The organism is Rhodovastum atsumiense (assembly GCF_937425535.1).
Taxonomy (GTDB): domain Bacteria; phylum Pseudomonadota; class Alphaproteobacteria; order Acetobacterales; family Acetobacteraceae; genus Rhodovastum; species Rhodovastum atsumiense.
This window is the reverse complement of sequence record NZ_OW485601.1, coordinates 2,645,172-2,760,250: the sequence shown is the minus strand read 5'-3', so window position 1 is coordinate 2,760,250 and position 115,079 is coordinate 2,645,172. Positions and strand designations below refer to the sequence as shown.

Genomic DNA, 115,079 nt, shown 5'->3' with positions numbered 1-115,079 from the left:
CGGCCACCACGCACCAGGCGAGGTGATTGGCGCGGCGGCCGAGGCAAAGCAACGGCGGCAGGGCCCCCTGCTCCGCCCGCTCCTCCGGCGGGATCCGCCAATCACCGAGCGATTCCGGCATGGCGCCGGGCGCCTTGATCCAGGCCAGCCGGATCAGCGCGCCCCCCTCCGGATCCGGCCGCACCCAGGCGACCAGCCCCCCTGCCAGCAGGGCCGGGGCTGGTGCGGACATGGGGGCGAATGCCCCCGCACCTGCTGCCGCCGGCAGCAGCACCGCAACCAGCGGCGCTGCCAGCAGGACCGTGCGCCGTCCGAGCGTCGCCATGGCTCAGCGCGATGACGAACCGGATGGTTTCGCCCCCCCGGGCTGGGTCTGCTGCATGCGGATCGCGTTGCCGCCGGCCTGGCCGGCATGCTCGCGCATTTCGTTCTGCAGCGGATCGGCGACGTACTTGAAGGCCGGTTCGCTGTTCCAGGGGCCGCGCTCGTCGGCACCGTTGCCGCTGGACATGTTGTAGTAGACGTTCACCGTCTCGTCGGGCTTCAGCTCGCCGAACAGGGGATCGTCCAGCTTGTTCATGGACTTGAGGGCGGTCATGAACATCTGGGTGTGGGCCACCTCGCGCGTCGCCAGGTGGCGCAGCGCCGCAAGGCTGCCGTCGTCGGGAGACATGGCGATCAACGCCTCGTAGGTCGCGAGCGCGCCGGCCTCGGCGGCGATGTTGGCCCGCAGGTCGCGCACGACGTAGCCGCCCTCGTTGACGTAGCGCGCATCCCAGAACGAGCCTTTGGAATCGACCAGATGCGCGCCGGGGCCGCGGATCGCGAACAGGGTGCTGCGATAGGCGGCGTCGCGCAGCCGTTCCGAGCCGCCCTTGGTGTGCTGCTCGATCAGCATGGCCACAACTTCCAGATGGCCGAGTTCCTCGGTGCCGATATCCTGCAGCATGTCGCGGATGCCGGGATCCTCGGTGTGGAAGGACTGCGTGAGATAGGTCAGCGCCGCGGTGAGCTCCCCGGTCGCGCCGCCGAACTGTTCGAGCAGTTTCTCGGCGAACACCGGATCAGGGGTTTCGACACGGACTTCGTGAAGCAGAACGGGCTTGTGAATGAACATCGGGCGCCTCTGCGGACGAGGGTAACAGCGCAGGGGGGAACCCGCGACGGCAACGACCGGTTTCCGCAGCCGCAAGCTCGGCAACAGTCACGATGGCGTGGTATTTCTATGGGTATTTTAGATTTTTACACGGCCCACACGGAGGCATTGTGATTATTATGCGGCGTTTTCTGTGAAGCCGCCACGGCCGCATCGGATGCGCGCTCCCGGGAGCGCCTGCGGGTGATCCGCCACCACGGCCCAGCCATGCCTTCCTCGGCAAACCGCACCAGGGTGATGAACACGTCCTGGATGAACTCGTCGAAGGGGCGTTGTGTCCGGGCGCAATAGGCCGCCGTCAGTTCCTTCGGGTCCCGTCCGCGGAGATCAGCCAGGGAGTGTATCCCCAGTGCCGACAGATCATCTTCGATGCCCCGCCAAAGTGAAGGCATGGAAGCCAGTTGCATACGCAGAGACACTGCCTGCACATGATCCTGCATCGCACTTCAACCATTATATGTGACACCCTGCGCGACACAAACCCGCAGGTTTGGAAACTATTATAATATCAATTGCGTTAAAAAACACATGCCGCGCGGGCATGCAGCATTGTTTTTGAGACAATCCTCTCTTTGGAACTGCCGTTGTGCCTCTGCCGACCGGGGCAACCGGGGATCACCCCGCCATGTCGGCAGGCCGTTCCTTCCGGGTCTCGCGGTAGAGGATATAAAGCCCGCTGGCGATGACGATCACCGCCCCGCCGAGGACATGCGGCTGCGGGACCTCGTTCCAGAGGATCCACCCGAACAGCGTGGCCCAGAGCAGCCCGGCATAGTTGAAGGGACTGACGACGGCAGCGGGGGCGAGGCCGAAGGCCCGGGTCATGAAATACTGCCCGATGCCCCCGGTCAGCCCCATCACGACCAGCTTCACCCAGTCCGCCCCGCTGGGCGTCACCCACAGGAAGGGCAGCGGCAAAGCGGTGAAGATGGAGGAGAACACGGTGAAATAGAACACGATCGCCAAGGGCGGATCGGATTTGTTCAACTGGCGGATCGTGATCATTGCCAGGGCGGTAGCGGCGGCACTCGCCAGGGCCACCAGCACGCCGGGGGTGAGCATGCCGCGGCCCGGGTCGACGATGATCAACACGCCCACGAAACCGACCAGGACGGCGGCCCAGCGATGCAGGCCCACCCGCTCCCCGAGCAAGGGCACCGAGAGGGCGGTGATCAGCAGCGGCGACATGAAGGAGATCGCCACGGCATCGGCCAGGGGCATCAGATGATATGAGAGGAAACCAAGCACCATCGCGGTCACGCCGATGACCGCCCGCCAGACATGCCCGGCGATCCGGCGCACCCGCAGCATGCCCCAACTGCCGCGGGCGGCGAGCATCAGCATCACCGGCAGCAGCGCGAAGAAGTTGCGGAAGAACGTCACCTCGTAGACCGGGTAGCGCTGCGACAGGTCCTTCACGAAGGTCCACAGCACCGCAAACAGCAGCGTGGACACCACAATCAGGAGAATGCCGAGACCTGGCTTGTCCGGGCTGGCGGGTTTCGGCGCGAGAGGCACGGGCGGGTCGTTCCTGGAACTGGCCACGTGGCAAAGCGATGCCACGAGGGATGACCATGGCGATCAGCCCTCGGGAAGGCCAGAAGGGCAGGCCGCCAGGATAGAGGGCTCCCCTCCCCTGGCGGGAGGCCAAGGATGCATGCCAGCCGCGCCCAGGCCACGGACCGCTGCGCAACGATCCCTGCCGGGCAATCGATCCGCGCCGCCCCCGACGCCGTCGCGGCGTCAGCCCAGGATGTTACGCAATTGCACGAGTGTCTCTTCGTGCGTGCGCTCGAACCGCAGCGGCGTGACGGAAACGCCGCCGGCGGCGACGACGGCCGTTTCGCTCTGCTCCGCGTCCTGGCGGGCCGAGCGGTGCAGCCGCAGCCAGTGATAGGTGAAGTTGCGTGGATCGGTGCGGGAAACGACCTCGATGTCGTCCAGCAGCCCGGCCCCCTGCCGCGTCAGCGTCACCGGGCCGGCACGATCCGCGGGGCAGGTAGGGAAATTGATGTTCAGGCAGGCGTTGCGGCTCCAGTCCGCGCCGGCGAGACGGCGGATGACCCCCGGCGCCAGCGCCCGTGCCGTGTCCCAGGGCACGGCGTTGCCGTCGCTGAAGGCCTGGCTCAGCGCCAGCGCGGGCAGGCCGAGCAGCATGGCGGTCATGGCCGCGCCGACGGTGCCGGAAAACACCGTCTCCACGCCAAGATTGGCACCGCGGTTGACCCCGGAAAGGATCATGTCCGGCCGGCCGTCCGCCAGCAGGTGCCGTACCCCCATCACCACGCAGTCGCCGGGCGTGCCGCGCACGGCGAAGCGTCGCTCGCCTTTCGGACTGACCCGCAACGGGCTGTGCAGGCTGATCGAATGCGACGTGCCGCTCTGGTCATGTTCCGGGGCAACGACCCAGACCTCGCGGGCAAGCGTGGCCGCGACCTCTTCCAGCACGCGCAGCCCCGGCGCATCGATGCCGTCGTCGTTGGTCAGCAGCACGCGCCCAAAAATCGGTTCGGCCTCTTGCATCTTCCCTGTTCCTCACGACCATTGACCGCGTGTCCATGCCGGGCACACCTCGTGATCGATCCTACCAGTCCCGGCGGCCATCGCCAGACCGACGCGCGCGGGCCTGCCCGCGACCGATACGCCACCGACCGCCTCTTGCAGCGCCCGGCCTCATGTCCCAGGTGTCCGGGTCTCATCCCAAGGACCGAAGCATGCCCCCCGAAACCACACCTGCCGAGACAACGCCCGTCTGGTTCATCACCGGCTGTTCGACCGGCTTCGGCCGGGACCTGGCGCGCCTTGTGCTGGCGCGCGGCTGGCGCGCCGTGGTCACGGCGCGTGACAAGGCCAAGGTGGCGGACCTGGTGCAGGAAGCCGGGGATCGTGCGCTGGCGCTCGACCTGGACGTCACCGACGCAGCCCAGATCGCCGCCGCCGTGCAGGCGGCCGAGGCCCGGTTCGGCGGCATCGACGTGCTGGTCAACAATGCCGGCTACGGCTACCAGGCCTCGATCGAGGAAGGCGAGGACACGGAGATCCGCGCCCAGTTCGATGCCAATGTCTTCGGCCTGTTCGCGATGACGCGGGCGGTGCTGCCCGGCATGCGGGCGCGGCGGCGCGGCCATGTCATCAACATCACTTCGGTGGCCGGCTTCATCGGCTTCCCCGGCACCGGCTACTACGCGGCGAGCAAGCATGCCGTGGAAGGCTTCTCGGATTCGCTCCAGGCCGAAACCGCACCGCTCGGGATCAAGGTCACCTGCATCGAACCCGGACCGTTCCGGACCGACTGGGCCGGGCGTTCGCTGCGTCGCACCGAGCCGCGCATCGCCGACTACGCCGAAACCGCTCATGCCCGCATGAAGACCACGGCGCAGATCAGCGGCACCCAGGCCGGCGATCCGGCGCGCGCGGCCGAGGCGATGATCCGCATCACCGAGATCGCCAACCCGCCGCGCCACCTGGTCATGGGGGCTTTCGGCCTCGAAGCGGTGACCACCCGGCTGAAAGCGCGGCTGGCCGAGATCGAGGCCTGGCGCGAGACCGGGCTGGCCACCGACTTCCCCAAGGAGTGACCTGAAACGGCAGATCCCGCCGGCCGCATCGCGACCGACGGGATCCGCTCTTCCTGGACGACCTTTTGGGTTGGATCAGTCGCCCACCGCGCCGACCAGGGCGGCTTCGCCGCCGGGCGTGCCGGTGGCCCCCAGCAGCAGTTCCTTCCAGCGCCGCAGCGAAGCGATCATGATCACCATGCCCAGCACCAGCATGATGATGGAGATCGTGCCGTTGAAGAGATTGTACCCCTTCGCCGTCGGGTTCATGTAGACGTTGGCGATCATCCAGTAGCCGGCGTAGTTCACCGTCACGAACAGGTAGGCCAGCGGCACCAGGCAGGTCAGCATGTAGATCCGCCGCCGCGCCAGCCGCAGGATGAGGGTGGTGCCGATCATCAGGCCGATCGAGGCCATCAACTGGTTCGACACGCCGAACAGGGTCCAGACCGAGTTGATGTCGCCGGAGTTCAGCAGGTAGCCCCACAGCGCGCAGGCCACCAGGCTGGCGCCCACCGCACCCGGCATCCAGTCCAGCCGCTTCAGCGGGCGATAGACGTCGCCGCCGAGGTCCTGGATCAGGTAGCGGGCCACGCGGGTGCCGGAGTCGACCGCGGTCAGGATGAACACCGCCTCGAACATCACCACGAACTGGAAGAAGTAGGAGGCGAGGTCACCGAACCAGGGGATGCGGGTGAAGATTTCCGTCATGCCCACGGCCAGCGTCACCGCGCCGCCGGTGCGGCCATAGAGGTCGATGCCGATCTCCTGGGCCAGCCGCGGCAGGTCGACCACCTGCATGTTCAGCTTGGCGAAGACGGCCGGCGCCGCGTTGATGGCGAAGTAGTCGGCCGGGTGCAGCACCGTCGCCGCGATCAGCGCCATCACGCCGACCACGCATTCGGCCAGCATCGCGCCGAAGGCCACGGGCAGGATGTCGCTCCACTTGTCGACCAGCTTGGGCGTGGTGCCGGAGCCGATGAAGGCATGGAAGCCGGAGATGGCGCCGCAGGCGATGGTGATGGAGATGAACGGCCACACCGGCCCGCCGATCACCGGCCCGCCGCCATGGATGAACTGGGTCAGGGCGGGGAAGCGCAGTTCGGGGTTGATGAACACCACGCCCACGACCAGGGCGCCGAACACGCCGATCTTCATGAAGCTGGACAGGTAGCCACGCGGCGTCAGCAGCAGCCACACCGGCAGGGTGGTGGCGAAGAAGGCATAGACGGGAATGGCGATGCCGACCGTCTCGGCATGCAGGGTCAGCCAGTCGCCCAGCATCGTGCCCTGCAGGCGCGGGCCGACGAACACCGAGGCGATGATGGCCAGCACGCCCAGATAGGTGGCGCCCTTCGACCGGCCGGTGATGCGCTCATAGAGGCCGACCGCCATGGCGATGGGGATGGTCATGAACACCGCGAAGGTGCCCCAGGCATTGCGTTCCAACGCATGCACCACGACCATGGACAGGCCGGCCATGGTGATGGTGATGATGAACAGCATCGCCAGGCCGGTGCACCAGCCGGCCACCGGCCCCAGTTCCGCCTTGGCCACTTCCGACAGCGACTGGCCGCGATACTTCATCGAGGCGAACAGCACGACCGTGTCGTGCACCGCGCCGCCGAGGGTCGCGCCGATCAGCAGCCAGACGAGGCCCGGCAGATAGCCGAACTGCGCGGCCAGCACTGGCCCGACCAGGGGGCCGGCGGCGGCGATGGCGGCGAAGTGCTGGCCGGCGTTCACCCATTTCCGGGTCGGCACGTAGTTGCGCCCGTCCCCCATCTGGTGCGCCGGGGTCAGTTGCGTATCGTCCGCCTGCAGTACCTTGCTGACGAAGAATATTCCGTAGAAGCGGTAACAGATCGCCAGGACGCAGAGCGTCCCTATGACGAATGACAATGCGTGCATGATGAGCGCCTTCCTGCCACGACGGCTTGCTTCAGCTCTGGCGCCATCCTAGGGACGGCCGGGGCCGCGCGTGGGGGCGATCCCGGTGAGTGGCAGCATGGCCTGCCGAACGGCGGCAGGAGCGGGCTGAGCGGTCAGCGAGGACCGGCCAGCGGCCAGCGGCCAGCGGCCGGACGGCGGTGGCGGGTGGCGGGTGGCGGCCGGTTGGGCCTAGGATGCCCCGCCCCCACCGGATGCCCTGCGATGTTCGAACGCCTGACTCTGACCTTGTTGCTTCTGCAACAAACCAGCGTCTACCTGGTCATCGCCTACCTGCTGAGCCGGACGCTGCTGTTCATGCCGCTGATGAACGTCACCATCCGGCCCTCGCACAAGCTCGCCGCCTACGTGATGTTCTCCATGTTCTGCATCATGGGGACCTATTTCGGCCTGCAGATCGACGATTCCATCGCCAACACGCGGGCGATCGGCGCGGTGCTCGGGGGCATCTTCGGGGGCCCCTCGGTCGGGCTCGCGGTGGGGCTGACCGGCGGGCTGCACCGCTACACGCTGGGCGGGCCGACCGCACTGGCCTGTGCCATCTCCACCGTGGCCGAGGGCCTGATCGGCGGGATGGTGCACCGTCACTTCGTCGGCCGTGGCCAGATCGAACGACTGTTCGATCCCTGGCGCATCGCCCTGGTGGCCTTTCTCGCCGAGGTGACGCAGATGGCCATCATCCTGCTGGTCACCCAGCCTTTCGAGGTGGCCTGGAAGGTGGTCGACCACGTGGCGCTGCCGATGTGGATCTCCAACACGATCGGGGCCGGGCTGTTCATGCGCATCCTGGCGGAGCGGCGGGTGCTGCTGGAGCGCCAGTCGAGCGTGTTCTCGGCCAAGGCGCTGAAGATCGCTGCCCGGGCGGAAGGCATCTTCCGCAACGGCTTCAACCGCGAGACCACGATGCGGATCAGCCGCATCATCTACGAGGAAACCGGCGTCGGCGCCGTGGCCATCACCGACCGGGACCGGATCCTCGCCTTCATCGGCATCGGCGACGACCATCATCTGCCGGGCACGCCGATTTCCTCCGACCTGACCCGGCAGGCGATCGAGCACAACCGGGTCATGTACGCCGATGGCAACGAAGTGCCGTACCAGTGCTCGATCAGCCCGACCTGCCGGCTGGGCGCGTCGCTGGTGATCCCGTTGCTGGGCGAGGACGAGCGCGTCATCGGCACCATCAAGCTGTACGAGCCGCGCACCCGCCTGGTGTCCTCGATCAACCGCAGCCTTGGCGAGGGGCTGGCCCGGCTGTTCTCCACCCAGATCCTGGCCGGGCGCTACGAGCAGCAGAAACAGTTGCTGGCCCAATCCGAGATCAAGCTGCTGCACGCCCAGATCAATCCGCATTTCCTGTTCAACACACTGAACGTGCTGTCATCGGTGATCCGCACCGACCCCGAGCGGGCGCGGCAACTGGTGCTCAATCTCTCCACCTTCTTCCGCAAGAACCTCAAGCGTCCGACCGAGGAAGCCTCGCTCGGCGACGAGATCGAGCACGTGAACGCCTATCTGCAGATCGAGCTGGCACGCTTCGCCGGCCGCCTGAAGGTGGAGATCGACGTGCCGGAAGCGCTGCGGCATGTGCGGATGCCGGCCTTCTCGCTGCAGCCGATCGTCGAGAACGCGATCAAGCACGGCACCTCGCAGCTCCTCGAACCGGGAGTGGTGCGGATCCGTGCCGAACAGGTCGGAGACGAGCTGCTGCTTTCGGTCGAGGACAATGCCGGACTGTTCGACGGGGACGCCAAGGGTGGCGAAGGGCCTGGCCTGGGCATGAGCCTGGTGGACCGGCGACTGCGCAACCGCTACGGCGAGGGCTATGGCGTCGAGGTGGCCTGCGAGCGCGACATCTCCACCCAGGTGATCTTGCGCCTGCCGATGCAGATGGCCGCCGTCTGATGCGGGTGTTGATCGTCGACGACGAGCCGCCGGCGCGTGACGAGTTGCGTGTGCTGCTGGACGGTGCCGGCGGCGTGACCATCGTTGGCGAGGCCGGCAACGCCATCGAGGCGATCGCCGCCATCAACCGGTTGTCGCCGGAGGTGGTGTTCCTCGACATCCAGATGCCGCGCGTCAGCGGCATCGAGATGCTGGCCATGCTCGATCCCGAGCGTGCGCCGCGCATCGTGTTCCTGACCGCGCATGACGAATATGCGGTGCGTGCCTTCGAGGAGAACGCCTTCGACTACCTGCTCAAGCCGGTCGATCCGGCGAGGCTCGCCAAGACGCTGGAGCGCCTGCAGCGCAGCCGGGCGCCGCAGAACCTCGCGGTGTTGAAGGCGGCCAGCCGGCTGCGGCAGATCCCCTGCGCGGGGCACAACCGCATCCTGCTGCTGCGGGTCGAGGAGGTGGAGTACGCGGAATCGCGCGCAAGCGGCGTGTTCGTGGTCGGTCAGGACGGCCAGGAACGCTTCACAGAACTTTCGCTGCGCACGCTGGAGGAACGCACCACGATGTTCCGTTGCCACCGGCAGTTCCTGGTCAATCTCGACCGCATCCGCGAGGTGCGGCTGGAGGAAGGCGGGCTGGGGGCGATCGGCACGCTGGCGGGTCACACGGTGCCGGTCAGCCGGCGTTTCCTGGCGGCATTGAAGGAGAAAATCGGAATCGGCTAGGGCGTGCCCTAAACTCAGCCGAGTTTCCCCTTAAGGTAACCCGCCATATTTTTATACCAGTCAATAGACTGGCTGTAGTCGTTATCAGGAAGCCCAAGGACATATTGCTGCGTTTCTTCACGGAGGAAATTTATCTGGTTAACCCCAAGAAATTTATCCAGATCTTTTGGCTCAACCAGATTTACGAGAGCTAACTCCCAATCACTAACCTTGTCGCTCGACGGCTGCCTGAAACCCGGCACTTCCTTGATGTTGTCATTGATCTCCTGCGCTATATCTTTGAGATTCTTGATAATCTTAAATGTACACAAGGTATACTTGCCATTTGCAAATATTTTTTCTTCAGATTTTTCGTAGTCGGGAAATGCGAGACCAGTCTCCTCCTTGAACTCTTTTTCCGCATTTTCCCGCACGGAATACCCCTCCTCGACCTTTCCGCCCGGAAAGACCCATTGCCCGGCTCCGTTTACATAGGTCGGGCAAGCCTCGTTCTTGCCTTTCCACCAACTGTTGAGCTCACGCTTCTTCGCCACCAGAACATATGGCTTGGCGTTTATCGTCGAGTACAAAGCTGCATAGACTTGCATCGCAGGACACTCCACAAGGCGCTTTGCCACGTCGGACAAATATTTATTACGCCCGACCAGGCACGCGCGAACAATGAACCACACGGCATGGGCAATGCCCCGTTGATCAGCGCACCGAGGCACAGCCCTGAATGTCACAATTTTTCTGGTGGTGCCCTGGGCACCTGGGGTGTCATGTCGGTTCTCCCGGTTTCGGTTGTTGCCCGTCCTTGGTGTCGCCACGGGCATCATCCGGCCGCCGGATTACACGACCATTTCCCCACCCCGGAACTTCGCTACCGCCGTAACCCGCCGCCGGCATGACGCGCGCATATCCGGATCAGTGCGGTGGCGTCTGACCGCCACCATCCGACGCCCTAGGCGCCGCGCAGCGAGACCGGGGTGCAGGGACCTTGTGCCGTCACGCGAATGCGTGCCTGCGCACGACGCCGGGTCAAGGGTGGAGCCCTTGCCTTTATACCGGCCGCATCTTGCGGGCCATGGCGATGGCCGCCTGCATGTTGCGCGGATCGGCAACACCTTTCCAGGCGATGTCGAAGGCAGTGCCATGGTCAACGGAAGTACGCAGAACCGGCAGCCCTGCCGTGACGTTCACCGTCTCGTGCCGCCCGATCAGCTTGGCCGGGATATGGCCCTGGTCGTGGAACTGCGCCACCACGAGGTCGTATTTCCCGTCCACCGCCTGGTTGAACACCACGTCGCCCGGAACCGGCCCCGCCACGTCCATCCCTTCCGCCCGGGCAGCGGTGATCGCCGGCACCACGTAGTCATCGTCCTCCGTACCGTAGAGCCCATTTTCGCCGCAATGCGGATTGAGTCCGGCAACAGCGATACGCGGCCGGACAAAGCCGGCGCTCTGCATGTGCGCATGCCCGGCGCGGATCGTCTCGAGGATCCGTTCGACCCGGCATGACTCCGCCGCCCTGGCCAGCGCGACATGGGTGGAGACATGGATGACGCTGAACTGCGGGCAGGCGAGCACGGCATAGGAACGCTTCGCCCCGGTGAAATGCGCGAGCAGCCCGGCATGCCCGTTCTGCGGATAGCCGGCCGCGCGCAGCGCCGCTTTGTTCAGCGAGGCGGTGACGATGACGTCGATCTCCCCGGCCTGGGCCATCTCCACCGCCTTGCGCACGCAGCGGCAGCCGGCCTCGCCGGCATCGGGGGAGAGCCGGCCCGGCAGGATGGCGTCGCGGTTGGGCGCTTCCACCTCGACCAGGCGCACACTGCCGGCGGGTGCGGGCCCTTCGGCCGGCACGAAGACGATATCCGCCCCGACCAGCCGGCTCGCCCGTTCCATGAAGACGCGGTCGCCGATCACGAGCGTCGCGGCGCGCTCATCGTCCGGCATCGCGGCGATGGCCTTGCAGATCACCTCCGGCCCGATCCCGGCGGGATCCCCCATGGTGATGCCGATCCTGCTGCTGGCGCGCATGCGACTGCCCTCCTGCGGCGTCCGCGCGCCCGCACGGGCCGAAGCGGACCAAAGCGTTTGACAACGATCCCTGCATATCACAATATCACACAGATCGTGGGCGATAGACGTAGCAAATATGTTCTGAACCGTCCATCGCGATGTGCCATCCGGGAACTCCGGCCTGGATGGGCAGACCTCGCAGACCGGACCGAGCGGCGCCATGCCACCGATTTCCCGACCTGACGAACGCCCCCTGCTGACCTTCTACGGCGACGACTTCACCGGCTCGACCGATGCGCTGGAGGCGGTCGCTTCCGCCGGGCTGCCCGCGATGCTGTTCCTGCGCACGCCGACGCCGGCAGATCTGGCGCGCTATCCGGGACTGGCCGCCGTCGGCGTCGCCGGCACCAGCCGCAGCCGCTCGCCGGCCTGGATGGATACGGAGCTGCCCGCGACCTTCCGGGCACTGCAGGCGCTCGGGGCGCCGTTCTGCCATTACAAGACCTGCTCGACCTTCGATTCCGCGCCGCATGTCGGCAATATCGGCCGCGCCGCCGAGATCGGGCAGGATGTGTTCGGCGGCGCCGTCATGGTCGTGGTCGGCGTACCGCGGCACCAGCGCTTCGTCGTGTTCTCCACCCTGTTCGCCGCCGGCTCCTTCTCGGGCAGCGAGGACATCTTCCGCATCGACCGCCATCCGACCATGCGCCGTCATCCGGTGACGCCGATGGACGAGGCCGACCTGCGGCTGCATCTCGCGCGCCAGACGACGCGACGGATCGTGGGCTTCGACTTCCGCCGGATGCTGCGCGAGGATGCCGACGCGGCCCTCGCCGCCGAGATCGACGCCGGCGCCGACATGGTGATCCTCGACGGCTTCGATGCCGCGACCATGCAGGCCTGCGGACGGCTGCTCGCCAGCCGGGGCGCCGCGCAACCGGTGTTCCTGGTGGGATCGTCGGGCGTGGAATATGCCCTGGCCCCGACGCTGGTGGGAATGACGGGCCAGCCGCCCCGACTGCCACCGGATTCCTGCGGCCCGGCCGAACGCCTCGTCATCGCCTGCGGCAGTTGCTCCCCGGTCACCGAGCGCCAGATCGCCTGGGCCGAGGCCAACGGCTTCGCGCTGATCGCGGCGGATACCGCCGCCATGGTGGCGCGGCGCGAGGATGCGTCCTGGCCGGCGCGGCTGGCCACCCAGGTCACGGAGGCGCTGCGCGACCATGCCGGCGTGGTGCTGCACACCGCTCGCGGCGGCGACGACCCGCGCCTCGCGCCGACACGCGAGGCCCTGCAACGCAGCGGGCTGGCGCCCTCCGACAGCGCCAGCATCCTCGGCGGCCTGCTCGGGCAGACGCTGCGCGAGGTGATCGCGGCGACCGGGCTGCGCCGGGTCATGCTGGCCGGCGGCGACAGTTCCAGCCATACGGCGCAGGCCATGGGCATCGAGGCACTGGAAATGCTGGCACCGTTGCTGCCCGGCGCGCCACTGTGCCGCATCCGCGCACGCGACCCGGCGCTCGATGGCGTGGAGATCGTGATGAAAGGAGGCCAGGTGGGCGGTCCGGATTGCTTCGGCACGGTGCTGAACGGACATGCGGGGAGACAGCGATGAACCAGCCCCTGAGCCCCAGCGAGCGCCGGCGCGAGATCGTCAATCTCGTGATGGCACGCAAGAGCATCTCGCTCGAGGACCTGGTCGCCCAACTCGGGGTGAGCCGGATGACCATCCACCGCGACCTCGACCTGCTCGAGGAACGGGGGCTGCTGCGCAAGGAGCGCGGCGGCGCCACCGCGGAAAGCTCGCTGCTGTTCGAAAGCAACTTCCACTACCGGCTGCAGAACGAGAACGCCGAGAAGCGCGCGCTGGCCCGCGCCGCCCGCGCGCTGGTTGAGCCCGGCAGCGTGATCATGGTCGACGACAGCACCACCACGCTGCTGCTGGCCGAGGAGCTGGAGACGATCGAGTTCGTCACCGTCATCACCAACTCCCTACCGGTCTGCGAGCTGCTGCGCGGGCGCAGCAACGTCCAACTGATCCTGACCGGCGGCAGCTACAACGACACGTTGCAGGCCTTCTACGGCCTGATCTGCGAACAGAGCCTCGGGAAGCTGCGCGCCGACTGGGCTTTCCTCTCCGCCTCCTCGGTGATCGGCCTGTCGCTCTATCACCAGGACCAGGAGGTGGTGCGCATGAAGCGCGCGCTGATGGCGGCGGCCGAGCGCAAGGCGCTGCTGCTGACGCATTCGAAGTTCAAGGCACGGGCGCTGAACCATTTCGGCGAATTGTCCGAGTTCGACCGGGTCTTCATCGACGCAAGGCTGGACGAACCGACCCGGCAGAAACTGCGACAGGCGGACATCGCGTTCGAACTGGTCTAGGCGCGGATACCAACAGAGAGCGAAAACCATGCCGACAAAGACGGGGCAGATGGTGCGCATGTCGCGCCTGATCGACCCCAGGACCGGGCGCGGCTTCTGCGTTGCCTTCGACCACGCGCTGCAACTCGGCACCTGCCCGGGCCTCGAACGACCCGAGGCGACACTGGACCTGATGGCCGAGGCGGGCGTCGATGGCGTGATTCTGCCGCTCGGCACCGCCCTGCGCCTCGGCGGCCGGCTGGCACGGCGCGGCGGCCCGGCGCTGATCCTGCGGCTGGACCAGACCACCATGTGGCGGGAAGGCACCCAGCTCGCCTATCCCGATGGCATCACCCGCCTGGTCGCGAGCGTCGCCGACGCGGTGGCGCTCGGCGCCGACGCCGTGGTGACCTACCTGTTCGTGGGCCATAACGATCCCGCGCTGGAAACCCGCAGCTTCGAGGACAACGCGCGGGTGAACGAAGCGGCACGCGCGGCCGGCATGCCGCATATCATCGAGACGATGGCGGCGCGCGGCGGCCTGGCAGCGGACGCATTCGACCCGGACGTCGTCACCTTCCATACCCGCGTTGGCGTGGAAATGGGCGCGGATATCATCAAGACCGACTGGCCGGGCAGCGTGGCCGCGCTGCGCGCCATCACCGCCGCGCTACCGGTGCCGGTGATGCTGGCAGGCGGGCCGCGCCAGGATTCCGATCGCGGCACGCTGCAACTCGTCGCGCAAATCATGCAGGCGGGGGCAGCGGGGATCCTGTTCGGACGGTCGATCTTCCAGGCACGCCAGCCACTCGCGGTGATGAAGGCGTGCCGGGCCATCATTCATGATGGAACATCGGTCGAAGAGGCCATGGCGGCGGCTGGGATCTGAGAACCGGGGCGCTGCCCCATAGGCGTTAGGATATTCTTGCGCTGAGGGGTTTGGCTTATTTTATGAGGGAGATGCAGACATTTGCATCTCCCCATGCGGATGACTGGGCCTTGGTTCGGTCGCGGTTGCCGCGCGATCTGGATCTGTCGCGATTGGCGCGTGAGACGAAGGCGCTTCTCCGGCTGCGCGGTGTGCGGGATGCGGAGAGCTTGCTGCGGTTGGCGCTGGCGCGCGGTCCGGGGGGGCTGTCGATCCAGGAGACGGCGGCCTGGGCTGAGTTGGTGGGGGTGGCCCAGCTGAGCGGCCCATCGCTGCACGATCGGTTGCATCAGTCCGTCGATTTTCTGCGGGCGATCGTGAGGTCTCAGCTGGAACACGGCCGGTCGGCGCACTCACCGCTGTGGGCCGGGCGACACCTGCGCATTGTCGACAGCACCAGCCTCAGCCAACCTGGCAGCAAGGGGACCGATTGGCGGGTGCACGCGGTCTACGACCTTGCCGCGGGCGGGTTTACGCATCTGGAACTGACCGATGCCAAGGAAGGCGAACGGTTCAGCCGAGGCGCTCCGGTGCCGGGTGAACTCCGTCTGGGCGATCGTGGCTTCTGCAATGGTCCCGAACTGGCGCGCTACCTGCAGCAGGCTGGCGAGGGGGGCGCCGATTTCATCGTCCGCATGCGCTGGAACACCTTGCCCCTGCGCGATGACACAGGGGATCCCTTCGACCTGATCCGCTTGCTGCAGCAGATTTCCCAGCCGGGCGAGGTAGGCAGCGTTCTCGTCAACGCTGTGACGGGCCGCGATCGCCCCCTGCTGCCGTTGCGGGTGGTGGCGCTGCGCCTGCCCGCAGAAAAGGCCGCGGCCAATCGCAAGCGCTTGTTACAGAAAGCCAGCCGCCAGCAGACCACGCCCGACCCCCGCAGTCTCATCGCAGCGGAGTTCCTCATCCTGGGCACCACCCTCCCCAGCGAGATCCCGGCCACGGAAGTGCTAACCACCTACCCGCTGCGCTGGCAAATCGAACTCGCCTTCAAGCGGCTCAAATCGCTGCTGCACATCGACCGCCTTCCAACCCACACCCAGACCGGCGGACAGGTTTGGCTCCATGCCCATCTCATCCTGGCGCTGCTCTGCGACACGGTGAACCGGGATTTCCTGGCCTTTTTCCCCTCAGGACCTCAGTGAAGCCAACGCCGCCCCATCCTTGTGGCGCAGCTCCAAAATGGTCCTGCGCACGTTGCTCCAGGCCGTGCTCGGTGCCATCGGGCTGCTCAAGCTCCTCGCCAACGCCGCCAGCGTCCATCGCAAACTCGCCGATCCCCCACGACGCCGACAAAGGCAGGTCAATTATGCCCCACAGGCGCTATCCTAACGCCTATGGGGCGCTGCCCCGGCCCCGGCAGGAGGCTCCGCCTCCTGCACCTCCGCCAAGGGCCGGAGGCCCTTGGATCCCATTCGTTCATCGGATGCTGAAAGGGGGGCTTTGCGCCCCCCCTTTCAGCATCCGGGGTGCAGGGGCCTTTCGGCCCCTACTGGAGTCCAGAGGCGAAGCCTCTGGTGGGGTTTGGGGCAACGCCCCAAATCAGAACCCGGGCAACGCCAGCCACGGCACGGCCGCGACGATGATCGTCGCCACCAGCAGCGCCGCCATGTAGGGCCAGCACGCATGCACGGCCTTGTCCGGTGTCACCCGTCCGATCGCGCAGGCCTGGTAGAAGCCGATGCCGAAGGGCGGCGTGAACAGCCCCAGGCTCATCGACAGCACCACGACGATCGCGTAGTGGACCAGATTGATGCCCAGTTCCCCCGCCACCGGAAACAGCAGCGGCCCGAACAGCACGATCGCGGGAATGCCTTCCAGCACGCTGCCGAGGATCGCGAACACGACGATCGACAGCGCCAGGAACCCACCGGCTCCGCCTGGCATGGCGGCCATGGTCGCCGCGAGGTCATGCGAGAATCCGGATTGCGTCAACGCCCAGGCCATGGCCGTCGCGGTGCCGAGGATGATCAGGATCGCTCCCGACAGCGCTGCGGTATCCACCAGCAGCGGCACCATGCGCTTCAGGTCCAGGTGGCGGGAAATCAGCAGGCTGACCAGCAGCGTATAGACCACGCCGATGGTGGACACCTCCGTCGCGGTGGCGATGCCGCTGACCACCGCCCAACGGATCAGCAGCGGCAGGATCAGCGCCGGCACCGCAGCGATGAAGGCGCGCCCGATCTCCCGGCCGGAGGCCCGCTTCGCGTCGCCCACATCCTCGCCGCGGGAACGGACATAGGCAACCAGCACCAGCCCGAGCGCACCCAGCGCCGCCGGCAGCAGCCCCCCGGAGAACAGGCCGGCGATCGACACCCCGGTCACCGAGCCCACGGTGATCAGTACGATACTTGGCGGGATGGTTTCGGCCATGGCGGCGGAGGACGACAGCAGCCCGATCATCTCACCGGATGGCTTGCCACGCCGCGCCATTTCCGGCAGCAGCACCGGCGCGATCGCGGCCATGTCGGCGGCCTTCGAGCCAGAGATGCCGGAGACGAGGTACATCGCCCCGACCAGCACGTAGGACAGCCCACCGCGCAGATGCCCGACCAGCGCCGCCATCAGGTTGACCAGCAGGGCGGCGAGACCGGTCATCTCGATCAGCAGGCCGAGGAAGATGAACAGCGGCACCGCCAGCAACACGAGGGTGGACATGCCCTCGTCCATGCGGCTGACGACGATGCTCATCGGCATCTCCGTCATCAGCCCCAGATAGGACATGGCGCCGACACCGAAGGCAAACGCGATGGGCGTGCCGGTCAGCACCAGCACGGAGACCAGCACGCCGAAGAACACCAGCAGGTTCCAGTTGCCCATCGCCTCCAGCGCCGGCTGGGCGATCCACAGCCCGGCGGCACAGGCCACGATGATGGGCAGGCAGAAGCCGAGGTCACGCAGGCTCGCGCGCTGCGCCATCTGCAGCAGCGCCACCGCCAGCATCAGCACCGCCCCCACCAGGATCGCCGCGGCGCGCCAGGTATCGGGGATGCCGAGTGCCGGCGTGGTGATCATCCATTCATCGGTCGCGTACTCGACCGCCGGCAGGATGATCTCCAGCACGAACAACGCGGCGATGACGGCGGCGAGGGTTTCCAACCGGGTGCGCCAGTGGTCCGGCAGCCGGTTGACGATCGCGGTCAGGCGCATATGCCCGCCGCGCCGTTGCGCCACCACCGCACCGAGCATGCACAGCCACAGGAACAGGATGCTCGCCAGCTCGTCGGTCCAGACCAGCGGATGGCCGAGGCCGTAGCGGAACACGATGCCGGTGAACAGCACCACCATCTCGGCCACCACCAGGGCGGCGGCGGGCAGTTCGACCGCGTGGCCGAGCCAGCGGTCGAACAGGGCGCAGAGATGCCGCAGGCCGTCCGCCTGCCCGTCGACGAAGCCGGACATGTCGGCGGTGGCGGCGTCAGCCGAGCTGGCCGACGTACTTCTCGAGAAGGCGCCAGGCGTCTGCACCGAACTTTTCCTTCCACTGCGCATAGAAGCCGGTCTTGCGGAGCATCTCGCGGAACGGTGCCGGGTCGGGCTTGTTGAACACCATGCCACGTGCCTGCAGGTCCACCTGCACTGACTCGTTCAGCCGCGCGATGTCCTCGCGCTGCCGCTCGCCAGCGGCATTCAGCTCGCGGGCGGCGAGGGTGCGCAGGTCCTCGGGCAGCCGGTACCAGGTCTTGCCGCTGGCGATGAACAGGAAGCCGTCCCAGATGTGGTTGGTGAGCGAGACGTGGTTCTGCACCTCGTACAGCTTCGCGGTCTGCACGATAGGCAGCGGATTTTCCTGCGCATCGACCACATGGGTCTGCAGCGCGGTGTAGACCTCGCTGAACTGCAGGCTGGTCGGCGAGGCCGACAGCGCCTGGAACAGGCTGATCCCGAGCGGGCTGACCGGCACGCGGATCTTCAGCCCGGACAGGTCCTGCGGCACATGGATGGGACGGTTGGCCGTGGTGATCTGGCGAAAGCCGTTGTCCCACACCTTTTCCAGCATGTGCAGGCCGACCTTCTCGATCGAGGCCCGGATGAAGGCGCCAAGCTCGCCATCCATGGCGGCCCAGACTTCCTTGTAGCTGGGGAAGGCGAATCCCACGGCGTTGATCGGCGCCGCCGGCACCAGGGTGGCGATCACCAGGGCCGAGGGCGTGAAGAAATCCAGTGCCCCGCTGCGCACCTGGCTCAGCATGTCGGTGTCACCGCCAAGCTGGTTGTTGGGGAAGATCCGGATTTCCAGCGCGCCGTCCGAGGCCGCCTTGATCCGCTCCGCCGCCTCCAGCGCCCGCACGTTCAGCGGATGCGACAGCGGCAGGTTATTGCCGTACTTGTAGACCAAACGGCGCGCCGCCCGCGTGTGGACCGCCGGTATCGCGAGCAGGGGAACTGCCGCGGCCGCCGCCGTGATGAGCCCGCGCCGCCTTATCGTCGGCATCGTCGCCTCTCCCTAACGCCTCATTCTCGTCTGGGCCGGTAACATATTCTCTGTTACGTTGCCTGTCCATGAGTGTTCTATATCTCATGATGCGTGAGCGAGTGGTCGGAGGATGACCGGATGAGCAGGTTTTTCGGCGAGATCCGCCAGGCGGGCTACGTGGTCGAGGACATCCACGCGGCGATGCGCCACTGGTCCGAGGTGCTGGGAATCGGCCCGTGGTTCTATGCCGAGCGGGTGCCAGTGGAGAATTTCCACTATCGGGGCGAGCCCTCCCCCATCGAGGTGTCGGTGGCCCTGGCCAATTCCGGTCCGCTGCAGGTCGAACTGATCCAACAGCGCAACGATGCCCCATCGATGTACCGTGATTTCCGGGCTGCCGGGCGGGTGGGTTTGCAACATGTTGCGTACTGGACGCAGGATTTCGATGCCGACCTCGCCCGGCTGACCGCGCGCGGGCTGCGCATCGGCATGCAGGGGAATGTCGGCCGCAACGGGCGCTATGTTTATTTCGAGACGGAAATGCACCCCGGCACGGTGGTCGAGCTGTCCGAAGTGGCGGGCCCGAAGGGCACGCTCTTCCGCATGATCCGCGAGGCGAGCGAAGGGTGGAACGGCAGCGATCCGGTGCGCCCGTTTCCCGATCTGGCGACGCTGGCCGGCTGAATCGCACGCGCCGCCACCGAGGGGATCCCCGGTGGCGGCGTGGTCAGGCGGGCGTGATCAGGGCCGCTACGTCATTACGGCCCCTCGATGGTCTGGCGCACCTCGAACCCCTCGAACTGCGGGGGCGCGAGATGGAAATGACGCGTGCCGCCGGCCGAGGCATGCGCCGCCCGGAACGCCTCGGACTGCGTCCATGCCTCGAAATCGGCATGGCTGCGCCAGAGGGTATGGGAAGCATAGAGGACATGGTCCTCCGCCGCCGGCCCACGCAGCAGGTGGAAGGCGATGAAGCCGGGCACGCCGCGCAGATACGAATCCCGCGACGTCCAGACGGTTTCGAACGCGTCGGCCGAGGCCGGCGCGATCCGGAACCTATTCATGGCGATGAACATCCGCTTGCCTCCTGTCAGGAACAATCCCTTCAGGAACGCGCGGCTCGCCCACCCGTGCGCGGGAAGTTGGCAACCTTGCCTTCCCTGCCGCCCCGTGTCTCCTTGGAGCTCTTGGCAGGGTTGGCCGCCGCTGCCATGAGATTGCGCAACTCCCGCAGGAACGCCGCTCCCTTGACCGTGCGCTGAACCAGGACGCTGCGACGATCCAGCGGATCCACCTTGCGGCGGGCAAGATCGAATTCACCCAGCCGGTCGAGCGCGCGCGTGATCGCCGGCTTGGCGATCTTCAGCTCGGCGGCCAGGCCCCGCACCGTGTGCGGTCGGTCTTCCAGATAGCAGGTCAGCAACACGCCGAGTTGGCGGGCCGAGAGATCGGGTCCCTCGCGACGCACCAGCCCCACGACCGTATCGCGTAGGATGCCGACCAGTTGATCAGTGGATGGCGAGCCTGCCATGGCAACAAACCTTTCTCATTCCCGGCAGACATGGGCGGCTGCCGCGGCTAGGGGGCTTGGGGCATCCAACGATGCATCGCCGCAATCAATGCACCACCTGTCCTCCCACTTGCACGGCTACCAGCACAGCGGGCCGTTCGCAACGTTACTGGCGGAAGTCACGCAGTAATCGCGCATTTTTGCAGAGGTGAAAGGATGAAGAGCCCGGGACGGCAAATATGGGTGCCGAAACGATCGCGGATCGACGATGTCATGCACAGCCGGCATGCCGTGCGCCCCGGTCGGGAAAGACTCACGCATTATTCATCCAAAGGTTCCAGGGTCCCGCAGCCCTTCCCAGCCGGAACAGCTTTCGTGTCATCCCCCAGCGGCGCGCCACACTCCTAATGTGAGGCTACGGCAACGGCTTGCAAGCATCGTCCGCACGACGTTGGGCCAATGCCTCTCCTCAGGTGCCGCAGAAGGTCCGGTGCACGCGTTCCTCCGGCGTGGGGGGCATGGCATGGCGCGCACGGTCCGGCCTGTCCTCGTAGGGCCGTGAGAGGACCTCGAGCAGTTCCGCGAAGGGTGTGAGATCCTGCCGCTCCACCGCCGCCGTGATCACCTGCTCGACCAGATGATTGCGAGGTATGAAGGCCGGGTTCACCGCGCGCATGGCCGCGCGGCGCGCCTCGGGGGCCACGGTCTCCTCCCCAAGTCGCCGCCGCCACCGCCCGAGCCAGGCCACGAAAGCCGGGGCATCGGCGAACCAGCCGGGCAAGGCGACGTCGTCCTGTAGATTAGTTGCCAAATCGCACAAGATCCGGAAGGTCAGGGTGAAGTCGGCTCCGTTCTCCGTCATCACCTGCAGCAGGTCCTGCACCAGCGCGGCATCTTCCTCGCGCTGCATGGCCAGTCCGAGCTTGCGCCGCAGCCCTTCGGACCAGGCTGACTGGAAGCGCGGCACGAAGGATGTCAGCGCTTCCTGCGCAGCGGCGATCGCGTTGTCGTGGTCCTCGGCCAACAAGGGCAACAAGGTCTCGGCCAGCCGCGCCAGGTTCCACTGCGCGATGCGCGGCTGGTTGCCGTAGGCGTAACGTCCCATGACGTCGATCGCGCTGAACACCGTGGCCGGATCATACGCGTCCATGAAGGCGCAGGGACCGTAATCGATCGTCTCGCCGGCGATGGACATGTTGTCGGTGTTCATCACGCCATGGATGAATCCCACCAGCAGCCAGCGCGCCACCAGCTCCGCCTGGCGCGCCACCACCGCCTCCAGCAGCGCCGGATAGGGCCGTGACGCCCCCGCAACCTGCGGATAGTGCCGGGCGATCACGTAATCGGCCAGCAGCCGCACCGCCGCCTCATCCCCCCGTGCCGCGAAATACTGGAAAGTACCCACGCGGATATGGCTTGCCGCCACCCGGGTCAGCACCGCGCCGGGCAGCGCCGTCTCCCGCAACACGGTCTGCCCGGTGGTCACCGCGGCCAGGGCCCGGGTGGTCGGAATCCCCAGTGCCGCCATGGCTTCGCTGACGATGTACTCGCGCAGCACCGGGCCGAGCGCCGCACGTCCGTCGCCGCTGCGGGAGAACGGGGTGCGCCCCGATCCCTTGAGCTGGATGTCGCGCCGTGCCCCGTCCCGTCCCACCACCTCGCCCAGCAGGATGGCCCGGCCGTCGCCGAGCTGCGGCACGAACTGGCCGAACTGGTGCCCGGCATAAGCCAGCGCGATCGGCGCGGCGCCCTCCGGCACCCGGTTGCCGGCCAGGATCTCCACCCCCTCGGGACCGGCCAGCGCCTCGGGATCGAGCCCGAGCTGCCCGGCGAGATCCTCGTTCACCCGCACCAGGGCCGGCGCGGCCACGGGCGTCGGATCGAGCCGCGCGTACAGCCGCTCCGGCAGGCGCGCGTAGCTGTTGTCGAAGGAAAACCGGACAGACATGCACCTCACTCCCCCGGGCGGTTGCCCCGCCTGCGCCTGCGCCACCGCCCGCCCATGACCCCGGCGGACGGCAAGGGCGCGCGGCGACGTCTCCAGGGGCGGTGATGCGGCCATCATCATCCGAGATCGGTCCGCACCGGCGGCACGACAAGCCCCGGCCGTGCCGGCCAAACGCACCGCTCTTCCTGCTATCGACACGATGCCGCAAGCGGCGCCATAGTGGCGGCGTTGTCGTCAAACGGGAGCCTGATGCGCGCAGCCGTGTTCCTGCTGGCCGCCTGCGTGTTCTGCGCGGCCCTGATTCTCGACACCTCGGCGCTGCTCCGCCTTCCCTTTCTGTGCGCCACCGGCAGTTGCGGCCAAACCGCCAAATGGGTGGTCTGGACCCTGGGCGGGCTGCTCGGCGTGGTCGTCCTGGTGGCGCTGGTTCGCCGCCGGCTGCGCGCCCGGCAACCGGCGCCCCGGATGGAGGGACGCCGGCCGGGCCCCTCCCGCAAGCCGCGCCGTCAGCAGGCCGCCCGGTCGGCCGGGCCATCGCAGCGGCGCCGCCTGAAAGGCTGACCGCCGGCCGCGCGGCGCCCGTACCGCTCAGCGCGACAGCGGGCCGGACGGGCGCGCGGCAAACGCCCGCTGCAAGGTGCCCGCAAGTGTTTCGAGCCGGTAGGGCTTGGCCAGGATCGGGATTTCCCCGGTTCCCTCGCGCGCGGCAACGTCGCTGTAGCCGGTCGCGAGCACGACCGGCAGCTCCGGATGCATCCGCCTCACCTCACGGGCGAGTTCGATTCCGCTCATGCCCGGCATGACGATATCGGAAAAGACCAGGTCTATCCCGGCCGTGCCCGCCAGCAGGTCCAGCGCCCGTTCCCCACTCCCGGCATTCACCACCTTGTAGCCCAGTTCTTCCAGCAGCATCTGCCCGAGCTCGGCCACCTGGGGATTGTCCTCGACCAGCAGGATAGTGCCTTCACCGCTGACCAGGGGGGGCGCCGCATCCTCGGTCGCCGTTTCCACGGCACGCCGCGCCCGCGGCAATTGCAGGATCACGGTCGTGCCATGCCCGGGCCGGCTCTCGATCCGCACGCCGCCGCCGGACTGCGCGGCGAATCCCCAGACCTGGCTCAACCCAAGCCCGGTGCCGCGCCCCGTTTCCTTGGTGGTGAAGAACGGCTCGAACACGCGCCCGAGCAGCTCCGCCGCGATGCCCGTGCCGGTATCCTGGACGGACAGGCACACATAATCGCCCGCCGGCCGCTCGCCCTCCGCCGGCAACACCACGTTGCGCGTCGTGATGCGGAGCGTGCCTCCGTCCGGCATGGCATCGCGCGCATTCACGCCGATATTGACGAGCGCGACCTCGAGCTGGTTGGGATCCGCCTGGACGGCCCAGAGATCCCCGGCCAGATCGGTCTCGACCCGATACGGCGCGCCGAGCAGGCGCTGCAGCATGGCCGTCGTCTCCCGCATCCGCGCGTTCAGGTCGAACACTTCCGGCATCAATGGCTGACGGCGTGCGAAGGCGAGCAATTGCGCCGTGAGCGTCGCCGCCCGCCCGGCCGCCCTGGCGATCGCGTCGGCCAGGGTCTGCCGCGTCTGCTCCGCCACTTGCGGGCGCCGCAGCAACTCGGCGCTGCCGGTGATCACCAGCAGCAGGTTGTTGAAGTCATGGGCGATGCCGCCGGTGAGCTGGCCGAGCGCCTGCATCTTCTGTGCCTGGCGCAATTGTTCTTCGGCCGCCTGCCGTTCCGCCGCCGCGCGCGCCAGCGCCGCCGTCCGTTCCTCCACCCGCGCTTCCAGCGAGGTGTTCAGCCGCCGCAAGTTCTCCTCGGCATGCCTGCGGTCGGTGATGTCGAGCACCGTGCCGATCAGGCGGATCGGACGGCGCGCGGGCCCATCGCCTTCGAAGAAGGCCCGGCCCTTGGCCGCAACCCAGCGTTCGGTCCCGTCCAAGGGGGCGATCGTCCTGAATTCGATCCCGTACTCGCCGGCCCCGGCGGGATCGAGCGCCGCCTCCATCGCCCGCCGGACCGTCGCCCGGTCGTCGGGATGCAGCCGTGCGAAGAACGTGCCGTATTCCACCGCGGTTTCCGGCGGCAGGCCGAACAGGGCCTTGCAGCGCGCATCCCATTGCAAGGCCCGGCTCTGTGGATTGAAATCCCAAGTCCCGATCGCGGCGGCCTCGGTCGCCAGCCGCAGCCGCGCCTCGCTGGCATGCAGGGCATCGAGCGCCGCGGCCTCGGCGATGCTGCTCAGGCCGGCGGTCAGAACGCCGACCAGAAGCTGTGCCACCGGCACGTCGGCCGCGCTCAGGCCATGCGCCTCCGCCGAGTGCAGCTTCAGCACGCCCACGAACACACCCCGGTGCGGGATCGGCACGACGATCATCGAGCGGATGCCGATCCGGCGGCACGCCGCGCGATCCACCCGCTCGTCGGTTTCCGTGTCGGTGCAGAGCAGCGGCCTGCCTTCCAGCAGCGACAAACCCGACAGCGCGCCGTGCAGCCGCAGCCGCAGGCCGACATGCGGCGCCGCGACCCCGCAGGCGGCGCGGTAGACAAGTTCCTCGCCTTCGCGCAGCTCGATCACCGCGCCATCTGCACGCGGGGCGATAGCGACCGCGCCTTCCACCACGGCCTGCATGGCGGCCTGGAGATCCATGCCCGCTGCCGTGACGGCCTTCTGTGCCGCGACCAACGTGGCATGCCGGCTGGCATCGGCCTGCCGCGCATGATCCATGGGGCATGCCTGCGCAAGCCGCGCGGTCACCACGGCGAGTTGCTGGCGCAGTTGCATGATGTCACGATCGCGCGGATCGGTGCCGGCGCTCATGCCGCCCCCGGGCCGAAGGGCGCGGGATGTCCGGCACCAGGAATGGGACAATCGGCCCGGGCCACCAGGGCATGCCGGGCCACCATGTCCAGACCAGCGGTAATTTGCCGGGCGGCGGAGGATTGTTGAAGAATTATACTGGACATTTCCGAAGACCCCGGTCAGCGCGAGGCATCAGAAATGCCATATCCGGTCAATTCATGGCAATCTGCAAGAGGCGCGTCCAACCACCTCAATTGAAATGATAAATACTGAAATAATAAATATCGTGAATAACGCCGCCCGCCGACGGGAGACTTCCGCACGCCTGGAACCAGGTATGGCCCGAATGCCCCCGGGGGCCGGTCAGCCCAGGGTCCAGGATGCCACGCCGCGCCAGCAGCCGGGATCCACCGGCGGCGGGAATTCGAGCACTTCGAACCATTCCTTGTCCCGGGGCAACTGCTTCAGGTGCGATGCCAGCCACTGCCCCGCCCCCTCGGTGCCCACCGATCCCAGCCCGGCGACCAGCGTCACCGGAATGCGCCCCAGGAAGCACAGGTGGGCAATCAATGCGTAATCGCCGCCGTTTCGATAGGAATCCGCATCGGCCCGCTGCGGATCGGAAATGGCGAAGCGGTTGCCCGACGGGTCGCGAATGGCCAGTTCGGGACCGGAGCCGATTTCGAGCACGCCGCGCTGGCCGCGCATTTCCAGAAGCCTGGTGGTCGCGCTGTTCGGACGGCCACCGAAGACGAAGCCTTCCGTCATGCCACCGGCCTGAAGCGTCGCAATGAAGTAGTCGGGAGTCTTGATCTCACTCTCTACCCCGAGCCTGTCCATGACGGCCAGAGCGGCGCGAATCTCCCGAAGCCCCCACCCTCCCATATAGGGAAGACAGAATACGACATTCATGCCCGCAACATCCCCGATACGGAACGGCATCTTAGGCATTGACCCAGGGAATGTCACGTAAAATTGACCACGACCTTTATTCGACATGCGGGGATTGCAACGCTACTTGCAGGCTACCATCCCGACACCGGCCAGATGGTCCTCCAGCAACGCCCGGTCGTGCGGCGTGAACCGCAAACCGAGTTTGGATCGTCGCCACAGGATGTCTTCCGCGGTCACGGCGAACTCCTCGCGCCGGAGATAGTCGATCTCGGCCGCGGTCAGAGGTGAGTCCAGGGCGGCGGAACCGAAGGCGGGGCCAAGGTCGGCGAGCGCGCGGGCATCGCCGAGGACAGCCCCGGCCCGCGTGCCGTAGGCCCGCACCAACCGGCGCGCCAGCGTCCCGGGCAGGAACGGATAACGCTCCTGCAAGGCCAGGACCGCCGCCGCGAAACCATCCACCGGCATGTCGCCGCCCGGCAACGGCTCATCCGCCGTCCACGGCGCGCCCATGCGGGGGAAGGCATGCCGCAGGCGCTGCAGGGCATGCTCGGCGAGGCGGCGATAGGTGGTGATCTTGCCGCCGAAGATATCGAGCCGCGGCGGATCGCCCTCCAGCTTCAGCACGTAGTCGCGCGTGGCCGCCTGCGCGGAGCGGGCGCCGTCGTCATACAGCGGGCGCACCCCGGCATAGCTCCAGACGATGGACTCCGGGGCGACCAGCTGGCGCAGGTAGTCGCTGACGGCGCGGCACAGATAGCTCCGCTCGGCCGCGGAGGCCGACACCCCGGCCGGATCCCCCGTGTAGTCCGCGTCGGTCGTCCCGATCAGCGTGAAATCCTGCTCGTAGGGAATGGCGAAGACGATGCGCCGGTCCGCGTTCTGGAAGATGTAGGCACGGTCGTGCGCGAACAGGCGCGGGACGACGATGTGGCTGCCCTTCACCAGCCGGACCTGCGCCGGGATCCCGGCCTGGAACACGCCGGCGATGACCTGCCCCACCCAGGGCCCGGCGGCGTTGACCAGCGCCCGCGCGGCCACCGTGCGGATCGCGCCGTCGCCCTGATCCTGCAGGGTGACGCGCCAGTGCCCATCCTCGGGACAGGCGGCGAGGCAGCGCGTGCGCGGGCAGATGACGGCGCCACGCGCGCGGGCGTCCATGGCATTCAGGACGACGAGGCGCGCATCCTCCACCCAGCAATCGGAATATTCGAAGGCGCGGCGGTACTCGGGCCGCAGCGCCGCCCCGGCCACGTCGCGACGCAGGTCCAGCATGCGCGTCGGCGGCAACAGCTTCCGGCCGCCGAGATGATCATAAAGGAACAACCCGAGCCGCAGCACCGGCGCCGGGCGCAGGCCACGATGATGCGGCAACACGAAGCGCAGCGGCCAGACGATGTGCGGCGCCGCGCGCAGGATCACCTCGCGCTCCAGCAATGATTCGCGAACGAGACGGAATTCGAAATATTCGAGATAGCGCAGCCCGCCATGAATGAGCTTGGTGGAGGCAGAGGACGTGCCGGAGCCGAGATCGTTCTGTTCGCACAGCAACACGCTGAGACCACGCCCGGCCGCATCGCGGGCGATGCCGGTGCCGTTGATGCCGCCTCCGATGATCGCGAGATCGTAAATCCCGGCTGCCATGCTGCCGCGTCCCCTTTTCACGCTGTCCGGCACGACGTCCTGTGCCGGCGCGCGCGAGCGAAACACGCTTGCGGCGGCTCCGCAATGCGCATGCGCCGCCGCACCGGCCGCGGAACATCGTGCGACCTGCCCTGGCCGCACGGCATCGGCGCCCTCGTTCCAGGCCACCATTTCTCTGCAATATCGAAATATTTCTGCGGCACGGCGCCCCCACAATCGCACCGGCCCAGGCAAACCTTTTTGGAAATAAACAAGCAACTAATTCTACTTATTGGCACAAAATACAACCAAAGATGACTGCCTGTTGCTCCGGAAGATTTTGCCACGCGGGGCGTCATATACAACCGTAAATACAATCTGATTTTACCTGACTTGACCTGAAGACTGCAAATCTGCTCACAGACGCGTGATCAATCAACCGGAGATGATCATGCGCCAGAACGGCAGCAGCCTTGAGTTGCCCGATACACGCAGCGGAGACCGCTTCCTTCGTCCACTGGCGGTTGCCGCCCTGTGAGCCCCTCTCCCGCGGCAACCACGCCGACTTCCGCCGCCCCGCAGGACGAGGTGAACATCCTGCTGCGTGGCCAATCGAATGCGAACCTGCTGCTCACCTACGGCGTGATCTACCGCGTGCGCGACGAGGTGCAGCGGCTGCTCGGCTTCGACGGCGTCAATCAGAAAGTGCGGGTGATCGCCAATGACGGCAGCATCCCGGGCAGCGACACCGTCGCCGGGGGCACGAGCTTCATCGGCAACTGGATGCAGCCCGCCGCCGGCGGCGTGGGAGCAGGCTGGGTCCCGCAGTCGCACGAGAAGAACCTGCTGAAGGCCATCGCCGAGCAGCCGGCCGCGATCAGGGCGGCACCGACCGCCGTGCTGTGGCTGCACAACGAGTATGACAGCACCCATGCCGGCCTGACCACGGCGCAATGGACCAGCGCCGTGCGCGCCGATGCCGCCCTGGTGCGGCAGGCCTTCAGCCAGGGCGCCGCCACCGTGCCCTACCTGTTCGTCAATGCCATTCCCTATGGCGGCGCCAACGGCGCCAGCAACCAGGCGATCAAGCTCGGGATGCAGACCCTGGCTGCCGATCGCGGCTTCGATGCCCGCATCGCCGCCCAGTTCAACGACGTCGACATGGATGCGTGGAACAACGGGGTGAAGGGGGGGCCGCACATGAACACCGCGGACGCGGCCCAGCTCATTGACCGGCTGGCCCGCTCGATCGCCGATACCTTCGCGGCCAAGGCACGCCCCGGCTCGCCGGTCGCCTGCGCGGGGGGACATGTCGACGCGCTCGGGCCGGAGGCGAACCAGGCAACGCCGGTGAACGGAAATCCCACCCGGCTTCTGGTCCGGGTCGCGCAGGACGCCGCCACCGGCCTCAAGCCGCTGAACGCAACCGCCGCCGGCGGCGTCGGCTGGTCGGTGCTGGCAAACGGCGCGCAGATCAAGGCCTGCGCCGCCAGGATCGTCGATTCCACCCATGTCCTGCTGACCTTTCCGCAGGCGGTGCCGGGCGGAGCGACGCTGCACTATGCCTGGGGCTATGGGCGCCTGGTGGTGGCAGGCCCCGGAGCCCAACAGGCATCGGGCCACGGCAATGCCGTCTACGACACCAACGGATTGCCGATCTGGACACGCGCATCGGGGATTCCGGTCGGACACGACGCCGCATCGCCGGTGGCGCCGGTGACACCGGGCAACACGGGGCTTCCGGCCTCGCCCGGCTTCCACCCCCCCACATCCGCCCCCCGCCCCGTCAGCGCCACCAGCCGGGGCGCGGCCGATGCAACCCACAACCAGACCCTCTGGACGGCGCCAGGCGTGGACGTGCTGGTGGGCGGCAAGGGAATGGACACCTTCCTGGTGAACGCCGCCAGCCCGGACGGCTGGGCCAGCGTGCGCAATTTCCATCACGGGGACATGGTGGCGGTGCGCGGGCTGGACTGGAAGGCCGGCGGCCGGACGAGCTGGGCCGAGGGGACCGATCCGCTCGGACGGAGCGGGGCGACGCTGAATGTCGACCTGCACGGCAGCGGCCATGTCGACGCGGCGATCACCTTCGTCGGGCTTTCACTGGCGGAGGCCAAGGGGCTCGCCGCCAGCCCGGGCAGCATGAACGGCCAGCCGCTGGTGACCTGGCACTGAACCGGGACACCCCACCGCGCCCCGGATGATCCCGCGCCAGGCCGGTCGGGGCAACCGCCCGATCCTGGCACGATGTCCGTCGGCACGGCGCCACCCAGGCATTCGCCGGACCGCGAAACACCCCAGCCTGGCTGCAAACATTCGAATGGCGTGCGCCAGCCAGCCGGGATCGGCTGTCCAGGCCTGGTACCATGACTGGTACCAGGCCTGGTACCGGATCCGGTACCCGGACCGGTACCAGGCCTGCACCCCATGCGCCTCCATCCACCGCATCGCAACTTGCCACATCCAGTCTGCAAATTTCAGCATTCCGCACGATCTCGCGATGGGATCAATATTCAGTGGCCCGGCAGTTAAATCCCATTATCGTGCGCGATCGTCGACTAAAGGACCCATTCGAGGAACATCACTATGCCGGTTTTGGCATTCCTGTATGACAACCCGGATTACACAGGCCAAAACCTGGTTATCCGAGCCTCCGACGGAGATCTGGGCGGATTGACTGCAGCGGTATCATCACTGCGAATTTCCGGATCCGGATATGCGACGGTCTACGATCAGCCAAATTATAGCGGCGCATCCAGGGTCTTCATTCCCGGATCATATTCACTGATCGGAACGGCATGGGACAACAGAATATCGTCCATCATGCTATCCGATTCTTCGCTCGACCCATATTATTGAGCCGGCCTGCACAATTGCGGAATGCGCGCGTCGCGGCCTGCCTTTCGGGATGAAAATTCCGCAATGATCCAGGCCGACGGGAATTGCCCGATCCTGGATCTGCCGCACCACCGGCACGTCCCGTCCCTGGGACTTCCAGGGATCCGATCGACAGCTCCGCCGATCCTCGCCCCGTTCCCAGGAACCATTGCCCGGGAAGCCGGCAATCGGTTAAGCCGTGGCACCGGGCGGCGGACCGGTCCGCCACCGGTTCCAGGCGTGCCGCCCGCGCACGGAACGGAGACCGCCCATGCCTGCGACCGAAATACTCGCCGAGGCGGGGCGCCTGATGCGGATCTGCAACGCCTGCCGCTACTGCGAGGGATTGTGCGCCGTCTTTCCCTCCCTGCAGATGAAGCGCGACTTCCCCGATGGCGAGCTGACATACCTCGCCAATCTCTGCCATGGCTGCGGCGCCTGTTACTTCGACTGCCAGTACGCGCCGCCGCACGCCTTCAACGTCAACGTACCCCGCACCCTGGCGCAGCTGCGCGCCGGGTCCTACGCGAGCTGCGCCTGGCCACCGGCGATGCGGCGCCTGTTCCCGCGCAACGGGCTGGTGGCCGGGCTGGTGACCGCCCTGGCGGTGGCCGCCTTCATCCTTGGCTTCGCCGCCGTCCATGACCCGGCCATCCTGTTCGGCCGGCACGCCGGTCCCGGCGCGTTCTATGCGCTGATGCCGCATCAGGCGATGGTGGGCCTGTTCGGCGCGGCCTTCCTCTACGCCGTGGTCGCGATCGGCATGGGCGTGCGGAACTTCCGCCGCAGCCTCGGCCCCGCACCACCTGCGTCGCCCCCATCCGGCTGGCTCTGGCAGGCCATCCGGGATGCCGGCCGCCTGCGCCATCTCGAAGGCGGCGGCATGGGCTGCATGAACCGGGAAGGGCATCCCGCCGGGCAGCGGCTGTTCCACCACATCACACTGGCCGGTTTCCTGCTCTGCTTCGCGGCGACGGGGGCAGCCACCCTGCTGCATTACCTCCTGGGCCGCGCGGCGCCGTACGCCTGGCACGACCTGCCGGTCCTGCTGGGCGTGTCGGGGGGCATCCTCCTGCTGGTGGGACCCGCCGGGCTGTTCGTGGCGAAGGCGCGGCGCGATCGGGACATCCGCGACGCGTCCAGTCTCGGCATGGATATCGGTTTTACGGCCATGCTGTTCCTGACCAGCCTGAGCGGCATGGCGCTGGTGGTCCTGCGCCATACCGCCCTGCTCGGCCCCCTGCTGGCCCTGCACCTGGGCGTGGTCTTCGCCCTGTTCGTCATGTTGCCCTATGGCAAGTTCGTGCACGGCATCTATCGTTTCGTTGCCCTGATCCGGTACGCGCAGGAACGGACGCCCATCCGCCAGAATGTGCCGGCCCTCTCGCGCCCGGACAGGCCGCCTTCCGTCAGCCCAGACGCGTCGCCAACCGCTCGAAGGTGAACGGCCCGGCGGTGATGAAGCGATAGGCCTCCAGCACCGCCGCGCGGAGGACGGGCGTGTCGATCGACCTGCCCCAGAAGGACGCCTCGGACAGCCAGGCGGCGACCACCGCTTCCGCGTCACCGGCCTCGCCGATCGCCACCGCCCTGGCGATGATTTCAGCGGAATCCCTGGGTGGCCACGTCTCTGCATGCGCATGGCGGCCGAGGTAGAACACCAGCCAGGCGGCGAGCGACAGCGTCATCAGCGGCGACGGCTTGCCGGTCCGCTCCAGGCTTGCCTCAAGCCGCGGCAGATTGCGGGCCTGATACTTGGCGATCGAGTTGAGCGCGATGTCGTACCACAGGTGGCGGATGAACGGATTGGCGAAGCGGGCGCGCACCGATGCCGCAAACGCCTCCAACTCGGCCTTCGGCAACGAGAGAAAGGGAATGACCTCCTCGTTCAGCAGCCGGTCGAGGAATTTCGAGCCGACCTCGGTCGTCACCGCCTCGCCTACCGTCTCCACGCCGGCGATGAGGGCCAGCGGGCACAGCGCGGTGTGGGCGCCGTTCAGGATCGCCACCTTGCGTTCCTTGTACGGAGAGACGTCCTCGGCGATGATGGTTTCCGGATCATGCCTGGCGAGCGGGAGCGGGATCTTCTTCTGATCCTGCCGCCGCTCGATCACGAACAAGTGGAACAACTCCGCGGTGGCAATGAAAGCGTCGTCGTACCCGAGTTCGGCGCGAACCTGATCGATGTCGGCGCGCGGGTAGCCCGGGACGATGCGGTCGACCAGCGTGTTGTGGAAGGAGTTGGCGGTCTTCAACCACGCGATGAAGGCGGCCTCCAGTGCCCACTCCTCGGCATGCCGAAGCACAATGCGTCGCAACGCGTCGCCGTTGTGATCAATCAGCTCGCAGGCAATCATGGACAGGCCGGCCACGGCCTCGCCGTCGAACGCCTTCCAGCGCTCGTGCAGCAGACGGGTCATCTTGCCGGGGAAGGAAACCGGGGGATCGTCGTCGTACTTGACGGTCGGCACGTAGGCGATGCCGGCGTCGGTCGTGTTGGAAACGATCACCTGGATGTTCAGGTCGCGGACAGCGGCCAGAACCTCCGACCACTGGCCGTGCGCGGCGATCTCGCGACGGACGGAAGCGATAACGCGCGATTCCGAAATTTTCCTGCCGGCCTCGTCCATGCCGCGCGAGAGAACGGTGTAAAGGCCGTCCTGCTCGTTCAGGGACTTCGGATTGCCGCCGGGGATCGGGCGTATGACGATCACGCCCCAATCCTCCAGCCCCGCCTCGTTCATGCGGTCGATCTTCCAATCGACGAAGGCACGCAGGAAGTTTCCCTCGCCGAACTGCAAGACGCGCGGCGTCGGTCGCGGACGACCCTGCAAATCCGAAACGTCGATGGTTCGCATCTCTCGTTCTTTCTCACGTTCCCGTTGTGTCCGTGCCCCGGCGCGGCTTCCTTCTCGCGCGGGGAGACCCATCAGAGGGTGACACCCGTCTTGAAGATCACCACGTCGTGAACGTCGTTTTCCTCGTTGCGGGTGCGTTTGCCGTTCGCGACCGCGACCACCGCATCGACGAACGACGGCAAAAGCCCGTCCACCGTCACCTCGCCCTCGGCGATTGGACCGGCGTTGAAGTCAATCCAGTTGGCCTTGCGCCGGAACAGCGGGGTATTGGTGGCAATCTTCATCGTCGGGGCCGGGCCGCCGAGCGGCGTGCCGCGGCCGGTGGTGAACAACACCATCTGGCACCCCGCGGCGATCAGCGCGGTGACGGCAGTGCCATCGTTGCCAGGGGCTTCCAGCAGCGTCAGGCCCGGCCGGGTCGCGCGCCGGGCGTAGCGGATTACGTCACGGACGATCGAACGACCGGCCTTCTGGGTGCAGCCCAGCGACTTCTCCTCAAGCGTCGAGATACCACCCGCCTTGTTGCCCGGCGAGGGGTTCTCGTAGATCGGCTGGTTGTTGGAGAGGAAGTATCCCTTGAAATCGTTGATGAGGGAGACGGTCCGGTTGAAGACGTCCCGGTCCCCGGCCCGCTCCATCAGCAACCGCTCGGCGCCGAACATCTCCGGCACCTCGGTCAGGATGGTGGAACCGCCCGCCGCGCACAACGCGTCGGAGAAGGCCCCCAGCAGCGGGTTGGCGGTGATGCCGGAGAAACCGTCCGAGCCGCCGCATTTCAGGCCGACGCGCAGCCTGTCGAGGCCAACCGGCTCGCGCCGGTCCCCCCGCATCACCGTTGCCAGCTCCTTCAGCAGATCCGTTGCCGCCGCGACCTCGTCATCGACCTCCTGCGTGGTGAGGTAGCGCAGACGGCGCGGATCGGGATGCACGAAGTCCTTCGCGAACAGTTCGCGGGTATTGTTCTCGCACCCCAGCCCCAGGATCAGCACACCACCGGCATTGGGATGGAGGGCCAGCGCGCGCAGGATGTTGCGGGTGTTGTCGAGATCGTCGCCCAACTGCGAGCAACCATACGGATGCTCCAACGCCAGCGCGCGCGATCCCTCCGGCAACAGGCCGGACGCCTGGAAGCCGGAGGCGAGCTTGCGGGCCAGGCCGTCGACGCAGCCGACCAGCGGGATGATCCACAGGTCGTTGCGCACGCCGACGTCGCCGTTGCTGCGGACGAAGCCGCTGAAGGTCCGCACGGCCGGAGCGGCAGCGGCGGGGACGGTGGGGACGCCCGGATAGGTGTAATCCTCCACCCCGCCCAAGGCGGTGCCGATATTATGGGTATGGACCCAGGAACCGGCGGCGATGTCGACCCTGGCCAGGCCGATGCGCGCCCCGTACTTGATCACCGGCGCGCCCACCGCATGATCGGCGAGGGCGACCTTGTGTCCGCGCGCCACCGCCTCCCTCAGTCGCACCCCGGCCACCTCGGCCCCGATCTCCAGATCCGCCAACGCAACGGCGACCGTGTCGCCTGCGTGAATGCGCAGCCAATTCGCCATGATGAGACGTCCCCGCGACGAGCGGCTGTCCGCTTCAGATTTCGATCATCACCTTGACGACGTTGTCGCGCTCGCGAACCCAGTACGGCAGCGCCTCCGGGGCCTCAGCGAAGGAGAAAACCCTGGAGATCAGGTCGTCCGGCGGGGTTTGCAGCGCTTCCAGATAGTCGACCACCGACCTGAAATCCTCGGCCAGCGCGTTGCGCGATCCGCGAATGTCAAGTTCCTTCATGTTGAAGAACTGAGTCTTGTAGGAAACTTCCTCCTTGGCATAGCCGACATAGACCACGCGGCCGGAGAAGGCGGCGAGGTCGATCGCCTGCCGGAAGGTGGCGGGCGACCCCACAGCCTCGACCACCACGTCGGCGCCGTCCCCGTTCGTCAGTTCCATCACTCGCGCAACCACATCCTCCCGCCCCGCGTCGATCGCGTGCGCGGCCCCATGGGCGAGCGCGAGCCTCGTCTTGGCTTCGCCGATGTCGATCGCGATCACCCGCGCTCCGCGGTGAACCGCGCCCGCGATCACGCCCATGCCGATCATGCCGCAGCCGATCGCCACCACCGTCTCACCCGCCGCGATCGCGCCGCGTGCTGCCGCGTGGAAGCCGACCGACAAAGGTTCGACCAGGGCCAGATGGCGCGGCGCCAGCGTGTCGTTGAGGATCAGCTTGCCGTACGGCAGGACGAGGCGCTCGGCCAGGCCGCCATCCTGCTGCACGCCCAGCGTCTTGTTCGAGCGACAGGCGTTGACCCGGCCCTTGCGACATGACGGGCACACGCCGCAACTGGTGTAGGGAACGACGATCACCCGCCGGCCGACGGCGTACTCCGACGGAACGCCGGGCCCGACCCCGGCGATCTCCGCGCCGATCTCGTGGCCGGGAATGCGCGGCAGGGAAACCAGGGGGTTCAATCCCTTGAAGGTGGAAAGGTCGCTGCCGCACAGCGCGACGTGGCGGACGTTCAGCAACACCTCGCCCGGGCCCGGATGCGGTTCGGCCACATCGCGCAGGACGCACGTCCCCTCACCCTCGATCATCAGGGCTTTCATGCGATTCTCCATCATTGAGTTGAAATCGTCGCGGAAGCGAACCCCGGCGGAACGGAACCGCCGGGGCTGGCCGTTCAGTCCGCGGCGTTGATCGCAGGGCTCCAGCCCTTGCGCTGCACAGGACGCCGGGCGATGCCCAGGGCGAAGACGGGCAGGATCATCAGGCCACCCACGACGCCGATGATGCCGAGAAGCTGCAGGCCCGCCGTCTGCGACTGGAAGGCAGCTTCCGCCCACACCCGGATGTTCGGCGCGACGAAGCCACCCAGGTTGCCGAGCGAGTTGATGAGCGCGATGCCCGAGGCAGCCGCCGCGCCGCTCAGGTAGCCCGTCGGCAGGGTCCAGTAGATGGGCTGGACCGCCAGCAGGCCGGCGCAGCCGATGCAGAGGGAGATGAAGGCCACGGTCGGGGAGAAGGCCGCCAGCGAGCCCGACAGGCCGACGCCGAGACCGCCCAGGCACAGCGTGACGGCGGAGATCACGCGGCGCTCGTTCATCACCGTCGACAAATGCGGGATGTAATAGGCAGCGATGGCCGCGACCAGCCAGGGAATGCCCGACAGCACGCCGACCAGGAGCCCGATCTTGGCGCCGACCAGCGCCGCCACCTGCGAGGGCAGGAAGAAGGCCATGCCGTAGGAAGCAACCTGGATGGTGAAGGCAATGACGCAGAGATAGATGACGCGCGGATCACACAGCGCCGCCCAGGCCCCGCGCGGCCCGTGGTCGCTCTTCTCGCTCTCCTCGCTTTCGAGCGCGACGGACAGGGCCGCCTTCTCCTCCGCCGTCAACCAGTGGCACCGGTCATCGGTCGGGCGGTTGACGAGGTAGAAGAAGGCCCAGATGCCAACCAGCGCTGCCGCCACGCCCTCGACCAGGAACATCAGCTGCCAGTCATGCAGGCCGTAGACATTGTCGAAGCTCAGCAGGGCACCGGACAGCGGGCCGCCCAGGATGAAGGCGACGGGCGGACCGAACCAGAAGAAGCCCGCGACCTTGGCCCGCACCTCGATCGGGAACCAGAAGGTCAGGTACAGCATCACGCCGGGCATGAAGCCTGCTTCGCTCGCGCCCAGCAGGAAGCGCAGGACATAGAAGGTTGTCTCGGTGTGGGCGAACATCATCGCCGCCGAGATCAGACCCCAGGTGACCATGATCCGCGACAGCCACATCCGGGCGCCGACGCGGTAGAGCATGATGTTGCTGGGAATCTCGAAGATGGCGTAGCCGATGAAAAAGATGCCGGCACCGAACGCGTAGGCCGCGTTGCTGAGGCCGGTGTCCGCCTGGAACGCCTGCTTGGCGAAGCCGATGTTGGCCCGGTCGAGATAGGCCATCACGTACATCAGCGCCAGGAACGGCAACAGTCTTCGAATTGATTTTGAAATGGCCGAGGCCAGCGCGGCCTTCTCCGCACTTACTTGCATTTTCCTCTCCGCCGCAATTTGTCGTTTTGTAGTCGCATGCGTTCTTCATGACGCATACGACACTGATCTGGAATGGGGCGAACTGCCCCATTCCGGGTTCAGACGGAAGATCGCCTCACGAACGCCATTCGGCGCCGTCGGGATAGGAGAACCGTTCGAGACTCTCGGGCTTCATCGTCACGCCGTAGCCGGGCTGAACCTGCGGCATGTAGCGTCCGCGCCTGACGACCAGGGGTTCGACGAAATTCTCGTGCAGATGATCGACGTATTCGAGCACCCGGTTCTCAAGGGAGGCGGACACGGCGATGTAGTCGAACATCACCACGTTCCGCGAATACTGGCACAGGCCGACGCCGCCGCCGTGCGGACACACCGGCACGCCGAACTTCGCCGCCATCAGGACCACCGCCAGAACCTCGTTCAGGCCGCCGAGGCGGGCCGGATCGAGCTGGCAGAAATCCATCGCGCCCGCCTGGAAGAACTGCTTGAACATCACCCGGTTGTGCGCGTGCTCGCCGGTGGCGATGCCGATCGGGCCGATGCGGTCGCGGATCGCCTTGTGGCCCAGGATGTCGTCGGGGCTGGTCGGCTCCTCGATCCACAGGGGATCGAATTCGGCCAGACGCCGCATGTTGCTGACCGCCTGATCGACGTCCCAGATCTGGTTGGCGTCCATCATCAGCTTGCGGTCCCAGCCCAACTCCTCGCGCAGGATGCGGGCACGCCGCAGGTCCTGCTCGATGTCGGCGCCGACCTTCTGCTTCAGGTGGGTCCAGCCCGCCTCGACCGCCTCACGCGCCAGGCGGCGCATCTTCTCCTCGGAATAGCCCAGCCAGCCGGCGGCGGTGGTGTAGCCGGGGAAGCCCACCTCCCGCATCTCCTGCTCCCGCGCGGCCTTGCCCGGAGCAACGCGGCGCAGCATGGCAACCGCCTCCGACGGGGTCAGGACGTCGGTGATGAAGGTGAAGTCGACGCAGCGGACCAATTCCTCCGGCGTCATGTCGACCAGCAGCTTCCAGACCGGCTTGCCCTGCTGCTTGGCCCAGAGGTCCCACAGCGCGTTGATGACCGCGGCGGTCGCCAGATGGATCACGCCTTTTTCCGGACCGACCCAACGCAGCTGGCAGTCGCCCGCCACCAGCTCGTGCCAATAAGCGCCGAAGTTGCCGGTGATGTCGTCGAGCGAGCGGCCGACGACGAACATCCGCGCCAGTTCCTTGACGGCGGCCACGCACAGGTCGTTGCCGCGACCGATGGTGAAGGTCAGACCGTGGCCGGTCGGTCCGGCGCCGCCGTCGGTCTCGATGGTGACGTAGGTCGCGGAATAATCCGACGTGGCGTTCATCGCGTCCGAACCGTCCAGGCTGCGGGATGTCGGGAAGCGGATGTCGCGGACCGAGACGTCGGTAATCTTGAGTGACATGTCGAAAAGGGCTCCTCGATGCGTTTTCCTGGCGCCGGCGATTGTTGGTGAACCGGTCTAGAGCCCCATCCTTGGGCCGTTGCCGCCATCAGCCAATTGAATTAAGATTATTACAGTGATAAATATAGGTTATCGCTGAAATGGTTTCTCAGTATTCTAAAATAGAAAGCCGCCTCAGCATGCGGCATATGCGGCTCCTTGCCACCCTGTCCGAACGGAAATCACTGCGCGCTGCGGCCAATGCCCTGTCCCTGACCCAGCCCGCCATTACGAAAAACCTTCACGAGCTGGAAGATACGCTGGGCGAGACACTGTTCGTCAGGACGCCCAGGGGAATTGAACCCAACGCCTTGGGGGAGGCTGCCATCCGCTTCGCCCGCCTGATCTTCACCGACCTCAGCGCGCTTCGCGACGAGCTCGACGTGTTGCGGAGCGGGGGGGTGGGAAACGTGCGGATCGGTTCGATGTCATCGCAGACCGGGGGCGTCATCGCCCGCGCCGTGGCGCGGGTGAAACGCGAGCATCCCCGCGTCAACATTGCCGTTGTGGAAGAAACGAGCGACCATCTTCTCGGGGCCCTGGAAGAAGATCGGCTGGATCTCGTCGTCGCCCGCATCCCACAGGACCGCCGCGATGACAACCTGATATTCGAAACCCCGGCGGAGGAGCAGATCGAGATCGCCGTGGGCGCCAGGCATCCCGCGCGCGGGCGGCCCGACCTGTCGCTCGCCGATCTGGTTGACCACACATGGATCGCCCAGCCCCATCCCGCGCCCCTGCGCGTGATCCACGACCAGTTGTTCCGTGAGGCGCGGCTGCCGTTGCCCCGCAGCCTGGTCGAGACCTCCTCGACGCTGACCACGGTCGGGCTTCTGGATTACTCCGACATGATCACCCTGCTGCCCGGATCGTTGATCCGGTTTTACGGCGAACTGGGGTTGATGGCGACGTTGCCGATCCCGGTCCCCGGGCTGCTGTTGCCCTTCGGGTTGATCCGGCGGCGGAACCGCGTGCTCACCCCGGCCATGGAAACGGTGGCGGACGCGCTGCGCATTGAAGTCGGCCGCTGACCGGGCAGCAAGAGATGGCATGAAAATGAGGCGGAGGGCCAGGGGCCGCTGTCATGGGCGGCAGGCGGGGAGTAGTATCATCGTGTGCCAGACCCGCGTGCCGATCCGGCCCGGGCAGGAGGAGGGGATCCGCCAGCGCCGGGCCGAGCGCCGCAGCGGGTGCCGCCCCGGCATGGCATACTCGCAAGGGCCACGACCAGAGAGGTGCGCATGGCCGTCAGCAACGCTGCCCCTTCGTCCCCCCGGACCGGGCCGGCCGCCGGCATCATCCTGTGCTTCGGCCTGCTGTATCTCGGCGCCGCCCTGCTGGGACACGCCCTGACCCTGCCGCTGTCCCATGTCGCCTCCTTCTGGCCCGCGGCGGGGCTCTATCTTGCCGCCCTGTTGCTCGCCCCCCCATCCCGCTGGCCCGCGATCATCGCCGCCGGAACGGCGGCGAACCTGGTCTCCGATACCCTGGTGCTGGGCCGCCCGGTCGGCCTCGTGCTCGGCTTCGCCCTGGCCAACGGCCTGGAAGCGCTGTTCGGGGCATGGCTCGTCCGACGGGTCCTGCGGCACGGCGAGGCATCGGAGGGAACCGGGAACATCACCGCCATCAGCCCGGGCTCGCTGCGAACCGTCGCGATCATCGGCGGGGCGGCCCTGACCGCGCCGATCCTCGGTGCCACGATCGGCGCCACGGACATGACCCTGATGGAAGGGCCGGCCGCCTTTGCCAGAGTCTGGAAAGTGTGGTGGGCGGCGGACGTGGTCGGCGTCGCCGTGGCCGCCCCGCTCGCCCTTGCCTCGGTGGCGATCCTGCGGGACATCCGGGCGGATCCGCGAAGGGCGGCAGCCCGTGCCGTGTCGGCCCGTGGCCGGGAAGGCGCGGCCGCCCTGCTGCTGGTGACGGCCGCCGCGGCGGGCGTCTTCTGGACCTCGGTATCGCCAGGACAGCCGATCGCGTTTCTTGCCCTGCCGCCTTTGCTCTGGCCCGCCCTGCGCCTCGGCGCGGGCGCAACGGCGCTGGCCTGCGCCCTGCTCGCGCTGATCGCGGCCAGCGGCAGCGCGGCCGGCCATGGTCCCTTCGCCGTCCCTACGCTCGCCCCGATGCTGCAGCCGGTGCTGCTGCAGTTGTTCCTCTACGTCGCCACCGTGACCGCGCAGGCGCTCGCCGTGGCCGAAGCCGAACGCCGCCGCGCTACGGCGGCGCTGGGTGCGCTGAATCTCGGGCTGACGGCGCAGGTCACCGAGCGCGGAACCGCCCTGGCGATGCGCGAGGCGGAGCTGAGCGGCCTGTTCGCCGCGAGCCCGGTCGGCATTACCCGCGCCGATCTCGACGGGCGCATCCACGAGGCCAACGATGCCTTCCTGCGCATCGTCGGGCTGAGCCACGCCACGCTGTCGGCGGAACCCCTCCGCTGGGATGCGCTGACCGCGCCCGAGTACCGCGCGGCGGACCGGGCGGCGATCGCCGAGGCCATGGCATCGCCGGATGGCCGCTGCCGCCCTTTCGAGAAGGAATACATCCGGCCGGACGGGAGCCGGGTGCCGGTGCTGGTCTCCTTCGCCCTGATCGACCGCGGGTCGGGGCTGTGCGCCGCCTTCATCGTCGATCTCAGCGAGCAGCGCCGGGCCGAAGCGACGGCACGGCGCGCCCTCGACGAGCTGCAGATGGTCTACGCCACCGCGCCGGTCGGGCTGTGCGTGCTTGACCGTGACCTGCGCTGGGTCCGCATCAATGCCCATCTGGCCGAGATCAATGGCGCGCCGGCCGAGGCCCATATCGGCCGGCGCATCGGCGAGATCCTGCCCGACCTGGCCGAGGCCGGCGAGGCACTCGGCCGGCGGGTGCTGGACAGCGGCGAACCGGTGCTCAACGTCGAAATCACCGGCGAGACGCCGGCCCGCCCCGGCGTGCGCCGCATCTGGATGGAGGACTGGCTGCCGCTGCGCGACGCGGCAGGGCAGGTGACCGGCATCAACGTCGTCGCGCGCGAGGTGACCGAGCAGCGGGCGGCCGAGGCGGCACTGGCGGAGCTGAACCGTCACCTGGAAGAGCGGGTGCGCACCGAAGTGGCGGCACGGGAGGAAGCCCAGGCACGTGCCGCCCATGCCGAACGGATGCAGGCGCTCGGCCAGCTCGCAGGCGGCATCGCGCATGACTTCAACAATGTCCTGCAGGCAGTGCAGGCCGGCGCCGGGCTGATCGAGCACCGCGTGGCGGACCCGGCCAGCGTGCGGCGCTTCGCCCGCACCGTGTTGAACGCGGCCGAGCGCGGGGCCGCCATCACCCGCCGGCTGCTCGCCTTCGCCCGCCGGGGCGAATTGCGGGCCGAGCCGATCGAGCCGGCCACCCTGCTGGATGGAATGCGCGACGTGCTGAGCCATACGCTCGGCAGCCCGGTGAGCGTGCGCGTCGATATCGGCCCCGACCTGCCGGCCCTGCTGGCCGACCGCGGCCAGCTCGAGACCGTGCTGGTCAATTTCGCCACCAATGCCCGCGACGCCATGCCCGAGGGCGGCACGCTCACCCTGGCCGCGGCGGTGGAACAGATCCCGCCCCGCCCGCTGCATCCAATGGGCCTCAAGCCCGGCCGCTACGTGCGCCTCTCCGCCACCGATACCGGGACCGGGATGGACCGGGCGACGCTGGCGCGCGCCTGCGAGCCTTTCTTCACCACCAAGGCCCAGGAGCACGGCACCGGGCTCGGCCTGTCCATGGCCCGCGGCTTCGCCGAGCAATCAGGCGGCGCGCTGGCAGTCGACAGCGCGCCCGGGCGGGGCACCACCGTCACGCTCTGGCTGCCGGCGCCGGAGCGGTTGCACGAAGCCACCACGCCCCGGTCCGCGCGCCCGCCCCCCGGAGCGGTCCGGCGCGTGCTGATCGTCGATGACGAGGACACGGTGCGGGAAACACTGGCCGCCGGCCTGGAGGACGCCGGGTTCGACGTCCTGACCGCCGAGAGCGGCGCCGAGGCCCTGGCGTTGCTGGAAGCCGAAGAGACCGTCGAGGTGCTGGTCTGCGATCTCGCCATGCCCGGCATGGGCGGCATCGCCCTCATCCGCGCGGCGGAAGCCTGCCGGCCTGGCCTGCAGGCGATCCTGCTGACCGGCTACATGGGCGAGGAAGCGCAGATGGCCGTGGGCGGCGCGCTGAGCGGAACGTTCTCGCTGTTGCGCAAGCCCGTCACCATCGCCCAGCTCGCCGACCGGATCGAGATGCTGTTCGCCAGGGCGGAGAGCCGGGGGCGTTAGAGCGGAACCGCAGCACCGGTGACGATCTCGCGCAGGTCACGGGCCAGTTCGTCGACACGGTCCGGGCGGGAATCCCAGGCGAACATGAAGCGCGCGCCGCCGCCGATGAAGGTGTAGAAGCGCCAGCCGCGTCCGCGCAGCGCCTCCTGCACGGCAGGCGCCATCTGCAGGAACACCGCATTGGCCTGCACCGGGAACATCAGCGTCACGCCCGGCAGGTCCTCGATCTGCGCGGCCAGGCGTCGCGCGCAGGCATTGGCGTGCGCGCCGTTGCGCAGCCAGGCGCCGCTGTCCAGCATGCCGGTCCAGGGCGCCGACAGGAACCGCATCTTCGAGGCGAGCTGGCCCGCCTGCTTGCAGCGATAGTCGAAATCCTCGGCCAGCGCCGGGTCGAAGAACAGGATCGCCTCGCCCACCGCCAGCCCGTTCTTGGTGCCGCCGAAGCACAGCACCTCGACCCCGGCCTGCCAGGTCATCTCCGCCGGGCTGCAGCCGAGGCTGGCGCAGGCATTGGCGAAGCGCGCCCCGTCCATGTGCAGGCGCAGGCCGAGCTCGCGGCAGGTGGCCGAAAGAGCCCGCAGTTCCTCGAGATCGTAGACCTGGCCCGTCTCCGTGGGCTGGGTGATCGTCACCACCCGTGGCTTGGGATAGTGGATGTCGCTGCGGCTGGTGGCGATGGCGCGGATCGCCGCCGGCGTCAGCTTGCTGCCCCCGCCCGGCGCGACCAGCAGCTTGGAGCCGTTGGAGAAGAACTCCGGGGCGCCGCATTCATCGGTCTCGACATGGGCCACCGCGGCACAGATGACGCTGTGATAGGACTGGCACAGCGCGGCGAGGGCAAGCGAGTTGGCGGCGGTGCCGTTGAAGACGAAGAAAACCTCGCACGCCGTGCCGAACAGCCTGCGGAAAGCATCCGAGGCGCGCGTCGTCCAGGGGTCCTCGCCATAGGCCGGGACATGGCCCTGGTTGGCCTCGGCCATGGAGGCCCAGGCCTCCGGGCAGATCCCCGCATAATTATCGCTGGCAAATTGTTGCTGGTTTTCAATCATGGCATACCGCCGTCCGCACTTCGTCACGATCAGGTCATCACGAAGGATTGCACGGCCGGCATGATCTCGTCGGTTGCCGGATCAGCTTCATCCCCCGTCCGGTTCCGACCCCCGCGCAGACCAGGCCTCGCGCGGCGACCGCTTCTGCCGTTGGACCGGCGATACACCGCGCACGCGGTCGCCGGCAAGCGCGCCCTACCGGTGGGAGAGCAATCGCGGGGCTGGCATGTCGCCGCGCTTCCGCTATTCTGACTTGGCAGATCAGAAATGGGGGTCCCTGCCCCCAATAAGTTCCAACCATACGCCGGCATGCATTCTGGTACATGCGCTGGTGCATGTGCTGGTACATGGGGGGGCCATAGGGGCGACATGATCGGGATGACCATTCCCGGGATCTGATCGCTGCGCCGATACATCCCTCGCGTGCAGAAACGGCTGGCTTTGTTTCGCGTGCGGCCGTCACATGATCTTTGCGTGATTTGGCGATTGATGCAAAGCCGGGCCGCAGGAACTCGCCCGGACCGCTTGTGTCCTGTGCAAACACGTGCCGACGACGCGTGATCTCGCAGTTGTGCGGTCCTCTGCGCATCGCAACGAGATCCCCGTGCCATCGCCGTTAGGGAACGAAATGAGGCGCAAAATCTCTTTCCTTACAAAGTGTTGAAAGAACCTGCGAAGGCCGGGATGCAACCGGTGGCAGGAAAAGTCCCACGGATGCCCCGTATTGACGGGCCGAGCTGCCGCTTGCTCGCTATGCCGGTGACGTAGCGGCACAGCGGGGAGGATTGTCCCGACAGGTGTCAGGCATGTGTGACAATGGTGTTGTCAGCCTGGCCGGAGAGGGTTGCCCGCTCGACATCGGCCGGGACCTGGACAAAGGACGGCGAACCCTGAACAGAAGCCTGCTCGGTGGTCTGCTGCTCTGCGCGGTCGTTGCGCTGCTGCCCGTGCTCGGCTTCCAGTTGCTCAACGAATGGGAAGCGCGGCAGGTGCGTGAACGCCTGGTGCGGGACGAGGCGATGCGCCTCGCCAGCCTGGTAGCGGTCGACCAACGACGCATCGTCGAAAGCGCGCGCCAGTTGCTGACCGCGATCGGCACCTTTCCCTCCACCCTGCTCGAACCACGAGACACCTGCGAGGCGCGGTTCACCACGCTGCTGGGACGGTTCGACCACTACCAGTCGGGCTCCTTCATCGGACCGGACGGACGCGTGGTCTGCGCCACCCACGCCGCCGATCGTGACACCGACGTCTCGGACCGGGCCTATTTCCGCGACGCCATGCGGACGGGCGGCTTCGCGATCGGCGAGATGGCGGCCGGCCGCGGCACCGGCCAGCGCAGCATCCACCTCGCGCAGGCCTATCGCGACGAGGCCGGCCGGATCGTCGGCGTGATCGCGCTGGGTATCCGGCCCGACTGGCTCGCACGGCAGATGGAGCGCCTGCCCCTGCCCATGGGTGCGGCCGCCACCGTGCTCGACCGCAACGGCACGGTGATCGCCGACTGGCCGCAGGTCGGGAAATTCGTCGGCCGACCAGCGACCGGTCCGGTACAGGCGCTGCATCAGCAGGGTGGCGCCGGCCTGACCGAAGGCCCCGGCCCGGACGGCGAATGGCGCATCGTCGCCTACACCCCGACCACGAACGCCCCCGACGGGCTGGGCGTGACGGTCGGGCTGAGCCGGCACGAGGCTTTCCGCGACCTCACCCAGGCGAACCAGCGCGGCCTGGCACTGATCGCGCTCAGCACCCTGCTCGCCATGACGCTGATGGTGCTGGTGGCGAACCGCCTGGTGCGGCGCCCGGCCGCGCGCCTGCTCGCCGCGGTCGAGCGGCTGGCCCGTGGCGATCTCTCGGCCCGCACCGAGCTCTCCGCGCAAGGCTCGGAATTCGAACGGCTGGGAGCTGCCTTCGACGTGATGGCCGAGCGCCTGCAGGGGCGTGAGCGGGCGCTGGCCAATGCGCTCGAGAGCACCACCGACAGCGTGTTCGCGCTGGATCGCGACTGGCGCTTCACCTACCTCAACGCGCGCGCCGCGGCGCAGCTCGCCGCGGGGCGCGACCTGATCGGCCAGGACATCCGTGGTGTCTTTCCCGGGCTGGCCGGCGGCCCCTTCAACGCTGCCTTCGCCGCGGCGATGGCGCGTGGCGAGCCGGCGCATGCGGATGCCCCCTTCGCCCCGCTCGGGCGGCATTTCGAGGCGCATGCCTATCCCGCGCCCGATGGGGTGACGGTGTTCTTCCGCGACGTCACCGAGGCGCGCGCCGCCGAGGCCAGGCTCGCCGAAAGCGAGGAGCAGTTCCGCACCCTCGCCGAATCGATTCCGCAACTGGCCTGGATGGCCGACGGGGCGGGCTGGGTCTTCTGGTACAATCGCCGATGGTACGAATACACCGGCACGACGAAGCCGGCGATGCAGGGCTGGGGCTGGCGCACCCGGTTGCATCCCGATCACGCCGACCGCGTCGTCCGGCACATCACCCATTGCTGGGCGACCGGCGAGCCCTGGCAGGATACCTTCCTGCTGCGCGGACGCGATGGTCGCTATCGCTGGTTCCTCTCCCGCGCGCTGCCCATCCGCAACGAGGCCGGCGAAATCGTGCGCTGGTTCGGCACCAACACCGACATCACCGAACAGCGGGAAGCGGAAACGCTGCTGGAAGCGCGCGTGGCCGAGCGCAGCACCCAGTTGGTCGCCAGCGAGCGGCTGTTCCGGGCCGTCTTCGAGAACACGCCCGACATGGCCTTCGTGGCATGCCGCCGCGCCGATGGCCGCTTCGTCTACGAGGCGGCCAACCCGGCCTTCGCGGCCTTCCTCGACCGGCCCGAGACCGAGATCGTCGGCCGCACCGTCGAGGACGTCAGCGGCCCCGCCCGCGCGCGGGACATGGTTGAACGCTACACGGCCTGCATCGAGCAGTCCCGCGTGCTGCGCGAGGAAACCGAAACGGAATGGCACGGCGAGCCGCGCACGCTGGAACTGGTTCTGGTGCCGCTGCCCGACGCAGCGACCGGCACCGACCGGCTGGTCGGCAGCGCCCGCGACGTCACCGACCGGCGTGAGCTGGAACAGCGGCTGGCACAGGCGCAGAAGCTGGAGGCCGTGGGACAGCTCACCGGCGGCATCGCGCACGACTTCAACAACCTGCTGCAGGTGGTGGCCGGCAATATCGAACTGGCGCGGCCGGTGATCCGCCGCGGCGAGATCGAGCGCGGCGCCCGCCTGCTGGAGAATGCCCGGCGCGCCATCGGGCGCGGGGCGCGGCTGACCGCGCAACTGCTGGCCTTCTCCCGCCGCCAGACGCTGCATGCCGAGCGGCTGGTGCCCAGCCGGCTGGTGGCGGAGATGAGCGACCTGTTCCGTCGCGCCGCCGGCGAGACGATCCGGCTGGAGACCCGCGCGCAACCGGATCTCTGGCCGGTCTGCATCGATCCCTCGCAGCTTGAATCGGCGCTGCTGAACCTGGTGCTGAACGCACGCGATGCCATGCCGCGGGGCGGCGTCCTCACCGTGGCGATGACCAACACAACGCTGACCGCGCGCGAGGCGGGGAAGCTCGAAGATATCGCGCCGGGCGATTACGTGCGGGTGGAGGTGTCCGATACCGGCGAGGGCATGGCCTCCGAGGTGCTCGCGCATGCCTTCGAGCCGTTCTTCACCACGAAGGAAGTCGGCAAGGGATCCGGGCTGGGGCTCGCGCAGGTGCACGGCTTCGTGCGGCAATCCGGCGGGGCGGTGGCGATCGTGAGCATCCCTGGCCAGGGCACCAGCGTCTCGCTGTTCTTCCCGCGCGCCCCGGCCGCACCCGAAGAAACCGAGGGCGACAAGGATTCCCCGGCCAGGCCACCTTCAGCGACCATCCTGCTGGTGGAGGACGATCCCGACGTGCTCGAATCCATCAGCGTCCTGCTCGCCGATGCCGGGCATCGCGTGATCCCGGCCCGCAACGGCGGCGAGGCACTGGGCGTGCTGCGCTCGACGGAACGGCTGGATGCGCTGGTCTCGGACGTGGTGATGCCAGGCGGCATCAGCGGCGTCGATCTCGCCCGCGAGGCGCGCCGGCTGCGTCCCGGGCTGCGGGTGGTGCTGACCTCGGGCTATGCCGCCGACGTGCTGGCGCTGCTCGGCGCCGGGGCGGAGTTCGACGTGCTGGTGAAGCCCTACGCGCAGGCGGACCTGCTGCGGCGGGTGGCGGCCTGACCGCCGCCTGCCGCCATCAGCTGGAACCTTTCAGCAGCCCGGTGGAAGCGGCACTCACCTGAACGGGCGCCTCACCCGCGGACTCGACCTCGTTCACCCGGAAGACGTGGTTCATCAACGCATCCAGGGTGCGGAAGACGGCCTCCACGGAATATCCCGCGAGGAAAGCGAGCGCCGAGGCGGACAGCGTGACCGCGAGCCCCAGGAAGCCCCGCTCCTGCGAGGCCGCCGCCGAACTGGCCGAGAACAGGCCGATGCAGGCCCCGCTCAGCGCCCCAAGCGCCAGCCGGATGTTGTTGCACCGGCGCACGCGCGGCGTCAGCAGGCTGCGGCCGAGCCGATCCTCGAAACGCCGCAGCACGAACGCCGCGGATCCCAGGAAGCCATACAGGATGGGAAGGATGTAATTGCCGAGCACGGACATGACCGCCGGCCCGGTTTGCTCATCCGGCCCCTCCCGGAACAATGGCCAGTAGTAGGCCCATTGGACCAGGTGTTTCTTCATCCGGGAAATCCGGTCGTCCAGGTCGGAGAGTTCATCGCAGAAGGCATATTTCGTGGCCAGGGTGGCCGTGGCGCCCGATCGTCCCGTACCGGCACCGGCGGCATCCGGCGCTGCCGGTGCCGGCGTCCCTTCCACATGGCACATGCGCCGCCTGAGATTGCTGACGACGACATCCTCATCCGTCGGCCGCCGCAGAAGATCGGCCGCCGCGGGCGACGCACCGTCCCGGTCAGGCATGGAGACGCCGTACAGGATGCCCGCCGTCTCCGCGCTGGCAATCCTGGTCCTCACGGCCCCGGCATCGCGCCGGATCGCGTCGTAGGTATCCAGCAACGTCTTCCCCAACGCGGTGTAGGCCGCCAGGAAAATCGCCGCCACGAGGCAGATGCTGGCGAGCAGGACCGTCCGGCGCACGGATCTGAGCAGAACGACCGCCGGTTCCACGAGTCCGGGGAAGGCTTCCTTCGCGAACTGCAGGGCCGTGTTGTCCGGCGGGGTCGCTGTCCCGGCCGCATTCACCGACTGCTCCCCCGAAACCATCAAGGTGAACGCAATGGTCGAGCCATTGGCAGGCCATGCCCGGGAATTCAGCACATCCCTTGCCCGCACCAGGAAGGCCGCGTCCGCGTCGAAACTGGCCGACTGCTCCGTCAAAGGATATTTGATCGCCATGGCACGGCGGACCAGCAAGGTGGCGCCCTGCAGGTCCCCCTCGACCTCCGCTCGCCGCCCCCCGTCCGACGTGGCTTGCTGAACGAGCGACACGTCCTGCGACCGGGGGCCTGAAACGGCGGCTCCCCCCCCATGAATCCCGGCCAGGGACTTGTCCGAGCGACCTGACAGGTAGTCGAGGAGCAGGTAGACCTCGGCGGCCTCGCGGTTGAGGAATTGCGACCGTGCCGTCGCGCGGAAATCCGTCTGGACGTCCATCCTCGGCCCTCCACGCAGCAGGCCCGGGGACCGCCCCGGGCCATTTTCATGTACCGCCGTCTTTCAGGGACCGGGACACGGAGCCCCTGGCACCTGATGAAAAACTTCCATTTCCATTGATACCAAATGCCGCGGCGACAATAATTTATTAATACAATGCTCATATAATTGTGATTCGAACCGCGCTTTCGGAATACCCAGGCCAATGCCGCCCAGGGACGTCACGATTCGACTTTTGGGAAGCCGACCTTCAACCGGGGATCCACTGCCGCAAGGCCCGGTCCGGATGTTCTCTCATTCCGGCCCGGGCGATCTTCCCTTAACGCTTTGAGAAATCGACGACGGCGGCGAAGCCGGTCTCGGTGCCGAAGGCGAGATGCGAGCCTTCGGCGCTCCAGGCCAGCGCCGAGACCGGGCCGCGGCCCGGTCCACAGACCGGCAGGATCCGCGCGGCGTTGATGTCGGCGAGCACCACCAGCCCATCGGAGAAACCGGCCGCCACCGCCTCGTGCTGCGGATGGCAGGCCACCATCGTGCAGGTGATGTCGTCGCCGCCGGCCAGTTCCGTCGGCGCCTTGCCCATCGGCCCGCCGCCGAAGAATGGCCACAGCACGATCGATTCGGCCCCGGAGGTCGCCAGCCACTTGCCGTTGCGGGTGAAGCTCAGCGCCCGCGTCTTGTTCGGATAGCCGGTCATGCGCATGTGCTGCCCGTCGGTCAGCCGCCAGCCATGCAGCGCGTTCTCCTGCATGGCGGTGACCACAGCCTCTCCATCGGGGCTGATGGCGATGCCGGTGTGGCTGCCCTTCCATTCCAGCTTGCGCGGATTGTCGGTCTTCGAGGCGACATACCAAAGGCTCGCGCCGTTGTAGTGGGACGCGGCGATACGCTTGCCCTTCGCATCGAACACGATGCCGGTGACCGAGGACGGGTGCTCGAGCGCCTTGAGCCGGCGCCCCTGGCCGTCGAACAGGTGCAGCACCTTGCCGACGGCGCAGGCGCGCAGGGCGGCCTTGCCGTCGCTGAAGCTGGTGACGTGCTCGACCCATTTCATCATGCCGAAGCCGGCGATCTCGGTGACGTCCTCCCCGGCGACGCGGCACAGCCGGCCGTCATCCCCGCCCGAGAGGAACCCGGTCGGCGCCGCGTCGGCGGCGAGCGCCTGCACCGCCCCGTCATGCACCTCGACGCCGCGCCAGTCGCCGCCCGCGCGCGCAACGATCCGCAGCGTGCCGTCGCCGAGCGCGAAGGCGCAATCGGGGCCGGCGCGCTCGAAGGCGACCGCCACCACGAAGGCATCGGTCTGCTGCGAGACCCCGCGGGTCTCCAGCAGATGGTCGGCGGAAAGAACCTGGTTCATGCCTCAGGCCGCCACGCAGCTCTCGAAGCCGCGCCGCAATTGCGGGCGGTTGAGGTTGCGGCCGATGAACACCAGCCGCGAGCGACGCGGCTCGCCGTCCTTCCACGGCCCGATGAAGTCGCCATCGGCCATCATGTGCACAGCCTGGAAGGCGAAGCGCCGGTCCTCGCCCTTGTAGTCAAGGATGCCCTTGGTGCGCAGCAGGTCCTGGCCGCGCTCGGCAAGCAACGCCGAGATCCAGGCGTTGAAGCGCTCGGGGTCGATCGGCTGCTCCAGCTCAAAGCTCATCGACCGGACTTCCTCGTTGTGCTCGTGGCTTTCGTCCTCGAGGAAGTCGGGACGCTGCGCCAGGATGCGGGCGAGGTCGAAGGCACCCTGGTCGAGCAACTCGGCGATCGGCACGTTGGCGCGCTCGGCGCGCAGGATGCGGGCGAAGGGATTGATCTCGCGGATCCGCGCCTCGACCGCGGCCAGCTCCTCCGCGGTGACGAGATCGGTCTTGTTGAGCACGATCACGTCGGCGAAGGCGATCTGGTCGGCGGCCTCGTGGCTGTCATTCAGGCGCTGCGGCAGGTGCCTGGCATCCACCACCGTCACGATCGCATCCAGCCGCGTCTTCTGCCGCACGGTGTCGTCGACGAAGAAGGTCTGCGCCACCGGCGCGGGATTGGCGAGGCCGGTGGTCTCGATGATGATGCCGTCGAAGCGGTTGCGGCGCTTCATCAGCCCACCGATGATGCGGATCAGGTCGCCGCGCACGGTACAGCAGATGCAGCCGTTGTTCATCTCGAAGACTTCCTCGTCGGTGTCCACGACGAGGTCGTTGTCGACGCCCAGTTCGCCGAACTCGTTGATCACCACGGCGTATTTGCGGCCGTGCTGCTCGGTGAGGATGCGGTTGAGCAGGGTGGTCTTGCCGGCACCGAGATAGCCGGTCAGCACCGTGACCGGCACCTGGTCCTGGGAATTGGCATCCGCCATGGGGATCTCGCTCCGTGAACGCGCGGGTTTGCCGCTCATATAGGGCGGGGTGCGCCCGGCGACCATGCGGCCAGCACATCGCGGCGCAGCGCATCCAGCCGCGATGCGGCCAGCGGGGCGTCGAACGCCGCCGCCCGCGCCCGCCCGGCGGCCGAGAGCGCGGCGCGGCGATCGGGATCGCGGGCCAGCGCCAGCATCGCCCCGGCCAGCTCCGCCGGATCGTCGGGATCGACCGGCAGCGCCGCGCCACGCGCCACTTCGGCCAGCCCGCCGCGCATCGAGCACAGCAGCGGTGCACCGCAGGCCAGCGCCTCCAGCGCCGCCAGCCCGAACGGCTCCTGCCAGCGGCTGGGCATCACCGCGATGCCGGCGCGAACCAGCGCCGCCAGCACCGCGTCGTGCGGCAGGTAGCCATGCAGCGTCACCCCGGCCGCCGCCGCACGCGGACGCAGGTCGCGCAGGAACGGCGTCTCCGGGCTGTCGGGGCCGAACCGGTCGGCCCCGATCATGGCCGCCCGCCAGCCGGGCAAATGCGGCAGGGCCCGGGCACAGGCGGCGACGAACACGTCCGCCCCCTTGTCGGCGACCACCCGGCCGGTGAACAGCAGCAGGTCCTCGCGCGGCCCGGCGGGCGGGATGACGGCGAAGTCGATGCAGTTGGGGACCACCACCGGTCCCCGCGGCGGCACCTCGACCCCCGCCAGCAGCCGCGCGCGCAGGAACTCCGAGACCGTGGCCACGCAGGCGAGGCGGTCGAGCAGCGCATGGCGCTCCTGCGCGGTGCGGGCGCAGCGCATGCCCTGCGGGTCGTTGTGCAGCACCAGCATCACCGGCACCGGCAGCCGGGCGGCGAGGAACAGGGCGACGTCCGGGCGGTTGTGCACTTCCACCAGCGCCGGCGGATCACGGCGGAGCCGACGACCGAGCGCGGCGGCATAGCGGATCGCCTGGCTGGCCAGGATCCAGGCCGGACGGACCGGACGGAAGGTGACATCGGTGAACGGGGCCGCCACTTCCGGTCCGTACACCACCGGCACGAAGGCCGAAGGCTGCACCACCAGCCGGTGCGCCAGCAGCCCGATGGCCCCGGCTGCCAGTGGCGAGAAGGCTTCCCGTGGCGGTAGGACGACCGCAATCCTGTCCTTGCACATCGCGATGGTCTGTAGCGCGGATGCGCCGGCACGGCGACAGGGCCCGCCGCCGGATCAGCCCTGCCCACCTCGCGGCGCCCCCGGACCAAGGGCAGCGCTGATACGACAGCCGGGTCGAAATGTAACTTCGATCAAGCACTTGCCAGATGTCGCGGCGGGCAGGCGAGAGCAGGTTTCCCTTGTCGCGTGTCTTTTGTGGTCATTATACAACCGATCAAACCCAGGCCGGCCGATCTTCCCTCGCGGAGACGGCATGGCCCAGCACGGAGGCCGCCGCGGCATGAGCGACGACACGTCCCCCCTGGAACGTCCATCGGCGGAGCTGGCCGAAGCCATCCGGGAAGCGGCCCGGTTGCTGCCGTCCTCGGACACGGACGGGCGCAGGCTGCGCGGCTTCGGCACGGGGGACGAGGCCGTCCTGGACGCCGCGGATCGCGCCACCGCCACCCGCATCCTGCGCGAGGTCTTCCTGCGCGAACCCGACCGTTCGCTGGCCACGGCGCACGCGCTGGAAGTGGCGGCGTGCCAGGTCGTGAGCAACGCGCTCCAGCCCGATGAGGAACAGGACCGCATGACCCTTGCCTTCTCCCGCCTGGCGGCAGCCACGTCCGACGCTCTCGGCGAGCCGATGCCGGGCTGGGCCGCGGCAGTGCTGCAGGCTCATGCGGACGCCGAATCGGCCCGGCAGGCCGCTGACAGGACGCGTCTGCGGCTGGAAGAACTGCTGATGGCGCGGCGGGGAGCCTGACGGGAGCCCCTACCCTGCCGGCGTGACCCCGGGCGCCGCGGCAGCGCCGACGGGCTCCCGCGTTTCCGGCATGGCGAACAGGGTACCAAGGCAGCCCAGCACGGCGATGACCCCCAGGGTCAGGAAGGCGTCGCCATAACCGAAGGTCACGATGATCGTCCCGGCCAGGGTGGTGCTCAGCGCCGCCCCCAGCCCCTGCGCCGTGGCGATCGCGCCCTGGCTGACATTGAAGCGCCCGGTGCCGCGGGTCAGATCGGCCACCACCACGGGAAACAGCGCCCCCATGATCCCCGCGCCGACCCCGTCGAGCAACTGCACGCCCATCAGCCAGACCGGATCGTCGGACACGGGATAGAGCAGCCCCCGCACCGCCAGGACGCCGAAACCGGCGAGAAGGATCGGCTTGCGCCCCCAGGCGTCCGCCCGGGCGCCCACCACCGCGGCCACCGGCACCATGACGCACTGGGCCGCGACGATGCAGCCGGCGACCAGCGAGGTGGCGTCCTCCTTGCCGACCACGTGCGCCAGCAACTGCCCCACCGAGGGCAGCATGGCGGCATTGGCCAGGTGAAAGACCGTCACCAGCACCGCGAAGGTCAGCAACGCCCGGTTCGCGAGCAGGACACGCAGGCCCGACGGCGCCCCGGCCCCGCCCCCCGCCGCGTCATGCGCCAGCCCACGCGCCGCGACGTGGTCGATGGCGTCGGGCGGGATCATCAGCGTGGCGACGATGCTCAGCCCGGCCAGGATCGCCATGATCCAGAACACCACGACCGGCCCGAACACCACCGCGGTGGCCGCCGCCAGCGCGGCCGAAGCCGCGTTGCCGGCATGGTTGCAGGCCTCGTTGCGGCCGACGCGGCGGGAAAACCGGCGCGGCCCCACCAATCCGAGAGTCAGGGCGGCGATGGCAGGTGGGAACACGGCACCGGCCGCCCCGGCGAGCGCCTGGGTGGCCGCCACGGTGGCAAAGCCGTCGGCGAAGGGAAGCGCGAGGCACCCGAGCGTCACCGCCACGGCGGCGGCGATCACCAGCAGGCGCTTGTGGCGCGTACGGTCGATCAGCGCCCCCGCCGGGATCTGCGCCAGCAGGCCGGCAACCCCGGCGATGGTCATGACCAGGCCGGCGGAGGCTTCGTTCCACCCCTGCTGCGGTCCACGCACGGCAACCAGATAGACGGCGAGATAGGGTCCGAGCCCGTCACGCACATCCGCCAGGACAAAATTCAGCCAGTCCAGCGCCCGGCCGACCCGGCGCGCAGGTGCCTGCGGATGCGACGACACCTGTTGCGGCAAAGCCCCCTCCTCGCCCCCGGCCGACGGCCCGACAACGCCGCCGGCCAGGGCCGGTTGTCGGGCGTCAGGCCGGCGCCTCGTATTTCGCCAGATGCCACGCCGCCGGCTCCGCCGCCGCCAGCCGGTACCATTCCTCAAGCAGCGGATGCGCCCGCACCGTCGCGCAATAGCCGCGCGCCGCCGCCGACAGCTCCGGCTGATAGGTCAGGAAGCGGCACACCACCGGCGCATACATCGCATCCGCCGCGCCGAACGCCGCCCCGAACAGGAACGGCCCGCCGGACGCCGCCAGCGCTTCCGCCCAGCCGGCGTCGATCCGCGCGATGTCGGCCAGTGCCCCTTCGGTCCGCCCCGCCCCCTGCGCCTGCCGGAACAGGCTCATCGGCATCGCCATGCGCAGCTCACGGAAGCCGGCATGCATCTCCGCCGCGATCGACCGCGCCCAGGCCCGCGCCCGCGGCTCCTGCGGCCACAGCGCCGGCGCGAGATCGGCGCAGTACTCGCAGATCGCCAGGCTCTCCCACACCCGCACGCCGCGATGCTCCAGGTACGGCACCGTCCCGGAGGGCGTGGCCTGCTTCACCGCCGGCGTGGAGCCGCCCGCCAGGGCCAGCACCTGCTCTTCCACATCGAGCCCGGCCAGCCGCACGGCCAGCCACCCGCGCAGCGACCAGGACGAGTAGCGGCGTGTACCGATCACCAGGCGACTCTCGGGCATGGCATTTCTCCTTCGCTGCCCGGCAGCTTGCCGCGAAACGCCCGCGTCGCGAAGGTCCGCACAATGGGTTCCAAGGGCCGTGCCCTTGGTGGAGGTGCAGGAGGCGAAGCCTCCTGCCGGGTCCGGGGCAACGCCCCATAGGCGTTAGGATAGCGCCTGTGGGGCATAATTGACCTGCCTTTGTCGGCGTCGTGGGGGATCGGCGAGTTTGCGATGGACGCTGGCGGCGTTGGCGAGGAGCTTGAGCAGCCCGATGGCACCGAGCACGGCCTGGAGCAACGTGCGCAGGACCATTTTGGAGCTGCGCCACAAGGATGGGGCGGCGTTGGCTTCACTGAGGTCCTGAGGGGAAAAAGGCCAGGAAATCCCGGTTCACCGTGTCGCAGAGCAGCGCCAGGATGAGATGGGCATGGAGCCAAACCTGTCCGCCGGTCTGGGTGTGGGTTGGAAGGCGGTCGATGTGCAGCAGCGATTTGAGCCGCTTGAAGGCGAGTTCGATTTGCCAGCGCAGCGGGTAGGTGGTTAGCACTTCCGTGGCCGGGATCTCGCTGGGGAGGGTGGTGCCCAGGATGAGGAACTCCGCTGCGATGAGACTGCGGGGGTCGGGCGTGGTCTGCTGGCGGCTGGCTTTCTGTAACAAGCGCTTGCGATTGGCCGCGGCCTTTTCTGCGGGCAGGCGCAGCGCCACCACCCGCAACGGCAGCAGGGGGCGATCGCGGCCCGTCACAGCGTTGACGAGAACGCTGCCTACCTCGCCCGGCTGGGAAATCTGCTGCAGCAAGCGGATCAGGTCGAAGGGATCCCCTGTGTCATCGCGCAGGGGCAAGGTGTTCCAGCGCATGCGGACGATGAAATCGGCGCCCCCCTCGCCAGCCTGCTGCAGGTAGCGCGCCAGTTCGGGACCATTGCAGAAGCCACGATCGCCCAGACGGAGTTCACCCGGCACCGGAGCGCCTCGGCTGAACCGTTCGCCTTCCTTGGCATCGGTCAGTTCCAGATGCGTAAACCCGCCCGCGGCAAGGTCGTAGACCGCGTGCACCCGCCAATCGGTCCCCTTGCTGCCAGGTTGGCTGAGGCTGGTGCTGTCGACAATGCGCAGGTGTCGCCCGGCCCACAGCGGTGAGTGCGCCGACCGGCCGTGTTCCAGCTGAGACCTCACGATCGCCCGCAGAAAATCGACGGACTGATGCAACCGATCGTGCAGCGATGGGCCGCTCAGCTGGGCCACCCCCACCAACTCAGCCCAGGCCGCCGTCTCCTGGATCGACAGCCCCCCCGGACCGCGCGCCAGCGCCAACCGCAGCAAGCTCTCCGCATCCCGCACACCGCGCAGCCGGAGAAGCGCCTTCGTCTCACGCGCCAATCGCGACAGATCCAGATCGCGCGGCAACCGCGACCGAACCAAGGCCCAGTCATCCGCATGGGGAGATGCAAATGTCTGCATCTCCCTCATAAAATAAGCCAAACCCCTCAGCGCAAGAATATCCTAACGCCTATGGGGCAGCGCCCCGGGCTAGTCGTTCGCCCCGGACGGTTCCGGCAGGCGCTCGGCGAGCAGGATCTGGCCGCCGTAGCCGCGGACGTGGTCGGCTTCCGCCGGGTTCATCGTACCGGCCAGCAGGTCGGGCCGCAGGTTGGTGATAAGGCTGCTGGTATCGGCGTCGTTCAGCACCACGACGAGATCGACGCAGCCCAGGCTGGCGAGCCGGGCGGCGCGCACGGCCTCGGGCTGGAACGGCCGGTCCGGGCCTTTGTCGCGATGGACGATGGCGTCGTCGTAGACGCCGACGATCAGGCGGTCGCAGGCGGCTCGGGCCTGTTCCAGCAGGTGGATATGGCCGGCGCGCAGCGGGTCGAAGCAGCCGTGCACCAGGCCGATGCGCAGGGCCCGGCGGCGCCAGCGTTCGGTGCGTTCGGCGGCGGCCTCGCCGGCGGTGATCTTCTGCAGGGCGCCGCTATGGGGCAGCAGGGCGGCGGTCAGGTCGTGTTCACGCACCACCGCGGTGCCGATGCGCCCGAGCACGATGCCGGCCGCGATGGTCGCCAGCCGGGTGGCGGTGGGCAGGTCGAGCCCGGCGGCGAGGCAGGCCGCCACGGTCGCGGAGGTGGTGTCGCCGGCGCCGGAGAGGTCGAGCACGTCGGTGGCCTCGACCGGGCAGTGGAAGGGTGCCCCGTCATGCACCAGGGTGGTGCCGGCCTCGGCGCTGGTGATCATGATGGCGCCGATGTCGTGCAGGCGGCGCACCGACTCGGCGGCGGCGACGAAGCCGTCATCGCTGTCGGGCGGGATGGTGCAGGCGCGGGCGAGGTCGCGCCGCGAGGTCAGCAGCACGTCGGCGCCGGCGTAGCGGGCGTAGTCGTTGCCGCGCAGGTCGACGACGATGCGCCGGCCGAGCCGCCTGGCGGCGGCGATCAACTGGGTCGGGATGTCGCCGGCCAGCACGCCCTTGTGGTAGTCCGCCAGCACCGTCACCGAGGTCGCCGCCATGGCGTCCCGGCCGATGCGCATCAGCCGGTCGGCCAGCCGGGGGTTGATCGGCGAGGTTTCCTCGTGGTCGGCGCGCAGCAACTGGTGGCCCTGGTGCCCGCCCTGGGCGATGAAGCGGGTCTTCACCGTGGTGGCGCGTGACCCTTCCACCAGCAGCCAGGGTTCCACCCCGGGCTGGGTGCCGACCAGCCCGGTCAGTTCCGAGCCGGCGGAATCGTCGCCCACCACAGAGACGAAGGCGACCGCGGCACCGAGCGCGCCGAGGTTGCGCACGATGTTGCCGGCGCCGCCGGGCACCGCGATCTCGCGCTGCACGCTCAGCACCGGCACCGGCGCTTCCAGGCTGATGCGGTCGACCTCGCCATAGACATAGCGGTCCAGGGTGACGTCGCCCACAACGAGGACACTGGTTCGTCCGAGGCGACGGACCGCGTCGGCGAGATCGGGGGTGGAAACAGGCGGTTCGGCCCGGGGGGCGGGCGCGTCGCTGACTTGCATCATCATGCCGTAGCGCTGTCGGCAGGCGGAGGCAAGCAGTCAGGCACGGGGAATCACGGCAAGGCGCGCCCAGGCTCCGGAGAGGGGCCGCGGGTCATGCGCGCAGGAAGCTCATCCGGTCCGCTTCCAGGACCAGGCAGGTGAGCGCCCCGCCCATGCAGGCGCCGGTATCGATGCCGATCCGGTGGGGACGGACCACGGGCTCGGGTTCGGGGGTGTGGCCGTGCACCACCACGCCGGGCAGGTCGCCCTCGAAGGAGAGGAACGGCTCGCGGATCCACAGCATGTCGAAACGGGACTGGCGCGTCAGCGGCACTCGCGGGCGTAGCCCGGCATGTACGAACACGTAGCCGCCGGCGGCATGCATCAGCGGCAGCGCCTGCAGGAAGGACAAATGGCGGTCGGGGATGGCCGCCACCCACTGGCGCACCCGGGTGCGCAGCGACACGCCCCAGCTTTCCAGCGCCATGTCGCCGCCATTGGCCAGCCAGACCGGGGCGGTGTCGGCGTCGGCCAGCGACATCAGCATCATCTCCTCGTGGTTGCCCATGAGGTTGATCACCCGCGGGCCGGGCCCTTCGCCGGTGAAGGGAAAGGGCTGCAGCAGCGTCTCGACCACGCCGGCGCTGTCCGGCCCGCGGTCGACATAGTCGCCGAGGTGGATGACGAGCGCGTCCGCGACCGGGCGGGCGACGAGATCGCGGTTGATCTCGCGATGCAGCGCGCGGAGGCGGTCGGAGCAGCCATGCACGTCACCGACGGCATAGACACGTTCTCCGGCGGGAAGAGTGGCGGGTGCTAACGCGAAGGTAATCATGACGCTCCAGTGTAGTGACTGGCCCGCCCGGTTTCGAGGCAGTGCCGGGTCACAGCCCACGGCGTCACCCGTGCGGCCGGTACCGGAACCGGGGATGGGCCGCACGAGGCGGACGGGCAGGAAGCCCGGCGGAGGGCCAGGCGGCAAGATGGACCTGATGCAGCATATCGCGAAGCAGGAACAGGGGCGGGCAAGCTGGAGCGGTCCGGTCACGGACCGGCTGCCCAGGGAACGATTGCGGGTGGCCTCCCCACCGGCCATGGCGCCGGAAGGGGGGGGCGAGCACCTGCTGCTGGATGCGGTGCGCCGGGCGCTGCGGCGGCCGGAAGGCCGCATGGCACTGGTCCTGCACCTGTCGCGGCTGGACCCGCCGGCGCCACGTCCGCACCATCAGCGCATCGCGCGCGCCATCCTGCAGGACACGGCCCAGCGGCACGAAGGGCAGGTCTTCGCACTGGGCAACGGCGACATGGTCCTGCTCTGTCACCTGGCCGAGAAGCGGGCGCCGGCGGCGCCGCGGCCAGTGGGCACGATCGGCCTGGCCGACCCGGCGGACCTGCCGGCCACGCTCGGCCGGCTCCTGCGCGTCGATGCCCCCGACCCGACCCGGGTGATCAGCATCTGGCACCTCGACGGCGACACCGCGGGGCTGCAGGCCTATGCCGCTGCCCGCGCCGCGGACGCACCGGCGCGTCCGCCCCAGGAACAGGCGGCGGGGGAACCCGGCCAGATCGCGGCCGTGGCGGCGATTGCCGCGCTGGTGGACGACACCGCGGTCGGGGACCTGGTGCACCTGCAGACCGGTGTCCTGATGACGGGACCGGCCGGCACCGATACGGCGGAGGGTGACGGGCCGTCACTGCGACCGATCTATCGCAAGGTGATCCTGGCCACGGCCGCGCTGGAGGCACGTCTCGCCGCCGAGGGCCAGGCCGGCGCGGATCCGTTCCTGTTCCGCCACCTCGCCAGGCGACTGGACCGGCGCTTGCTGGCACTGCTGCACCAGGCGGCCGGCCAGGGGGCGGCCGGCCAGGGCGGCCCCTTCGCCGCCTGCGTGCCCGCGGGGGGATGGGTGGCGCTGCATCTCGAACTGACTTTGCCACTGATCCTGTCCGATGCCTTTGCCGGTTACGCAGCGTCGTGCCGCGACGCCGGCATTGCCCTCGGCGTGGAAGTCTCGCTGCTGGAAGCCTGCGGCGACCCGGTGTCGTTCGCCCGGGCGCGGGCGCTGCTGGTCGAGGCCGGGCTGCGGCTGATCCTGGGCGAGGTATCCCATCTCACTTTGCTGATCGCCCGGCCCGAGGCGCTGCAGCCGGACCTGCTCAAGCTGGAGTGGTCGCCGCGCCTGCGGGAGCTGCCGGCCCAGGAACGACAACAACTCGCCGCCACGATCGAGCGCATCGGCCCGGACCGGATCCTGCTGCATCGCGCCGACACCGAGACCGCGCTGTGCTGGGGCCTGTCGCACGACATCAGGCGGTTCCAGGGGCGGCATATCGACGCCATGCTGGCGGCGACGCGCATGGTCGGCTGCCACGATGCGGCCGGCTGCACGCTGCGCGAATGCATCGAGCGCGCCGCGGCAAGCGGCCCGGCCGGCCGGACCGGCTGCCGCACCCCCGGGCTGCTGGCCCCCTCCCTGCCGGTGCCGCTTCCCCCGGTGCCGGCGCCCCTGGCATCCGCCGAGCTGGTTGCATGACCCGGAAGTCGCACTCATGAGCCCATGGCCCCGCCGCCCGACCCCGGCGCAGGACGTCACCGATATCATCGCGGCGGACACGGCCCGCCTGGGACAGCTGGCACGCGATTGCGCCGGTTCGGACATTGGCCGGGAAGTGCTGCTGCTGCGGCTGTCAGGGCTGCCGGAAGTGCTGGCCCGGCCGCATCATCTGCGGCTGGCGCAGGCAGCGATCGACCCGCTGGTGGATGCCGACCGCGCAGAGCGATTCGCCCTGCCCAACGGCGATGTCGCCATCGTCTGGCGGGGGGACGCCAGCGCGGCCCTGCAAACCAGCATGGAGACGGTGCTGCACCTCTTCGCCGACGAAGGCGATGTGCTGCCGGATCCGGATACGCTCACGCTGACGCTGCATTTGCCGCAGGACGCCGGGACGCTGCTGCGGATCATCGAGGACGCGTCGCGGCCACCGGATGCGCAGCCGTCCGACCCGGAAGCGCAACTGGACCCGCTGGACCCGCAGGCCCTGGCCGGGATCGAGCGCGACCTCGCCAGCGCCGATGTCGCCCGCTTCGTGCGCCGCCGGCAGATCTGCGAGGCCACCGAAGAAGGGTTGCTGCCCTGCTGGGAAACGCGCCATCTCTCGATCACCGAAATCGCCGCCCAGCTTTGTCCGGACCGGTCGGTGCGGGCCGATCCCTGGCTGTTCCGCCGCCTCACCCGCACGCTCGACCGACGCATGCTGGCGCTGCTGGCGGCGCCGCAGGAACTGCGCGAGGCCGGGCCGTTCAGCCTCAACCTGAACGTGGCCTCGGTGCTGTCGCCAGAGTTCCTGCGCTTCGACGCGGTGCTGCCGGGGGTGTTGCGCGGGCAGGTGGTGATCGACCTGGCGCTGCCCGACCTGATGGCCGACCCGGCGGCCTTCCTGTTCGCGCGCGACTTCGCCCACACCCGTGGCTATCGCCTGGGGCTGCGCGACGTCACGCCGGAGCTGCTGGAGGTGTTCCCGCTGCACCAGATGGAGCTGGACCTGCTGCAGCTACGCTGGTCCGCGGCGCTTGCGGACGGCGATGGCGCAAGGCTGCCGGAGCCTGGCCAGGTGGTGCTGTGCCATGTCGACACCCCGGCCGCGCTGGCCTGGGGCCTGGCACGGGGCATCACCCTGTACCAGGGCCGGGCGGTGCATCCCCTCGCCCGGGCGTGACCGGGCAGGCGGCGGGGCGGTGCCGACCGCCCCCGCCGGTACCCGGCGCCGTTGCAGTGGCCGATCCCCCCTTGGCGGCGGCATCGGCGCGGCCTAAGCCGCTTGCATGGACGTCATCACGGCAAACGGCCTGACCAAGCGCTACGGCGAGACCCTGGCAGTGGACGGCATCGATTTCTCGGTGCCCTGCGGCCGGACCGTGGGGCTGCTCGGGGGCAACGGCGCGGGCAAGACCACCACCATCGCCATGCTGCTCGGGCTGCTCATCCCCACCGCCGGCAGCATCCGCATCCTGGGCCACGACATGGCCCGGAACCGCTTCGCCGCCCTCGCGCGGATGAATTTCTCCTCGCCCTACGTCGCCCTGCCGCAACGGTTGAGCGTGGTGGAAAACCTGCGCGTCTATGCCCATCTCTACGATGTGCCCGACGCCGAACGCCGCATCGCCGAACTCGCCGAGGAACTCGATCTCGGGGATTTGCTGCAGCGCCCGGCCGGGCAGCTTTCGGCCGGGCAGAAAACCCGGGTCGCGCTGGCCAAGTCGCTGATCAACCGCCCGGAGGTCCTGCTGCTCGACGAGCCCACCGCCAGCCTCGATCCCGATACCGGCGAACGGGTGCGCAGCTGGCTTGAACGCTACCAGGCGGCGAGCGGCTGCTCGATCCTGCTGGCCTCGCACAACATGGCCGAAGTGGAGCGGCTGTGCAGCCACGTGCTGATGATGAAGCAGGGCCGCATCGTCGATCGCGGCAGCCCGACCGAGCTGCTGACCCGCTACCGCCGCGACGACCTGGAGGAAGTTTTCCTCGACATCGCCCGCAACCGGGCGCGGGAGGACGCGGCATGAGCGGGGTTGCTTCCTCCTCCGCCTCCGCGCAGGGCCGGGCCTCGCTGCGGCGGATCTGGGGGCTGATGTACCGCCATCTCGCGTTGTACCGGCGCTCCTGGCCGCGCCTGCTGGAGCTGGCCTACTGGCCGGCGCTGCAGATGTGCATCTGGGGCTTCACCGCCTCGTTCTTCAGCCAGCGCATGGGCAGCACCGGGGCGGTGGCCTTCGGCATCCTGCTCGGCGGGGTGCTGATGTGGGAGATCGCGCTGCGCGGCCAGATGGGGGTGGCGATCTCGTTCCTCGAAGAGATCTGGTCGCGTAACCTGGGCCATGTCTTCGTCAGCCCGCTGCGACCGTGGGAGCTGGTGGCGGCGCTGTTCGGCATCTCGATCGTGCGCACGGCGCTCGGCGTGCTGCCGGCGGTGCTGCTGGCCTGGGCGCTCTATGCCTTCAACCTGTTCGCGGTGGGCTGGGTGCTGGTGCTGTTCACCATCGGCCTGCTGATGATGGGGTGGTGGGTGGCGCTGGGCGTGATCAGCCTGATCCTGCGCCATGGCGCGGGGGCCGAGGCCCTGGCCTGGTCGATCCTGTTCGCCCTGACCCCCTTCGCCGCGGTCTATTATCCGGTTTCGGTGCTGCCGGGCTGGCTGCAGCCCTTCGCGCTGGCCCTGCCGGCCGCGCATGTGTTCGAGGGGCTGCGGGCAGCGCTCGATCACGGCCAGATCGCCTGGAACCACCTGGCCTGGGCCTTCGGCCTGAACGGGATCTGGCTGGCCCTGGCCGGGCTGCTGTTCCTCGTCCAGTTCCGGGCGGCCCGGGAGCGGGGCGCCTTGCTCAATATCGGCGAGTGACGATGAACGAGATTGCGCGGGATCCGACCCGCTTCTGGCTGATCCGGCATGCACTGGTGGCGGAAAATGCCCGGCTTTATCTCTACGGCATCATGGATGTCGAACTGTGCCCGCACACGCTGCTGGAACAGGCGCCCATGTATCGCTCGCTGGCCGAGCGCCTGCCCCGGCCGGCGCACTGGGTGGCGACGCCGCTCTCGCGCACCCGCCGCACCGCCGAGGCGATCTTCCAGGCCGGCTACCCGGACGCGGCCCCCGCGATCGAGCCCGGGCTGATTGAACAGGATCTCGGCGAATGGCAGGGCCTGCCGCACGGTGACCTGCCGGCGCGGCTGGCGCTGCCGGCGCATCCGTTCTGGCCGCTGGCCGGCGAGGAACGCCCCCCGGGCGGGGAGAGCATGGCCGACGTGATCGGCCGGGTCGGCGCGGTCATGGAACGCCTGGCCCGCGAGCAGCCCGGGCGGGACGTGGTGGTAGTGACGCATGGCGGCACGATCCGGGCGGCGGTGGCGCATGCGCTGCGCATCGGCGCCGACAGCGCGCTGCACCTCTCGGTGCAGAACCTGTCGCTGACCCGGCTGGAACGGCATGCTTCGGGATGGCGCGTGGTCTGCGTGAACGAGTTGCCGGGCTACTGAGCCCGGCCGCAGGTTTATGTTCTGACATAAAAACAAATCCAACCCGGCCCGGTGCACGCCCGGCCGCGCCAGGGGCAGGTGCGTTGTCCCGCCCTGCCGCCCCGGCTATCTTCGCGAACGTACCTCATCCAGGACGGTCGGACGATGACGACGGCACTGCTCATCTGTTTCGTGTTTCTGGGACTCGGGGCGTTGTTCGTCTCGAACCGCCCCGGGCTGTGGACCGCGATTCGCGAACGCGTCCTGCCGACCGGCACGCCCGAGGAAATCCGCGCCCGCATGGAAGAACAGGACGACCTGTTCCGCACGGCGCGCCACAGCTTCGAGAAGGCCGCCTCCACGACCCGGAAGGGATCTCCGGTGGACAGCGCCGCCGCCGCCCAGATCGCCGCGGTCAATGTCTTCGTCGAGAAAGCCCAGGTCCAGCTGACGCGCCACGCCGTGTGGTGCATCCTCGGCGCCACCTGCTTCGTGCTGATGGACGTGGTGGTGGCCACGCTGGCGCTGATGCACCTGACCGCCGCCATCGGCCCGCTCGCCGGCTGGCAGCAGGCCAGCGTCGTCATCGTGCAATCGATCCTGCTCGCGGGCTTCGCGGCGGCGGTGATGTGGCCGCTCACCCTGCTCGCCCGCGCCTTCTTCCGCGAAGCCGCGGCGACGCTGGAGAAGCGGCATTCGCTGCGCATGGGACGGCTTTATGTCCAGTTGAAGGCCCTGAGCACCCCGGAGCCGGGCGAGCCTGCCCGCAGCTTCACCGACACCGAGCTGCTGCGCGCCTTCGGCCTGGCCGCCCCCGCCCCGGCCGGCACCGCCGAGGCCGAGCCGCGGACCCCGCCGGTGCGCCTGCGCCTGCGCTCTCCGCGTCGTCGCGACGAGCAGGTCGAGACGCTGCCCGAAGAACGCAAGCCGCGCCTGACCTGACCGGCGGCCGCGCCGGCACTGCCGGCGATCCGCTGCCTCGTCGTCCCGGCGCACGCGGCCGGGCGAGCAGCCGGGGCGGTCCTCGCCCGGGGAACACGGAAACGTGCATGCGGCTGCCCTCGCCCCGCTCGTTCCTGCCGTGTCATGTCAAGCTTGCCGTGTAACCCCCTGCCAGGACAAACTGCGCCACCCTATTCCTGCCGGTTTCGCACCGCTTTCACCCTTTTCGACCTTCAGGGCCGGCCCCCGGCCCGGGCCTCCGCCCCCCATGATCGGGAGACGCTTTTCCATGACCCGCTTTCTTCTCGCAGCCGTTCTGGCCCTCCTGCCGCTGGCGGCGCGGGCACAGACCGAGCAGCAGATCCTGGTCGACCGTGCCACCCTGACGGTGCAGGAAATGCTGGCGGGCTCACCACAGAGCGACGCCCGCAACCTGCTGCGCCGGGCCACGGGCGCCATGATCTGCCCGCGGGTGTTCAAGGCGGGTTTCATCTTCGGCGGCCAGGGCGGCAGTTGCGTGCTGGTCGGCCGCACCCAGGCCGGCTGGACCTACCCCGCCTTCTACGGGCTGGGCAGCGGCAGCTTCGGCCTGCAGATCGGCATCCAGGACGCCCAGTTACTGATCATCGTGCTCACCCAGAAAGGACTGCAGGCGCTGCTCGACAGCCAGTTCAAGTTCGGCGCCGATGCCGGCGTGGCCGTCGCCACCGTGGGCGCGGGCGTGCAGGGGTCCACCACCGCCGCCCTGAAGGCGGACATCGTGGCCTTCTCCATGGCGCGCGGGCTCTATGCCGGCATCACCCTCGACGGCAGCCTGATCAGCGCCCGCAGCGAATGGAATTCGATCTATTACGGCCGCCCCATTGCCGCCCAGCAGATCGTGCTGCAGGGCGATGGCAACAACCCCGGTGCGGAACCGCTGCGCGAGATGCTGGCCCGCTTCTCCGGCGGCTGAACAAAAAGCCAGAGCGCGCAGGCCGTTTACGGTCAGCGCGCTCTAGCCGCTCCGGCCCGGGCTGGCGTAGGGTGCCGGCCGAATGTCCCGCATGGCCCCGTTCTGGAAAACCAAACGCCTCACGGAGATGACCCGGGAGGAATGGGAAAGCCTGTGTGACGGCTGCGGCCGTTGCTGCCTGCACAAGCTGCGCGACGAAGACACCAACGAGCTCAGCTTCACCAACGTCTCCTGCCGCCTGCTCGACCTGCAGTCCTGCCGCTGCCGCGACTATCCCAACCGCCGCCGCCACGTGCCGGACTGCGTGAGCCTGCATCCATCCGTACTCGAAGAGATCGACTGGCTGCCGCCATCCTGCGCCTATCGCCGGCTCGCCGAAGGCCGCGGCCTCGCCTGGTGGCATCCGCTGGTGTCAGGGGATCCCATGACGGTGCACAGCGCCGGCATTTCGGTCCGCGGACGGGGCGTCAGCGAGCGGCATGCCGGGCCGCTGGAGCACCATATCGTCGCCTGGCCCGGAGAGGAGCCGAATCCGAAGCGCCCCACTGCGGTGCCAGCCGGCAAAAAATAGAGGGAAGGTCCTACGCCATGATGAAGGAAGCGCTGTACGGTGGCGTGAACGCGGCGGTGCTGACCGCGATGACCCCCGACCTCTCCGTCGATCTCGACCGCATGGCCCGGCACTGCCAGTGGCTGCTGGCGAATGGGTGCAACGGACTGGGCATCCTGGGCACCACCGGGGAAGCCAACAGCCTGGGCATCTCCGAGCGAATCTCGGTGCTGGAAGGCCTGGCCGAGCGGGGGTTGCCGCCTGCCGTGATGTTGCCAGGAACCGGCACCACCGCCCTGACCGACACCGTGCTGTTGACCCGCCGGGCGGCGGAGCTGGGCTGCCGTGGCGCCCTGCTGCTGCCGCCGTTCTTCTACAAGACCCCGTCCGAGGATGGGCTGTTCGCCTATTTCAGCGAGGTCATCCAGCGGGTCGGCGGCGATATCCGCATCTACCTCTATCACTTCCCGGCCCAGTCGGCGGTGCCGGTCACGCTCGGGCTGATCGGGCGGCTGATCAAGGCCTATCCCGGCAAGGTCAAGGGCGTGAAGGATTCCAGCGGCGACTTCGCCAATACAAAATCCTATGTCGACGTGTTCGCCGCCGACGGGTTCGAGGTCTATTGCGGCGATGATGGCGCCCTGCACGCCCTGCTGCAGGAAGGCGGCGCCGGCTGCATCACCGCCGCCGCCAATGTCGGCAGCGCGATCTCGGCGCTGGTCTACGCCAACTGGGACCGGCAGGCGGGCGCGGACGCACAAGTGACCCTCTCGGCCATCCGCAAGGCCGTGACCTCGGCGGCCCTGATCCCCGGCCTGAAGGCGCTGGTCGCCCGGCACACCGGGGATGCCGGCTGGCAGGCGATCCGTCCGCCGCATCTGCCGCTCTCGCCGGAAGCACGGACAAAGCTGTTCGCCACCTTCGATGCCTGCGGGCTGAAACTGACGCCGGCGGGCTGACGCCGCGACAAAAGCCTTTTGCCATCAGGAAGGTGGTACGCGGGAACTCTCCCCCGCGCGGCCGGTTACGGATCGCATCCGAACGGGGTGAGGGGGAGAGCAGATCGATGACGTTGCATCCGCATTTTTTCCGGCTGGTGGCGGTGGCCCTGCTGCTTGCCAGCCTCGGGTCGCTCGCAGGCTGCAACACGACCGAGGGGGTCGGCCGCGACATGTCCTCGGCCGGGCGGTCCCTCAGCAACGCCGCCGACCGAAACAAATAGGCGCGGCCGCCTGGTTCAAACCCCGCGGACCACGACGGAACTCATTGCCCCCACGCACGAGACTTGCCAAACTATGCGTGATGGATTCAGCGAGTTCCGAGATTCTCGCGCTCCCCGGGGGCGCGGCGCGAGTGGAATGGCGGCGCAGCCAGCGGGCTCGCCGCGTGAGCCTGCGCATCGATCCACGCGGTGGCACCGTGGTGGTCACCCTGCCCCCCCGGGCCGGCCGCACCGCCGGGATGGCGCTGTTGATGGACCATGCGTCCTGGGTGGCCGAGCGACTCGCCGCCCTGCCCGGCGCCATTCCCTTCGCCCCCGGGGCGAAGGTGCCGCTGCACGGCACCGAGTATCGCATCCGCCATGTGCCTGGCCGCGTCGGCGGCGTATGGGTGGAGAAGGAAGAAATCCTGGTGAGCGGCGAGGCGGAGTTCCTGCCCCGCCGGGTCGCCGATTTCTTCCGCGCCGAGGCACGGCGGCGGATGACGGAACTGGTGGCCGCCAAGACCGCGATCGCCGGGGTGCAGGCGCACCGGGTGACGGTGAAGGACACCCGCAGCCGCTGGGGCAGTTGCGCCGCCAGCCGCAACCTCGCGTTTTCCTGGCGCCTGGTGATGGCGCCGCCCTTCGTGCAGGACTACGTCGCCGCGCACGAAGTCGCGCATCTGCGCCATATGAACCACGGCCCGCGCTTCTGGGCGCTGGTCGAGGAACTGACCCCCCATACCAACGCCGCCGTCACCTGGCTGCGCGCGGAAGGGCCCCGGCTGCTGCGGGTGGGCTGAGCAGGCTCAACCGCTGATCCACGTCATATGGCGTTCCGCCGAGCGCAGCACCGCCCCGCGCCCATCCTCCGTCACCTCCCGGTCCCAGAACGCGCCGTACACCCGTTCGAAGGCGAAGGGCGCCACCGCGGCCGCGATCCCGCGCACCGTCCGCGCCGGCAACGGGATCAGGTTGGGATAGCTGCGCATGAAGCCGACCCAGCGCCGGTCCGGCACCACCTGCACGATGTCGCCCGCAAGCAGAGCGCCCCGGCCGCCCGCCCCCGCCGGCCAGTGCAGCATCGTCGCGCCGTCGAAATGGCCGGGCGCGTTGATCAGCGTGATGCCATCCCACAGCTCCCGGCAGGGTCCAGACCAGAAACGCAGCGCCGGGTCGGGCCGCACCACGTGCTGCCGGTCGGCCGCGTGCAGCCAGACCGGCGCGGCGAAGGCCCGCGCCCAGTCCACCATCGCCGTGTAGTAATGCGGATGGCTGATGCAGATCGCGGCGATGCCGCCCAGGGCGGCGACGATCTCCATGGTGGCGTCGTCCAGCAGGCTCAGGCAGTCCCACAGCACGTTGCCGCCGGGAGTGCGCAGCAGCAGCGCCCGTTGCCCGATCGCGAAGGCAGGCATGGTCCCCAGCCCGAACAGTTCCGGCTCCAGAAGCCGCCAGGCATTGAAATGGGTGGCGCGCAGGGCATCCGGCGTGGTCCAGCGCTGGCCGCCGGGCCCCACGTACTGGCGTTCGTCGCTGCAGATGGGACAGGTGTCGGGCGGGGCGTCCGCCGGCGGAAACTGGGTGCCGCAGGTCACGCAGATGAACGCCGCCATGCCGTCCCCCCCCCGTCACGCCCCTCAGCGCCGGCCGCCGCCGCCCGGTTCCGTCACCCCCGCGCCTCGAGGGCGATGTCGCGGAACAGCCGGGCCGGCAGCCCGCCCCCGGTCACGCCCTTCATCGGGCGGTTGTCGTCCTGGCCCAGCCAGACGCCGATGACCACGTCACCGGTCGCGCCGACGAACCAGGCGTCGCGGTAATCCTGCGTGGTGCCGGTCTTGCCGGCGACATGGCGGCCGGAAATCGCCGCGCCGCGCCCGGTGCCATGCGTCACCACCGCCGTCATCATCCGCACCATCATCGCCGCGATGTCCGGATCCACCACCGGGGCCGGCGGGATGCGGGCCGGCCGGACCTCGCGCCCGCCGGTGGCGACCCGCTCGATCGCACCCGGCGTCACCCGCAGCCCGCCATTGAAGAACGTGGCGTAGGCGGCGGTCAGTTGCAGCAGTCCGACCTCGCCGGTGCCGAGCGCGATTGAATCATTGAGCGGCAACGATTCCGACACCCCCAGCCGGCGCGCCGCCTCCACCACCGCCCGCGGCCCGCCGTACTGCCGCAGCAACCGCACCGAGACGGTGTTGATCGATTCCGCCAGCGCCTCCTCCAGCGTGACCTCGCCCTGGTAGCGCCCCTCGAAATTGGCGGGCGACCAGTTGCCCAGGCGGATCGGGGCATCCAGCACGGTATCGTCCGGCCGCAGCCCGGCTTCCAGCGCCACCAGCCAGACGAAGGGCTTGAACGCCGAGCCGGGCTGGCGGCGCGCCATGACCGCACGGTTGAAGGGGCTGCTGCGCCAGTCGCGCCCACCGACCATGGCCCGCACCGCGCCGGTCGCGGCATCCAGCACCACCACCGCACCCTGCCCCACCCCGGCCGCAGCCCCCCTGCCCTCCAGCAACGCCGCCAGCTTTGTTTCCGCCGTCGCCTGCAGCCGGCCGTCCAGCGTGGTCTGCACCACCGCATCCGCGCCCGGCGCCAGCAGCCCCTGCACCTGCTCGGCGGCCCAGTCGGCGAAATAGCCGGCCGCCAGCGGCGGCTTGGCGGAGCTGCCGATCTGCGCCGCCGCCGCCTGCGCCTCCTCGGGCTTGATCACGCCCACATCCACCATCGCCGCCAGCACCTCGCGCGTCCGCGCCGCGGCGGCGGCCGGATCAGCCCGCGGGTTGAAGCGCGAGGGCGCCCGCGGCAGCCCGGCCAACATGGCGGCCTGCCACAGCGTGACGCGGCGGGCGGAGACGCCGAAATACATCCTGGCCGCGGCATCCACGCCCCAGGCCCCCGAGCCCAGGTAGACGCGGTTGAGCCAGATCTCGAGGATCTCGCGCTTGCTGAAGCTGCGCTCCAGCCACAGCGTCAGCAGCACCTCCTGGACCTTGCGACGCAGCGTGCGCGCGTTGGTCAGGAACAGGTTCTTGGCCACCTGCTGGGTGATGGTGGACCCGCCCTGCACCACCCGCCCGGAGGTCAGGTTCACCCACACCGCCCGGGCGACGCCGATCGGGTCGATGCCGGGATGTTCGAAGAAACGCCGGTCCTCCACTGCCACGGCGGCGGCGGGCAGGTAGCGCGGCATGTCCGACAGCCGCAGCGGATCGCCCACCACGTCGCCGAAACTCGCAAAGGTCCGGCCGGACCGGTCCTGCAGCGTCAGGCTCGGACGGCGGACGGCATCCAGCGCCGCATCCGGACGCGGCAGGTCCCAGGCGAACCAGAGCAGCACCAGCCCCAGGGCAATGACGCCCCAGATGCCCAGGATCACGCCCCATTTCACCACCGGCCACAGCCAGGAACGACGCCGCGGCGACGGCGGGGAAACGACTCGGGAAGGGCGCTGCATCCTCGTGCCTATAGCAGCGGGCGGGGCGGCTTCGGGAGAAGGGCCTTTCAGGTCAAGGCCAGGGCTCCGCCCTGGACCTGCCAAGGGCCATAAGGCCCTTGGATCCCAGTCTCGCTGCGCGGCACAGAAACTAGGGGGTCCAGGTTACCTGGGCGTCAAGCGGCACCACCGGACGCGGCAGATGCTTCCACTGGAAATGCTGCAGCATCGGACTGGCCAGGCCCGGGGCGTCGATCTCGATCACCTGGTCCGGGGCAAAGAATTCATCGAAGCCGCCGCGGAAATGCCCGCGCGACTTCACCACCACCGCCCGGGCGGCGGCGATGTCCAGGCCGAAGGTCTCGATGAAGGCGGGGTCGGCACACTGGAAACGCTCGGACGCGACCAGCACGGTGATGCCGTCCAGTTGCAGGGCCGCGGCGGGACCCATGTCCAGGCTGACGCCGGCATAGATGCCCCGCCGGCCCCGCACCGGCCCCGGATGCAGGCTTCGCACCACCGCCGGGGCCCGGAACGGCAAGGTGAAGTCGCTGCTCGGGTCACGGTTGAAATGCGCCGGGAAGGCAGCCCCGACGCCACGCCGATGCGCCTCGGCGGCCAGCAGCGGGTCATGGATCAGCCCGATTACCGCATCCCGCACCCCGGCGGCATGGAAGGCCGACAGCACGAACATGGTGTTGCCCCGCCCGCCGCCACCCGGATTGTCGGCGAGATCGGCGAAGATCAGCGCCGGCTTCGCCGGGTCCTCGGTCGCGCGGGCCAGCCGCACTGCCCGCTCCAGCGTGGTCAGCCGGGGATGGAACCGCTCGCGCCGCTCCCATGCCGCCTCGGCGATTTCCAGCGCCAGGGCCTGCGCCAGCGCCGGCTCGGTCGCGGTCACCACCACGGACAGCCCGGTGAAGGCAGTGTCGCTGTAGGGGAAGCCGCCCAGCACCGAGACGTTCAGCACCTCCCCGGCATAGGGCGGCTCCCGCATCCGCGCCTGGCCGAGATCGACCAGTTCGCCGAAGGGACGCTCGGGCACCTCCGCCCCGGTCAGCAACGTGACCGTGGGGGGCACGATCGGCAGTCGCACCCGCGCGATCGTGCCCGGCAGCCCGCCGATCAGCCGGCGCAGCAACTGCGCCGCCTCGGCGCCGCGCGCGCGCATGTCCAGATGCGGGTTGCAACGATAGGCGACGAAGCCGTCCAGCGTCTCGACATCGGCCTCCGAGACATTGGCATGCAGGTCGTAGCTGGCGACCACCTTCACCCCGGGCCCGACCACCCGGCGCACCATCGCCTGCAGCGTTCCCTCGGGATCGTCGTCTTCCGTGGTCAGCCCCGCGCCATGCATGACGCAATAGACCCCGTCGAGCGGCCAGGCGGCACGCAGCCGCGCCTCCCACTCCAACATCAACGCATCGAAGAACCGCTGCTCGACCGGCCCGTTCGGCTCGGCCGCCGCCAGCAGGATCGGCACCGGCTCCCACGGCCCGGCTGCGTCCATGTCGGCGACGAAACCAGGTAGCTCGGGCAGCATGCGCGGGGCCGCCTCGCGCGCCTCGGCGAGCAGGGCCTCGCCGCGCAGCAGGGACCGGGCGGCGAAATCGCGCTCACCCGCGAGCGGGGCGAAGCGATTGGATTCGACGGAAAAGCCCAGCAGGGCGATACGGCGGGTCACAGGGTCACTCCCAGCATCCCGGCAAGACGCGGCGTGGCCTTCAGCCCACTGCCGGTCAGCACGAGCACGGTGGTCTGTTGCGGCGTCACGGCGCCGGTGGCCAGCAGCCGCCGCAGCGCCGCCAGCACCTGGGCCGAGGTCGGCTCGACATAGAGGCCGGCCCGCGCCAGATCGAGCGTCGCCCCGGCGATCTCCTCCTCCGCCAGCATGACCGCGCCGCCCTCGCTCCGGCGCAGCGCGCCGAGCACCTCGCGCAGGCGGATCGGCGCGGCGATGGCGGTACCCTCGGCGATGGTGGGGCGAATCGGGGTCGCGACCGGCGCGTCGGCCCCGTCCAGGTCAGATCCGGCCAGAAAAGCCGCGGCGATCGGGGCGCAATGGGCGGGCTGGGCGGCGAACAGGCGGGGCAACCGGTCGATCGCGCCGGCCCGCAGCAACTCGGAGAAGCCGATCTCGCAACCCAGCACGTTCGACCCGGCGCCACAGGGCACGATGACGTTGTCCGGGGCGGTGAAGCCGAGATCCTCCCACAGCTCATAGGCCAGGGTCTTGGTGCCCTGCAGGAAGAACGGGTGCCAGTTGTGGCTGGCATAGAACACCGCCTGGGACCGCGCGATCGCGGCCTCGGCGGTGTCCTGGCGCGTGCCGGGGATAAGCTCCACCGTCGCGCCATGCGCGCGCATCTGCACCGTCTTGGCCGGGCTGGTGGCGGCGGGGGCCAGGATCGTCGCCGCCATGCCGCCCGCCGCGGCATAGGCGGCGACCGCGGCACCGCCATTGCCGGAGCTGTCCTCCAGCACCGCCCGCACCCCCTGCTGGCGCAGCAGCGACAGCATCACCGCGGCGCCACGGTCCTTGAAGCTGCCGGTGGGCATGACCCACTCGCATTTCAGCAGCACCTCGACCCCGTCCAGGGAGCGGGAGAGCAGCGGCGTGCGGCCTTCGCCCAAGGTGATCGGGGCGGCGCAGGCCAGCGGCAAGGCCGCCCGGTAGCGCCACAGGCTGTTCGTCGCGGTGTCGATCTGCGCGCGGGTGATGCCGGGCAGAGGCGTCAGCAACAGCGGCGCCTGCGCCTCCCCACACCAGCGCGGCACATCGATCGGCCAGGTCCGGCCGGTCTGCGGATCGAGATAGGCCACCGTCATGTCGCGTCGCTCCTCCATCCACAGGCTGGTCCGGCCACGCCGCGGTTGCAAGCGGGGCAATCAGGGGCGATTGACGATCCGGCGCCCATGGCGCACCAAGCCAGCGGAGGCCCCGCCATGAAACGCGCCCTGATCGGCCATACCGGTTTTGTCGGCGGCACCCTGCTCGCCGCCGGCGGCTTCAGCCATGGCTTCAACACGCGCGATTTCCGCGACATGGCCGGCCAGCATTTCGACGAGATCGTCTGCGCCGGCATCCCTTCGGTGAAGTGGCTGGCCAACCAGGAGCCGGAACAGGACCGCGCCGCCATCCGCGCCCTGCTTGAGGTGCTGGAACGCACCCGTGCCGGGCGCTTCGTGCTGATCTCCACGATCGACGTCTACCCCGATCCCGCGCGGCCGCTCGACGAGGACGCGGATCTGGCGGGCCTGCCCAACCAGCCCTACGGGCTGCACCGCTTCGAAGTGGAACGCTTCGTGGCCGAGCGCTTCCCGGTCCATACCATCATCCGCCTGCCCGCGCTGTTCGGCGACGGGCTGAAGAAGAATGCGCTGTTCGACCTGCTGAACGACAACATGGTGGACCGGGTGAACCCCGCCGCGACCTTGCAGTGGTATCCGACACGCCGCCTGCCCGGCGATCTCGCGCGCATCGCCGGCGCCGGCCTGCCCGTGGTCAACCTCGTCACCGAGCCGGTGGCGATGCGCGACGTGATCGCCCGCTTCTTCCGTGGCGCCCCGGTCGGCCCGGACGCCGAGCCGGCGCCGCACTACGCCCTGCGTACGAAGCATGCCGCCCTGTTCGGCGGCACCTCTCCCTGGATCATGGCGGCACCCCAGGTGCTGGCGGCGATGGGCGACTTCGTCAGCCGGGCGCGGCGCCGCTGAGAGCCCCGCCCCCCTCGCCCGCTCCCATACCGCCTGCCCTTCCGCCGGAGACGCTGCCATGACCGAATTCCTCGACGACGTTGCCGCACTGGCCCGCGAGCTGGTGCGCATCGACAGCCGCAGCTTCGTCTCCAACCTCCCCCTCGCCGCGGCGGTGGAAGCCGCCCTGCCCGGCTTCGCCATCGAGCGGATCGACTACGCGGACGCGGCGGGGGTGGCCAAGCGCGCGCTGGTGGCGCGGCGGGGCACGGGCAGTGGCGGACTCGCATTCTCCGGCCACATGGACACCGTCCCCGACACCGGCTGGACCGAAGATCCCTGGTCGGGCCGCATCGACGGCGACACGCTGCACGGCCTGGGCAGCACCGACATGAAGGGGCCGCTCGCCGCCTGCATCGTGGCGGCCCGTGCCCTGCCGGAACGGGTGCCGGTGATGCTGGTGGCGACCACCGACGAGGAAACCAGCAAGCGCGGCGCGCAGGAGATCGCCGCCCGCTCCGTCCTGGTGCGGGAGGCGCCGCCCGCCGCCCTGCTGGTGGCCGAGCCGACGCGGATGCGACCGGTGCGCGGGCACCGCAGCCACATCAATTTCAACGTCGTCGCCACCGGCGTGCAGGCGCACAGCAGCACCGGGCGCGGGCGCAACGCCAACTGGGACCTGGTGGAGTTCCTGGCCGAGATGAAGGCGCTGTACCGGCGCCTGCGCGAGGACGCCGCGCTGCAGGATCCCGCCTACGATCCGCCGTTCAGCGATTTCAACCCGGTGATCGACAACCACGGCACCGCGGTGAACGTGACCGTGCCGAAGGCGACGCTGCGCATCAAGTTCCGCTACAGCGCCGGTGTCGATCCCGATCCGGTGCGCCGCGCCGTGCAGGATGCCGCCACCCGCCACGGGCTTGCCGTCACCGAGGAACGTGAGGGCGCCCCCCCGGAACTGCCGGCCGACCATCCGCTGGTCCGGCTCTGCGCCGACCTGACCGGACAGGCGCCGGCGACCGCGCCTTATGGCACCGATGCCTCCGAACTGCAGGGCATCGCCCCGTGCGTGGTGCTTGGCCCCGGCGACATCGCCCAGGCGCACACGCCGACCGAAACGGCCCGCCTGTCCGATCTGGCGCGGGCCGTGCCGGTGTTCATGCGCCTCGCCGAACGTGTCGCGGCGGGCTGACGGGCGGGATCAGGCGGCCTTTTCGGGACGCTTGCCGATCTCGCAGCGCCAGCGGGCGAGGCGGTAATCGGGATGGCCGGCGATGAACTCGGCGGCCATCGGCTGGGCGGCGACCATGCAGGCAGCGAGGCCGTTCATGTCGGCGAGCAGCGGACGCTTCTCGACACAGGACGTGGCATTGGCGGCAAGGCAGTAGATCAGGACGAGCTGGACCACGTTACGGGGCTCCCGGCCAAGGTGGCCGTGCGGTTTCTCTGGTGCGACTTTGCGCAATGCGACGGCAATCCGAGCATTGCCGAAATCAACCAAAGTTTTATTTCTGTATATTATTTTCTACTTTAGCGCGCTTTTCCGCGAATATCCACAAGGATCACGATCCGTATTCACATGTATTTTATTTTGACATGGATTAATCGGCCCAGCCGAATTTTGTGCAAATTTCAAATAAATGCGTCCTGGCCGAGACAGACATGCCTCGCTGCCGCCGCAACCATCCCGCCCCACGGAACCCGGAAGCCTGCCCAACAGAGGAGGACGACGGATGTTCAGACACGACATGCATCGGCGGCATCCCCGCCGGATGCCGTATTGGGTGGCGACGGCGTGCCTGCCGCTGGCCCTTCTCGCCGCTTCCCCCGCAGCGGCCGAGTGGGCATCGGCCCCCGAGAAGTTCGGGGTGCACCCGACCTGGATCTACACGCCACGCGGCACTCTGCCGGGACTGGGCAAGCGCGGGCTCCTGGTCGTCCTGCACGGCTGCGCGCAGACCCATGACCAGTTGAAGGAGGGCGGCAACATCGCGGCGGCGGCCGAGAAATACGGGCTGGTGGCGGCGTTGCCCTACGTCACCCCGGAAGACGGCGTTGGCGTCTCGCTGACGGCCGCCTCGCTGGGCTGCTGGGATTACGACGGCACGATGGACCTGCACGGCCACGCGGCGTTCGTCGCGGACCTGGCGCAGAAGCTGGCCGCGCGCGCGACGCTGAACATCGACCGCGACCGTATCTATGTCGTCGGCCTGTCGTCGGGCGGGGCGCTTGCGCTCAAGGCGGCCTGCGCGGCGCCGGACGTGTTCTCGGGCGTCGGCTCCATTGCCGGGCCGTCGGTCGGAAGCGATCAGCTCAAGGCGGTTTTCGAGGTGCCGGAAAGAACCGTCGAGGATTCCGTCGCGGCGTGCCGGAAGCTTGCCGGAAGCAAGCTCCCGTTCCTGGCCACCCAGATCGCCAACATCGCCTTCGGCACGATGGACAAGGACGGATGGCAGCAAGCGCCCCTTTGTACGGGGGTTGGCCATCCGGGACAGAACTGCGTCAGCAGCGTCAAGTGGAGCATCGACGACGTCAAGGTGCTGCAAGAGGTCTACGCGGCGCGCGAGGCCGGGTGCAGCGTTCCGGTGCAGGGAGGCAAGGGCCGGGAAGCGACCGTCATGGGCGGCAGGAACGTCCGCATAGGCATCCTGACCATTCCGAATGTCGGGCATGCGTGGCCTGCCGGGGCAACGACATCCGCAGACGCAGCGTCGGGTGAGTACATCGCCCATGCGGGCCTGAACTACCCGATGTACATCTCGGGATGGCTGACCACCTACAGCCTGCGTGGCGTCCCCCTGTCGGGCGGCCGCCGCTCCGTGCCGCAGGGCACGGCGGCATGTGCCAGCAGCGGCAGTTGATGCCCCATATGGAAGCGCGCTGACAGTGGCCGTCAGCGCGCTCCAGCGAATGGTCCAAGGACGAAGGAAACGGCGGGCCGGCCGCCCTCCGGCTACGGCGCGAAACGCAGCGACACTTCGCCCACGCTGGAGAACCGCACGCTCACCTGGGCGCCCGCGGCGACGCGGTTGGCGCCGGTCCAGGATCCGCAGGTGACGAACTGGCCCGCCTTCAGCCCGCCGGCCCAGACGCTGCCCGCATTCGCCAGCCAGATCACCTGGCCGAGCAGATCCCCGCCGGGATGGCCGGTGCGCGTGGCATTCACCGCGCCGTCGACCCGTTGCTCGACGCTCTCGGCGGCGAGATCGATGCCGCGCCACTCGGTCACGCCCGGACCGAAGACGAAGGCGCCGTGCGACTGGAAGTCGGCGAGCGCCGTCAGCATCGGCACCGAAGCGGGTTCGACGAAGCGGGATTCCAGGACCTCGATGGCGGGGTGGAAGGCGGCGATGGCGGCAGCGACTTCCTCGGGCGAATAGGGGGTGGCCCGGGGCGGCAGGTCGTGGCCGATGCGCACCGCAACTTCCGCCTCGACGCCCCGCAGCCGGTACTCGGGGCCGATGGTCACCGGACCGGCCAGGATGCCGCTGGCCGGCAGCGCCCCGCAAAGCGGCAGGCCATCGGCCTGCACCGGACCGACTTTCCAGCCCCCGATCGGGCCGAGCTGGGCGGCAACCTGCTGCTGGATGGCATAGGCAACGGCACGATCCGCCGGACGCAACTCGGGCGGCAGGTCGTCGAGGCGGCGGGCAGGATCACGACGGGCGGCAAGCAGCAGTTCGGCGGCGCGAGTGGCAATTTCGGGCATGACTTTGTCCCTTGGGGCGAGTAGCGCATGAAACCTTGCACTCCCGCGCGCGCCTGTCCAACAGGATACGAGCCGGATTCCCCCGCCCTGACGGCAGGGGAATGGCCGATCATTCCCCTTCAGCCAGCATTCCCAGATCACTCCGGCAAGAAATCCAGGCAATGACCGCCCCGACGCTGCAGCGGCAACCAGCATGCTTGTCGCCGCAGCCGGCACGACGTTCAGCCACGGCAATTCAGCATGGTCATTTCATGGGCAGCACTGGCATTCGCTTTGATTCATGCATGCCGGAGCATCAAGGATTGCCAGGAGGACGGACCATGGCGCCATAGCGCGTGGCGCGAAATCCGAATTTCTCGTACCATCGTATCAGCCGTGCCTGCTCCATGGGCTGCGCCACGGCCTCGGTGGCATAGGGCCAGGCCTTCAGCGTCAGGGTGACACCACAGGCATCCGCCTGTCCGCAAATAAACCTGAGCACCTCGGTTCCCTGCCCGTTACGTGGCCGCAGCGACCGCAGGGTATGCATCTCGACCGACGCGCCGTCATACCGCGAGGGCAACAGGCAGAAGGCGACCTCCCGGATCAGGTAGCTGCCGGAATTGCCGGGGGTCGGAACCGACCTGCCGACGCGATAGAGTTCGAGCGCGTCAAGGAACGTACGCGAAAGAGAATCATCAACACTCCGCTGACGCTCTGACGAAAAAAGTTGCAACATGACCAGTTCATCAATGGACCCGCAAAGGAAACCTCGCAAGACGCCACTGGATTGCCCCCACGCCGGCAAGCGCGCCCGCCAGACGGAATGATGAATTTCACCGCCGCCCTCTTCCTTGACCGGACCATCACCGCTCAGCGTTCGTGCGGGACGCGAACTCCATTTCAGGCATTGCACCCGGATGGTCGGACGCGGCCGGCGGCACGGCGGGGCCGGGCGGCAGCGTCCTGACGAAGCCCTGGACGACACCCCCGGATCTGCGGACATAGTCCTCGCGCAACCAAGCCGAGGATCCGATGACCGTCTATCTCGAAGACCTGAAGGTCGGGATGACCGCCACCACCGGCAAGACCATCACGGAAGCCGATATCCTGCTCTATTCGGCGGTCAGCACCGACACCAACCCCGTGCACATCAACGCCGAGGCCGCCGCCGCCAGCCCGTTCAAGGAACGGGTGGCGCACGGCATGCTGACGGCGGGGCTGATCAGTGCCGTGCTGGGCAACCAGTTGCCGGGCCCCGGCACCATCTACATGGGCCAGACCCTGCGGTTCCGCGGTCCGGTCAGGATCGGCGACACCGTCACCGCCACGGTCGAGGTCACGGCGATCGAGGCCGACAAGAAGCGCGCCACGCTGAAGACCATCTGCACGGTCGCCGGCAAGACCGTGATCGAGGGCGAGGCCACCGTCCTGGTCCCCGTGCGTGGCTAGGGCTCCATCCGGCCGCACGACTTTCTGCATCGAACCAGGACACCCATAAAAACAAGGGGATGGCGCGGCGGCGCGGGAGTGCCCACGCCGCCCGCCCCTCTCCCCTGTCTTTATGGCAGCACCCTCCCGCCCGAGATGGGCTATGAGGGGCCAGCGCCCTTTCTTCCGTTGCGGGAAAAGGCGGTGCCGGATTGCCACCGGTACCGGCCGAGCGGTCCCGCACCCCTCCGGCCGGCAGAGACCAACACGAAGCATGCGTATCTTCCATGACTGGCGCGACCTGCCCGAGGATGCCCGCGGCGCCTCGGTGGCGCTTGGCAATTTCGACGGCGTGCACCTGGGCCATGCCCATGTGCTGAAGGCCGCCCATGGCGCGCGGCCCGATGCCCCGCTGGCCGTGCTGACCTTCGAGCCGCATCCGCGCGAGCTGTTCCGCCCCGACGACCCGCCATTCCGGCTGACCCTGCCGCCCGCCCGGGCGGAGGTGCTGGCCGCCCTCGGGGTGAAGCTGCTCTACGAGATCCCCTTCGATGCCGCGTTCAGCATGATGAGCGCCGAGGATTTCGTCTCCGGCGTGCTGCACCGCGGCCTGGGCGCCCGGCACCTGGTCTGCGGGCCGGATTTCGCCTTCGGCCATCGCCGCGGCGGCGATATCGGCTTCCTCGCCGAGCGTGCCGAGGCGCTGGGGATCGGCCTGACCGTGGTCGCCCCGATCGGCGACGAGGCCGGGCCGATCTCCTCCACCCGCATCCGCCGCACCCTGCAGGACGGCTACCCGGAGCGGGCCACCGCCAAGCTCGGCCGCCCCTGGGCGATCCGCGGCATCGTGCTGCACGGCGACGCGCGCGGGCGCGGCATCGGCTTCCCCACCGCCAATGTCGCGCTGGGGCGGCATATCGAGCCGGCGCGGGGCGTCTATGCGGTCACCGCAAGGCTGCCGGACGGGCGCACGTTGCGCGGGGTGGCCAATATCGGCCGCCGCCCGACCTTCAGCAACCGCCCCGAAAGCCTGCTGGAAGCCCATCTCTTTGACTTCAGCGGCGACCTGTACGGCCTGGAAATCGAGGTGGCGCTGCTGAGCTTCCTGCGCAGCGAACAGAAATTCGCCGGGCTCGACGCCCTGCGCGCGCAGATCGTCGCCGATGCCGAAGAGGCGCGGCGCGTGCTTGACCGCGTCCTCGCGCCCTCCCCATAGTCGGCCGATGCACGGGGTACCGCACGCGCGAATTACCGGCCCGGCCGCCTGAGCGGTCCGGGATAGTTCTGACGCGCCCTTCCTCTGTCCGATGCGGCGACCTCGCCGCCCGAGATCCCCCCGAGATCCCCATGACCAAGACTGGCATGACCGAAAAACAGGACTACCGCGACACCGTCTTCCTTCCCGCGACCTCGTTCCCGATGCGCGGCGACCTGCCCAAGAAGGAACCGGCGATGCTCGCGCGCTGGGAGCGGATGGGATTGTGGGAGCGGCTGCGCGCGGCCAGCCGCGAGCGCAGGAAATTCATCCTGCATGACGGGCCGCCCTACGCCAACGGCAACATCCATATCGGCACCGCGCTGAACAAGATCCTCAAGGACGTGGTCAACCGCGCCGCCCAGATGGGCGGGGCCGATGCCGAGTACATCCCCGGCTGGGACTGCCACGGCCTGCCGATCGAGTGGAAGATCGAGGAAAACTACCGCGCCAAGGGCCAGGACAAGGACGCGGTGCCGATCCTGCAGCTGCGCGCCGAATGCCGCGCCTATGCCGCCCACTGGATGGGGGTGCAGGAGCAGGAATTCCGCCGCCTGGGCGTGCTCGGCGACTGGGCGCACCGCTACGCCACCATGGACTTCCCCTCCGAGGCCGCGATCGCCGCCGAGATCGGCCGCTTCCTGATGAACGGGGAGCTGTTCCGCGGCCTGCGGCCGGTGATGTGGTCGCCGGTGGAAAAGACCGCGCTGGCCGAGGCCGAGATCGAGTACCACGACCATACCAGCACGACCATCTGGGTCCGCTTCCCGGTGGTGACGCCGACCGTGCCGGAGCTGGCGGGGGCGGCGGTGGTGATCTGGACCACCACCCCCTGGACCATGCCGGGCAACCGCGCCATCGCCTGTGGCCCCGACTTCGACTACGCGGTGCTGCGCGTCGATGGCGTCAAGGAGGGCTCGCTCGCCCGCCCGGGCGAGGTGCTGGTGCTGGCACAGCCGCTGGTGGAACAGACCTGCGAGGCGACCGGGATCACGGCGCATACCGTGCTGCACGTGCTGAAAGGCGCGGCGATCGCCGGCACGGTCTGCGCCCACCCGCTGCGCGGGCGCGGCTACGACCATGACGTAACGGTCTTCCCGGCCGATTTCGTGACTACCGACGCCGGCACCGGCTTCGTCCACATCGCCCCGGGCCATGGCGAGGAGGATTTCGAGCTCGGCCGCACCCATGGCATCGAGGTGCCGGAAACGGTGGGCGACGACGGCACCTTCAATGCCTGGGTGCCGCTGTTCGCCGGGCTGCACGTCTACAAGGCCGCCGATCCGGTCTGCGCCGCCATGACCGAGGCCGGCGGGCTGCTCGCGCGCGGCAGCATCGTCCACCCCTACCCGCATTCCTGGCGTTCCAAGAAGCCGCTGATCTTCCGCGCCACCCCGCAATGGTTCATCCGCATGGACGGCGCGGGCGAGATCCGCACCAAGGCGCTGGCGGCGATCGCCGGGACCCATTTCGTGCCGGAAAAGGGCCGTACCCGCCTGTCGTCCATGGTCGCCGCGCGCCCCGACTGGTGCATCAGCCGCCAGCGTGCCTGGGGCGTGCCGATCGCCGTCTTCGTCGAGAAGAAGACCGGGCAGGTGCTGCGCGACCAGGCGGTGGTGGACCGCATCGTCGCCGCCTTCCGCGAGGAAGGGGCGGATAGCTGGTACGCCTCGCCACCGGAACGCTTCCTCGGCCCCGGCCGCGACCCTGCCGAGTACGAACAGGTGCGCGACATCGTCGACGTGTGGTTCGAATCCGGCTCGACCCATGCCTTCACCCTGGAGGCGCGCAAGCTGCCCTGGCCGGCCGACCTCTATCTGGAAGGCTCCGACCAGCATCGCGGCTGGTTCCATTCCTCGCTGCTGGAATCGGTTGGCACGCGCGGGCGGGCGCCGTTCAAGGCGGTGCTGACGCATGGCTTCGTGCTCGACGAGCAGGGCCGCAAGATGTCGAAGTCGCTCGGCAACGTCGTGGCGCCGCAACAGGTCTGGGACAAGTACGGCAGCGACATCCTGCGGCTGTGGGTGATGATGTCCGACACCGCCGAGGATCTGCGCATCGGGCCGGAGATCCTGAAGCAGCAGGCCGAGCTGTACCGCCGCCTGCGCAACACGCTGCGCTGGATCCTGGGCAGCCTGGACGGGTTCACCCCCGCCGAGCACCTGCCGGAAGCCGAGATGCCGGAGCTGGAGCGCTGGGTGCTGCACCGGCTGACCGAACTTGACGCGCGGCTGCGGGAAGCGGTGCGCACGCATGACTGGACCGGGGTCTACCCGGCGATCCACAGCTTCTGCGCCACCGACCTCTCGGCCTTCTATTTCGACATCCGCAAGGACGCGCTGTACTGCGACCGGCCGGACACGGTCCGCCGGCGCGCCGCCCGGACGGTGCTCGACCACCTGCACCGCTGCCTGTCCACCTGGCTCGCCCCGGTGCTGGCCTTCACCGCCGAGGAAGCCTGGGTGGCCCGCTTCGGCGAGGACACCAGCGTCCACCTGCAGGACTTCTTCGAGGTCCCGGCCCGCTGGCGCGACGAGGCGCTGGCCGCCCGCTGGGCCGGGATCCGCGACATCCGCCGCGTCGTCACCGGCGCGCTGGAACGCGCCCGCGCCGAGGGCACCATCGGGGCCTCGCTGCAGGCGGCACCGGCGCTGCACCTGAACGCGGAGCAGGCGGCGCTGCTGACGGCGGCGGAATGGGCGGAACTGGCGATCGTGTCCGACCTGACGCTCACCACCGCCCCGGCCCCGGAGAGCGCCTTCCGCCTGCCCGAGCTTCCCGACGTGGCGGTGGCCTTCGCCCCAGCCGAGGGCGAGAAATGCGCCCGCTGCTGGCGGGTGCTGCCGGAAGTCGGGCAGCAGCCGAAGCATCCGGCGCTGTGCCGGCGCTGCGCCGACGCGGTGGAGTCGGGGCTGGTGTGCCGGGCGGCCGCGGAGTGAGTCCGGCCGCCCTCCGCTGGCTGGGCATGGCCGCCGCCCTGGTGATCCTGCTCGCCGACCAGGCGAGCAAGGCGTGGATCCTGTACGGCCTGCGCCTGCCAGAGCTGGGCAGCCTCGAGGTGCTGCCGGTGCTGAACCTGACCATGGTCTGGAACCGCGGCGTCACCTTCGGCCTGCTCAACGGCTTCGGCAGTGCCGGCCCGGTGCTGCTGACCGGGGTGGCGCTGGCCGTGGTGGTGGCGCTCGGCGTCTGGCTGTGGCGCGCCGAGCGGCCGCTGGTGGCGGTGGCGCTGGGCGCGGTCGCCGGCGGGGCGGTCGGCAACGTCATCGACCGCCTCCGATTCGGCGCGGTGGTGGATTTCATCCACGCCCATGCCTGGGGCTGGTCCTGGTACGTCTTCAACGTGGCCGATGCTGCGATCGTCTGTGGCGTCTCCGCGCTGGTGCTGGAGAGCCTGTTCACCCGTCACCACCCTTCCTCCGGCGAGCGCCTTGCCCGAGTTCGGGACGGGCGTTAAAAACCCGTTCCATGTCCCTGCTCCGTATTCTGTTCGCCGCCGCCCTGCTGCCGCTCGCGCTGGCGGGTTGCGGAGGTGACGACATCTCGCGCAGCTTCGGCCTCACCCGCGACGCCCCGGACGAGTTCCAGGTAACGACGCGGGCGCCGTTGTCCATGCCACCCGATTTCTCCCTGCGCCCGCCGCGGCCAGGGGCGGCGCGGCCGCAGGAAATGACCTCGCGCCAGGCGGCCGAGGCGGCGCTGGCACCGCAGGCCGTGCTGCAGGATAACCAGCCCGCCGGCGGCATGAGCGCAGGCCAGCAGGCCTTCGTGGCCGCGGCCGGTCCCGCTGCCCCCGCCGATATCCGCCGCAAGCTCGACGCCGACGCAGCCCGCGAGCAGACCGACCGTGGCTTCGCCGACAAGCTGATGTTCTGGCGCAGCCCGCGCGACAAGGCGGTGGTGGTCGATCCGCAGAAGGAAGCGCAGCGCCTGCGCGAGAACGCCGCCCTCGGCCACGACGCGACCTCGGGCGACACGCCGATCATCCAGCGCAAGAACGACACGCTCTGGGACGCGATTTTCTGAACGCCCCTTGCCCCGGCCCCGCGCCGGGGCGGCCGCCTCGTCACAAGCCGGCGCCAGGGCATTTTCCGTGCGCGAGAGCGGCCGGAAAATGCTCTAGAGTATGCGCATGAGCACCGATCCCATCCTGCAGGACGCCTGGCGCCGCCTCGCGACGCTGGCCGCCCGCCCGGATGCGCAGCGCATCCGCCCGCTCTTCGCCGCCGACCCGGAGCGCGCGCGGCGCTTCACCGTGGCGCTGGACGACCTGACGGTGGATTTCTCCAAGACCTCCATCGACACCGAAGCGCTGGTCGCCCTGCTCGACCTCGCCCGGGCCGGCGGGGTGGAGGGGTTCCGCGCGCGGCTGTTTGCCGGCGAGCCGGTCAACATGACCGAAGGTCGCGCCGCCATGCACATGGCCCTGCGCGCGCCCGCCGGCACCACCCTGAAGGCGACGCTGCCGGGCGGGGTGGACGACGCCAGCGCGCTCGCTTTGGCCGAGCGGAAGCGCATGCAGGCCTTCGTCGCCCAGGTGCATGACGGCGAGCTGCGCGGCGCCACCGGCCAGCCTTTCGACACCGTGCTCAACATCGGCATCGGCGGCTCCGACCTCGGCCCGCGCATGGCCAGCGAGGCGCTGACCCTGGCGCATGGCCCGAAGCTGCGGGCGCGCTTCCTCTCCAATGTCGACGGGCACGGCTTCGCCGCCCTGGCACGGGAGCTGGATCCGGCGCGCACGCTGGTACTCGTCGCTTCCAAGACCTTCACCACGCAGGAAACCGCGACCAACGCCCAGGCGGCGCGGGCCTGGATCGCCGGCGCGCTCGGCGAGGCGGCGGTGGGGTCGCATTTCGCCGCGCTGTCGACCAACCTGAAGGCGGTCGGCGCCTTCGGCATCGCGCCGGAGCGGGTGTTCGGCTTCCGCGACTGGGTGGGCGGGCGCTATTCGCTGTGGTCGCCGGTCGGGCTGTCGATCGCGCTCGCGGCCGGCTGGGACGTGTTCCAGGCGATGCTGGACGGCGGCCACGCCATGGACGAGCATTTCCGCAGCGCTGATTTCGCCGTCAACCTGCCGGTGTTGCTGGCCCTGGTGGGGATCTGGCACGTCAACGCGCTGGGGCTGCGCACCCATTGCGTGCTCGCCTATGACGAGCGGCTGCGGCGCTTCCCCGCCTATCTCCAGCAGTTGGAGATGGAGAGCAACGGCAAGTCGGTGCGGCTGGACGGCACCCCGGTCGCAGGCCCGACCTGCCCGGTGCTGTTCGGCGAGCCGGGTACCGACGCGCAGCACAGCTTCATGCAGTTGGTGCACCAGGGTACCCAGGCGATCCCGGTGGATTTCCTGCTCGCCGCCCGGCCCGACCACGACCGGCCGGACGCGCACCTGATCCTGGCCGCCAATGCCTTCGCCCAGGCCGAGGCACTGCTGCGCGGCAAGACCCGCGACGAGGTCGAGGCGGAGATGCGCGCCAAGGGCGTGCCCGAGGCGGAGATCGCCCGGGTGGCACCGCACCGCGTGTTCAGCGGCGACCGGCCGAGCACGACCATCCTGTTCCGCCGCCTCGACGGCTTCACCCTGGGACGGCTGATCGCGCTGTACGAGCACAAGGTGGCGGTGCAGGGCGCGCTGTGGGGCATCAACAGCTTCGACCAGTGGGGCGTGGAGCTGGGCAAGCTGCTGGCCAGCGGCATCCTGCCCGAGCTGAAGCCCGGCGGGCAGCCCGGCACGCATGACGGCTCCACCACGGCGTTGCTGACCCGGTTCAGGGAATTGCGCCAGGAGAGCTGAACCGGCCGGTCAGCCGGGCCTGGCCAGGATCGTGGTCCCGGCCTCGCCGCGGCTGAGGGCGAAGGACGCGGCCGTGTAAGGGCCGGCGAAGCGCAGTTCGCCCAGGCGGGTGCCGTCGTGTTCCAGCCTGAGCACGCCCGCCCGCCTGTCGCCGCGATAGCTGATGGCGGTGACATCCAGCCCGATCAGGTCGATTCGCTCCTGTTCGACGTGAGCCGCGCCCGGGGCGGTGCCGAAGCCCCGGATCAGGGCGCGGAATGCCGGCAGGTCGGCGATGCGCAGATCGCCGCCGCCGTTGAAGGTGACCACCTGTCCCGGGCCGACCGCCCGGTTGGCGGTGACGCTGGCGCCTTCGGGCAGGCCGTTGAGGAAGCCCGGCGCTTCCAGGCGGATCTCGCCGATGCCGATCACCTCGGTGTTCAGCACCGTGCTGCCACCCGCGTCGATCCGGCCGAGATTGACCAGCCGCGCGTCGGCGGACTGCGCGTCGATCCAGAGCCGGCCGGCGGCGCTCGTGCGCAAGGTGCCGGCATTGACGAACACGCCCGCGACCGGGCCGCCGCCATCCGGCCGGGTTCCGTCCACGATCTGCACCTGCATCGTGGGATGGCTCTGACCGTCCACGGACGCCGCATCGGCGGTGGCGGCGAAGGTGCCCAGGTTGATGTTCCAGCCGGCGGCGCGGACGATCCCGCCAGCATTGCGGATGGCCACGGGAATGCCGTCGAAGGTCTCGATCGTGCTGTCCCGCCCGATGATCGTGCGGGTCATGTGCAGGACCGGCACGATCATCCCGCCCGCCACGAACTGCCTGACACCGGCGAGCCGGGTATCGGACAGGCTGGTATTGCCGGCCGTGGTGGTGACGGTGAGCGTCCGCCCCCAGTGCCGCAGCGCCGCCTGGAACGAGGCGAGCGCATGTGCCACGTCCGTGGTCGCGATTCGGGCTGTCTCCGGCATCAGGCCGCTCCGGGAGGGAAAGCACCGGGTTTTACCGTGCCCCCGTCCGACCGGCCCGCTCCGCAACGGTCCGGGACAGGACGGTATGGGAATCGCAGTACCTCAGCGGCATATCTGAGGGCATGGATTCCATCGCCGGCCGCATCCGCCTCCTGCCCGAAACCACCGTCAACCGCATCGCCGCCGGCGAGGTGATCGAACGTCCGGCGGCGGCGGTGCGCGAGCTGGTGGAAAACGCGCTGGATGCCGGCGCCACCCGCATCAGCGTCGCCATCGACGGCGGCGGCATCGACCGCATCGAGGTCGCCGATGACGGCATCGGCATGGGACCGGAGGAACTGGCGCTGGCGGTGCTGCGCCATGCCACCTCCAAGCTGCCGGACGACGACCTGACCCATATCGCCACGCTGGGCTTCCGCGGCGAGGCGCTGCCCTCGATCGGGGCGGCGGCGCGACTGGCCATCACCTCCCGCCCGCGCGGCGCGGAGGCTGCGACGATCCAGGTCGAGGGCGGGCAGGTGGGCGAGGTACGGCCGACCTCCGGGGCCCCCGGCACCAGGGTGGTGGTGCGCGACCTGTTCTACGCCACCCCCGCCCGCCGCAAATTCCTCAAATCCGCCCGCACCGAGGCCGATGCCGCCGAGGCGGCGGTGCGTCGGCTCGCGCTCGCAGCGCCCCAGGTGGCGATGCGCTTCGAAAGCGATGGCCGCGTCGCCTTCGACCTGCCGGTGCAGGACCGCGCCGCCCGCGTCGCCGCGCTGCTCGGCCCGGACGCGGCGGCGGCGCTGCTGCCGGTGGAGCTGGCACGCGGGTCGCTGCGGCTCTCGGGCTTCGCCGCCGCCCCCACGGTGACGCGTGCCACCGCCGCGACGCAGGCGCTGGTGGTGAACGGCCGGCCGGTCGCCGACCCGGTGCTGCGCACCGCCGTGCGCGTGGCCTATCGCGACGTCATCGCCTACGGGCGACATGCGGTGGTGGCGCTGTTCCTGGAGGTCCCGCCCGAGGATCTCGACGTGAACGTGCACCCGGCCAAGGCCGAGGTCCGCTTCCGCGAGGCCGAGTCGGTGCGCGGGCTGGTGATCTCGGCGCTGTCGCGCGCCCTTGCCGGCGGCGCCGGCTTCGCCATGACGCCGCTGGAGCCGCGGCCGGCACCGCCGCCGCCGATCCTGCCGCATTCCGGCCGCCCGTGGCTGAACCTGACGCCGGGCGGAGCGCCGCGCGCCGCACCGGCGGTCGCCGGGCTCGCCGAGGTCGGCCTGCCGCTCGGCGCGGCTCCGGCCGCACGCGTGCCCGACCCCGCCCCGGAGCGCCCCGCCGAACAGTTTCCGCTGGGCGCGCCGGTGGCACAGGTGCTCGACACCTATGTGCTGGCAGTCGCCGCCGACGGCGCGCTGGTAGTGGTGGACCAGCATGCCGCGCATGAGCGCCTGACCCACGAGACGTTGCGGGGACAATTGCTGCAGGGCGGGGTGCGCACGCAGCCGCTGCTGCTGCCCGCCGTGGTCGACCTTGCCCCGGCCGATGCGGCACGACTGCTGGCGCGGGCCGAGGAGCTGGCGCGGCTGGGACTGGAGCTGGAGGCGTTCGGCCCCGGCGCGGTGCTGGTGCGCGCCTTGCCGGCGGCGCTCGGGGCGCCGGATCCGGCGCCCTTGCTGCGCGACCTCGCCGACGAGCTGGCCGAGATGGACGAGACCACGGCGCTGGAGGCGAAGCTGGACGCGGTGGTGGCCCGGCTGGCCTGCCATGGCAGCATCCGCGCCGGGCGCCGGCTGACCCTGCCGGAGATGGACGCGCTGCTGCGCCAGATGGAGGCGACGCCGCGGGCCGCCACCTGCAGCCATGGCCGGCCGACCTACCTCAAGCTCAGCCGCGCCGAGATCGAACGGCTGTTCGGCCGGCGCTGACCGGCCGCCCCTCCCCCCTCTCCTCCCTGCCCCACAGGACCAGATGCCCGACACGCCCCGTTACGATCCCTTGCGACATCGCGACCTCGAGCAGATCGCGCTGCTCTGGCTGCGCTGCGCCAAGGTGCTGATGCAATCCGGCAGCCGCGCGGCGGTGGTGCATGAATGGGGGGCGATGCTGGCGGACGGGCTCGGGGTGAAGCTGCTGGGGCTGCGGGTCGGCTATGCCTCGATCAGCATCACCCTCGGCAGCGGCGGCAACACCATCACCCGCATGATCACGGTGGACCGCCACGGCGTGAACCAGCGGCTGAACGACGGCGTGCGCCACCTGGTGACCGACGCGCTGCGCCGCGGCCAGACGGTGCCCGAGATCGAGGCAAGGCTCGACGCGCTGCTGCGGCACACGCCGCATTACCCCGCCTGGATGGTGGCGGTGGCGGTGGGCCTGGCCTGCGCCGGCTTCAGCCGGCTGCTGGGGGCGGACGCGCACAGCTTCCTGCCGGTGCTGCTGGCCGGCGGCATCGGCCAGTACGTGCGGCACCTGCTGCTCGGCGCCGGCACCAACATGTTCGTGGTGGCGACGGCCATCTCGCTGCTGACCGCCTGCCTGGGCGGGTTGGGCGCGAAGCTGGCGGGCAGCGCCACCGTCGACCTGGCGATGTTCGCCTCTACCCTGCTGCTGGTGCCCGGGGTCGCGGCGACCAACGCCCAGGCCGACGTCATGGACGGCTATCCGACGCTCGGCAGCGCCCGCGCGGTCTCGGTGCTGATGGTGATGGCTTTCGTGGCCACCGGCATCTGGTTCGCCCGCATCCTGCTGGGGGTCGCGGCATGACCGCGACCCTGGTTTACGTGCTGCATCAGGCCGCCTTCGGCGCGATTGCCGCGGCGGGTTTCGGGGTGCTGTTCAATTTCCGGCCGGTCTCGCTGGCCTGGTGCGCGGCGAGCGGCGCTGCCGCGCTGGCGGTGCGCACGCTCGGGCTGCAGGTGGGCTGGAGCCTGGAAGCCGCTTCCTTCACCGCGGCCAGCACGGTGACGGTTGCCGCCGTGGCGCTGCTGCGCCAGGACCGCGGCCCCAGCGCGAGCGCGGTGGCGGTGGCCGGCTGCATTCCCATGGTGCCGGGCGCGTTCTTCGCCCAGGCCCTGCTCGGGTTGTTCGCGCTGACCGCGCCGCAGGGCGCCCCGGAAGGACCGACCGTCGTCGCGACCCTGGCGTCCATGCTGCGCGTGGTGTTCACCCTGGCCGGGATCGGCGCCGGGATCGCCATCCCCCTGCACATCCTCCGCCGCCGCGAGTTCTGACCGGGCGCTGCGTGGCAGAAAACCGTAGGGCGGATAAGCGAAGCGCAATCCGCCATCGCACCCATCCGCGAGGTGATCGCCTTGCGTTGGCGGACTGCGTCCGCCCCACATCTCATTCCCCGGCGGCGCGCCAGATGCTGAGGCGGGCCGCCCCGTGGATACGCTCAGCCAGGGGCTCCCCGCTCAGCGGCAGGTCCTCGTCGCGGCCGGTTTCCGCCACCAGCAGCGTGTCGCCGGCGATCCAGCCGGCGCGGCGCAGGGCCGCGACGGCCTGCGGCACCAAAGACTGGTGATAGGGCGGATCCAGGAAGACCAGGGCGCAGGGCGTGCCGGGCGGCGGGCGGGTCGCGTCTGCGAGCAGGATCGTGGCGCGATCCTCGGCGTGGAAGCCGGCAACATTGGCGCGCAGCGCGGCGATGGCGGCCCGGTCGCGGTCGAGGAAGGTGGCATGGCTGGCGCCGCGCGACAGCGCCTCCAGGCCGAGTGCGCCGGAGCCGGCGAAGGCATCCAGAACAGGCCGGCCGACCAGGGCGTCACGCCCGGCCCAGGGCGCATGCATCAGCATGTCGAACAGGGCCTGGCGGACACGGTCGGCAGTGGGACGGGTCACGGCGCCCTGCGGGGCGACGAGGCCGCGTCCGCGGAAGGCGCCGGAGATGATCCTCATGGGGTGCGGTCGGCCGGGATCTGCTCGCGCAGCACCTTGGCGGGCACTTCCTCGACGGCGCCGCGCTCCAGCAGGCCGAGCTGGAACGGGCCGTAGCTGACCCGCAGCAGGCGCGAGACCTGCAGTCCGAGATGTGCCATCACCTTGCGGACCTCGCGGTTGCGCCCTTCGCGCAGCCCGATCGTGAGCCAGGCGTTGTCGCCCTTGCGGCTGTCCAGCCCGGCCTCGATCGGACCGTAGCGCACGCCATCGACGGTGACGCCGCGGGCGAGCCCGGCGAGGGCGCGCTCGTCCACCACGCCGAAGACGCGCACGCGGTAGCGGCGGATCCAGCCGGTGGCCGGCAGTTCCAGCCGGCGGGCCAGGGCGCCGTCATTGGTCAGCAGCAGCAGCCCCTCGCTGTTGAGGTCGAGCCGGCCGACGCTGATCACCCGCGGCAGATGCGGCGGCAGCTTCTGGAAGATGGTGGGACGGCCCTCGGGGTCGCGATGCGTGGTCATCAGCCCGGCGGGCTTGTGGTAGCGCCAGAGCCGGGTGCGCTCCGGCGGCTCGACCAGCGCGCCGTTGACCACCACCAGGTCGCCCGGGACGATGAAGGTGGCGGGATGGGTGATCACCACGTTGTTCACCCGCACGCGGCCTTCGGCAAGCAGTCGCTCGGCGTCGCGCCGGCTGGCAACCCCGGCGCGGGCGAGCCATTTGGCGATGCGCTCGCCGTCGGGGCGGGTTTCGGAAGTTTCGGTCATGCGGCGGCGCCGAGCAGGGCGTCGAAGATACGGCGGTCGCCGGGATCGATCAGGTATTCCGGGTGCCACTGCACGCCGAGGCAGAAGCGGAAACGCGGATCCTCGATGCCTTCGATGATGCCGTCGGGGGCGGTGGCATCGATCACGGCGTGCGGCCCCGGGCTGCGTACGGCCTGGTGGTGGGACGAATTCACCTGCATGCTGGCGGCGCCGACGATGCGATGCAGCAACGTGCCCGGCAGGATGGCGACCTCGTGGCCGGGTTCATGGCGGGGATTGGGCTGCTCGTGCGCCAGGGCGCCGGGCACCGCGTCGGGGATGTGCTGGATCAGCGTGCCGCCGAGCGCCACCGCCAGCAATTGCTGGCCGCCGCAGATGCCCAGCACCGGCATGCCGCGATCGAGCGCGCCGCGCACCAGCGCCAGTTCCGTGGCGGTGCGGCCTTCCTTGAGGATGACGGTGGCGTGCCGGTCGGCTTCCCCGTACAGGGCGGGGTCGACGTCGAAGGCGCCGCCGGTGACCACCAGGGCGTCGATCGTATCGAGCAGGTCGCCCGCGAGCGCGGGGAGATGCGGCAAGGCCAGCGGCAGGCCGCCCGCGCCGGCGATCACGTCGGTGTAGTTCGTACGAAGCGCGTACCAGGGATATTTCGAGTAGCTGCCTGGCTGCTCGGAATCCAGCGTGACGCCCACCCGGGGCCTGCGGTGCGTGGTCATGACGCCCTTGCTAGCCTTCGGCGGTGATTGCGGGCAAGAACCGCGCATGCATCCGACCGAAGCGAGTCCGATGGAGCTGGCCTTGCGGGAAGCCCGCGCCGCCGCCGCGCGCGCCGAGGTGCCGGTGGGGGCGGTGGTGATCGGCCCGGACGGGGCGGTGCTGGCGCGGGCGGGCAACCGCACCGAGGAACTGGCCGACCCGACCGCGCATGCGGAGTTGCTGGCGCTGCGGGCGGCGGCGGCGGCGCGGGGGGAACCCCGGCTGCCGGATTGCGACCTGGTGGTGACGCTGGAGCCCTGCCCGCTCTGCGCCGCCGCGGCGGCGATGTTCCGGGTGCGGCGGGTGGTGTTCGGCGCCTACGACCCCAAGGGCGGCGGGGTGGAGCATGGCCCAAGGATCTTCGCCGCTCCGGGATGCCTGCACCGACCCGACGTGATCGGGGGGGTGCGGGAGCGCGAGGCGGCCGCGCTGCTACGGGATTTCTTCCAGGGCCTACGGACCGGGTGAGTTCTCAGTTACACATGTATGCCGAAATCGCGGCGCTGGGGTGCCCGCGGACTCTCCGATCCGTGCAGGCCGGTCGTCTTGGCGCCAGGGCCGGGCGCTCCTAAGTTACGGCTTCAAGACAGCCTGTCGGTCGCAGTCTCTCCAGAACGGGAACCGCTGCTCGTCGGGGTCGCCGTCGCGGATGGAGGGATTATGAAGCGTGTCGTCGCGGTGCTGGCCATGGTCATGGCCGGTCTGGTGCCTGTTGCCCAGGCCCAGCCCATCACCGGAGCGGGCGGCACCTTCCCGGCCCCGATTTATGCCAAGTGGGGCGAGGCCGCCAGGGCGGCCACCGGCATCGAGCTCAACTACCAGGCGATCGGCTCGGGCGGCGGGCAGAACCAGACGCTCAACGGCACGGTCGATTTCGGCGCCTCCGACGCGCCGATGGACCCGGAGGCGCTCGCGACCAACAACCTGCTGCAGTTCCCGACCGTGATCGGGGCGGTGGTGCCGGTGATCAACCTGCCCGGCATCGCGGCGAACCAGGTGAAGCTGACCGGCGAGTTGCTGGCGGCGATCTATCTCGGCAAGGTCACCAAGTGGAACGATCCGCAACTCGCCCGGCTCAATCCGGATCTGACGTTGCCCAACCTTGCGATCGCGCCGGTGTACCGCGCCGACGGCTCGGGCACGACCTTCGTGTTCACCTCCTACCTGTCGGCGGTTTCGCCGGACTGGAAGACCCGGGTGGGGGCCAGCACCAGTGTGCGCTGGGTGGCCGGCCACGGCGCGCGCGGCAATGACGGGGCGGCCGCCACCGTCAAGCTGGTGCGGGGCAGCATCGGCTACGTGGAGCACGCCTACGCGGCCCGCGGCCAACTGACGACCACGCAACTGCGCAACAAGGCCGGGGCTTTCGTCGCGCCCACCCCCCGGAGCTTCACCGCGGCCGCCGACGCCGCCGACTGGGCGCATGCCCCGGGGCTCGCGGTGAACCTGATCGACACCGCCGGCGCGGCGTCCTGGCCGATCGTGTCCCCCACCTTCGTGCTGGTGCCGAAATCCCCGCGCAACCCCACCCGCGTTGCGGAGGTGCTGAAATTCTTCGACTTCGCCTGGCGCAGCGGCGGCGAGTCGGCACGCGACCTGGACTACATCGCCCTGCCCGCGGCGGTGCAGGACGCGGTGCGCACCGCCTGGCGCGCCGAGCTGCGCGCCGAAGACGGCACACCGCTGTACCAATAGGTCAATCAGGCCGGCAGCGCGCGCCAGCCGATGTCGCGCCGGCAGAACCCTTCCGGCCAGTCGAGCGCCGCCACCGCTTCGTACGCCGCATCGCGCGCCGCCCGCAGATCCGCCCCGGTGGCGCAGATCGTCAGCACCCGCCCGCCGCTGGCGACCAGCTTGCCGTCCAGGCGCTGCGTACCGGCGTGGAACACCCGCACCCCCGGCACCGCGGCGGCGCGCTCGATGCCCCGGATCTCGGTGCCCTTCACCGGCTCGCCGGGATAGCCGCGCGCGGCCATCACCACTGCGATCGCGGCCTGGTCGTGCCAGCGCAGGTCGAAATCGGCGAGTTCCCCGTCACAGGCGGCCTGCAGCGCCGCCAGCAGGTCCGATTTCAGCCGCAGCAGCAGGGTCTGGCATTCCGGATCGCCGAAGCGGGCGTTGAACTCGATCAGCTTGGGCCCGTCGGCGGTGAGCATCAGCCCGGCGAACAGGATGCCACGGAACGGCGTGCCCTGGGCGGCGAGTTCGGCCAGCGCGGGGCGGATGATGCGTTCCATCGCCGCCGCTTCCAGCGCCGGCGGCAGCGCGGGCGGCGGTGAATAGGCGCCCATGCCGCCGGTATTGGGGCCGGTATCGCCATCCCCCACCCGCTTGTGGTCCTGCGCCGCGCCGAGCGGAATCGCGTGGGTACCGTCGCACAGGGCGAACAGGCTGACCTCCTCGCCGACCAGGCATTCCTCGATCACCACCGAGCGGCCGGCCTCGCCCAGCGAGCCTTCCTCCATGAAGGCGGCGATGGCGGCTTCGGCCTCGGCCACGCTTGCCGCCACCACCACGCCCTTGCCGGCGGCGAGCCCGTCGGCCTTCACCACGATCGGCGCGCCGCGCAGCCGCACGAAGGCGCGGGCGGCCTCGGCGTCGTCGAAGCGCTCCCACAGCGCCGTCGGGATGGCGGCGGCGTCGCAGAGCTCCTTGGTGAAGCTCTTGCTGCCCTCGATGCGGGCGGCGGCGGCCGAGGGGCCACAGCAGGCGATGCCTTCCAGGCCGAGCGCGTCGGCAAGCCCGGCCACCAGCGGCGCTTCCGGGCCAGGCACCACGAGATCGACCTGCTGCTCTTTGGCGAATCGCACCAGGGCGGCGATGTCGAGCACGCCGATCGGGACGTTCTCGGCGAACTCGGCGGTGCCGGCATTGCCGGGCGCGCACCACAGCTTCGTCAGCAGCGGACTGCCGGCCAGCGCCCAGCAGAGCGCATGTTCCCGCCCGCCCGATCCAACCACCAGCACGCGCATCCCGCAGCCTCCTTCAGTTGGGCGGGCGTCTAGCATAGGGTGCCCCGATGGGCGAAACGCGACTCCTGCCGGCCGGCAACATCCCGGAATACAGCGTCTCGGAGATCTCCGGGGCGGTGAAGCGCACCCTGGAAGGGGCGTTCGGCCGCGTGCGGGTGCGCGGCGAGATCACCGAGCTGAAGCGCTATCCCTCGGGGCACATCTATCTCTCCCTGAAGGACGAGGGCGGCAAGATCGCCGCCGTGGTCTGGAAATCCTCGGTGCCGCGGCTCGGGCTGGACCCCGAGAACGGGGTGGAGGTGATCGCGCAGGGCCGCATCACCGCCTATGGGGAACGGTCCACCTACCAGCTCATCATTGAGCGGATGGAATACGCCGGCGCCGGCGCGCTGCTCGCCCGCATCGAGATGCTGCGGCAGCGGCTGGCCGAGGAAGGGCTGTTCGCGCCGGAGCGCAAGCAGCCGATCCCGCTGCTGCCCCGCGTGGTGGGGGTGGTGACCAGCGAGCGCGGCGCTGTGATCCAGGACATCCGCACCACCATCCTGCGCCGCTTCCCGCGCCCGATCCTGCTCTGGCCGGTGCCGGTGCAGGGCGAGGGCGCGGCGGCGCAGATCGCCGCCGCCATCCGCGGCTTCGACGCGCTGCCCGAGGGCGGCACGGTGCCGCGGCCGGACGTGCTGATCGTGGCGCGCGGCGGTGGCAGCCTGGAAGACCTGATGGCCTTCAACGAGGAAGTGGTGGTGCGTGCCGCGGCGGAATGCCGCATCCCGCTGATCTCGGCGGTGGGACACGAGACCGACACCACGCTGATCGACTTCGCCTCCGACCGGCGCGCCCCCACCCCGACCGCGGCGGCCGAGCTGGCGGTGCCCTCGCGCACCGAACTGGCGGCCGATCTGGCGCAGAAGGCGGCGCGGCTGACCGGGGCGCTGAACCGGCTGGCGCAGGAGCGCCGGCTGCGGCTGCAGCGGGCCGAGCGCGGCCTGCCGGACCTGCCCTCGCTGGTGGGGGTGGCGCGGCAACGGCTGGACGACCGCGCGGTGCGGCTGGGACTGGCGCTGCCGAACTTCCTGGCGGCGCGGCGCGCGGGGCTGGACCGCAGCGCCGCGCGGCTGCCCGATCTGGCGGCGATGCTGCGGGAACGGCGCGCCGCGCTGGAGGAACGCGGCCGGCGGTTGCTGGTGGCGCTGCCGGCACTGGTGGCGGGGCGGCGCGCGGCGCTGGTCGATGTGGAACGGCACTTGCCGCCGCCGAAACAGATCACCGAGGCGCGGCAGGGCGCGGTGGCGCTGCTCGGGCAGCGGCTGCGGGCGGGGCTGCAGCACAGCACCGCGCAGCGCCAGCAGGCAGGGGCACGGGTGATGCCCCGGCTGAGCGTGGCGTCGATCCGTGCCAGCCTGCGCGAGATGCGCTCACGGCTGGACGGGGTGGCGGGGCGGCTGGAAGCGGTCTCGCCCGAGGCGGTGCTGGCACGCGGCTACGCGCTGGTGTTCGACCGCAAGGGAACGCCGGTGACCTCGGCCGTTACGGTGAAGCCGGGGACGGAGCTGCGGCTGCACTTCGCCGACGGTGATGCGAAGGTGACGGCGGAAGGCGGGCGCAAGACGCGGCAGGGCAGCCTGCCTTTGTGACGCGCCTCCCTGGATCCCTCCCGCCGCTGCGCCGTTGCCTCGGCAGTCCCGGAACCGAGGCAGCAGACGATGATCCCGACCCGGCTGCATGGCGTGATCGACTATTCCGTGGCCGCGCTGTTCGGCGGGCTGTCCGCATGGCGCGCCTTGAGCCCACCGGTGCGGACGGTGCTAGGGGCGGCGGGCACCTACCATGCGAGCTACGCCCTCGTGACCGACTACGAGGCCGGCCTCCGGCCCGGCCTGAGCATGCGCCGGCATCTCGCGCTCGACGCGCTCGGCGCGGGGGCGTTGTGCGGCGCCGGCCTGCTGCTGCGAGGCCAGCCCCCCCGCGAGCGCGCCCTGCTGATCGGCGCCGGGCTGGCGGAACTGGCGGTGGTCGCGTTCAGCGACACCACCCCGGTCAGCGGTCCGGGGTCGAAATCCGGGTGGCTGGCGCGGCTGCTGGGGGCCGACGCGGTGTCCCCCGGCAAGGTGGGCTACCCGCCGCTCGACCTGCCCAAGCAGGTCAGTGGCGAGGTCTTCATCGTCGACAGCCTGCTGCCCGGGGCCATGGGCCGGGTGCTGCCGGTCCGCATGACCGTCATCCGGCTGGATAACGGCGACCTGCTGCTGCATGCGCCAACGCGGTTCAGCGACCGGCTGCGGGAACGGCTGGAGCGGCTGGGCCGCATCCGTCACCTCGTCGCGCCCAATAGCGGGCACTGGACCTTCCTGCGGGACTGGCAGCGCGCCTGCCCGGACGCGACCACCTGGGCCGCACCGCGGCTGCGCGACCGCGCCCAGGTGCGCCGCAGTGGCGTACGGCTCGATCACGACATCGGCGCGACGGCGCCGCCGGCCTGGGGCGACACCATTGAGACCCTGACAGTGCCGGGCGGGCTGGGCTTCCACGAAGTCGCGCTGTTCCACCGCCCTTCGCGCACGCTGGTGCTCACGGATCTGGTGCTGAGCCTGGAGGCGGCGAAACTGCCGGCGCTGCTGCGGCCGCTGCTGCGCTGGGCCGGGATGGTGGCGCCCGACGCCATGCCACCGCCCTATCTGCGCGCCGTGGTCAGGCTGCGGCGCCGGGCGGCGGCAAAGGCCGCGGCACGCCTGCTGGAGCTGCGGCCGGACCGCGTCATCTTCGCGCACGGGCACTGGTTCGCGCAGGACGGCACCGCCGCCCTCGCGCACGCGCTGCGCTGGCTGGTGCCCCCGCCGGGAGACCAGGCCGGTCCGGCTCGTGTGTCGCGGGACTCCCTCTGGCAGGAACCGAAGCGCGAGGGCGTGCTGCCCGGAACCGCCTTGCCCCCCTCCGGCTGACCGCACGCGGTATCGCGCGTTCGCTTCACATCCTTCTGCCGGATGGCCCTGGTCAGGGCCGTCCCGTGTGGCTTCCGTTTTCCCTGGCCCTGAGCTGGGATAGGGAAGCGCATGCGCGCGAACACGGTGGACACGGCGGCGAACGAGGCCCTGGCCGGGCTGGTGGAACGGGTCACCTTCCACAATCCGGAAAACGGGTTCTGTGTCCTGCGGGTGAAGGTGCGCGGGCAACGCGACCTGGTCACCGTGATCGGCCACGCCGCCCTGATCAATGCCGGCGAGTTCATCCAGGCCAGCGGCAGTTGGGTGAACGACCGCACCCACGGGCTGCAGTTCCGCGCCGGCTTCCTCAAGGCCAGCCCCCCGACCACGCTGGAAGGCATCGAACGCTATCTGGCTTCCGGCATGATCCGCGGCATCGGCCCGGTCTACGCCAAACGGCTGGTGCGCGGCTTCGGCGAGGAGGTGTTCGACATCATCGAGCAGCAGCCCGCCCGGCTGCATGAAGTGGCGGGCATCGGCCCGCGCCGCGCCGAGCGTATCGTCGCCGGCTGGGCGGAGCAGAAGGTGGTGCGGGAAATCATGCTGTTCCTGCACGCCCATGGCGTCGGCACCGCGCGGGCGGTGCGCATCTACAAGACCTATGGCGCCGACGCCGTGCAGGTGATGAGCGAGAACCCGTACCGGCTGGCGCGCGACATCCGCGGCATCGGCTTCCGCACCGCCGACCAGATCGCGGCGAAGCTCGGCATCGAAAAAACCGCGTCGATCCGGCTGCGCGCCGGGGTCAGCTACGCCCTCGCCGAGGCCATGGACGAGGGCCATTGCGGCCTGCCGGCCGAGGAACTCATGGAGCTTGCCGCCAAGCTGCTCGAGGTGGAGGCGGAGCTGATCGGCACGGCGCTGGCGCAGGAACTCGAAGCCGGGGTGGTGGTGGCCGACACGGTGGAGCAGCGCCCCTGCGTCTTCCTCGCCGGGTTGTACCGGGCCGAGCAGATCATCGCCGAACGCCTGCGCGCCCTGGCCGCTGGCGACCTGCCCTGGCCGGAGATCGACGCCACCCGCGCCATCCCCTGGGTGGAATCGCGCACCGGGCTGACCCTGGCCGACAGCCAGCGCGAGGCGGTGCGGCTGGCGCTGGCCAGCAAGGTGCTGGTGATCACCGGCGGCCCCGGCGTCGGCAAGACCACTTTGGTCAACTCGATCCTGCGCATCCTGATCGCCAAGCAGATCCGGGTGGCGCTGTGCGCGCCGACCGGGCGCGCCGCCAAGCGGCTGTCGGAGAGCACCGGGCTGGAGGCGAAGACCATCCACCGGCTGCTGGAAACCGATCCCAGTACCGGGGAATTCCGCCGCGGCGAGGACAACCGGCTCGATTGCGACCTGCTCGTCGTCGACGAGACCAGCATGGTCGACGTGCCGTTGATGCGCTCGCTGCTGCGGGCCATGCCGGACCGGGCCGCGCTGCTGGTGGTGGGCGATGTCGACCAGTTGCCCTCGGTCGGGCCCGGCCAGGTGCTGGCCGACGTCATCGGCTCCGGCGCGGTCGCGGTGGTGCGGCTGACCGAGGTGTTCCGACAGGCCGCCGGCAGCCGGGTGATCACCAACGCCCACCGGATCAATCGCGGCCAGATGCCCGATCTCGCCCGCGGCGAGGCCCCTTCGGATTTCTACTTCATCGACGCCACGACGCCCGAAGAGGCGGTGGACAGGCTGGTGACGGTGGTGCGCGAGCGCATCCCGCGCGCCTTCGGGCTCGATCCGGTCCGCGACGTGCAGGTGCTCTGCCCGATGAACCGTGGCGGGCTCGGCGCGCGGGCGCTGAACATCGAATTGCAGAAGGCGCTGAACCCGCCGGGGGAGACGCGGGTGGAACGCTTCGGCTGGACCTTCTGCCCCGGCGACAAGGTCATGCAGGTCGAGAACGACTACGACCGCGAGGTCTACAACGGCGATCTCGGCATCGTGCGGCGCATCGACCCCGACGAGGGCGAGCTGTTCGTCGACTTCGAGGGCCGCGAGGTCGGCTATGGCTTCGGTGAACTGGACGAGCTGGTGCTCGCCTATGCCACCACGATTCACAAGAGCCAGGGCTCGGAATATCCGGCCGTGGTGATCCCGCTTTCCACCCAGCATTTCACCATGCTGGCGCGCAACCTGCTTTACACCGGGGTCACCCGCGGCAAGCGCCTGGTCGTGCTGATCGGCCAGCGCAAGGCCCTGGCGATCGCGGTGCGCAACCAGGGCGCGGGACGACGCTGGTCGAAGCTGCGGGAATGGCTTGCCGCCCCTCCGTGATCCGTGCCGGCGCGTCGGAGCCGACAAGAGCTCACCTGGATTTGAGATAAAGAATTCTCGTTACAAACTAACCGGCGCAGTCGAAACGCAATTGCAGCAAGATGTGTATTTCTGTGGCGCAAGCGAAATAGTAGCCCTGCCTGTACCGCCATGGCCATGTCACGGACCGTGCCCCCGGAAGGCGCGTGACCGACACTGAAGGCTTGCCTGGAGAAAGCTATGCATCTGAAGATCACGGTCGGCATTCCCAGCATCGGCCGGGCTTCCATTCTTCGTGAAACCCTCCAGCAGATCGGCGGGCAGACCCGGCGCCCGGACGAGGTGGTGATCTGCGGCACCAAACCCGCCGACGTTGCGGGATGCGAAGCCGTTCTGCCCGGCACGCGCATCCTCTTTTCCACCCCCGGCCTGCCCTGCCAGCGCAACGCGATCCTGTCCGCCGCGAAGGGCACGGATGTCGTCGTCTTCTTCGACGACGATTTCATCCCCCATCCAGGCTACCTGGCGGCAATCGAGCGGCACATGCTGCGCAACCCGCGCATCGTCCTGGCAACCGGCCGGGTCGTTGCCGACGGCATCGGCAGTGCGGGGCTTTCCGCCGCCGAGGCCGGGAGGATCCTCGCCGCGGATCCGCCGGCCGACGACGAGGCCAGCCCCGTCTTCTCTGCCTACGGATGCAACATGGCGGTGCGGCTGCGCCCGATCGAGGAAGCGAATCTCCGCTTCGACGAACGCTTGCCGCTTTATGCGTGGCAGGAAGACGTGGACATGTCGCGCCGCCTGGCGCCGCTGGGCGAGATCGTGAAGATCGCCGCTGCCACCGGCGTGCATCGCGGCGTCACCTCCGGCCGCGTGCGCGGGGTGCGGCTTGGCTATTCCCAGGTGGCCAATCCGCTCTACCTGTCCCGCAAGCGTGAAGGTTACCCGTTCCGGCGGGCCGTGGCACATATCGCGCGCAACCTGACCATGAATATCCTCCGCGCGACCTGGCCCGAGCCGCATATCGACCGCCGTGGCCGCCTGCGTGGCAACCTGCTTGCCTTTCAGGACCTGTTGACCAATCGCATGTTCCCGGGCCGGATCCTCGATCTTTAGCCACGGCGGCAGGATGCCTGCCCTCCCCTGCAGCGTCGAAATGTAACGAGACCGTTATTTATTCAGGCCATGTCATACCGGACCAGAACCGGACGTCGATCGAAGCCATGCTGTCGCGGCATTGATTCCGTGCCAGACCGATCTCATTTTATCCTGGAACTGGATTGATATCCCTCGGCATGGAGTGGAGATGAGAGATGCTGTCGATGTCGGCGGCACGAATGGCCCCTATCGTTCTTGCCCTGGGCCTCGGGGCCTGCCACGGCGCGGAAGCGACCTTCCGCCCGTATGACATTCGCCCCAGCGCGGTGATCGGCCAGGGCGGTACCCACGAGACGGTGAAGGGGATCGATCTCTGGACCAGCGGAGACCCGCCGCGGCGCTACCAGGTGATCGGCACGATTCAGCTTGCGGGCCGCGCTTCCCCCGAGGAGACGCTGGCCGACAAGGTCCGGGAGGCCGGGGGTAACGCCGCCATCCGGGTCATGTCGTACAAGGATGACCAGAATTCCACCCCGGTACGGGTGGCTGCGCTGCAGGCGGATGCGACCTATTACGTGGTCAAATACCTGGACTGACCATCGTTCCCGGTATCCCTGCCGCCGATGAAAAACGGCCACATCATTGTAATCGCGCCACACCATCGCTGCGTTTGAAGGAACCGCCCCAACTTCACGGCAAGTCCGATCCATATTCATGCTATGGTTGATTTGTAGTGCAGTTGAACAACCAAAACCATAGCGAGTAAGCCATGAGGCGTGATGACTTGCTGATGATGGCCGGCCTCTTTCCGTGGTGCGGGATGGTCGGCCTGATCTGGGCAGCGGCCCTGCTGACAAGCCGGCCCCGATCGCATCCTGTTTCCTACCCCGCCCTGCCGTCCTCGACCCACTGAAGCTTGCAGGCGCTGCCGCAGGCGCCAGCCCATCCCTTCGCCCCGAACCACGGCCGCCCCCACCGGCCGTGGGGCGTGACAACGCGAGCCCGGGGGCGAACCATTCGCAACCATGGCCGTCATCACTGCCGCAGGCAGGGAGGCCATGGTGGACAACAAATATCGTTTCGGTATCGAGGAAGAGTACTTCCTGGCGGACGCCAGCAGCCGCAGCACCCCGTCATCGCTGGTCGCCCGGCGCTTCCATGCCATCGCCCGGACCCATTTCGGCGCCAGCCACGAAGTGCTGCAGAGCCAGGTGGAAGTATCGACGCCGCCCGGCACCGATTTCGCCACGGCGCGTGAGCAACTGCTGGCCCTGCGCGCCGGCCTGGCCGCGATCGGGCGGGAGATGGGCCTGCTGGTCTTCGCCGCCGGCACGCATCCGCTCGCCCGATGGTCCGACCAGACGATCAGCGAAGGCGAACGCTATGCCCGCATGCTGGCCGAGTACGGCATCCTGGCCGCCCGCAACCTGGTCTGTGCGCTGCACGTCCACGTGGAAGTTCCGGACCCGGGCCGGCGTGTCGACCTGATGCGGCGCATGCTGCCCTATATGCCGATCTTCCTGGCCCTCTCGGCGTCCTCGCCGTTCTGGCAGGGGCAGCGGACCGGGCTCGCCGCCTACCGGATGGCGGCCTATCGGGAATGGCCGCGCTCCGGCCTGCCGGACCTGCTGGAGAACCAGGAGGATTATGATCACTTCCTGCGGGCGATGATCGGCTCGGGGGCGATCCCCGATGCCAGCTATCTGTGGTGGACGCTGCGCCCGTCGATGCGTTTCCCCACGCTGGAACTGCGGGTCTGCGATTCCTGCATGCGGGTCGAGGACAGCCTGACGATCGCGGCGCTGTATCGCTGCCTGCTGCGCCTGCTCGACCGCCGGCCGGACATCCATGCCCGGCTGACCGGGGTGTCGCGGGCGATCGCGAACGAGAATTTCTGGCTGGTGCAGCGCGAGGGCATCCATGCCTCGCTGATCGACGCGGAAGCCTGCACGCGCGTGACGCTGGTGCAACGGCTGCAGGACCTGGCCGGGCTGGTGGCGGAAGACGCGGCGGCGCTCGGCTGCGAACGGGAAGTCGCGGGACTGGACCGCATCGTCACCACCGGCACCGGCGCCGACCAGCAGATCGCCACCTACGAGCACGGGCGCCGGCACGGCCTCGACAATGAGGCCGCGCTGCGCGACGTCGTCGATGCGCTGGCCGCCACCAGTCGCTGAAGCCGCGTTCAACTGCCCGCGCGGGCGTGGATCTCGGGGAAGAACAGGTCCTGCCATGCCGCTGGCTTCTCGCGGATCTGGCCGGTGTAATGCTGGAACGCGGCGAAGCGCAGGAACTTCTCCGGCGTGGTGGTGAAACGGTTCTCCGGCGCGCGCAGCAGGCGCTCGACGAAGTCCGGTGACAGCGCGGATTTCTCGGCCTTGACGTAAAGCTCGGCCGCTTCGCGCGGCTGCGCGGCGATCCATGCGTTCGCCGTATCGAGTGCCGCGATCAGCGCCTGCAGCGTGCGCGGATTGGCGCTGCGAAAACGGTCGGTGGCATAGAGCACGTTGAAGGTGCAGGGCCCGTCGAGCAGGTCGTAGCTGCTCACCACCCGGCGGATGCGCCCGTTGCTCTGCTCGACCTGCTGCTGCTGGAAGGGCGGACCACCGAAATTCGCGGTGATCTCCGACCGTCCGGACAACAGCGCGATGGTCGCGTCGGGATGCGACATGCTGACGGTCAGCGCATCCAGCCGCCCGTACTGACCGGCCCCGAAGGCCTGCTCCGCCGCCATCTGCAGCAGCACCGCCTGGTAGCCGATGCGCACCGCCGGCAAAGCGATGCGGTCCTGCGGCCCGAAATCGCGCACGCTCCGCACCGCCGGATTGGAGGTGGTGAGCCAGACCGGCAGAGAGCCAAGGGCGGCGACGCCGCGCACCCCCAGATTGGCGCGGGTGCGGGCCCAGACCGTGATCAGCGGCCCCGAGCCGGCCGAGGCGATGTCGAGATTGCCGGAGAACAGCGCGTCGTTCATCCCGGCCGCGCCGCTGATCTGCACCCAGTCGATGCGCGCTTCCGGCAGGTCGAGCGCCCGCGCCGCCGGCGCGAACAGGTTGCGCTCCTTCACCACGATCAGCGGTAGGTAGCCGATGCCGAATTGCTGGGCGATCCGGATAGTAGCGGTTTCAGCGTGGGCCCGGCCGATGACGGCAGGCGCCAGCACGGCCCCGGCCAGCATGGCGCGGCGCGACAAGCGGGCCGGGACCGTCGGTGACATCGTCATTCCGTTCTCCTGGGCTCTGGCCCGCCCGGCGGGGATCCCGCAACCCGGCAGCCATGTTTCGATGTAAAATCGCTGATAACTACGTTGACACATCGTGGTCAATCCCGCGATTGTTGAATTTTTTAACGTTTGGAACCGTGCTTGAACGCTTGCGCGTCGCGCCATATTCGTGAAATGGTCAATGCACCATCTCATCCGCCGGTTTCCGGCAGGGCTTCCAGTCAATTCCAGCCGGGAGAAAGCCATGGCACCGTCTGTCGAGGCCGCCCCCTCCACCGCACCCCACGTGCCGGCTGCAGGCGCTTGGGGGACAGCGGCGCCCGGCGAGCCCCGCGCCCCGGTCATCGCGATACAGGGCGTCACCCTGCGCTATCCCACCTCACGCGGCCTGCTGACGGCCTGCGAGGATATCGATATCGCCCTGCGGCAGCATGAAAGACTGGTGCTGCTCGGCCCATCGGGCTGCGGCAAGTCAAGCCTGCTTGCCGCCGTGGCCGGCTTCCTGCGCCCGGCCGCCGGCCGCATCCTGGTGGACGGGGCACCGGTCCGCCGTCCCGGTCCCGACCGGATGATGGTGTTCCAGGAATTCGACCAGTTGCTGCCGTGGAAAACCGTGCGGGCCAATGTCGCCTATCCGCTGCTGCTCGCAGGCGTGGCCCGTGACCAGGCGACGGCGCGGGCGGATGCGCTGCTGGCCAAGGTGGGCCTCGCGGGCTTCGCCGACGCCTACCCGCACACGCTCTCGGGCGGGATGAAGATGCGGGCAGCAATCGCGCGCGCCCTCGCCGCCGCCCCGCGCGTGCTGCTGATGGACGAACCCTTCGCCGCCCTCGATGCCCTCACCCGCCGCCGCATGCAGGAGGAATTGCTGCTGCTGTGGCGCGAGCAGCCGTTCTCGCTGATCTTCGTCACCCACTCGATCGAGGAAGCGACGCTGGTGGGCTCCCGCGTCCTGGTACTCTCGGCCCATCCCGGACGGGTCCGCATGGCCGTGGACGTGCCGCCGGACGCCGATCCCACCGTCCACGCCCTGCTGCACGAGCGGCTGCGCACGCTGCTGCTGCCCGGGGTCGGGCACGCGACCGAGGAAAAGCTGCTCCATGCCTGACGGTTTCGCCGCCTTGCCGCCCGCCCCGCCCCCGCCGCTCGCCGCCTCGCCCGGCTTGCTGGCCTCCCCCGCCCTGCGCGCCGCGCTGCGCCGGGGGCTGGTGCTGCTGTTCCTCGCCCTACTCTGGGAAGGCTATGGCCGCTTCGTCGGCAACGAACTGCTGTTCCCAACCCTCGGCCAGACGCTCGCGGCGCTCTGGCGCTGCATCCTCTCCGGCGAGTTGCCCGACCGGGCCGCCGCCTCGCTGGGCGTGCTGGCGCTCGGCTATGGCGCAGGGCTCGCCGTGGCCGCGCTGCTGGTCGGCTTCGCCGTCGCCAGCGACTTCGGCAGCGAGTTGCTGACCACGCTGACGGCGATGTTCAACCCGCTGCCGGCGATCGCGCTGCTGCCGCTGGCGCTGCTCTGGTTCGGCCTGGGCACGCCCAGCCTGGTGTTCGTCATCGGCCATTCCGTGCTGTGGGCGGCGGCGCTGAACGCGCATAGCGGCGTGCGGGCGATCTCGCCGACGCTGCGGCGGGTCGGCGAGAATCTCGGCCTGTCCGGTATCCGGCTGGCGGTGTTCATCCTGGCCCCGGCGGCGCTGCCGGCGATCCTGGCCGGGCTGAAGATCGGCTGGGCCTTCGCCTGGCGCACCCTGATCGCCGCCGAACTGGTGTTCGGCGCGTCCTCCCGTTCCGGCGGGCTCGGCTGGTTCGTCTTCGAGCACCGCAACAACCTGGAGATCCCCGAGGTCTTCGCCGGGCTGCTGACCGTGATCGCCATCGGCCTGCTGGTCGAGGGCCTGCTGTTCCACGCGCTGGAATCGCGCACCGTGCGGCGCTGGGGATTGCAGCGCTGAGCGTACCCCCGGGGTTTTCCTGTTATGGTGGTCGCGCCGGGCATCCATAGCCGGCGCAGTGACCCCGCAAGGTCGCGGGCGACAGGACCACACAGGAACAGGGGCGCGGCCGAACGCCCCGGAGGGGGCCCCGGATGTCCGGACCGACCATCGCCATCGTCGGCGCGGGATTCAGCGGTACGCTGCTGGCGCTGCACATCCTGCGCCGCTGCCCACCGCCCACCCGCGTCACGCTGATCGAGCGCAGCCGCAGCTTCGGCAGCGGCCTCGCCTATGCCCGGCGCAATGCCGGGCATCTGCTGAACGTGCCGGCCGGGCGCATGAGCGCCTTCCACGACCGCCCCGCCGATTTCCTGCACTGGCTGCAGCGCCAGCCGGTGGGCGAGTTGGGGGACCTGGAACCGACCGAGCGGACCTTCGTGCCGCGGCGCCTGTTCGGGGGCTATGTCCGCGCCCTGCTCAACGACGAGCGCAAGCGCCCGGAGAACGAGACGCGCCTCGACCTGCTGCGCGGCGACGTGCTGGCCATCGAGAAGGATCCCGCCGGCCACAGGCTGCGTCTCGACCGCGACCGCGAGGTCATCGCGGACCTGGCCATCCTCGCCATCGGCAATTTTCCCCCGGACCCGCCCCCGGTGGATGACCCGTCCTTCTATGACGGCCCGCTGTACCGCCCGGATCCCTGGGCCGCCGACACGCTGACGGAGCTCGATCCGGACGCGCCGGTGCTGCTGATCGGCACCGGACTGACCATGGTCGATACCGTGGTCGCGCTGCTCGACCAGGGCCACAGGGCGCCGATCCACGCCCTGTCGCGCCGCGGCCTGCTGCCGCAGCGCCACGCCGCGGCGCCGGCCCTGCCCTTCCCGCACGACCCGTTTCCCACCCGCCTCATTGCCCTGCTGCGCCTGCTGCGCCGGGACGCCACCCGGGCCATGGCGGCGGGCGGCAGCTGGCAACCGGTGGTGGACGAGTTGCGGCCGTTCACTTTGGACATCTGGCAGGCCCTGTCAGCCGCCGACCGGGCCCGCTTCCTGCGCCACCTGCGGCCGTGGTGGGATGTCCACCGCCACCGCAGCGCCCCCGTCATCGCCGAACGGATCGACGCGGCGCGGGCCAGCGGGCAATTGCGCATCCATGCGGGGCGGATCCAGGCCTATGACAGCCAGGACGGCAGCGTGGTCGTGAGCTTCCGGCCCCGCGCCGGCGACGGGCTGGAACGGCTGCGGGCCAGCCGCGTGGTGAACTGCTCGGGCCCGTGCTGCGACTTCGACCGGATCGCCGACCCGCTGGTGCGCGCCCTGCTGGAAGACGGGCTGGTGCGGCCGGACCCGCTGCGGCTGGGGCTGGAGGTCACCACCAACTGCGCGGTGCGCGACCGCGACGGCGGGATTTCCCCGCGCCTGTTCGCTGTCGGCCCGGTGACGCGCGGCATGTTCTGGGAAATGACTGCGGTGCCCGACCTGCGGCGGCAGTGCGAGGCACTGGCGACGCATCTCGCCATGCTGGTGCCACGCCTGCGGCAGGGCTGAACAACCGCGCCGGGGCGCTGCCCCGGACCCTGCCAGGGTTTCACCCTGGACCGACCAAGGGCTTCGCCCTTGGATCCCGTTATCTTGTTGTGCCGCGCAGCGCTCCTGGGATCCAAGGGCCTTGTGGCCCTTGGTGGGTCAAGGGCAAAGCCCTTGCCTTGCCTTCTCAGGCCCAGACATGCGCCCGCCGGTCCTCCACGCGTTTGGCCTTGTGAGTGGCGCGCGGCAGGGTGCCGGGTGCGAGCACCTCGATCCCGGCGCTGACCCCGGTCACCGCCTTCAGATGCCCGCCGAAGCGGTGAACCAGTGCCGCATCCAGGCCGTTATCATCGTGCCGGCGCTCGATCTGCACGGTCAACCGGTCCAGATGCCCGACCCGGTCGACAACCAGCCGGTATTCGCCGGTCAGGTCGGCATCCGCCCGCACCAGCGCCTCGACGTCGCTGGGGAAAATGTTCACACCCTTGATGATCAGCATGTCGTCCAGCCGCCCGTGCACGCCGTGCATGCGGATCGAGGTGCGGCCGCACCGGCAGGGCTCGGAGGTGAAGGAGACGATGTCGCCGGTGCGGAAGCGGATCATCGGGCGCGCGGATTTGCGCAGCGTGGTCAGCACCAGTTCGCCGCGCTCGCCCTCGCGCACCGGCGCCTGCGTTGCGGGATCCAGCACCTCGACATGGATGTGGTCCTCGGCCCAGTGCAGCCCGTCCTTCGCCTCGCACATGCCGGCGCAGGAGCCGAAGATGTCGGATAGCCCGTAATAATCGTAGACCGAGGCGCCCCACAGCGCCTCGATGCCGGCGCGGGTTTCGGGGATCGATCCGCCGGGCTCGCCGGCGACGAAGATGCGCCGCACCGCGAGGTCACGCTTCGGGTCGATGCCCTCGCGGATCGCGGTTTCGCCGAGGTACCAGGCATAGGACGGCGTGGTCCAGATCGCGGTCGCCTGGAACTGGCGCAGGATGAACAGCAGCCGCTCGGAAGGCAGGGTGCCGGCATGGATCGACAGCGCGCCGAGCTTCTGCGCGCCGAGCACGCAGGGGCCGCCGACGAAGAGCGAGAAATTCAGCGAATGCGCGTAGCGGTCGGTCGCGCGCAGGCCCGAGGACCAGAACTGCCGCGCCTCGTAGTCGATCCACTCGTCGAAATCCTGCGCGGTGAAAGGCGAGGCCGTCGGCGCGCCGGTCGAGCCGGAGGAAGCCGAGATATAGACGATGTCACGCTCGGGCACGGCGACGAGGTCGCCCCAGGGCGGGGCCGCGTCCTGGCGCGCGCGCAGGGTGCGCTTGTCGATGGTGGGGAAGCGCCGCAGGTCATCGAGGCTGCGTAGCTGGTCGGGATGCACCCCCGCGGCATCGAAGGACGCACGATACCACGGCGCGTTGTAGTAGGCGTGTTGCAAATGCCGCTGCAGCAAGGCCAGGGTCTGCGCCTGCCATGCCTCCCGGCTCTGGGTTTCGAGGGCGGCGTCCCAGTACGGCGCGTCATCCGCGCGCGCGGATGCGGGTTGGTGCGTCATGGCGTTCTCCTGAGCGCCAGAGGAGCGGCGCCGGATCACACTATGTTGGATCGCCAAACTGCGCAAACCACGTTTATAAAGTGCATTCAGGACTTCTTTTCCCCTCGGAATGCACTATATCCGCCCCGCCCCGATCGCCGCCATCCGGCGACGAGGGGGACTGCGCGGCCCATTCCCCGCGAATCAAAAGTTGCTCTGTTATTTCACCCGACCGTCTGCTATATTGGATGCGTCCAGATCGGAACGGACAGAGGAGATCGGCTTGGCACAGGTGGCGAGCAACGTGATCGATCTCGCGGCGTATCGCGCGCGACGGTCCGCCCAACACAGCACTGAGGTCAAGCCGGTGGTCATGCCCATGATGTGGGCAATCGTGTGGGTTCCCGTACCGGTCTGGCCAGTGTTCCCGCCCGTCACGGCCGCGCATGCCTGATTCCGGCTCCCGCCTCCCGGACGATCCCGACGAACCGCATACAAACAGCTCCGACGAAGCGGCTGGCGACCTGCCGGCCATCCTCGGACACAACCTGCGCCGCCTGCGCACGCGTCAGGGACATTCGCTGGAACGTCTGGCCAAGCTCTCCGGCGTGAGCCGGGCGATGCTGGGCCAGATCGAAAACGGCAAAAGCGTGCCGACCATCAGCACGCTGTGGAAGATCTCCGGTGCCCTGGGTGTTCCCTTCGCCCGCCTGCTGGCCGCTGAGCCGGCCCAGCACATGACGGTGATGCGCCGCGACGAGGCGAAGGTGCTCAGTTCCAGCGAAGGGCACTTCACCTCACGGGCGCTGTTCCCGTTCGACGAGACCCGGCAGGTCGAATTCTATGAACTGCGCCTCGCCCCGCATCATCGCGAAGTGGCGGCAGCGCACGCCCCCGGCACGCGGGAGAACCTGATCGTCATCAGCGGGGTAATCGAGATCACCGTCGGAACCGACCGTCCCTGCGTGCTGGCGGCAGGCGACGCGATCCTGTTCGACGCCGACCTTCCCCATATCTACCATAACCTGAGCGATACAGAGGCGGTCATCTACCTGGTGATGACCTACACGACGCCGATCGGCTGAACCCCGCAGCCCGCGCCCTCCCGGCCACGTCCCACCGGGAGGGCACGGAGTGGCGTCATGCGGCCATGCAGCACATCATCATGCCGCCGCACATCATCATGGTCGGCATGGTCTTCATCATGGCCATCATGCGGTTGCAGCATTCCATGAACATCTCCTTGGACATGCCGTCCATGGGCATCATGGTGCAGGTCATGCCCTCAGGAGTCATGGCGCAGGTCATCCGGCACATCATCATCGGCATGCCCGGCATCATTCCCGGCATCCCAGGCATCATCCCCGGCATGCCCATGCCCATCGGCATCATCATGCCGGGCATCATCCCAGGCATCATCCCAGGCATCATCCCCGGCATGCCCATCCCCATCGGCATCATGCCGGGCATCATCCCCGCCATCCCCATGGGCATCGGCATCATCTGTGCAGGCATGGCCATCGGCATCATCGACATGGCGGCGCTCATCTGAACTCTCCTCGCTTACGCTTTGGCGATCCGTGATCGCTCGCAAGGAGATTGCGTCCGCTCCGCACCCGCCACAACAGCCCAGACGCGAGCCCGTTCGCTTTCCTCCGCGCGGCTGGAGGATCTGCCGTCCGCAGCGGAAAGACGACCAATATAACGGAGGATTTGTCAGAAGGGATGGAGGGCGGCAGAGGCCGGGCAGGCTTTGCCCGGTTCACCCGCCGCCGCAATTCTACCAACTGGCGAGCACTGCCCCGTCGAACTTCGCCAGGATGAACGCCTTCACCTCGTCCGAGCGGTAGCTCTCCACCAGGGTGCGCACCCAGGGCTTGTCCCGGTCGACGCCGCGCACGGCGATCAGGTTCACGTAGGGACCCTTGGGATTTTCGAGCAGCAAGGCATCGCGGCCGGGATTGAGCCCGGCGGGCAGCGCGAAATTGGTGTTCACCGCGGCGGCATCGACATCGTCGAGCACCCGCGGCGCCTGCGCCGCCTCGATCTCGACGAAGCGCAGCTTGTGCGGGTTGTCGGCCACATCGCGCAGCGTCGGCAGCAGGCCCACGCCCTCGCGCAGGCGGATCACCCCGGCTTCCTGCAGCAGCAGCAGCGACCGTCCGCCATTGGTCGGGTCGTTCTGGATCGCCACCCGCGCCCCGGTCGGCACGTCCTGCCACCGCTTCCAGCGACGCGAGTAGATGCCGAGCGGGAAGGTCACCGTCTCGCCGACCGCTTCGATGCGGTAGCCGCGATCCTTGATCTGCTGGTCCAGGAACGGCCGGTGCTGGTACGAGTTCGCCTGCAGGTCCCCCGCATCCAGCGCGACATTCGGTGTGATGTAGTCGGAGAACTCGACGATCTTCAGCGCGAGCCCGCGCCGCGCCGCCACGTTGCGCACCGCCTCCAGGATCTGCGCATGCGGCCCGGCGGTGACGCCGATGCGCAGCGTGGTGGTGTCGGCCCGCGCGGCGCGGCCGAAGGCAGCGACCGCGAGGCCGGCGCCGGCGGCCGCGAGCAGGCGGCGCCGGGGCGCATTGAAACCAGGCATTGACGTATTCTCCGTGTCGAAATCCCGGCCGCTCAGCCCTGCCGGATACGCTTGTTGACCCGGCGCGCCAGCGCTTCGCCGAAGGACTGCACGGCCTGCACCAGCACGATCAGCACCAGCACAACCGCGGCCATCACCTCCGGCATGAAGCGCTGGTAGCCGAAGCGGATGCCAAGGTCACCCAGCCCACCGCCACCGACCGCCCCCACCATCGCCGAATGGCCGATCAGGCTGACCGCCGTCAGGGTCAGGCCAAGCGCGATCGCCGGCAGCGCCTCGGGCAGCAGCACCTTGGTCACGATCTGCAGCGGCGTGGCCCCCATCGCGCGGGATGCTTCGATCAGGCCCTGGTCAACTTCGCGGATCGCGCCTTCGATGATGCGGGCGATGAAGGGGGCAGCCGCCACCGTCAGCGGCACGATCGCCGCCGAGGTGCCGATCGAGGTGCCCGCGATCAGGCGCGTGAACGGGATGATGGCCACGACCAGGATGATGAACGGCGTCGAGCGCGCCGCATTCACCA

Annotated in this window: 100 protein-coding genes (2 of these 100 cut by a window edge); 53 read left to right on the top strand and 47 right to left on the bottom strand. The window is 69.2% G+C overall.

The window, feature by feature from the left end:
- From NBY65_RS12560 to surE, 5 genes are all read right to left on the bottom strand, one after another.
- Positions 1–325, bottom strand: the 5' portion of a protein-coding gene (locus NBY65_RS12560; protein ID WP_162530504.1) for a hypothetical protein. 110 nt of this gene lie to the left of the window's left edge; the window shows 325 of its 435 coding nt (coding positions 1–325); it begins with the start codon at positions 323–325; its stop codon lies off the left edge, out of view.
- 3 nt (positions 326–328) lie between these two features.
- The gene (locus tag NBY65_RS12555) at positions 329–1,117 is read right to left on the bottom strand and encodes a manganese catalase family protein (protein WP_150040439.1); all 789 of its coding nucleotides are present in this window, start codon (positions 1,115–1,117) and stop codon (positions 329–331) included.
- A 125-nt stretch (positions 1,118–1,242) separates the two neighbouring features.
- The gene (locus tag NBY65_RS12550) at positions 1,243–1,596 is read right to left on the bottom strand and encodes a helix-hairpin-helix domain-containing protein (protein ID WP_150040440.1); all 354 of its coding nucleotides are present in this window, start codon (positions 1,594–1,596) and stop codon (positions 1,243–1,245) included.
- Between the two features lie 175 nt (positions 1,597–1,771).
- Complete coding sequence (locus NBY65_RS12545; RefSeq protein ID WP_239002756.1) at positions 1,772–2,674, bottom strand: DMT family transporter; 903 nt, start codon at positions 2,672–2,674, stop codon at positions 1,772–1,774.
- Positions 2,675–2,899: 225 nt separating this feature from the next.
- Complete coding sequence (surE, locus tag NBY65_RS12540) at positions 2,900–3,679, bottom strand: 5'/3'-nucleotidase SurE (RefSeq protein WP_150040441.1); 780 nt, start codon at positions 3,677–3,679, stop codon at positions 2,900–2,902.
- 191 nt (positions 3,680–3,870) lie between these two features.
- Here surE and NBY65_RS12535 point away from each other — a divergent pair, with 191 nt between their 5' ends.
- Complete coding sequence (locus NBY65_RS12535; RefSeq protein ID WP_150040442.1) at positions 3,871–4,734, top strand: oxidoreductase; 864 nt, start codon at positions 3,871–3,873, stop codon at positions 4,732–4,734.
- Between the two features lie 75 nt (positions 4,735–4,809).
- On the opposite strand, the gene NBY65_RS12530 is transcribed toward NBY65_RS12535, so the two are convergent.
- Positions 4,810–6,624, bottom strand: coding sequence for a carbon starvation CstA family protein (locus NBY65_RS12530; RefSeq protein WP_203330454.1), 1,815 nt, complete (start codon positions 6,622–6,624; stop codon positions 4,810–4,812).
- A 243-nt stretch (positions 6,625–6,867) separates the two neighbouring features.
- On the opposite strand from NBY65_RS12530, the gene NBY65_RS12525 reads away from it, so the two are divergent.
- Both NBY65_RS12525 and btsR read left to right on the top strand, forming a co-directional pair.
- Complete coding sequence (locus NBY65_RS12525) at positions 6,868–8,568, top strand: sensor histidine kinase (RefSeq protein ID WP_150040444.1); 1,701 nt, start codon at positions 6,868–6,870, stop codon at positions 8,566–8,568.
- Positions 8,568–9,284: a two-component system response regulator BtsR gene (btsR, locus tag NBY65_RS12520; protein ID WP_150040445.1), complete on the top strand. Its 717-nt coding sequence runs from the start codon at positions 8,568–8,570 to the stop codon at positions 9,282–9,284. The genes NBY65_RS12525 and btsR overlap by 1 nt, the downstream gene beginning before the upstream one ends.
- 14 nt (positions 9,285–9,298) lie before the next feature.
- On the opposite strand, the gene NBY65_RS12515 is transcribed toward btsR, so the two are convergent.
- Positions 9,299–10,093, bottom strand: coding sequence for an NUDIX hydrolase (locus tag NBY65_RS12515; RefSeq protein WP_203330455.1), 795 nt, complete (start codon positions 10,091–10,093; stop codon positions 9,299–9,301).
- Between the two features lie 232 nt (positions 10,094–10,325).
- A complete protein-coding gene (gene pdxA / locus NBY65_RS12510; protein ID WP_150040446.1) occupies positions 10,326–11,306 on the bottom strand; it encodes a 4-hydroxythreonine-4-phosphate dehydrogenase PdxA in 981 nt (326 codons plus the stop codon).
- Between the two features lie 202 nt (positions 11,307–11,508).
- On the opposite strand from pdxA, the gene NBY65_RS12505 reads away from it, so the two are divergent.
- From NBY65_RS12505 to NBY65_RS12490, 4 genes are all read left to right on the top strand, one after another.
- Positions 11,509–12,903, top strand: a complete 1,395-nt coding sequence (locus NBY65_RS12505; RefSeq protein WP_150040447.1) for a four-carbon acid sugar kinase family protein — start codon at positions 11,509–11,511, stop codon at positions 12,901–12,903.
- Positions 12,900–13,670, top strand: a complete 771-nt coding sequence (locus NBY65_RS12500) for a DeoR/GlpR family DNA-binding transcription regulator (RefSeq protein WP_150040448.1) — start codon at positions 12,900–12,902, stop codon at positions 13,668–13,670. Before NBY65_RS12505 ends, NBY65_RS12500 begins: the two co-directional genes overlap by 4 nt.
- A gap of 28 nt (positions 13,671–13,698) precedes the next feature.
- Entirely contained in the window at positions 13,699–14,538 is an 840-nt protein-coding gene (locus tag NBY65_RS12495; RefSeq protein ID WP_150040449.1) for a class I fructose-bisphosphate aldolase, read from the top strand.
- Positions 14,539–14,609: 71 nt separating this feature from the next.
- Positions 14,610–15,722, top strand: coding sequence for an IS4 family transposase (locus NBY65_RS12490; protein ID WP_162530944.1), 1,113 nt, complete (start codon positions 14,610–14,612; stop codon positions 15,720–15,722).
- Between the two features lie 397 nt (positions 15,723–16,119).
- Here the strand turns inward: NBY65_RS12490 and NBY65_RS12485 are convergent, their stop codons facing one another.
- Together NBY65_RS12485 and NBY65_RS12480 are read right to left on the bottom strand one after the other, a co-directional pair.
- Complete coding sequence (locus NBY65_RS12485; RefSeq protein WP_239003070.1) at positions 16,120–18,045, bottom strand: TRAP transporter large permease; 1,926 nt, start codon at positions 18,043–18,045, stop codon at positions 16,120–16,122.
- Positions 17,996–19,012: a TRAP transporter substrate-binding protein gene (locus NBY65_RS12480; protein WP_150044185.1), complete on the bottom strand. Its 1,017-nt coding sequence runs from the start codon at positions 19,010–19,012 to the stop codon at positions 17,996–17,998. Before NBY65_RS12480 ends, NBY65_RS12485 begins: the two co-directional genes overlap by 50 nt.
- 120 nt (positions 19,013–19,132) lie before the next feature.
- Between NBY65_RS12480 and NBY65_RS12475 the strand changes: the two genes are divergently transcribed.
- Positions 19,133–19,678, top strand: a complete 546-nt coding sequence (locus NBY65_RS12475; protein WP_150044187.1) for a VOC family protein — start codon at positions 19,133–19,135, stop codon at positions 19,676–19,678.
- Positions 19,679–19,752: 74 nt separating this feature from the next.
- Here the strand turns inward: NBY65_RS12475 and NBY65_RS12470 are convergent, their stop codons facing one another.
- From NBY65_RS12470 to NBY65_RS12460, 3 genes are all read right to left on the bottom strand, one after another.
- A complete protein-coding gene (locus NBY65_RS12470; RefSeq protein WP_150044189.1) occupies positions 19,753–20,070 on the bottom strand; it encodes an antibiotic biosynthesis monooxygenase family protein in 318 nt (105 codons plus the stop codon).
- Positions 20,071–20,099: 29 nt separating this feature from the next.
- Complete coding sequence (locus NBY65_RS12465) at positions 20,100–20,525, bottom strand: MarR family transcriptional regulator (RefSeq protein ID WP_150044191.1); 426 nt, start codon at positions 20,523–20,525, stop codon at positions 20,100–20,102.
- A 448-nt stretch (positions 20,526–20,973) separates the two neighbouring features.
- Positions 20,974–22,452 carry a protein adenylyltransferase SelO gene (locus NBY65_RS12460; RefSeq protein ID WP_150044193.1) on the bottom strand — a complete coding sequence of 493 codons (1,479 nt, stop codon included), beginning with the start codon at positions 22,450–22,452 and terminating at the stop codon, positions 20,974–20,976.
- Between the two features lie 249 nt (positions 22,453–22,701).
- Between NBY65_RS12460 and NBY65_RS12455 the strand changes: the two genes are divergently transcribed.
- Positions 22,702–23,013, top strand: coding sequence for a hypothetical protein (locus NBY65_RS12455; RefSeq protein ID WP_150044195.1), 312 nt, complete (start codon positions 22,702–22,704; stop codon positions 23,011–23,013).
- A gap of 27 nt (positions 23,014–23,040) precedes the next feature.
- Here the strand turns inward: NBY65_RS12455 and NBY65_RS12450 are convergent, their stop codons facing one another.
- The 3 genes from NBY65_RS12450 to glpD all read right to left on the bottom strand — a co-directional run bounded on the left by NBY65_RS12450 (position 23,041) and on the right by glpD (position 27,795).
- On the bottom strand, positions 23,041–25,278 hold the full coding sequence (locus tag NBY65_RS12450; protein ID WP_150044197.1) for an ATP-binding protein: 2,238 nt from the start codon (positions 25,276–25,278) through the stop codon (positions 23,041–23,043).
- A gap of 345 nt (positions 25,279–25,623) precedes the next feature.
- Positions 25,624–26,172 (bottom strand): DUF1854 domain-containing protein, encoded by a 549-nt coding sequence (locus NBY65_RS12445; protein WP_150044199.1) that lies wholly within the window; start codon positions 26,170–26,172, stop codon positions 25,624–25,626.
- Between the two features lie 102 nt (positions 26,173–26,274).
- Positions 26,275–27,795, bottom strand: a complete 1,521-nt coding sequence (glpD, locus tag NBY65_RS12440) for a glycerol-3-phosphate dehydrogenase (RefSeq protein ID WP_150044201.1) — start codon at positions 27,793–27,795, stop codon at positions 26,275–26,277.
- Positions 27,796–28,308: 513 nt separating this feature from the next.
- Here glpD and NBY65_RS12435 point away from each other — a divergent pair.
- The 3 genes from NBY65_RS12435 to tcuB all read left to right on the top strand — a co-directional run bounded on the left by NBY65_RS12435 (position 28,309) and on the right by tcuB (position 32,095).
- On the top strand, positions 28,309–29,949 hold the full coding sequence (locus NBY65_RS12435) for a hypothetical protein (RefSeq protein WP_150044203.1): 1,641 nt from the start codon (positions 28,309–28,311) through the stop codon (positions 29,947–29,949).
- 411 nt (positions 29,950–30,360) lie between these two features.
- Positions 30,361–30,633: a peptidase inhibitor family I36 protein gene (locus NBY65_RS34075; protein WP_150044206.1), complete on the top strand. Its 273-nt coding sequence runs from the start codon at positions 30,361–30,363 to the stop codon at positions 30,631–30,633.
- Between the two features lie 289 nt (positions 30,634–30,922).
- Positions 30,923–32,095, top strand: coding sequence for a tricarballylate utilization 4Fe-4S protein TcuB (tcuB, locus tag NBY65_RS12430; protein ID WP_150044208.1), 1,173 nt, complete (start codon positions 30,923–30,925; stop codon positions 32,093–32,095).
- Here the strand turns inward: tcuB and NBY65_RS12425 are convergent.
- From NBY65_RS12425 to NBY65_RS12405, 5 genes are all read right to left on the bottom strand, one after another.
- Positions 32,061–33,509: a tagaturonate reductase gene (locus NBY65_RS12425; RefSeq protein WP_150044210.1), complete on the bottom strand. Its 1,449-nt coding sequence runs from the start codon at positions 33,507–33,509 to the stop codon at positions 32,061–32,063. The two genes, tcuB and NBY65_RS12425, sit on opposite strands and share 35 nt — an antisense overlap.
- Before the next feature lie 71 nt (positions 33,510–33,580).
- Positions 33,581–35,062, bottom strand: a complete 1,482-nt coding sequence (locus NBY65_RS12420) for a UxaA family hydrolase (RefSeq protein WP_150044212.1) — start codon at positions 35,060–35,062, stop codon at positions 33,581–33,583.
- Positions 35,063–35,096: 34 nt separating this feature from the next.
- Entirely contained in the window at positions 35,097–36,113 is a 1,017-nt protein-coding gene (locus NBY65_RS12415) for a zinc-binding alcohol dehydrogenase family protein (RefSeq protein WP_150044213.1), read from the bottom strand.
- Between the two features lie 74 nt (positions 36,114–36,187).
- Positions 36,188–37,540, bottom strand: coding sequence for an MFS transporter (locus NBY65_RS12410; RefSeq protein WP_150044215.1), 1,353 nt, complete (start codon positions 37,538–37,540; stop codon positions 36,188–36,190).
- A 115-nt stretch (positions 37,541–37,655) separates the two neighbouring features.
- The gene (locus NBY65_RS12405) at positions 37,656–38,963 is read right to left on the bottom strand and encodes an enolase C-terminal domain-like protein (RefSeq protein WP_150044217.1); all 1,308 of its coding nucleotides are present in this window, start codon (positions 38,961–38,963) and stop codon (positions 37,656–37,658) included.
- Between the two features lie 188 nt (positions 38,964–39,151).
- Here NBY65_RS12405 and NBY65_RS12400 point away from each other — a divergent pair, with 188 nt between their 5' ends.
- Together NBY65_RS12400 and NBY65_RS12395 are read left to right on the top strand one after the other, a co-directional pair.
- Positions 39,152–40,033, top strand: coding sequence for a LysR family transcriptional regulator (locus NBY65_RS12400; protein ID WP_203330682.1), 882 nt, complete (start codon positions 39,152–39,154; stop codon positions 40,031–40,033).
- 210 nt (positions 40,034–40,243) lie between these two features.
- A complete protein-coding gene (locus tag NBY65_RS12395; RefSeq protein WP_150044221.1) occupies positions 40,244–43,270 on the top strand; it encodes an MASE1 domain-containing protein in 3,027 nt (1,008 codons plus the stop codon).
- Here NBY65_RS12395 and NBY65_RS12390 read toward each other — a convergent pair.
- On the bottom strand, positions 43,267–44,319 hold the full coding sequence (locus NBY65_RS12390) for a threonine aldolase family protein (protein ID WP_150044223.1): 1,053 nt from the start codon (positions 44,317–44,319) through the stop codon (positions 43,267–43,269). The two genes, NBY65_RS12395 and NBY65_RS12390, sit on opposite strands and share 4 nt — an antisense overlap.
- 806 nt (positions 44,320–45,125) lie before the next feature.
- Here NBY65_RS12390 and NBY65_RS12385 point away from each other — a divergent pair.
- Positions 45,126–48,521, top strand: a complete 3,396-nt coding sequence (locus NBY65_RS12385) for a PAS domain-containing protein (protein ID WP_150044224.1) — start codon at positions 45,126–45,128, stop codon at positions 48,519–48,521.
- Positions 48,522–48,537: 16 nt separating this feature from the next.
- Here the strand turns inward: NBY65_RS12385 and NBY65_RS12380 are convergent, their stop codons facing one another.
- The 4 genes from NBY65_RS12380 to NBY65_RS12365 form a co-directional block, all read right to left on the bottom strand.
- Positions 48,538–49,956: a hypothetical protein gene (locus NBY65_RS12380; RefSeq protein ID WP_150044226.1), complete on the bottom strand. Its 1,419-nt coding sequence runs from the start codon at positions 49,954–49,956 to the stop codon at positions 48,538–48,540.
- A gap of 319 nt (positions 49,957–50,275) precedes the next feature.
- Complete coding sequence (locus tag NBY65_RS12375; protein WP_150044228.1) at positions 50,276–51,316, bottom strand: WD40 repeat domain-containing protein; 1,041 nt, start codon at positions 51,314–51,316, stop codon at positions 50,276–50,278.
- Positions 51,317–51,319: 3 nt separating this feature from the next.
- Complete coding sequence (locus tag NBY65_RS12370; RefSeq protein WP_150044229.1) at positions 51,320–52,297, bottom strand: CobW family GTP-binding protein; 978 nt, start codon at positions 52,295–52,297, stop codon at positions 51,320–51,322.
- A gap of 35 nt (positions 52,298–52,332) precedes the next feature.
- Positions 52,333–53,448, bottom strand: coding sequence for a glycosyltransferase family 4 protein (locus tag NBY65_RS12365; protein WP_150044231.1), 1,116 nt, complete (start codon positions 53,446–53,448; stop codon positions 52,333–52,335).
- Between the two features lie 280 nt (positions 53,449–53,728).
- Between NBY65_RS12365 and NBY65_RS12360 the strand changes: the two genes are divergently transcribed.
- Positions 53,729–54,196, top strand: coding sequence for a hypothetical protein (locus tag NBY65_RS12360; RefSeq protein WP_150044233.1), 468 nt, complete (start codon positions 53,729–53,731; stop codon positions 54,194–54,196).
- 9 nt (positions 54,197–54,205) lie between these two features.
- Here NBY65_RS12360 and NBY65_RS12355 read toward each other — a convergent pair whose 3' ends face one another.
- The 5 genes from NBY65_RS12355 to NBY65_RS12335 all read right to left on the bottom strand — a co-directional run bounded on the left by NBY65_RS12355 (position 54,206) and on the right by NBY65_RS12335 (position 60,013).
- Positions 54,206–55,492 (bottom strand): MFS transporter, encoded by a 1,287-nt coding sequence (locus NBY65_RS12355; protein ID WP_150044235.1) that lies wholly within the window; start codon positions 55,490–55,492, stop codon positions 54,206–54,208.
- Between the two features lie 64 nt (positions 55,493–55,556).
- Complete coding sequence (locus tag NBY65_RS12350) at positions 55,557–56,210, bottom strand: glutathione S-transferase (RefSeq protein ID WP_150044237.1); 654 nt, start codon at positions 56,208–56,210, stop codon at positions 55,557–55,559.
- 331 nt (positions 56,211–56,541) lie between these two features.
- Positions 56,542–57,654: an IS4 family transposase gene (locus NBY65_RS12345; protein WP_162530944.1), complete on the bottom strand. Its 1,113-nt coding sequence runs from the start codon at positions 57,652–57,654 to the stop codon at positions 56,542–56,544.
- A 69-nt stretch (positions 57,655–57,723) separates the two neighbouring features.
- Positions 57,724–59,196 carry a PfkB family carbohydrate kinase gene (locus tag NBY65_RS12340; protein ID WP_150041537.1) on the bottom strand — a complete coding sequence of 491 codons (1,473 nt, stop codon included), beginning with the start codon at positions 59,194–59,196 and terminating at the stop codon, positions 57,724–57,726.
- Between the two features lie 94 nt (positions 59,197–59,290).
- Positions 59,291–60,013 carry a metallophosphoesterase family protein gene (locus NBY65_RS12335; protein WP_150041527.1) on the bottom strand — a complete coding sequence of 241 codons (723 nt, stop codon included), beginning with the start codon at positions 60,011–60,013 and terminating at the stop codon, positions 59,291–59,293.
- A gap of 157 nt (positions 60,014–60,170) precedes the next feature.
- Here NBY65_RS12335 and NBY65_RS12330 point away from each other — a divergent pair, with 157 nt between their 5' ends.
- The 11 genes from NBY65_RS12330 to NBY65_RS12280 all read left to right on the top strand — a co-directional run bounded on the left by NBY65_RS12330 (position 60,171) and on the right by NBY65_RS12280 (position 69,643).
- Entirely contained in the window at positions 60,171–61,712 is a 1,542-nt protein-coding gene (locus tag NBY65_RS12330) for a hypothetical protein (protein WP_150041526.1), read from the top strand.
- A 16-nt stretch (positions 61,713–61,728) separates the two neighbouring features.
- Positions 61,729–62,895, top strand: a complete 1,167-nt coding sequence (locus NBY65_RS12325; RefSeq protein ID WP_150041525.1) for a hypothetical protein — start codon at positions 61,729–61,731, stop codon at positions 62,893–62,895.
- 106 nt (positions 62,896–63,001) lie between these two features.
- On the top strand, positions 63,002–63,742 hold the full coding sequence (locus tag NBY65_RS12320; RefSeq protein ID WP_150041524.1) for an ABC transporter ATP-binding protein: 741 nt from the start codon (positions 63,002–63,004) through the stop codon (positions 63,740–63,742).
- Positions 63,739–64,575 carry an ABC transporter permease gene (locus tag NBY65_RS12315; RefSeq protein ID WP_150041523.1) on the top strand — a complete coding sequence of 279 codons (837 nt, stop codon included), beginning with the start codon at positions 63,739–63,741 and terminating at the stop codon, positions 64,573–64,575. Before NBY65_RS12320 ends, NBY65_RS12315 begins: the two co-directional genes overlap by 4 nt.
- A gap of 2 nt (positions 64,576–64,577) precedes the next feature.
- Positions 64,578–65,213: a histidine phosphatase family protein gene (locus NBY65_RS12310; protein ID WP_150041522.1), complete on the top strand. Its 636-nt coding sequence runs from the start codon at positions 64,578–64,580 to the stop codon at positions 65,211–65,213.
- Between the two features lie 144 nt (positions 65,214–65,357).
- Entirely contained in the window at positions 65,358–66,134 is a 777-nt protein-coding gene (locus NBY65_RS12305) for a hypothetical protein (protein ID WP_150041521.1), read from the top strand.
- A gap of 289 nt (positions 66,135–66,423) precedes the next feature.
- Positions 66,424–67,089 (top strand): lipid-binding SYLF domain-containing protein, encoded by a 666-nt coding sequence (locus NBY65_RS12300; protein ID WP_150041520.1) that lies wholly within the window; start codon positions 66,424–66,426, stop codon positions 67,087–67,089.
- A gap of 82 nt (positions 67,090–67,171) precedes the next feature.
- On the top strand, positions 67,172–67,660 hold the full coding sequence (locus tag NBY65_RS12295) for a YcgN family cysteine cluster protein (RefSeq protein WP_150041519.1): 489 nt from the start codon (positions 67,172–67,174) through the stop codon (positions 67,658–67,660).
- A gap of 17 nt (positions 67,661–67,677) precedes the next feature.
- Positions 67,678–68,598, top strand: coding sequence for a dihydrodipicolinate synthase family protein (locus NBY65_RS12290; protein ID WP_150041518.1), 921 nt, complete (start codon positions 67,678–67,680; stop codon positions 68,596–68,598).
- Between the two features lie 107 nt (positions 68,599–68,705).
- Positions 68,706–68,861, top strand: coding sequence for an entericidin A/B family lipoprotein (locus tag NBY65_RS12285; protein ID WP_150041517.1), 156 nt, complete (start codon positions 68,706–68,708; stop codon positions 68,859–68,861).
- A 164-nt stretch (positions 68,862–69,025) separates the two neighbouring features.
- Complete coding sequence (locus tag NBY65_RS12280) at positions 69,026–69,643, top strand: M48 family metallopeptidase (RefSeq protein WP_239002828.1); 618 nt, start codon at positions 69,026–69,028, stop codon at positions 69,641–69,643.
- Between the two features lie 6 nt (positions 69,644–69,649).
- On the opposite strand, the gene NBY65_RS12275 is transcribed toward NBY65_RS12280, so the two are convergent.
- From NBY65_RS12275 to NBY65_RS12260, 4 genes are all read right to left on the bottom strand, one after another.
- Positions 69,650–70,456, bottom strand: coding sequence for an MBL fold metallo-hydrolase (locus NBY65_RS12275; RefSeq protein ID WP_150041516.1), 807 nt, complete (start codon positions 70,454–70,456; stop codon positions 69,650–69,652).
- A 53-nt stretch (positions 70,457–70,509) separates the two neighbouring features.
- On the bottom strand, positions 70,510–72,300 hold the full coding sequence (locus NBY65_RS12270; RefSeq protein WP_150041515.1) for a transglycosylase domain-containing protein: 1,791 nt from the start codon (positions 72,298–72,300) through the stop codon (positions 70,510–70,512).
- A gap of 130 nt (positions 72,301–72,430) precedes the next feature.
- Positions 72,431–73,963, bottom strand: a complete 1,533-nt coding sequence (locus NBY65_RS12265; RefSeq protein ID WP_150041514.1) for a M81 family metallopeptidase — start codon at positions 73,961–73,963, stop codon at positions 72,431–72,433.
- The gene (locus NBY65_RS12260) at positions 73,960–75,108 is read right to left on the bottom strand and encodes a pyridoxal-phosphate dependent enzyme (RefSeq protein WP_150041513.1); all 1,149 of its coding nucleotides are present in this window, start codon (positions 75,106–75,108) and stop codon (positions 73,960–73,962) included. The genes NBY65_RS12265 and NBY65_RS12260 overlap by 4 nt, the downstream gene beginning before the upstream one ends.
- A gap of 117 nt (positions 75,109–75,225) precedes the next feature.
- Between NBY65_RS12260 and NBY65_RS12255 the strand changes: the two genes are divergently transcribed.
- Both NBY65_RS12255 and NBY65_RS12250 read left to right on the top strand, forming a co-directional pair.
- Positions 75,226–75,996, top strand: a complete 771-nt coding sequence (locus NBY65_RS12255) for an NAD-dependent epimerase/dehydratase family protein (RefSeq protein ID WP_150041512.1) — start codon at positions 75,226–75,228, stop codon at positions 75,994–75,996.
- 58 nt (positions 75,997–76,054) lie between these two features.
- The gene (locus NBY65_RS12250) at positions 76,055–77,167 is read left to right on the top strand and encodes a M20/M25/M40 family metallo-hydrolase (RefSeq protein WP_150041511.1); all 1,113 of its coding nucleotides are present in this window, start codon (positions 76,055–76,057) and stop codon (positions 77,165–77,167) included.
- Between the two features lie 9 nt (positions 77,168–77,176).
- Here NBY65_RS12250 and NBY65_RS12245 read toward each other — a convergent pair whose 3' ends face one another.
- A complete protein-coding gene (locus NBY65_RS12245; RefSeq protein WP_150041510.1) occupies positions 77,177–77,383 on the bottom strand; it encodes a hypothetical protein in 207 nt (68 codons plus the stop codon).
- 340 nt (positions 77,384–77,723) lie between these two features.
- On the opposite strand from NBY65_RS12245, the gene NBY65_RS12240 reads away from it, so the two are divergent.
- Complete coding sequence (locus NBY65_RS12240; RefSeq protein WP_250265668.1) at positions 77,724–78,836, top strand: alpha/beta hydrolase family esterase; 1,113 nt, start codon at positions 77,724–77,726, stop codon at positions 78,834–78,836.
- 92 nt (positions 78,837–78,928) lie between these two features.
- Here NBY65_RS12240 and NBY65_RS12235 read toward each other — a convergent pair whose 3' ends face one another.
- Both NBY65_RS12235 and NBY65_RS12230 read right to left on the bottom strand, forming a co-directional pair.
- Positions 78,929–79,684 (bottom strand): 2-keto-4-pentenoate hydratase, encoded by a 756-nt coding sequence (locus NBY65_RS12235; protein ID WP_162530596.1) that lies wholly within the window; start codon positions 79,682–79,684, stop codon positions 78,929–78,931.
- Positions 79,685–79,979: 295 nt separating this feature from the next.
- Positions 79,980–80,579 (bottom strand): hypothetical protein, encoded by a 600-nt coding sequence (locus NBY65_RS12230; RefSeq protein ID WP_250265667.1) that lies wholly within the window; start codon positions 80,577–80,579, stop codon positions 79,980–79,982.
- Between the two features lie 119 nt (positions 80,580–80,698).
- On the opposite strand from NBY65_RS12230, the gene NBY65_RS12225 reads away from it, so the two are divergent.
- The 6 genes from NBY65_RS12225 to pgi all read left to right on the top strand — a co-directional run bounded on the left by NBY65_RS12225 (position 80,699) and on the right by pgi (position 88,143).
- Positions 80,699–81,115 (top strand): MaoC family dehydratase, encoded by a 417-nt coding sequence (locus tag NBY65_RS12225; RefSeq protein ID WP_150041506.1) that lies wholly within the window; start codon positions 80,699–80,701, stop codon positions 81,113–81,115.
- Positions 81,116–81,368: 253 nt separating this feature from the next.
- Positions 81,369–82,310, top strand: a complete 942-nt coding sequence (locus tag NBY65_RS12220) for a bifunctional riboflavin kinase/FAD synthetase (protein WP_150041505.1) — start codon at positions 81,369–81,371, stop codon at positions 82,308–82,310.
- A 131-nt stretch (positions 82,311–82,441) separates the two neighbouring features.
- On the top strand, positions 82,442–85,288 hold the full coding sequence (ileS, locus tag NBY65_RS12215; protein ID WP_239002827.1) for an isoleucine--tRNA ligase: 2,847 nt from the start codon (positions 82,442–82,444) through the stop codon (positions 85,286–85,288).
- Positions 85,285–85,806, top strand: a complete 522-nt coding sequence (gene lspA, locus NBY65_RS12210; RefSeq protein ID WP_203330519.1) for a signal peptidase II — start codon at positions 85,285–85,287, stop codon at positions 85,804–85,806. Before ileS ends, lspA begins: the two co-directional genes overlap by 4 nt.
- Before the next feature lie 11 nt (positions 85,807–85,817).
- Complete coding sequence (locus NBY65_RS12205) at positions 85,818–86,375, top strand: DUF3035 domain-containing protein (RefSeq protein ID WP_150041503.1); 558 nt, start codon at positions 85,818–85,820, stop codon at positions 86,373–86,375.
- A 106-nt stretch (positions 86,376–86,481) separates the two neighbouring features.
- The gene (gene pgi, locus NBY65_RS12200) at positions 86,482–88,143 is read left to right on the top strand and encodes a glucose-6-phosphate isomerase (RefSeq protein WP_150041502.1); all 1,662 of its coding nucleotides are present in this window, start codon (positions 86,482–86,484) and stop codon (positions 88,141–88,143) included.
- Between the two features lie 9 nt (positions 88,144–88,152).
- Here the strand turns inward: pgi and NBY65_RS12195 are convergent, their stop codons facing one another.
- Entirely contained in the window at positions 88,153–89,103 is a 951-nt protein-coding gene (locus tag NBY65_RS12195) for a hypothetical protein (RefSeq protein ID WP_150041501.1), read from the bottom strand.
- 122 nt (positions 89,104–89,225) lie between these two features.
- On the opposite strand from NBY65_RS12195, the gene mutL reads away from it, so the two are divergent.
- The 3 genes from mutL to NBY65_RS12180 are packed head-to-tail and all read left to right on the top strand — an operon-like array spanning position 89,226 to position 92,312.
- Complete coding sequence (mutL, locus tag NBY65_RS12190; protein ID WP_150041500.1) at positions 89,226–91,007, top strand: DNA mismatch repair endonuclease MutL; 1,782 nt, start codon at positions 89,226–89,228, stop codon at positions 91,005–91,007.
- A gap of 43 nt (positions 91,008–91,050) precedes the next feature.
- Positions 91,051–91,845 (top strand): threonine/serine exporter family protein, encoded by a 795-nt coding sequence (locus tag NBY65_RS12185; protein ID WP_150041499.1) that lies wholly within the window; start codon positions 91,051–91,053, stop codon positions 91,843–91,845.
- Positions 91,842–92,312 (top strand): threonine/serine exporter family protein, encoded by a 471-nt coding sequence (locus NBY65_RS12180; protein ID WP_150041498.1) that lies wholly within the window; start codon positions 91,842–91,844, stop codon positions 92,310–92,312. The genes NBY65_RS12185 and NBY65_RS12180 overlap by 4 nt, the downstream gene beginning before the upstream one ends.
- A gap of 112 nt (positions 92,313–92,424) precedes the next feature.
- On the opposite strand, the gene rsmD is transcribed toward NBY65_RS12180, so the two are convergent.
- Genes rsmD through NBY65_RS12165 form a run of 3 tightly spaced genes read right to left on the bottom strand, consistent with a single transcriptional unit; the run spans position 92,425 to position 94,441 of the window.
- A complete protein-coding gene (rsmD, locus tag NBY65_RS12175) occupies positions 92,425–92,979 on the bottom strand; it encodes a 16S rRNA (guanine(966)-N(2))-methyltransferase RsmD (protein ID WP_150041497.1) in 555 nt (184 codons plus the stop codon).
- A complete protein-coding gene (locus tag NBY65_RS12170; RefSeq protein WP_150041496.1) occupies positions 92,976–93,725 on the bottom strand; it encodes a pseudouridine synthase in 750 nt (249 codons plus the stop codon). The genes rsmD and NBY65_RS12170 overlap by 4 nt, the downstream gene beginning before the upstream one ends.
- Entirely contained in the window at positions 93,722–94,441 is a 720-nt protein-coding gene (locus tag NBY65_RS12165; RefSeq protein WP_150041495.1) for a gamma-glutamyl-gamma-aminobutyrate hydrolase family protein, read from the bottom strand. Before NBY65_RS12165 ends, NBY65_RS12170 begins: the two co-directional genes overlap by 4 nt.
- A 46-nt stretch (positions 94,442–94,487) precedes the next feature.
- Here NBY65_RS12165 and NBY65_RS12160 point away from each other — a divergent pair, with 46 nt between their 5' ends.
- Positions 94,488–94,949 carry a nucleoside deaminase gene (locus NBY65_RS12160; protein WP_239002826.1) on the top strand — a complete coding sequence of 154 codons (462 nt, stop codon included), beginning with the start codon at positions 94,488–94,490 and terminating at the stop codon, positions 94,947–94,949.
- A gap of 192 nt (positions 94,950–95,141) precedes the next feature.
- A complete protein-coding gene (pstS, locus tag NBY65_RS12155; RefSeq protein WP_150041494.1) occupies positions 95,142–96,176 on the top strand; it encodes a phosphate ABC transporter substrate-binding protein PstS in 1,035 nt (344 codons plus the stop codon).
- A gap of 5 nt (positions 96,177–96,181) precedes the next feature.
- On the opposite strand, the gene purD is transcribed toward pstS, so the two are convergent.
- Complete coding sequence (gene purD / locus NBY65_RS12150) at positions 96,182–97,453, bottom strand: phosphoribosylamine--glycine ligase (protein ID WP_150041493.1); 1,272 nt, start codon at positions 97,451–97,453, stop codon at positions 96,182–96,184.
- Positions 97,454–97,500: 47 nt separating this feature from the next.
- Between purD and xseA the strand changes: the two genes are divergently transcribed.
- The 6 genes from xseA (at position 97,501) to NBY65_RS12120 (ending at position 105,941) form a co-directional block, all read left to right on the top strand.
- On the top strand, positions 97,501–99,084 hold the full coding sequence (gene xseA, locus NBY65_RS12145; RefSeq protein ID WP_250265666.1) for an exodeoxyribonuclease VII large subunit: 1,584 nt from the start codon (positions 97,501–97,503) through the stop codon (positions 99,082–99,084).
- 69 nt (positions 99,085–99,153) lie between these two features.
- Positions 99,154–100,389 carry a DUF4336 domain-containing protein gene (locus NBY65_RS12140; protein ID WP_203330517.1) on the top strand — a complete coding sequence of 412 codons (1,236 nt, stop codon included), beginning with the start codon at positions 99,154–99,156 and terminating at the stop codon, positions 100,387–100,389.
- A 111-nt stretch (positions 100,390–100,500) separates the two neighbouring features.
- The gene (recD2, locus tag NBY65_RS12135; protein WP_150041491.1) at positions 100,501–102,687 is read left to right on the top strand and encodes an SF1B family DNA helicase RecD2; all 2,187 of its coding nucleotides are present in this window, start codon (positions 100,501–100,503) and stop codon (positions 102,685–102,687) included.
- Positions 102,688–102,906: 219 nt separating this feature from the next.
- Positions 102,907–103,782: a glycosyltransferase family 2 protein gene (locus NBY65_RS12130; protein WP_203330516.1), complete on the top strand. Its 876-nt coding sequence runs from the start codon at positions 102,907–102,909 to the stop codon at positions 103,780–103,782.
- Positions 103,783–104,003: 221 nt separating this feature from the next.
- Positions 104,004–104,360, top strand: coding sequence for a hypothetical protein (locus NBY65_RS12125; protein WP_150041490.1), 357 nt, complete (start codon positions 104,004–104,006; stop codon positions 104,358–104,360).
- A 462-nt stretch (positions 104,361–104,822) separates the two neighbouring features.
- The gene (locus NBY65_RS12120) at positions 104,823–105,941 is read left to right on the top strand and encodes a carboxylate-amine ligase (RefSeq protein ID WP_150041489.1); all 1,119 of its coding nucleotides are present in this window, start codon (positions 104,823–104,825) and stop codon (positions 105,939–105,941) included.
- Positions 105,942–105,949: 8 nt separating this feature from the next.
- On the opposite strand, the gene NBY65_RS12115 is transcribed toward NBY65_RS12120, so the two are convergent.
- Entirely contained in the window at positions 105,950–106,987 is a 1,038-nt protein-coding gene (locus NBY65_RS12115; RefSeq protein ID WP_203330515.1) for an ABC transporter substrate-binding protein, read from the bottom strand.
- A gap of 244 nt (positions 106,988–107,231) precedes the next feature.
- Between NBY65_RS12115 and NBY65_RS12110 the strand changes: the two genes are divergently transcribed.
- From NBY65_RS12110 to NBY65_RS12100, 3 genes are all read left to right on the top strand, one after another.
- Positions 107,232–108,095, top strand: coding sequence for an ABC transporter ATP-binding protein (locus tag NBY65_RS12110; RefSeq protein ID WP_150041488.1), 864 nt, complete (start codon positions 107,232–107,234; stop codon positions 108,093–108,095).
- Complete coding sequence (locus tag NBY65_RS12105; protein WP_150041487.1) at positions 108,088–108,933, top strand: ABC transporter permease; 846 nt, start codon at positions 108,088–108,090, stop codon at positions 108,931–108,933. Before NBY65_RS12110 ends, NBY65_RS12105 begins: the two co-directional genes overlap by 8 nt.
- A gap of 134 nt (positions 108,934–109,067) precedes the next feature.
- Positions 109,068–110,465, top strand: coding sequence for an FAD/NAD(P)-binding protein (locus NBY65_RS12100; protein WP_150041486.1), 1,398 nt, complete (start codon positions 109,068–109,070; stop codon positions 110,463–110,465).
- Between the two features lie 166 nt (positions 110,466–110,631).
- On the opposite strand, the gene NBY65_RS12095 is transcribed toward NBY65_RS12100, so the two are convergent.
- Entirely contained in the window at positions 110,632–111,984 is a 1,353-nt protein-coding gene (locus NBY65_RS12095) for a phenylacetate--CoA ligase family protein (RefSeq protein WP_150041485.1), read from the bottom strand.
- A 262-nt stretch (positions 111,985–112,246) separates the two neighbouring features.
- Here NBY65_RS12095 and NBY65_RS12090 point away from each other — a divergent pair, with 262 nt between their 5' ends.
- The 3 genes from NBY65_RS12090 (at position 112,247) to NBY65_RS12080 (ending at position 113,515) form a co-directional block, all read left to right on the top strand.
- Positions 112,247–112,417, top strand: a complete 171-nt coding sequence (locus NBY65_RS12090; RefSeq protein ID WP_162530595.1) for a hypothetical protein — start codon at positions 112,247–112,249, stop codon at positions 112,415–112,417.
- Entirely contained in the window at positions 112,410–113,048 is a 639-nt protein-coding gene (locus NBY65_RS12085; protein ID WP_150041484.1) for a helix-turn-helix domain-containing protein, read from the top strand. The genes NBY65_RS12090 and NBY65_RS12085 overlap by 8 nt, the downstream gene beginning before the upstream one ends.
- Positions 113,049–113,146: 98 nt before the next feature.
- Positions 113,147–113,515, top strand: a complete 369-nt coding sequence (locus NBY65_RS12080; protein ID WP_162530594.1) for a hypothetical protein — start codon at positions 113,147–113,149, stop codon at positions 113,513–113,515.
- Between the two features lie 228 nt (positions 113,516–113,743).
- Here NBY65_RS12080 and NBY65_RS12075 read toward each other — a convergent pair whose 3' ends face one another.
- Positions 113,744–114,556, bottom strand: coding sequence for a MetQ/NlpA family ABC transporter substrate-binding protein (locus NBY65_RS12075; RefSeq protein ID WP_150041482.1), 813 nt, complete (start codon positions 114,554–114,556; stop codon positions 113,744–113,746).
- A gap of 32 nt (positions 114,557–114,588) precedes the next feature.
- Positions 114,589–115,079: the 3' portion of a methionine ABC transporter permease gene (locus NBY65_RS12070; RefSeq protein ID WP_150041481.1), read on the bottom strand. It continues 175 nt past the right edge of the window; the window shows 491 of its 666 coding nt (coding positions 176–666); the start codon falls outside the window, past its right edge; the stop codon is at positions 114,589–114,591.

Coding starts and splice junctions, on each gene's coding strand:
- NBY65_RS12370 (WP_150044229.1), bottom strand. CDS start 52,297: ATGGCGGATGCCAATTCCCAGGACCAGGTGCCGGTCACGGTGCTGACC.
- NBY65_RS12445 (WP_150044199.1), bottom strand. CDS start 26,172: ATGAATGTCGTATTCTGTCTTCCCTATATGGGAGGGTGGGGGCTTCGG.
- NBY65_RS12470 (WP_150044189.1), bottom strand. CDS start 20,070: ATGTTCATCGCCATGAATAGGTTCCGGATCGCGCCGGCCTCGGCCGAC.
- NBY65_RS12180 (WP_150041498.1), top strand. CDS start 91,842: ATGACCGCGACCCTGGTTTACGTGCTGCATCAGGCCGCCTTCGGCGCG.
- NBY65_RS12350 (WP_150044237.1), bottom strand. CDS start 56,210: ATGCCCGAGAGTCGCCTGGTGATCGGTACACGCCGCTACTCGTCCTGG.
- NBY65_RS12185 (WP_150041499.1), top strand. CDS start 91,051: ATGCCCGACACGCCCCGTTACGATCCCTTGCGACATCGCGACCTCGAG.
- NBY65_RS12360 (WP_150044233.1), top strand. CDS start 53,729: ATGAGCGACGACACGTCCCCCCTGGAACGTCCATCGGCGGAGCTGGCC.
- ileS (WP_239002827.1), top strand. CDS start 82,442: ATGACCAAGACTGGCATGACCGAAAAACAGGACTACCGCGACACCGTC.
- NBY65_RS12465 (WP_150044191.1), bottom strand. CDS start 20,525: ATGGCAGGCTCGCCATCCACTGATCAACTGGTCGGCATCCTACGCGAT.
- NBY65_RS12295 (WP_150041519.1), top strand. CDS start 67,172: ATGTCCCGCATGGCCCCGTTCTGGAAAACCAAACGCCTCACGGAGATG.
- NBY65_RS12095 (WP_150041485.1), bottom strand. CDS start 111,984: ATGACGCACCAACCCGCATCCGCGCGCGCGGATGACGCGCCGTACTGG.
- NBY65_RS12105 (WP_150041487.1), top strand. CDS start 108,088: ATGCCTGACGGTTTCGCCGCCTTGCCGCCCGCCCCGCCCCCGCCGCTC.
- NBY65_RS12300 (WP_150041520.1), top strand. CDS start 66,424: ATGACCCGCTTTCTTCTCGCAGCCGTTCTGGCCCTCCTGCCGCTGGCG.
- NBY65_RS12375 (WP_150044228.1), bottom strand. CDS start 51,316: ATGAACCAGGTTCTTTCCGCCGACCATCTGCTGGAGACCCGCGGGGTC.
- NBY65_RS12170 (WP_150041496.1), bottom strand. CDS start 93,725: ATGACCGAAACTTCCGAAACCCGCCCCGACGGCGAGCGCATCGCCAAA.
- NBY65_RS12500 (WP_150040448.1), top strand. CDS start 12,900: ATGAACCAGCCCCTGAGCCCCAGCGAGCGCCGGCGCGAGATCGTCAAT.
- NBY65_RS12225 (WP_150041506.1), top strand. CDS start 80,699: ATGACCGTCTATCTCGAAGACCTGAAGGTCGGGATGACCGCCACCACC.
- btsR (WP_150040445.1), top strand. CDS start 8,568: ATGCGGGTGTTGATCGTCGACGACGAGCCGCCGGCGCGTGACGAGTTG.
- NBY65_RS12080 (WP_162530594.1), top strand. CDS start 113,147: ATGGTCGGCATGGTCTTCATCATGGCCATCATGCGGTTGCAGCATTCC.
- NBY65_RS12380 (WP_150044226.1), bottom strand. CDS start 49,956: ATGGACGTCCAGACGGATTTCCGCGCGACGGCACGGTCGCAATTCCTC.
- NBY65_RS12495 (WP_150040449.1), top strand. CDS start 13,699: ATGCCGACAAAGACGGGGCAGATGGTGCGCATGTCGCGCCTGATCGAC.
- NBY65_RS12335 (WP_150041527.1), bottom strand. CDS start 60,013: ATGATTACCTTCGCGTTAGCACCCGCCACTCTTCCCGCCGGAGAACGT.
- NBY65_RS12140 (WP_203330517.1), top strand. CDS start 99,154: ATGATCCCGACCCGGCTGCATGGCGTGATCGACTATTCCGTGGCCGCG.
- NBY65_RS12275 (WP_150041516.1), bottom strand. CDS start 70,456: ATGGCGGCGTTCATCTGCGTGACCTGCGGCACCCAGTTTCCGCCGGCG.
- NBY65_RS12395 (WP_150044221.1), top strand. CDS start 40,244: ATGGCCGTCAGCAACGCTGCCCCTTCGTCCCCCCGGACCGGGCCGGCC.
- NBY65_RS12085 (WP_150041484.1), top strand. CDS start 112,410: ATGCCTGATTCCGGCTCCCGCCTCCCGGACGATCCCGACGAACCGCAT.
- tcuB (WP_150044208.1), top strand. CDS start 30,923: ATGCCTGCGACCGAAATACTCGCCGAGGCGGGGCGCCTGATGCGGATC.
- NBY65_RS12115 (WP_203330515.1), bottom strand. CDS start 106,987: ATGACGATGTCACCGACGGTCCCGGCCCGCTTGTCGCGCCGCGCCATG.
- pdxA (WP_150040446.1), bottom strand. CDS start 11,306: ATGCGCGCCAGCAGCAGGATCGGCATCACCATGGGGGATCCCGCCGGG.
- NBY65_RS12475 (WP_150044187.1), top strand. CDS start 19,133: ATGAGCAGGTTTTTCGGCGAGATCCGCCAGGCGGGCTACGTGGTCGAG.
- glpD (WP_150044201.1), bottom strand. CDS start 27,795: ATGGCAGCCGGGATTTACGATCTCGCGATCATCGGAGGCGGCATCAAC.
- NBY65_RS12160 (WP_239002826.1), top strand. CDS start 94,488: ATGCATCCGACCGAAGCGAGTCCGATGGAGCTGGCCTTGCGGGAAGCC.
- NBY65_RS12285 (WP_150041517.1), top strand. CDS start 68,706: ATGACGTTGCATCCGCATTTTTTCCGGCTGGTGGCGGTGGCCCTGCTG.
- NBY65_RS12250 (WP_150041511.1), top strand. CDS start 76,055: ATGACCGAATTCCTCGACGACGTTGCCGCACTGGCCCGCGAGCTGGTG.
- NBY65_RS12325 (WP_150041525.1), top strand. CDS start 61,729: ATGAGCCCATGGCCCCGCCGCCCGACCCCGGCGCAGGACGTCACCGAT.
- NBY65_RS12205 (WP_150041503.1), top strand. CDS start 85,818: ATGTCCCTGCTCCGTATTCTGTTCGCCGCCGCCCTGCTGCCGCTCGCG.
- NBY65_RS12330 (WP_150041526.1), top strand. CDS start 60,171: ATGCAGCATATCGCGAAGCAGGAACAGGGGCGGGCAAGCTGGAGCGGT.
- NBY65_RS12320 (WP_150041524.1), top strand. CDS start 63,002: ATGGACGTCATCACGGCAAACGGCCTGACCAAGCGCTACGGCGAGACC.
- NBY65_RS12220 (WP_150041505.1), top strand. CDS start 81,369: ATGCGTATCTTCCATGACTGGCGCGACCTGCCCGAGGATGCCCGCGGC.
- NBY65_RS12100 (WP_150041486.1), top strand. CDS start 109,068: ATGTCCGGACCGACCATCGCCATCGTCGGCGCGGGATTCAGCGGTACG.
- NBY65_RS12480 (WP_150044185.1), bottom strand. CDS start 19,012: ATGCCGACGATAAGGCGGCGCGGGCTCATCACGGCGGCGGCCGCGGCA.
- NBY65_RS12240 (WP_250265668.1), top strand. CDS start 77,724: ATGCATCGGCGGCATCCCCGCCGGATGCCGTATTGGGTGGCGACGGCG.
- NBY65_RS12195 (WP_150041501.1), bottom strand. CDS start 89,103: ATGCCGGAGACAGCCCGAATCGCGACCACGGACGTGGCACATGCGCTC.
- NBY65_RS12390 (WP_150044223.1), bottom strand. CDS start 44,319: ATGATTGAAAACCAGCAACAATTTGCCAGCGATAATTATGCGGGGATC.
- NBY65_RS12490 (WP_162530944.1), top strand. CDS start 14,610: ATGCAGACATTTGCATCTCCCCATGCGGATGACTGGGCCTTGGTTCGG.
- NBY65_RS12525 (WP_150040444.1), top strand. CDS start 6,868: ATGTTCGAACGCCTGACTCTGACCTTGTTGCTTCTGCAACAAACCAGC.
- purD (WP_150041493.1), bottom strand. CDS start 97,453: ATGCGCGTGCTGGTGGTTGGATCGGGCGGGCGGGAACATGCGCTCTGC.
- NBY65_RS12530 (WP_203330454.1), bottom strand. CDS start 6,624: ATGCACGCATTGTCATTCGTCATAGGGACGCTCTGCGTCCTGGCGATC.
- xseA (WP_250265666.1), top strand. CDS start 97,501: ATGGGCGAAACGCGACTCCTGCCGGCCGGCAACATCCCGGAATACAGC.
- NBY65_RS12550 (WP_150040440.1), bottom strand. CDS start 1,596: ATGCAGGATCATGTGCAGGCAGTGTCTCTGCGTATGCAACTGGCTTCC.
- NBY65_RS12415 (WP_150044213.1), bottom strand. CDS start 36,113: ATGAAAGCCCTGATGATCGAGGGTGAGGGGACGTGCGTCCTGCGCGAT.
- pstS (WP_150041494.1), top strand. CDS start 95,142: ATGAAGCGTGTCGTCGCGGTGCTGGCCATGGTCATGGCCGGTCTGGTG.
- NBY65_RS34075 (WP_150044206.1), top strand. CDS start 30,361: ATGCCGGTTTTGGCATTCCTGTATGACAACCCGGATTACACAGGCCAA.
- NBY65_RS12290 (WP_150041518.1), top strand. CDS start 67,678: ATGATGAAGGAAGCGCTGTACGGTGGCGTGAACGCGGCGGTGCTGACC.
- NBY65_RS12125 (WP_150041490.1), top strand. CDS start 104,004: ATGGCCCCTATCGTTCTTGCCCTGGGCCTCGGGGCCTGCCACGGCGCG.
- NBY65_RS12460 (WP_150044193.1), bottom strand. CDS start 22,452: ATGTCTGTCCGGTTTTCCTTCGACAACAGCTACGCGCGCCTGCCGGAG.
- NBY65_RS12130 (WP_203330516.1), top strand. CDS start 102,907: ATGCATCTGAAGATCACGGTCGGCATTCCCAGCATCGGCCGGGCTTCC.
- NBY65_RS12315 (WP_150041523.1), top strand. CDS start 63,739: ATGAGCGGGGTTGCTTCCTCCTCCGCCTCCGCGCAGGGCCGGGCCTCG.
- NBY65_RS12235 (WP_162530596.1), bottom strand. CDS start 79,684: ATGCCCGAAATTGCCACTCGCGCCGCCGAACTGCTGCTTGCCGCCCGT.
- NBY65_RS12345 (WP_162530944.1), bottom strand. CDS start 57,654: ATGCAGACATTTGCATCTCCCCATGCGGATGACTGGGCCTTGGTTCGG.
- NBY65_RS12400 (WP_203330682.1), top strand. CDS start 39,152: ATGCGGCTCCTTGCCACCCTGTCCGAACGGAAATCACTGCGCGCTGCG.
- NBY65_RS12420 (WP_150044212.1), bottom strand. CDS start 35,062: ATGGCGAATTGGCTGCGCATTCACGCAGGCGACACGGTCGCCGTTGCG.
- NBY65_RS12555 (WP_150040439.1), bottom strand. CDS start 1,117: ATGTTCATTCACAAGCCCGTTCTGCTTCACGAAGTCCGTGTCGAAACC.
- NBY65_RS12410 (WP_150044215.1), bottom strand. CDS start 37,540: ATGCAAGTAAGTGCGGAGAAGGCCGCGCTGGCCTCGGCCATTTCAAAA.
- surE (WP_150040441.1), bottom strand. CDS start 3,679: ATGCAAGAGGCCGAACCGATTTTTGGGCGCGTGCTGCTGACCAACGAC.
- NBY65_RS12405 (WP_150044217.1), bottom strand. CDS start 38,963: ATGTCACTCAAGATTACCGACGTCTCGGTCCGCGACATCCGCTTCCCG.
- NBY65_RS12365 (WP_150044231.1), bottom strand. CDS start 53,448: ATGTGCAAGGACAGGATTGCGGTCGTCCTACCGCCACGGGAAGCCTTC.
- pgi (WP_150041502.1), top strand. CDS start 86,482: ATGAGCACCGATCCCATCCTGCAGGACGCCTGGCGCCGCCTCGCGACG.
- NBY65_RS12165 (WP_150041495.1), bottom strand. CDS start 94,441: ATGACCACGCACCGCAGGCCCCGGGTGGGCGTCACGCTGGATTCCGAG.
- recD2 (WP_150041491.1), top strand. CDS start 100,501: ATGCGCGCGAACACGGTGGACACGGCGGCGAACGAGGCCCTGGCCGGG.
- rsmD (WP_150041497.1), bottom strand. CDS start 92,979: ATGAGGATCATCTCCGGCGCCTTCCGCGGACGCGGCCTCGTCGCCCCG.
- mutL (WP_150041500.1), top strand. CDS start 89,226: ATGGATTCCATCGCCGGCCGCATCCGCCTCCTGCCCGAAACCACCGTC.
- NBY65_RS12260 (WP_150041513.1), bottom strand. CDS start 75,108: ATGACGGTGGCCTATCTCGATCCGCAGACCGGCCGGACCTGGCCGATC.
- NBY65_RS12310 (WP_150041522.1), top strand. CDS start 64,578: ATGAACGAGATTGCGCGGGATCCGACCCGCTTCTGGCTGATCCGGCAT.
- NBY65_RS12120 (WP_150041489.1), top strand. CDS start 104,823: ATGGTGGACAACAAATATCGTTTCGGTATCGAGGAAGAGTACTTCCTG.
- NBY65_RS12110 (WP_150041488.1), top strand. CDS start 107,232: ATGGCACCGTCTGTCGAGGCCGCCCCCTCCACCGCACCCCACGTGCCG.
- NBY65_RS12505 (WP_150040447.1), top strand. CDS start 11,509: ATGCCACCGATTTCCCGACCTGACGAACGCCCCCTGCTGACCTTCTAC.
- NBY65_RS12535 (WP_150040442.1), top strand. CDS start 3,871: ATGCCCCCCGAAACCACACCTGCCGAGACAACGCCCGTCTGGTTCATC.
- NBY65_RS12255 (WP_150041512.1), top strand. CDS start 75,226: ATGAAACGCGCCCTGATCGGCCATACCGGTTTTGTCGGCGGCACCCTG.
- NBY65_RS12340 (WP_150041537.1), bottom strand. CDS start 59,196: ATGCAAGTCAGCGACGCGCCCGCCCCCCGGGCCGAACCGCCTGTTTCC.
- NBY65_RS12305 (WP_150041521.1), top strand. CDS start 65,358: ATGACGACGGCACTGCTCATCTGTTTCGTGTTTCTGGGACTCGGGGCG.
- NBY65_RS12450 (WP_150044197.1), bottom strand. CDS start 25,278: ATGAGCGCCGGCACCGATCCGCGCGATCGTGACATCATGCAACTGCGC.
- NBY65_RS12270 (WP_150041515.1), bottom strand. CDS start 72,300: ATGCAGCGCCCTTCCCGAGTCGTTTCCCCGCCGTCGCCGCGGCGTCGT.
- NBY65_RS12455 (WP_150044195.1), top strand. CDS start 22,702: ATGCGCGCAGCCGTGTTCCTGCTGGCCGCCTGCGTGTTCTGCGCGGCC.
- NBY65_RS12425 (WP_150044210.1), bottom strand. CDS start 33,509: ATGCGAACCATCGACGTTTCGGATTTGCAGGGTCGTCCGCGACCGACG.
- NBY65_RS12385 (WP_150044224.1), top strand. CDS start 45,126: ATGTGTGACAATGGTGTTGTCAGCCTGGCCGGAGAGGGTTGCCCGCTC.
- NBY65_RS12075 (WP_150041482.1), bottom strand. CDS start 114,556: ATGCCTGGTTTCAATGCGCCCCGGCGCCGCCTGCTCGCGGCCGCCGGC.